General features: G+C 57.1%; 112 protein-coding genes and 3 tRNA genes (2 of these 115 cut by a window edge). 51 read left to right on the top strand and 64 right to left on the bottom strand.

All coding sequences use genetic code 11. The features are described 5' to 3' along the window. The 3 genes in view from ACR0DL_RS04185 to ACR0DL_RS04175 are tightly spaced (each overlapping or abutting the next) and all read right to left on the bottom strand, a layout consistent with a single transcriptional unit that may run on beyond the window. Positions 1–255, bottom strand: the 5' portion of a protein-coding gene (locus tag ACR0DL_RS04185; protein WP_480687720.1) for an MliC family protein. 99 nt of this gene lie to the left of the window's left edge; the window shows 255 of its 354 coding nt (coding positions 1–255); its start codon is at positions 253–255; its stop codon lies off the left edge, out of view. Beyond that, the gene (locus ACR0DL_RS04180) at positions 252–647 is read right to left on the bottom strand and encodes a cell division protein ZapA (RefSeq protein ID WP_170358299.1); all 396 of its coding nucleotides are present in this window, start codon (positions 645–647) and stop codon (positions 252–254) included. Before ACR0DL_RS04180 ends, ACR0DL_RS04185 begins: the two co-directional genes overlap by 4 nt. After that, positions 647–1,444 (bottom strand): hypothetical protein, encoded by a 798-nt coding sequence (locus ACR0DL_RS04175; protein WP_170348589.1) that lies wholly within the window; start codon positions 1,442–1,444, stop codon positions 647–649. Before ACR0DL_RS04175 ends, ACR0DL_RS04180 begins: the two co-directional genes overlap by 1 nt. A gap of 234 nt (positions 1,445–1,678) precedes the next feature. On the opposite strand from ACR0DL_RS04175, the gene tkt reads away from it, so the two are divergent. Beyond that, positions 1,679–3,703: a transketolase gene (tkt, locus tag ACR0DL_RS04170; protein WP_480687718.1), complete on the top strand. Its 2,025-nt coding sequence runs from the start codon at positions 1,679–1,681 to the stop codon at positions 3,701–3,703. 57 nt (positions 3,704–3,760) lie between these two features. Here tkt and ACR0DL_RS04165 read toward each other — a convergent pair whose 3' ends face one another. Then, positions 3,761–4,723, bottom strand: coding sequence for a DUF808 domain-containing protein (locus tag ACR0DL_RS04165; protein WP_480687716.1), 963 nt, complete (start codon positions 4,721–4,723; stop codon positions 3,761–3,763). A 181-nt stretch (positions 4,724–4,904) separates the two neighbouring features. Here ACR0DL_RS04165 and gap (ACR0DL_RS04160) point away from each other — a divergent pair, with 181 nt between their 5' ends. The 3 genes from gap (ACR0DL_RS04160) (at position 4,905) to gap (ACR0DL_RS04150) (ending at position 7,208) form a co-directional block, all read left to right on the top strand. Further along, positions 4,905–5,906, top strand: a complete 1,002-nt coding sequence (gene gap / locus ACR0DL_RS04160; RefSeq protein ID WP_170358292.1) for a type I glyceraldehyde-3-phosphate dehydrogenase — start codon at positions 4,905–4,907, stop codon at positions 5,904–5,906. 71 nt (positions 5,907–5,977) lie between these two features. Then, positions 5,978–6,121, top strand: coding sequence for a hypothetical protein (locus ACR0DL_RS04155; protein ID WP_170348585.1), 144 nt, complete (start codon positions 5,978–5,980; stop codon positions 6,119–6,121). A gap of 82 nt (positions 6,122–6,203) precedes the next feature. Next, entirely contained in the window at positions 6,204–7,208 is a 1,005-nt protein-coding gene (gene gap / locus ACR0DL_RS04150; RefSeq protein WP_170358290.1) for a type I glyceraldehyde-3-phosphate dehydrogenase, read from the top strand. Here the strand turns inward: gap (ACR0DL_RS04150) and coaD are convergent. From coaD to ACR0DL_RS04135, 3 genes are all read right to left on the bottom strand, one after another. After that, positions 7,200–7,691 carry a pantetheine-phosphate adenylyltransferase gene (coaD, locus tag ACR0DL_RS04145; RefSeq protein WP_170348583.1) on the bottom strand — a complete coding sequence of 164 codons (492 nt, stop codon included), beginning with the start codon at positions 7,689–7,691 and terminating at the stop codon, positions 7,200–7,202. The genes gap (ACR0DL_RS04150) and coaD overlap by 9 nt on opposite strands. An 85-nt stretch (positions 7,692–7,776) precedes the next feature. Next, positions 7,777–8,214, bottom strand: coding sequence for a CBS domain-containing protein (locus ACR0DL_RS04140; RefSeq protein WP_170358288.1), 438 nt, complete (start codon positions 8,212–8,214; stop codon positions 7,777–7,779). Positions 8,215–8,271: 57 nt separating this feature from the next. Next, entirely contained in the window at positions 8,272–9,174 is a 903-nt protein-coding gene (locus tag ACR0DL_RS04135) for a LysR family transcriptional regulator (RefSeq protein WP_170348581.1), read from the bottom strand. Between the two features lie 105 nt (positions 9,175–9,279). Between ACR0DL_RS04135 and ACR0DL_RS04130 the strand changes: the two genes are divergently transcribed. Both ACR0DL_RS04130 and ACR0DL_RS04125 read left to right on the top strand, forming a co-directional pair. Continuing rightward, on the top strand, positions 9,280–10,779 hold the full coding sequence (locus ACR0DL_RS04130) for a CoA-acylating methylmalonate-semialdehyde dehydrogenase (protein WP_226688500.1): 1,500 nt from the start codon (positions 9,280–9,282) through the stop codon (positions 10,777–10,779). Between the two features lie 211 nt (positions 10,780–10,990). Beyond that, positions 10,991–11,575 (top strand): L,D-transpeptidase, encoded by a 585-nt coding sequence (locus tag ACR0DL_RS04125; protein ID WP_170349399.1) that lies wholly within the window; start codon positions 10,991–10,993, stop codon positions 11,573–11,575. A 50-nt stretch (positions 11,576–11,625) separates the two neighbouring features. Here the strand turns inward: ACR0DL_RS04125 and ACR0DL_RS04120 are convergent, their stop codons facing one another. Both ACR0DL_RS04120 and ACR0DL_RS04115 read right to left on the bottom strand, forming a co-directional pair. Next, complete coding sequence (locus ACR0DL_RS04120) at positions 11,626–12,102, bottom strand: fasciclin domain-containing protein (RefSeq protein WP_170348579.1); 477 nt, start codon at positions 12,100–12,102, stop codon at positions 11,626–11,628. Between the two features lie 60 nt (positions 12,103–12,162). Further along, positions 12,163–13,014, bottom strand: coding sequence for a class I SAM-dependent methyltransferase (locus ACR0DL_RS04115; protein WP_480687714.1), 852 nt, complete (start codon positions 13,012–13,014; stop codon positions 12,163–12,165). A gap of 133 nt (positions 13,015–13,147) precedes the next feature. On the opposite strand from ACR0DL_RS04115, the gene ACR0DL_RS04110 reads away from it, so the two are divergent. From ACR0DL_RS04110 to ACR0DL_RS04090, 5 genes are all read left to right on the top strand, one after another. Further along, positions 13,148–14,263, top strand: a complete 1,116-nt coding sequence (locus ACR0DL_RS04110) for a carboxylate-amine ligase (RefSeq protein WP_170548664.1) — start codon at positions 13,148–13,150, stop codon at positions 14,261–14,263. Positions 14,264–14,354: 91 nt separating this feature from the next. Then, positions 14,355–15,497: an acyl-CoA dehydrogenase family protein gene (locus ACR0DL_RS04105; RefSeq protein ID WP_480687712.1), complete on the top strand. Its 1,143-nt coding sequence runs from the start codon at positions 14,355–14,357 to the stop codon at positions 15,495–15,497. 7 nt (positions 15,498–15,504) lie between these two features. Continuing rightward, the gene (locus ACR0DL_RS04100) at positions 15,505–16,545 is read left to right on the top strand and encodes an enoyl-CoA hydratase/isomerase family protein (RefSeq protein WP_480687710.1); all 1,041 of its coding nucleotides are present in this window, start codon (positions 15,505–15,507) and stop codon (positions 16,543–16,545) included. Positions 16,546–16,548: 3 nt separating this feature from the next. Next, positions 16,549–17,421, top strand: coding sequence for a 3-hydroxyisobutyrate dehydrogenase (gene mmsB / locus ACR0DL_RS04095; protein ID WP_480687708.1), 873 nt, complete (start codon positions 16,549–16,551; stop codon positions 17,419–17,421). Between the two features lie 97 nt (positions 17,422–17,518). Then, positions 17,519–17,848 (top strand): hypothetical protein, encoded by a 330-nt coding sequence (locus tag ACR0DL_RS04090; protein WP_170375148.1) that lies wholly within the window; start codon positions 17,519–17,521, stop codon positions 17,846–17,848. 11 nt (positions 17,849–17,859) lie between these two features. On the opposite strand, the gene uvrA is transcribed toward ACR0DL_RS04090, so the two are convergent. The 3 genes from uvrA to ACR0DL_RS04075 all read right to left on the bottom strand — a co-directional run bounded on the left by uvrA (position 17,860) and on the right by ACR0DL_RS04075 (position 21,099). Continuing rightward, positions 17,860–20,718 (bottom strand): excinuclease ABC subunit UvrA, encoded by a 2,859-nt coding sequence (gene uvrA, locus ACR0DL_RS04085; protein WP_480687706.1) that lies wholly within the window; start codon positions 20,716–20,718, stop codon positions 17,860–17,862. A gap of 175 nt (positions 20,719–20,893) precedes the next feature. Then, positions 20,894–20,970: transfer RNA gene (locus ACR0DL_RS04080), tRNA-Asp, on the bottom strand. Between the two features lie 52 nt (positions 20,971–21,022). Further along, a tRNA-Asp gene (locus tag ACR0DL_RS04075) sits at positions 21,023–21,099 on the bottom strand. Positions 21,100–21,654: 555 nt separating this feature from the next. Here ACR0DL_RS04075 and ACR0DL_RS04070 point away from each other — a divergent pair. The 3 genes from ACR0DL_RS04070 to ACR0DL_RS04060 all read left to right on the top strand — a co-directional run bounded on the left by ACR0DL_RS04070 (position 21,655) and on the right by ACR0DL_RS04060 (position 25,500). Next, positions 21,655–23,586 (top strand): M10 family metallopeptidase, encoded by a 1,932-nt coding sequence (locus ACR0DL_RS04070; protein ID WP_480687704.1) that lies wholly within the window; start codon positions 21,655–21,657, stop codon positions 23,584–23,586. Positions 23,587–23,710: 124 nt separating this feature from the next. Continuing rightward, positions 23,711–23,785, top strand: a tRNA-Val gene (locus ACR0DL_RS04065). 128 nt (positions 23,786–23,913) lie between these two features. Beyond that, complete coding sequence (locus ACR0DL_RS04060; protein ID WP_480687702.1) at positions 23,914–25,500, top strand: APC family permease; 1,587 nt, start codon at positions 23,914–23,916, stop codon at positions 25,498–25,500. Positions 25,501–25,532: 32 nt separating this feature from the next. Here the strand turns inward: ACR0DL_RS04060 and lon are convergent, their stop codons facing one another. The 4 genes from lon to ACR0DL_RS04040 all read right to left on the bottom strand — a co-directional run bounded on the left by lon (position 25,533) and on the right by ACR0DL_RS04040 (position 30,774). Continuing rightward, positions 25,533–27,941, bottom strand: a complete 2,409-nt coding sequence (gene lon, locus ACR0DL_RS04055) for an endopeptidase La (protein ID WP_480687700.1) — start codon at positions 27,939–27,941, stop codon at positions 25,533–25,535. Positions 27,942–28,163: 222 nt separating this feature from the next. Continuing rightward, positions 28,164–28,577, bottom strand: coding sequence for a DUF6636 domain-containing protein (locus ACR0DL_RS04050; RefSeq protein ID WP_480687698.1), 414 nt, complete (start codon positions 28,575–28,577; stop codon positions 28,164–28,166). 89 nt (positions 28,578–28,666) lie between these two features. Next, the gene (gene tgt / locus ACR0DL_RS04045) at positions 28,667–29,797 is read right to left on the bottom strand and encodes a tRNA guanosine(34) transglycosylase Tgt (RefSeq protein WP_480687696.1); all 1,131 of its coding nucleotides are present in this window, start codon (positions 29,795–29,797) and stop codon (positions 28,667–28,669) included. Positions 29,798–29,862: 65 nt separating this feature from the next. After that, entirely contained in the window at positions 29,863–30,774 is a 912-nt protein-coding gene (locus ACR0DL_RS04040; protein WP_480688470.1) for a nucleoside hydrolase, read from the bottom strand. Positions 30,775–30,948: 174 nt separating this feature from the next. Between ACR0DL_RS04040 and ACR0DL_RS04035 the strand changes: the two genes are divergently transcribed. From ACR0DL_RS04035 to ACR0DL_RS04025, 3 genes are all read left to right on the top strand, one after another. Next, on the top strand, positions 30,949–31,839 hold the full coding sequence (locus ACR0DL_RS04035) for an SPFH domain-containing protein (protein ID WP_170348566.1): 891 nt from the start codon (positions 30,949–30,951) through the stop codon (positions 31,837–31,839). After that, on the top strand, positions 31,839–32,117 hold the full coding sequence (locus tag ACR0DL_RS04030; RefSeq protein WP_170348565.1) for an NfeD family protein: 279 nt from the start codon (positions 31,839–31,841) through the stop codon (positions 32,115–32,117). Before ACR0DL_RS04035 ends, ACR0DL_RS04030 begins: the two co-directional genes overlap by 1 nt. A 96-nt stretch (positions 32,118–32,213) precedes the next feature. Then, a complete protein-coding gene (locus tag ACR0DL_RS04025) occupies positions 32,214–32,576 on the top strand; it encodes an SUF system Fe-S cluster assembly protein (protein ID WP_170348564.1) in 363 nt (120 codons plus the stop codon). Between the two features lie 221 nt (positions 32,577–32,797). On the opposite strand, the gene ACR0DL_RS04020 is transcribed toward ACR0DL_RS04025, so the two are convergent. Further along, positions 32,798–33,133 carry a hypothetical protein gene (locus ACR0DL_RS04020; protein ID WP_480687694.1) on the bottom strand — a complete coding sequence of 112 codons (336 nt, stop codon included), beginning with the start codon at positions 33,131–33,133 and terminating at the stop codon, positions 32,798–32,800. Between the two features lie 179 nt (positions 33,134–33,312). Between ACR0DL_RS04020 and ACR0DL_RS04015 the strand changes: the two genes are divergently transcribed. Together ACR0DL_RS04015 and tpiA are read left to right on the top strand one after the other, a co-directional pair. Further along, positions 33,313–33,678, top strand: coding sequence for a HesB/IscA family protein (locus tag ACR0DL_RS04015; protein WP_170358258.1), 366 nt, complete (start codon positions 33,313–33,315; stop codon positions 33,676–33,678). 140 nt (positions 33,679–33,818) lie between these two features. After that, complete coding sequence (tpiA, locus tag ACR0DL_RS04010; RefSeq protein WP_480687692.1) at positions 33,819–34,568, top strand: triose-phosphate isomerase; 750 nt, start codon at positions 33,819–33,821, stop codon at positions 34,566–34,568. A gap of 8 nt (positions 34,569–34,576) precedes the next feature. On the opposite strand, the gene ACR0DL_RS04005 is transcribed toward tpiA, so the two are convergent. The 6 genes from ACR0DL_RS04005 to ACR0DL_RS03980 all read right to left on the bottom strand — a co-directional run bounded on the left by ACR0DL_RS04005 (position 34,577) and on the right by ACR0DL_RS03980 (position 41,558). Beyond that, positions 34,577–34,888, bottom strand: a complete 312-nt coding sequence (locus tag ACR0DL_RS04005; RefSeq protein WP_480687690.1) for a DMT family transporter — start codon at positions 34,886–34,888, stop codon at positions 34,577–34,579. A gap of 162 nt (positions 34,889–35,050) precedes the next feature. Next, positions 35,051–36,427: a TRAP transporter large permease gene (locus ACR0DL_RS04000; protein ID WP_170348559.1), complete on the bottom strand. Its 1,377-nt coding sequence runs from the start codon at positions 36,425–36,427 to the stop codon at positions 35,051–35,053. Further along, positions 36,427–37,104: a TRAP transporter small permease gene (locus tag ACR0DL_RS03995; RefSeq protein ID WP_170348558.1), complete on the bottom strand. Its 678-nt coding sequence runs from the start codon at positions 37,102–37,104 to the stop codon at positions 36,427–36,429. Before ACR0DL_RS03995 ends, ACR0DL_RS04000 begins: the two co-directional genes overlap by 1 nt. 120 nt (positions 37,105–37,224) lie before the next feature. Further along, positions 37,225–38,226: a DctP family TRAP transporter solute-binding subunit gene (locus tag ACR0DL_RS03990; RefSeq protein ID WP_302476798.1), complete on the bottom strand. Its 1,002-nt coding sequence runs from the start codon at positions 38,224–38,226 to the stop codon at positions 37,225–37,227. Positions 38,227–38,598: 372 nt separating this feature from the next. Next, entirely contained in the window at positions 38,599–39,828 is a 1,230-nt protein-coding gene (locus ACR0DL_RS03985; RefSeq protein WP_170577534.1) for a sigma-54-dependent transcriptional regulator, read from the bottom strand. Then, positions 39,825–41,558, bottom strand: a complete 1,734-nt coding sequence (locus ACR0DL_RS03980) for a sensor histidine kinase (protein WP_480687688.1) — start codon at positions 41,556–41,558, stop codon at positions 39,825–39,827. The genes ACR0DL_RS03985 and ACR0DL_RS03980 overlap by 4 nt, the downstream gene beginning before the upstream one ends. Before the next feature lie 47 nt (positions 41,559–41,605). Here ACR0DL_RS03980 and ACR0DL_RS03975 point away from each other — a divergent pair, with 47 nt between their 5' ends. Continuing rightward, positions 41,606–42,778 (top strand): cytochrome P450, encoded by a 1,173-nt coding sequence (locus ACR0DL_RS03975; RefSeq protein ID WP_480688468.1) that lies wholly within the window; start codon positions 41,606–41,608, stop codon positions 42,776–42,778. A 6-nt stretch (positions 42,779–42,784) separates the two neighbouring features. On the opposite strand, the gene ACR0DL_RS03970 is transcribed toward ACR0DL_RS03975, so the two are convergent. Next, positions 42,785–43,264 carry an Lrp/AsnC family transcriptional regulator gene (locus ACR0DL_RS03970; RefSeq protein WP_170348555.1) on the bottom strand — a complete coding sequence of 160 codons (480 nt, stop codon included), beginning with the start codon at positions 43,262–43,264 and terminating at the stop codon, positions 42,785–42,787. A gap of 141 nt (positions 43,265–43,405) precedes the next feature. Between ACR0DL_RS03970 and cobA the strand changes: the two genes are divergently transcribed. From cobA to infC, 7 genes are all read left to right on the top strand, one after another. Then, positions 43,406–44,182 (top strand): uroporphyrinogen-III C-methyltransferase, encoded by a 777-nt coding sequence (gene cobA, locus ACR0DL_RS03965; protein ID WP_480687686.1) that lies wholly within the window; start codon positions 43,406–43,408, stop codon positions 44,180–44,182. Next, positions 44,182–44,496 carry a DUF2849 domain-containing protein gene (locus tag ACR0DL_RS03960; protein WP_170348553.1) on the top strand — a complete coding sequence of 105 codons (315 nt, stop codon included), beginning with the start codon at positions 44,182–44,184 and terminating at the stop codon, positions 44,494–44,496. Before cobA ends, ACR0DL_RS03960 begins: the two co-directional genes overlap by 1 nt. A gap of 66 nt (positions 44,497–44,562) precedes the next feature. Continuing rightward, positions 44,563–46,227, top strand: coding sequence for a nitrite/sulfite reductase (locus ACR0DL_RS03955; RefSeq protein WP_170348552.1), 1,665 nt, complete (start codon positions 44,563–44,565; stop codon positions 46,225–46,227). Then, positions 46,217–46,978, top strand: coding sequence for a phosphoadenylyl-sulfate reductase (locus tag ACR0DL_RS03950; RefSeq protein ID WP_170348551.1), 762 nt, complete (start codon positions 46,217–46,219; stop codon positions 46,976–46,978). Before ACR0DL_RS03955 ends, ACR0DL_RS03950 begins: the two co-directional genes overlap by 11 nt. After that, on the top strand, positions 46,975–47,382 hold the full coding sequence (locus ACR0DL_RS03945) for a DUF934 domain-containing protein (protein ID WP_170348550.1): 408 nt from the start codon (positions 46,975–46,977) through the stop codon (positions 47,380–47,382). Before ACR0DL_RS03950 ends, ACR0DL_RS03945 begins: the two co-directional genes overlap by 4 nt. A 106-nt stretch (positions 47,383–47,488) precedes the next feature. Continuing rightward, a complete protein-coding gene (locus ACR0DL_RS03940; RefSeq protein WP_170349391.1) occupies positions 47,489–48,322 on the top strand; it encodes a ferredoxin--NADP reductase in 834 nt (277 codons plus the stop codon). Positions 48,323–48,438: 116 nt separating this feature from the next. Further along, positions 48,439–49,029 (top strand): translation initiation factor IF-3, encoded by a 591-nt coding sequence (gene infC, locus ACR0DL_RS03935; RefSeq protein WP_437436676.1) that lies wholly within the window; start codon positions 48,439–48,441, stop codon positions 49,027–49,029. Between the two features lie 78 nt (positions 49,030–49,107). On the opposite strand, the gene ACR0DL_RS03930 is transcribed toward infC, so the two are convergent. Together ACR0DL_RS03930 and ACR0DL_RS03925 are read right to left on the bottom strand one after the other, a co-directional pair. Further along, on the bottom strand, positions 49,108–50,424 hold the full coding sequence (locus ACR0DL_RS03930) for an aspartate aminotransferase family protein (RefSeq protein WP_480687684.1): 1,317 nt from the start codon (positions 50,422–50,424) through the stop codon (positions 49,108–49,110). Beyond that, positions 50,421–51,200 carry a beta-keto acid cleavage family enzyme gene (locus tag ACR0DL_RS03925; RefSeq protein WP_480687682.1) on the bottom strand — a complete coding sequence of 260 codons (780 nt, stop codon included), beginning with the start codon at positions 51,198–51,200 and terminating at the stop codon, positions 50,421–50,423. Before ACR0DL_RS03925 ends, ACR0DL_RS03930 begins: the two co-directional genes overlap by 4 nt. A gap of 89 nt (positions 51,201–51,289) precedes the next feature. Here ACR0DL_RS03925 and ACR0DL_RS03920 point away from each other — a divergent pair, with 89 nt between their 5' ends. After that, positions 51,290–52,189 (top strand): MurR/RpiR family transcriptional regulator, encoded by a 900-nt coding sequence (locus ACR0DL_RS03920; protein ID WP_480687680.1) that lies wholly within the window; start codon positions 51,290–51,292, stop codon positions 52,187–52,189. A gap of 43 nt (positions 52,190–52,232) precedes the next feature. Here ACR0DL_RS03920 and ACR0DL_RS03915 read toward each other — a convergent pair whose 3' ends face one another. From ACR0DL_RS03915 to ACR0DL_RS03895, 5 genes are all read right to left on the bottom strand, one after another. Beyond that, a complete protein-coding gene (locus tag ACR0DL_RS03915) occupies positions 52,233–53,024 on the bottom strand; it encodes an FAD binding domain-containing protein (protein ID WP_480687678.1) in 792 nt (263 codons plus the stop codon). Between the two features lie 94 nt (positions 53,025–53,118). Beyond that, entirely contained in the window at positions 53,119–55,479 is a 2,361-nt protein-coding gene (locus ACR0DL_RS03910) for a xanthine dehydrogenase family protein molybdopterin-binding subunit (protein ID WP_480687676.1), read from the bottom strand. A 79-nt stretch (positions 55,480–55,558) separates the two neighbouring features. Then, entirely contained in the window at positions 55,559–56,044 is a 486-nt protein-coding gene (locus ACR0DL_RS03905) for a (2Fe-2S)-binding protein (protein ID WP_480687674.1), read from the bottom strand. Positions 56,045–56,181: 137 nt separating this feature from the next. Beyond that, entirely contained in the window at positions 56,182–57,180 is a 999-nt protein-coding gene (locus ACR0DL_RS03900) for a molybdopterin-binding protein (protein WP_480687672.1), read from the bottom strand. After that, entirely contained in the window at positions 57,177–58,145 is a 969-nt protein-coding gene (locus tag ACR0DL_RS03895; protein ID WP_170348542.1) for an XdhC family protein, read from the bottom strand. Before ACR0DL_RS03895 ends, ACR0DL_RS03900 begins: the two co-directional genes overlap by 4 nt. Positions 58,146–58,377: 232 nt before the next feature. Between ACR0DL_RS03895 and ACR0DL_RS03890 the strand changes: the two genes are divergently transcribed. After that, entirely contained in the window at positions 58,378–58,878 is a 501-nt protein-coding gene (locus ACR0DL_RS03890; RefSeq protein ID WP_170348541.1) for a hypothetical protein, read from the top strand. Between the two features lie 3 nt (positions 58,879–58,881). Here ACR0DL_RS03890 and ACR0DL_RS03885 read toward each other — a convergent pair whose 3' ends face one another. Together ACR0DL_RS03885 and ACR0DL_RS03880 are read right to left on the bottom strand one after the other, a co-directional pair. Then, on the bottom strand, positions 58,882–60,138 hold the full coding sequence (locus ACR0DL_RS03885; protein WP_170375106.1) for a vWA domain-containing protein: 1,257 nt from the start codon (positions 60,136–60,138) through the stop codon (positions 58,882–58,884). Next, on the bottom strand, positions 60,138–61,046 hold the full coding sequence (locus tag ACR0DL_RS03880) for an AAA family ATPase (protein ID WP_226688515.1): 909 nt from the start codon (positions 61,044–61,046) through the stop codon (positions 60,138–60,140). Before ACR0DL_RS03880 ends, ACR0DL_RS03885 begins: the two co-directional genes overlap by 1 nt. Before the next feature lie 134 nt (positions 61,047–61,180). Here ACR0DL_RS03880 and pyrC point away from each other — a divergent pair, with 134 nt between their 5' ends. Then, positions 61,181–62,218, top strand: coding sequence for a dihydroorotase (gene pyrC, locus ACR0DL_RS03875; protein WP_170358222.1), 1,038 nt, complete (start codon positions 61,181–61,183; stop codon positions 62,216–62,218). On the opposite strand, the gene ACR0DL_RS03870 is transcribed toward pyrC, so the two are convergent. Continuing rightward, on the bottom strand, positions 62,215–63,510 hold the full coding sequence (locus tag ACR0DL_RS03870; protein WP_480687669.1) for an MmgE/PrpD family protein: 1,296 nt from the start codon (positions 63,508–63,510) through the stop codon (positions 62,215–62,217). The genes pyrC and ACR0DL_RS03870 overlap by 4 nt on opposite strands. Positions 63,511–63,547: 37 nt before the next feature. After that, on the bottom strand, positions 63,548–63,994 hold the full coding sequence (locus tag ACR0DL_RS03865; protein WP_170348536.1) for a type II toxin-antitoxin system RatA family toxin: 447 nt from the start codon (positions 63,992–63,994) through the stop codon (positions 63,548–63,550). Positions 63,995–64,066: 72 nt separating this feature from the next. On the opposite strand from ACR0DL_RS03865, the gene hpt reads away from it, so the two are divergent. Next, complete coding sequence (hpt, locus tag ACR0DL_RS03860; RefSeq protein WP_170348535.1) at positions 64,067–64,609, top strand: hypoxanthine phosphoribosyltransferase; 543 nt, start codon at positions 64,067–64,069, stop codon at positions 64,607–64,609. On the opposite strand, the gene ACR0DL_RS03855 is transcribed toward hpt, so the two are convergent. Together ACR0DL_RS03855 and lipA are read right to left on the bottom strand one after the other, a co-directional pair. Continuing rightward, entirely contained in the window at positions 64,596–65,753 is a 1,158-nt protein-coding gene (locus tag ACR0DL_RS03855) for an amidohydrolase (RefSeq protein WP_480687667.1), read from the bottom strand. The two genes, hpt and ACR0DL_RS03855, sit on opposite strands and share 14 nt — an antisense overlap. Continuing rightward, complete coding sequence (gene lipA, locus ACR0DL_RS03850) at positions 65,750–66,700, bottom strand: lipoyl synthase (protein WP_170348533.1); 951 nt, start codon at positions 66,698–66,700, stop codon at positions 65,750–65,752. The genes ACR0DL_RS03855 and lipA overlap by 4 nt, the downstream gene beginning before the upstream one ends. 264 nt (positions 66,701–66,964) lie before the next feature. Here lipA and ACR0DL_RS03845 point away from each other — a divergent pair, with 264 nt between their 5' ends. After that, positions 66,965–67,513 (top strand): peroxiredoxin, encoded by a 549-nt coding sequence (locus ACR0DL_RS03845; protein ID WP_170409646.1) that lies wholly within the window; start codon positions 66,965–66,967, stop codon positions 67,511–67,513. Positions 67,514–67,563: 50 nt separating this feature from the next. Here ACR0DL_RS03845 and ACR0DL_RS03840 read toward each other — a convergent pair whose 3' ends face one another. Then, complete coding sequence (locus ACR0DL_RS03840) at positions 67,564–68,487, bottom strand: hydrogen peroxide-inducible genes activator (protein WP_170358212.1); 924 nt, start codon at positions 68,485–68,487, stop codon at positions 67,564–67,566. Between the two features lie 52 nt (positions 68,488–68,539). Next, a complete protein-coding gene (locus ACR0DL_RS03835) occupies positions 68,540–69,661 on the bottom strand; it encodes a DUF6456 domain-containing protein (RefSeq protein WP_480687665.1) in 1,122 nt (373 codons plus the stop codon). Between the two features lie 241 nt (positions 69,662–69,902). On the opposite strand from ACR0DL_RS03835, the gene ACR0DL_RS03830 reads away from it, so the two are divergent. Continuing rightward, complete coding sequence (locus ACR0DL_RS03830; protein WP_170375086.1) at positions 69,903–70,202, top strand: DUF6477 family protein; 300 nt, start codon at positions 69,903–69,905, stop codon at positions 70,200–70,202. On the opposite strand, the gene ACR0DL_RS03825 is transcribed toward ACR0DL_RS03830, so the two are convergent. Together ACR0DL_RS03825 and ACR0DL_RS03820 are read right to left on the bottom strand one after the other, a co-directional pair. Further along, complete coding sequence (locus ACR0DL_RS03825) at positions 70,203–71,747, bottom strand: trimethylamine methyltransferase family protein (protein WP_480687663.1); 1,545 nt, start codon at positions 71,745–71,747, stop codon at positions 70,203–70,205. Between the two features lie 282 nt (positions 71,748–72,029). Continuing rightward, positions 72,030–72,467, bottom strand: coding sequence for a GNAT family N-acetyltransferase (locus tag ACR0DL_RS03820; protein ID WP_480687661.1), 438 nt, complete (start codon positions 72,465–72,467; stop codon positions 72,030–72,032). Positions 72,468–72,548: 81 nt separating this feature from the next. Between ACR0DL_RS03820 and guaA the strand changes: the two genes are divergently transcribed. The 9 genes from guaA to ACR0DL_RS03775 all read left to right on the top strand — a co-directional run bounded on the left by guaA (position 72,549) and on the right by ACR0DL_RS03775 (position 81,821). After that, entirely contained in the window at positions 72,549–74,108 is a 1,560-nt protein-coding gene (gene guaA / locus ACR0DL_RS03815; RefSeq protein ID WP_480687659.1) for a glutamine-hydrolyzing GMP synthase, read from the top strand. A 95-nt stretch (positions 74,109–74,203) separates the two neighbouring features. Beyond that, positions 74,204–75,109, top strand: coding sequence for a DMT family transporter (locus tag ACR0DL_RS03810; protein WP_170358201.1), 906 nt, complete (start codon positions 74,204–74,206; stop codon positions 75,107–75,109). A 121-nt stretch (positions 75,110–75,230) separates the two neighbouring features. Then, positions 75,231–76,364 carry an OmpP1/FadL family transporter gene (locus tag ACR0DL_RS03805; RefSeq protein WP_170348524.1) on the top strand — a complete coding sequence of 378 codons (1,134 nt, stop codon included), beginning with the start codon at positions 75,231–75,233 and terminating at the stop codon, positions 76,362–76,364. Positions 76,365–77,000: 636 nt separating this feature from the next. Beyond that, complete coding sequence (locus tag ACR0DL_RS03800; protein WP_480687657.1) at positions 77,001–77,183, top strand: hypothetical protein; 183 nt, start codon at positions 77,001–77,003, stop codon at positions 77,181–77,183. Positions 77,184–77,406: 223 nt separating this feature from the next. Then, a complete protein-coding gene (locus ACR0DL_RS03795; protein WP_480646500.1) occupies positions 77,407–78,279 on the top strand; it encodes an ATPase in 873 nt (290 codons plus the stop codon). Between the two features lie 39 nt (positions 78,280–78,318). Beyond that, a complete protein-coding gene (metA, locus tag ACR0DL_RS03790) occupies positions 78,319–79,257 on the top strand; it encodes a homoserine O-acetyltransferase MetA (RefSeq protein ID WP_480687655.1) in 939 nt (312 codons plus the stop codon). Positions 79,258–79,264: 7 nt separating this feature from the next. Further along, complete coding sequence (locus ACR0DL_RS03785) at positions 79,265–80,212, top strand: alpha/beta fold hydrolase (RefSeq protein WP_170358194.1); 948 nt, start codon at positions 79,265–79,267, stop codon at positions 80,210–80,212. 49 nt (positions 80,213–80,261) lie between these two features. Then, the gene (gene ppk2, locus ACR0DL_RS03780) at positions 80,262–81,131 is read left to right on the top strand and encodes a polyphosphate kinase 2 (RefSeq protein ID WP_480687653.1); all 870 of its coding nucleotides are present in this window, start codon (positions 80,262–80,264) and stop codon (positions 81,129–81,131) included. 75 nt (positions 81,132–81,206) lie between these two features. After that, positions 81,207–81,821 carry a TetR/AcrR family transcriptional regulator gene (locus tag ACR0DL_RS03775; protein ID WP_170348518.1) on the top strand — a complete coding sequence of 205 codons (615 nt, stop codon included), beginning with the start codon at positions 81,207–81,209 and terminating at the stop codon, positions 81,819–81,821. Between the two features lie 3 nt (positions 81,822–81,824). On the opposite strand, the gene ACR0DL_RS03770 is transcribed toward ACR0DL_RS03775, so the two are convergent. The 11 genes from ACR0DL_RS03770 to ACR0DL_RS03720 form a co-directional block, all read right to left on the bottom strand. Next, positions 81,825–82,883, bottom strand: coding sequence for an adenylate/guanylate cyclase domain-containing protein (locus ACR0DL_RS03770; RefSeq protein ID WP_170348517.1), 1,059 nt, complete (start codon positions 82,881–82,883; stop codon positions 81,825–81,827). Beyond that, the gene (locus tag ACR0DL_RS03765; RefSeq protein WP_170348516.1) at positions 82,880–83,248 is read right to left on the bottom strand and encodes a group I truncated hemoglobin; all 369 of its coding nucleotides are present in this window, start codon (positions 83,246–83,248) and stop codon (positions 82,880–82,882) included. Before ACR0DL_RS03765 ends, ACR0DL_RS03770 begins: the two co-directional genes overlap by 4 nt. A 128-nt stretch (positions 83,249–83,376) precedes the next feature. Further along, a complete protein-coding gene (locus ACR0DL_RS03760; RefSeq protein ID WP_425080736.1) occupies positions 83,377–84,219 on the bottom strand; it encodes a glycosyltransferase family 25 protein in 843 nt (280 codons plus the stop codon). Between the two features lie 134 nt (positions 84,220–84,353). Next, positions 84,354–85,574: an aminopeptidase P family protein gene (locus ACR0DL_RS03755; RefSeq protein WP_480687651.1), complete on the bottom strand. Its 1,221-nt coding sequence runs from the start codon at positions 85,572–85,574 to the stop codon at positions 84,354–84,356. A 160-nt stretch (positions 85,575–85,734) separates the two neighbouring features. Next, entirely contained in the window at positions 85,735–86,946 is a 1,212-nt protein-coding gene (locus ACR0DL_RS03750; protein WP_170348513.1) for an ABC transporter permease, read from the bottom strand. A 5-nt stretch (positions 86,947–86,951) separates the two neighbouring features. After that, positions 86,952–88,226: an ABC transporter permease gene (locus ACR0DL_RS03745; protein ID WP_170358182.1), complete on the bottom strand. Its 1,275-nt coding sequence runs from the start codon at positions 88,224–88,226 to the stop codon at positions 86,952–86,954. A 70-nt stretch (positions 88,227–88,296) separates the two neighbouring features. After that, on the bottom strand, positions 88,297–89,394 hold the full coding sequence (locus tag ACR0DL_RS03740; protein WP_170348511.1) for an ABC transporter substrate-binding protein: 1,098 nt from the start codon (positions 89,392–89,394) through the stop codon (positions 88,297–88,299). 110 nt (positions 89,395–89,504) lie between these two features. Beyond that, positions 89,505–90,596 carry an ABC transporter ATP-binding protein gene (locus tag ACR0DL_RS03735; protein WP_170348510.1) on the bottom strand — a complete coding sequence of 364 codons (1,092 nt, stop codon included), beginning with the start codon at positions 90,594–90,596 and terminating at the stop codon, positions 89,505–89,507. Between the two features lie 146 nt (positions 90,597–90,742). Beyond that, positions 90,743–91,453 (bottom strand): maleate cis-trans isomerase family protein, encoded by a 711-nt coding sequence (locus tag ACR0DL_RS03730; RefSeq protein ID WP_170348509.1) that lies wholly within the window; start codon positions 91,451–91,453, stop codon positions 90,743–90,745. After that, the gene (locus ACR0DL_RS03725; RefSeq protein WP_480687649.1) at positions 91,450–92,595 is read right to left on the bottom strand and encodes a M24 family metallopeptidase; all 1,146 of its coding nucleotides are present in this window, start codon (positions 92,593–92,595) and stop codon (positions 91,450–91,452) included. Before ACR0DL_RS03725 ends, ACR0DL_RS03730 begins: the two co-directional genes overlap by 4 nt. After that, entirely contained in the window at positions 92,592–93,635 is a 1,044-nt protein-coding gene (locus ACR0DL_RS03720; RefSeq protein WP_170358175.1) for a pyridoxal-phosphate dependent enzyme, read from the bottom strand. Before ACR0DL_RS03720 ends, ACR0DL_RS03725 begins: the two co-directional genes overlap by 4 nt. Before the next feature lie 85 nt (positions 93,636–93,720). On the opposite strand from ACR0DL_RS03720, the gene ACR0DL_RS03715 reads away from it, so the two are divergent. Then, complete coding sequence (locus ACR0DL_RS03715; RefSeq protein WP_480687647.1) at positions 93,721–94,905, top strand: M24 family metallopeptidase; 1,185 nt, start codon at positions 93,721–93,723, stop codon at positions 94,903–94,905. Beyond that, positions 94,902–96,059, top strand: a complete 1,158-nt coding sequence (argE, locus tag ACR0DL_RS03710; protein ID WP_480687645.1) for an acetylornithine deacetylase — start codon at positions 94,902–94,904, stop codon at positions 96,057–96,059. The genes ACR0DL_RS03715 and argE overlap by 4 nt, the downstream gene beginning before the upstream one ends. Here the strand turns inward: argE and ACR0DL_RS03705 are convergent. From ACR0DL_RS03705 to ACR0DL_RS03680, 6 genes are read right to left on the bottom strand one after another with little or no spacing between them, the layout of a single operon-like run. After that, a complete protein-coding gene (locus tag ACR0DL_RS03705; RefSeq protein ID WP_480687643.1) occupies positions 96,056–96,922 on the bottom strand; it encodes an urea carboxylase-associated family protein in 867 nt (288 codons plus the stop codon). The two genes, argE and ACR0DL_RS03705, sit on opposite strands and share 4 nt — an antisense overlap. 29 nt (positions 96,923–96,951) lie before the next feature. Beyond that, a complete protein-coding gene (locus ACR0DL_RS03700; protein WP_425080741.1) occupies positions 96,952–98,430 on the bottom strand; it encodes an aldehyde dehydrogenase in 1,479 nt (492 codons plus the stop codon). Between the two features lie 8 nt (positions 98,431–98,438). Next, positions 98,439–99,473 (bottom strand): LLM class flavin-dependent oxidoreductase, encoded by a 1,035-nt coding sequence (locus ACR0DL_RS03695; RefSeq protein WP_480687641.1) that lies wholly within the window; start codon positions 99,471–99,473, stop codon positions 98,439–98,441. A 12-nt stretch (positions 99,474–99,485) separates the two neighbouring features. Further along, the gene (locus tag ACR0DL_RS03690) at positions 99,486–100,394 is read right to left on the bottom strand and encodes a flavin reductase family protein (protein ID WP_170375044.1); all 909 of its coding nucleotides are present in this window, start codon (positions 100,392–100,394) and stop codon (positions 99,486–99,488) included. Beyond that, positions 100,391–101,170: an alpha/beta fold hydrolase gene (locus ACR0DL_RS03685; RefSeq protein WP_480687639.1), complete on the bottom strand. Its 780-nt coding sequence runs from the start codon at positions 101,168–101,170 to the stop codon at positions 100,391–100,393. Before ACR0DL_RS03685 ends, ACR0DL_RS03690 begins: the two co-directional genes overlap by 4 nt. Next, positions 101,142–101,741, bottom strand: a complete 600-nt coding sequence (locus tag ACR0DL_RS03680; RefSeq protein ID WP_170532920.1) for an amino acid synthesis family protein — start codon at positions 101,739–101,741, stop codon at positions 101,142–101,144. The genes ACR0DL_RS03685 and ACR0DL_RS03680 overlap by 29 nt, the downstream gene beginning before the upstream one ends. Before the next feature lie 107 nt (positions 101,742–101,848). Between ACR0DL_RS03680 and ACR0DL_RS03675 the strand changes: the two genes are divergently transcribed. The 5 genes from ACR0DL_RS03675 (at position 101,849) to ACR0DL_RS03655 (ending at position 107,836) form a co-directional block, all read left to right on the top strand. Continuing rightward, complete coding sequence (locus ACR0DL_RS03675; RefSeq protein WP_170375037.1) at positions 101,849–102,706, top strand: LysR family transcriptional regulator; 858 nt, start codon at positions 101,849–101,851, stop codon at positions 102,704–102,706. 84 nt (positions 102,707–102,790) lie between these two features. Then, positions 102,791–104,041: a sarcosine oxidase subunit beta family protein gene (locus ACR0DL_RS03670; protein WP_480687637.1), complete on the top strand. Its 1,251-nt coding sequence runs from the start codon at positions 102,791–102,793 to the stop codon at positions 104,039–104,041. Positions 104,042–104,053: 12 nt separating this feature from the next. Then, positions 104,054–104,341 carry a sarcosine oxidase subunit delta gene (locus ACR0DL_RS03665; protein ID WP_170393802.1) on the top strand — a complete coding sequence of 96 codons (288 nt, stop codon included), beginning with the start codon at positions 104,054–104,056 and terminating at the stop codon, positions 104,339–104,341. Further along, entirely contained in the window at positions 104,338–107,283 is a 2,946-nt protein-coding gene (locus tag ACR0DL_RS03660) for a sarcosine oxidase subunit alpha family protein (RefSeq protein ID WP_480687635.1), read from the top strand. Before ACR0DL_RS03665 ends, ACR0DL_RS03660 begins: the two co-directional genes overlap by 4 nt. Beyond that, complete coding sequence (locus tag ACR0DL_RS03655) at positions 107,276–107,836, top strand: sarcosine oxidase subunit gamma (RefSeq protein ID WP_480687633.1); 561 nt, start codon at positions 107,276–107,278, stop codon at positions 107,834–107,836. Before ACR0DL_RS03660 ends, ACR0DL_RS03655 begins: the two co-directional genes overlap by 8 nt. 8 nt (positions 107,837–107,844) lie before the next feature. On the opposite strand, the gene ACR0DL_RS03650 is transcribed toward ACR0DL_RS03655, so the two are convergent. Next, entirely contained in the window at positions 107,845–108,849 is a 1,005-nt protein-coding gene (locus ACR0DL_RS03650; protein WP_480687631.1) for a GlxA family transcriptional regulator, read from the bottom strand. A gap of 44 nt (positions 108,850–108,893) precedes the next feature. Continuing rightward, a complete protein-coding gene (locus ACR0DL_RS03645) occupies positions 108,894–109,142 on the bottom strand; it encodes a hypothetical protein (RefSeq protein ID WP_170375025.1) in 249 nt (82 codons plus the stop codon). Positions 109,143–109,308: 166 nt separating this feature from the next. Here ACR0DL_RS03645 and ACR0DL_RS03640 point away from each other — a divergent pair, with 166 nt between their 5' ends. Continuing rightward, complete coding sequence (locus tag ACR0DL_RS03640) at positions 109,309–110,178, top strand: LysR family transcriptional regulator (RefSeq protein WP_480687629.1); 870 nt, start codon at positions 109,309–109,311, stop codon at positions 110,176–110,178. Position 110,179: 1 nt separating this feature from the next. Here ACR0DL_RS03640 and ACR0DL_RS03635 read toward each other — a convergent pair whose 3' ends face one another. Then, the gene (locus tag ACR0DL_RS03635; RefSeq protein WP_170348493.1) at positions 110,180–110,791 is read right to left on the bottom strand and encodes a YrbL family protein; all 612 of its coding nucleotides are present in this window, start codon (positions 110,789–110,791) and stop codon (positions 110,180–110,182) included. A 66-nt stretch (positions 110,792–110,857) separates the two neighbouring features. After that, positions 110,858–111,796: a transcriptional regulator GcvA gene (gcvA, locus tag ACR0DL_RS03630; protein ID WP_480687627.1), complete on the bottom strand. Its 939-nt coding sequence runs from the start codon at positions 111,794–111,796 to the stop codon at positions 110,858–110,860. 113 nt (positions 111,797–111,909) lie between these two features. On the opposite strand from gcvA, the gene ACR0DL_RS03625 reads away from it, so the two are divergent. After that, on the top strand, positions 111,910–112,617 hold the full coding sequence (locus tag ACR0DL_RS03625) for an SDR family oxidoreductase (RefSeq protein ID WP_480687625.1): 708 nt from the start codon (positions 111,910–111,912) through the stop codon (positions 112,615–112,617). A gap of 40 nt (positions 112,618–112,657) precedes the next feature. Here ACR0DL_RS03625 and ACR0DL_RS03620 read toward each other — a convergent pair whose 3' ends face one another. Together ACR0DL_RS03620 and ACR0DL_RS03615 are read right to left on the bottom strand one after the other, a co-directional pair. Beyond that, positions 112,658–113,134 (bottom strand): hypothetical protein, encoded by a 477-nt coding sequence (locus ACR0DL_RS03620; RefSeq protein ID WP_480687623.1) that lies wholly within the window; start codon positions 113,132–113,134, stop codon positions 112,658–112,660. Next, positions 113,131–114,097: the 3' portion of a glycosyltransferase gene (locus ACR0DL_RS03615; RefSeq protein WP_480687621.1), read on the bottom strand. 1,097 nt of this gene lie beyond the right edge of the window; only the last 967 of its 2,064 coding nucleotides appear in the window; the start codon falls outside the window, past its right edge — the gene reads right to left on this strand; the stop codon is at positions 113,131–113,133. The genes ACR0DL_RS03620 and ACR0DL_RS03615 overlap by 4 nt, the downstream gene beginning before the upstream one ends.

Raw genomic sequence — 114,097 nt, 5'->3', positions numbered from 1 at the left:
GATGTACGTCCCTGTCCCTCCGTTGGATTCATAGCGTATGCCGGAACCGCTTTGGACCTGACGCAGAGTGACCAATTGGTTATCCACCATCATTGCTGCTGCACTCGACCCGTCCGGCGCGTTGAAATAGGCCACTTCCAATGGCACGCCGTTCTGGCATGTGAATGTCACTGGCAGAATGTCGATCTCAGCCCAAGCCAAGCCACCGGGCAAAGCAAATGCCACGGCGCAGGCGACCGTCTTTACAGAGTTCATCCCGCTGACTTCTCCTCGATCACGGATGCCAAGGCTTCGGCCCGCGCGGCTATTTCCGCCAGCGTGTCCGTCACTGACGGAGGTACCACGGCCACCTCGATACGCTCAGGCTCGGGCTGTGGCATGTTTCTGAGGGTTCGAAGCTCGGTCTCAACCTCGGCCAGCTTTGCCTCAAGCGCCTTGATCTTGTCATCGGTTCCGGCGGCCTTGTCGGCCAGCATCAGCCCGGCCATCAGCAGCATCCGTGATTCTGGCATGCGCCCGATCTGATCGGACAAAACTTGCGCCTCGTCATCCAGCAATTTGGCAGCCGAATGCAGGAACGCCTCTTCCCCCTCCTGGCACGAGACATCAAAGCCGCGGCCACCGATTTGAATAGTCAATTCGGGCATTATTCAACCTCTCCTTCTGCCAGTTTCGCCTTCGACAGCAACGGCTCTAACCGCGCCAGAACTGCGTGCGCTTCGGCAGCGTCGGTTGCTTGTGCGGCGCGCGTCGCCTCAAGTTCGGCCACTGTTGCGCGGTTAAGCAGATCAGCATCCGGCACGCCGTCTTCGGCGGCGGCGCGCAGTTCATCCACCGATTGCCGCAACTGTTCATTCGCCTTGCGCATGCGTTGCAGATCGTCATCCAGACGGGACATCGCCGCCCCGTGACTGGATCGCTCAGCGCGCAACATATCCAACTCGGCGCTCAACTCGGCGACGCGTTCGCTGTCCGCCAGTTCAGACCGCAGGCGCGCGTTTTCGGCTTCGACACCCTGTGTCGCAGCCGCGGCAGCCTTGAGCTGTGCATTTTCGGCCTTTAGCGCCTCAACCTCATCCTGATTTTCCAGCGCGGCCTTGGCCGCGGCCAACTCGGCGCGGGCGGCCTCAACCGAGGCCAGTTTTGCCTGCGCCTCTGCCAATTGCTCGCGCAATGCCCCGTTTTCCGGGCTTTCAACGGGCGTGGTCCGCAGCCGTTCCATGTCCGAACGCATGGCGTCGACTTCTAGTTCGTGGCGCTCTTTCAGCGATTTCAGACGTTCTTCCAACTGCGCATTGGCGACACGTTCATCATCCAATGCCGTCCGCAGAGCGTCATCTGCACCACCGCTGACCGGAGACGTATCCCGCAGCGTATCGACGCCGGTCCCTATCCGATCCATTGCAGCAACAATACGGCGATGTAATTCTTCGATCTGGCTCATGCCCCTGCCACCTCTTAACCAAGGTTCCTTGTATCGCGGATAGTCCGAATCAATATCATCCACGTCTTGCCCTAGTCTAACCTAACGAGGCGGAAAATACCCACTGTTTGCTTTCAACAACTTGGGCAGCTTTCTTGAACCACTACCTCATCAGAAATCCCGGTTCTACTTGCACTTTGGAGGCTGGATGGTATTGAGCGCCACATCTGCCTGTAATCCAAAGGAACAACGCCCGTGGACCTGACTGCGCTGCGCAATGCAAACCCCGAACACTGGGACAAAGCTGCGGCCATCCGCACCCTGACCCTTGACGCCGTCGCCGCCGCCAATTCCGGCCATTCCGGTATGCCGATGGGCATGGCCGACGTTGCGACCGTGCTGTTCGAAAAGCACCTGAAATTCGACGCCTCGGCCCCGAATTGGCCTGACCGCGACCGGTTTATCCTGTCGGCGGGTCACGGTTCGATGCTGATCTATTCGCTGCTGTATTTGACCGGCCACGGCGACGTGACCCTTGAGGAAATCAAGAACTTCCGCCAGTTGGGTGCAAAGACAGCTGGTCACCCGGAGAACTTCCTGGTTGATGGCATCGAAACCACGACCGGCCCGCTGGGCCAAGGCATCTCGAACGCTGTGGGCTTTGCCATGGCCGAAGAAATCCAGCGCGCGCATTATGGCAAGAAGGTTGTGGATCACTATACCTATGTGATCGCCGGCGACGGCTGCCTGATGGAAGGCGTCAGCCAAGAGGCAATAACCTTGGCCGGTCGTCATGAACTGAGCAAGCTGATCGTCTTCTGGGACAACAACAACATCACAATCGACGGCACCGTCGATATGGCTGATCGCACCGATCAGGTGCGCCGTTTCGCAGCCTCGGGCTGGCACGTAATCGAGATTGACGGGCATGATCCGCAAGCCATCGACACAGCCATCGTACAGGCGAAAAAGTCGAATAAACCGACCATGATTGCCTGCGAAAGCCACATCGCATTGGGTCACGCGGCGCAGGATACCTCGAAAGGTCACGGAGCGCTGACCGATCAGGACCAACTGAAGGCAGCGAAAGAAGGCTATGGCTGGCCTCATGACGCGTTCCATGTACCCGCCGAAGTGAAATCCGCTTGGGAGGCCATCGGTTCTCGCGGGCTTGCTGAGCGCACGGCTTGGGAAGAACGTTTCGCGCAACTGTCCGAACGCAAGCAAGCCGAATTTAACCGCGCCTATGCGTTTGAAGCGCCCAAAAAACTGGCCGGTGCGATCCGCGCCTTCAAAAAGCAGATCTCGGAAGATCAGCCGAAACTGGCCACCCGCGCTTCGTCCGAAAAGGTTCTGAATGTCGTGAACCCGATCATGACCGAAACCGTGGGCGGTTCGGCTGACCTGACCGGCTCGAACAATACCAAATCGGCTGACATGGGTGTCTTCCTGCCGGAAAATCGTAAGGGTCGTTACATCCATTACGGAATCCGCGAACACGGCATGGCCGCGGCAATGAATGGTATGGCGCTGCACGGCGGCATTCGCCCCTATGGCGGCACGTTTATGGCCTTCACCGACTATGCCCGTCCGTCCATGCGTCTGGCGGCGCTTATGAAGGTTCCTTCGGTTTTCGTGATGACTCACGACTCGATCGGTCTGGGCGAAGACGGTCCGACCCACCAGCCGGTCGAGCATCTGGCAATTTCGCGCGCGACCCCGAACACCTATGTGTTCCGCCCCGCAGATTCTGTGGAAACCGCCGAAGCGTGGGAACTGGCGCTGACGTTCAAGGACAGCCCCTCCGTTCTGTCGCTGACCCGTCAGGGCGTTCCGACCGTACGCACGGAACACAAAGCCAAGAACCTGACCGCGCAAGGTGCATATGTGCTGGCTGATGCCGAAGGCAAACGTCAGGCCATCCTGATCGCAACGGGTTCCGAGGTTTCTTTGGCTATGGAAGCCAAAGCGATGCTTGAGGCTGAAGGCATCGGTACTCGCGTCGTGTCCATGCCCTGTATGGAGTTGTTCGCACAGCAGGACGAAGCCTATCGCAAGCGCGTTCTGCCCGGTGGTCCGGTCCGCGTCGGTATCGAAGCCGCCGTTCGCGCCGGTGGCTGGGATCGCTGGCTATTGGGTGAGCGTGGCCGCGAAGCCAAGGCCGGCTTCATCGGTATGTCCAGCTTCGGCGCGTCCGCTCCGGCGAATGAGCTGTACAAGCATTTTGGCATCACTGCCGAGGCGACCGTTGCTATGGTCAAGGAATTGCTGGGACTGTAATCCAGCACACGAAGAATAAGGCAAAGGGCGGCATCAACCGCCCTTTTTAATTTCATTTCAATGTGTTGCGGTCTTCTTTGATAGCAATGGCCCGATCACCTTGGTGGCTACAGGGATCAGAACAAAGCCCCACGCCAGACCAAACACACCATCCATTGCTGCTTTGGAAATCCATTCGACAGCCCCTACCCAGCCGTCTGACACGGAATGCCCAATCGCATATGCCCAGTCGTGGATGTGATGGCCCAGCCAGCCGAAGCCCAGAACTTCCATCCCGTGAATGACGATCGACCCGCCGACCCACAGCATCGCCGTGGTTCCAACAATTGACAGGGTCTTCATCACACCGGGCATTGCCTTGACCAACCCGCGCCCCAGTCCGCGCCCGACAGGTGTCGGGGCATTGTTTGCCAGAAACAATCCGACATCATCCATCTTCACGATCAACGCGACCGAGCCATAGACGGCCACCGTCACCCCGATGCCCACAACCGCCAGTGTCGCAGCTTGCATCCATAGATTCGGCGCCTCAATCGCGGCCAGTGCGATGGTCATGATTTCGGCGGACAGGATGAAATCCGTTTTGATCGCACCTTTGACTTTCTGCTCCTCTAGATGACCAGGGTCGCGCACGTTCATGTCTTCATCAATGGCATGGCTGCCATGTGGAAACAGAACATGAAATATCTTTTCAGCACCCTCGAAGCATAGGTAAGACCCACCGATCATAAGCAGCGGCGTAATAAGCCAGGGCGCAAAATTGGCCAGCAAAAGGGCCACAGGCAGCAACAGCACGATCTTGTTGAATACCGATCCACGCGCAATCCGCCAGATGATTGGCAACTCGCGCGCAGGCGCAAAACCCTGAACGTATTTCGGAGTGACGGCTGCATCGTCAATAATCACCCCTGCCGTCTTGGCCCCGGCCTTTCCCGCCGCCGCCACCACGTCGTCCACCGACGCCGCTGCAACCTTGGCGATCCCCGCCACGTCATCCAAAAGAGCCAAAAGACCGCTCATCGCGCTACCTTTCCTGTCACCTGCCGCCTCAGGAACCTACCCAATCTTACAGCCAGTGCAAGCGTTAGCGCAATCGTGCGAAGTTTGCGCTAACACATTAAAAATATGCCGCTTTTGCTCTTTTGAGATTCACCAATCGCGGCTATATGGCCTGCAAGGCAAGCGCATTTGGAGACGTCACATGACCATCAAGGTCGGCATCAATGGTTTTGGCCGCATCGGCCGCTGTACCCTGTCGCATATCGCAGCGTCAGGCCGGAACGATATCGAAGTTATCAAGGTCAACGCGACCGGGCCGCTGGAAACTTCGGCTCATCTGCTGAAATACGACAGCGTTCATGGACGGTTTCCGCGCGACATCGCCATCAATGGCAACACCATGGATCTGGGCCGCGGCCCGATGGAGATGTTCTCGACCTACGACATGAACGAGCTGGATTGGGAAGGCTGCGACGTCGTTCTGGAATGCACCGGCAAATTCAATGACGGCACCAAGGCGAAAACGCACCTCGAGCGTGGCGCCGGCAAGGTTCTGTTGTCCGCACCGGGCAAGAACGTCGACAAAACCATCGTGTTTGGTGTGAACCACAACACGCTGACCGCCAACGACAACATGGTCTCGAATGGGTCTTGCACCACGAACTGCCTTGCTCCGCTTGCCAAGGTTCTGGACGAAGGTGTCGGCATCGAAAACGGCATTATGACCACGATCCACGCCTATACTGGCGACCAGCCGACCCTGGATCGCCGTCACAGCGATCTGTATCGCGCCCGTGCCGCTGCCATGTCGATGATCCCGACATCGACCGGAGCGGCGAAAGCACTGGGTGAGGTTCTGCCGAACCTGAAAGGCCGTCTGGACGGTTCCGCCATCCGCGTACCTACCCCAAACGTGTCGGCGGTGGACCTGACTTTCCGCTCATCGCGCGAAGTGTCTGTCGAAGAGGTCAATGAAATCGTTCGCGAAGCCGCGCTTGGCCCGATGCAGCGCGTTCTGGGTTATGAACCCGCGCCGCTGGTTTCGACCGATTTCAACCACACCGAAGAAAGCTCGATCTTTGCGCCGGAACAAACCCGCGTTGTAGACGGCCGCCTTGTCCGGGTTCTGGCCTGGTACGACAACGAATGGGGCTTCTCGGTTCGCATGGCCGATGTCGCTGTTGCCATGGGTCGGCTTAACTAAGATCGATTTGAAATCTTGAACATTTTTGCCCGCTCAGGTTATCTGGGCGGGCATTTTCGTTCGGGGCCACTATGACCAACCAAATCGCTATCTGGCTTGGCCTCTTGATCCTTGGCGGGTTGATTCTGGACTACGCTATCTTTGGACCCGAACATTTGGTTTTCCTCGGGAAAAAGCTTTACGCCTTTCTGGATTGGCTGGCTTTCTGGCGCTGACAGAGGTTTTGCTTGACTTTTCCGCTCATCTGGCTTTGTTAGCGCTAACTTTACTAAAGTCGAAATTCGGACGGAGCGGAACATGACACTCAAGCTGGCAATCAACGGATTTGGTCGGATCGGACGCGGAGTTCTGCGTGCAGTGATGGAATCGGGACGTACAGATGTAGAAATTGTTGCCATCAACGATTTGGCCAAACCCGAGATGAACGCGCATCTGTTCGAGTTCGACAGCGTACATGGCCGTTATTCCAACAAGGTGACATTGACCAACGAAGGCCTGGACGTTGGCGCAGGCCCCATTCGTCTGTCCAGCGAGCGCGACCCCGAAGCGCTGGATTGGTCGGATATCGACGTAGTTCTGGAATGCACAGGCGTTTTCCGCACCCGCGAAGCGGCTGAACGTCACCTGAAAAACGGTGCCAAGAAAGTCCTGATCTCTGCGCCTGCGCGGGGCGAAGGTGCCGTTAAAACAATCGTCTATGGTGTGAATGAGCATGAGCTGACAGCCGGGGATACCGTTGTTTCGAATGCTTCATGTACCACCAACTGCTTGTCGCCAGTTGCCGCTGCGCTGGATGCCGGGCTTGGCATCGTCCATGGCAACATGACCACGGTCCATGCGTATACCGCCAGCCAGCCAGTTCACGATGCCGCGGGTAAAGACCCCTATCTGTCGCGCGCTGCGGCTTTGTCGATGATCCCGACCACCACGGGTGCCGCAGCGGCTGTCGGTCTTGTGCTGCCGCAATTGGCAGGCAAGCTGACCGGTCAGGCCATCCGCGTTCCGACGCCTAACGTGTCTGTTGTCGATCTGGTGGCCGAAGTATCGCGCCCCACCACCGAAGACGAGGTCAATGCGCTGTTCGTCGAAGCCGCCGCCAAAATATCGGGCGTTCTGGCCGCCGAAAGCCGCCCACTGGTGTCGATGGATTTCAACCACGATTCCCATAGCTCGACCGTGTCATTGGCCGAGACCAAAGTCACCGACGGCACATTGGTGCGCGTTCTGGCCTGGTATGACAATGAGTGGGGCTTTTCGAACCGGATGCTGGACACAGCCGCCGCGATGGGCGCGTTAGCCTAACCTTTCGCGCAATGCAGTATGAACGCGGGGCGTTACGAATTTCGACACGTCCCCGTTCAGGCGCGCGATTTCCTTAACCAGTTTCGATGCGATGGCCTGATGCCGTGCTTCGGCCATTAGAAAGACGGTTTCGATTGAATCGTCCAAAGCACGGTTCATTCCGACCATCTGGAATTCATACTCGAAATCCGCCACGGCCCGCAGCCCGCGAACAATGATTTGTGCACCCACATCGCGGGCGCAATCGATCAGAAGGTTTTCGAACGGATGAGCAACAATTTCGGTTCCGGTTTGTTCAGACAACAGCGCACATTCCGCCTCGATCATGGCCACGCGCTCTTCCAGAGAAAATAACGGTCCCTTATCGCGGTTGATCGCTACTCCGATCACCAACTTGTCGACCAAAGCCGAGGCGCGCCGGATAATGTCAATATGGCCCAGAGTAATCGGGTCAAAGGTTCCGGGGTATAGACCAACCCGCATCACGCTCTCCTGCGTTCTGGAAATTGTGCGTCAGCAAACATAACTTTGCTGTCGGTGCAAGAGGTTGCTATCGCAACCAGCCCCGTCAGTGACCCATAATCATACCTTGAAGGGCGTCTTTTTCCATCGCCAGTTCGGCCAATTGCGCCTTCACCACGTCGCCCAGGGTCACAATGCCTATCAGCTTACCTTCTTCGACCACGGGCATGTGGCGAAAGCGGCCTTCGGTCATGCGGGCCATGATGTCTTGTACGGTGGCCTGTCGTGTGGTGGTGATCAGATCCTTTGTCATGTAAGAGCTGACTGGCTGCGTCAAACATCCGCTGCCACTGGCAGCCAATTCACGAACGATATCGCGTTCAGACAGAATGCCGGCTGCCGTCTGACCACCATCTTCGGAAACGATGACGGTACCAATGCGCTTTTCCGCAAGGATTTTCGCAGCCTCCGACACAGTCATCGAAGGCTCGACCGTCACGACGCTGTCTGTCGCCTTGGATTTTAGAATGCCCTGAACGAGCATGAAAGCACCTCCGGAATAATGAATTTATCCAAAGCGTTGCGCGATTGTGTCGACCTGTCAAGCGTTGGCATCGGCTTCAAGCCGCGCAACTTCGTCACGGATGCCTTGTGTTAAAGCCTCGGCAAAGCGGTTTAACCGTTCGTTGCGCTGATCGCCCTGATGCCGGACAAGATAGAAGCTTCGCGTCAAACCCACTTGATCCGTCAAGATTTTCCGCAGGTTTGGATGGAACGGCAAAGTAAAGTCATGGGCAACACAAACACCGGTACCCAACGAAACCTGTCGCAATTGAACCGAGACCGAATTCGATGCAAGTGCGACACGGTCAACGCCAATATCGTTGAGATAGTCCAGCTCTCGGTCAAAGATCATATCCGGGATGTAACCAATCAGGCGGTGCCCCTTAAGATCGTTGACTGAACCAATAGGCGCATGGCGATCCAGATAATCCTGCGTGGCCACCATATGCAGCTTATAATCGCTGATCTTCTTGACCAGCAACCGTCCTGCTGTGGGCGCGCTGACAGTTACGGCCATGTCGGCCTCGCGCCGGGATAGGTTGATGATCCTTGGCAGCGCCAGGATCTGGATGTCCAGATCAGGGTTGGCATCACTGATTTTCGCACAAACCTGTGGCAACAGGTAATTGGCGCTGCCATCGGGCGCACCAATCCGTATCTGCCCACTGAGAGATTTGGTCGACCCAGTGACCACACCAGCCGCCGCGCGCATCGCCTCTTCGGCCTGCAAACCGTGGTCCAACAGGCGTTCACCTGCGGCGGTCAGGATGTATCCCTGTTGCGACTTCGTAAACAACAGCGCATCCAATGTTGTCTCAAGCCGCGCAATGCGCCGCCCTACAGTTGCAGGATCAATCTTGAGGATACGGCCCGCCGATGACAGGCTTTCCTCGCGCGCGACGGCCAGGAAAACCCGCATATCATCCCAGTTCGGATTCATATTTTCCCTTTTGCATTTTTGCAAAGCAATTTTGAAACATTGCCTCTGTTCACCAAATTTTTGCAAGTCTATTTTGCCGGCAGGTCTACCCGGAAGGAATTTGTCATGCAGAACCTGACCCACTATATCAACGGCGAGAATGTAGAAGGTACATCTGGCCGTTTCGCCGACGTGTTCAACCCCGCCACCGGCGAGGTTCAGGCCCATTGCCCGATGGCCAGTGTTGCCGAAACCGAAGCTGCGATTGCCGATGCCGCTGCTGCTCAGCCTAAATGGGGAGCAACGAACCCCCAGAAACGTGCTCGCGTGATGATGGCAATGGTTGGCTTGATGAACCGCGACATGGACAAACTTGCCGAAGCGCTGAGCCGCGAGCACGGCAAAACCATCCCCGATGCCAAGGGTGACCTTCAGCGCGGTCTGGAAGTTATCGAATACTGCATCGGCGCACCGCAGATGCTGAAGGGTGAGTTTACCGACAGCGCAGGTCCCGGCATTGACATGTATTCGATGCGCCAGCCTCTGGGTGTTGTCGCCTCGATCATGCCGTTCAACTTCCCGGCCATGATGCCTCTGTGGCATGTCGGCCCGGCTTTGGCCTGCGGCAACGCGGTGGTACTGAAACCGTCCGAGCGCGATCCTTCCGTGCCGCTGATGCTGGCAGAACTGTTCGTCGAAGCTGGCCTTCCCAAGGGCGTATTCCAGGTCGTGAACGGCGATAAGGAAGCGGTCGACACTCTGCTTGACAGCGAAATTATTCAAGGCGTCAGCTTTGTCGGTTCAACACCAATCGCGCAATATATCTATTCCCGCGCAACCGCCAATGGGAAGCGTGCACAATGCTTTGGCGGTGCGAAGAACCATATGATCATCATGCCGGATGCCGATCTGGATCAAGCCGCCGACGCGCTGGTCGGAGCTGGTTTCGGAGCAGCTGGCGAACGCTGCATGGCAATTTCGGTTGCTGTACCCGTAGGCGAAGAGACCGCCGACGCGTTGATCGAGAAACTGATCCCGCGTGTCGAGAAACTGAAGGTTGGCCCCTACACCGCCGGGGACGATGTTGATATGGGACCGGTTGTAACCGGTGCTGCCAAAGAGCGTATTCTTGGCCTTATTAACTCGGGTGTTGAACAAGGTGCAAAGCTGGTCGTCGACAACCGCGATTTCAGCTTGCAGGGATATGAAGACGGCTTCTTTGTTGGCCCGCACCTCTTCGACCATGTCACACCCGACATGGACATATACACCCAAGAAATCTTTGGCCCAGTTCTGTCTACCGTTCGCGCAGGTTCGTATGAAGAAGCGCTGAAGTTGGCGATGGACCATGAATATGGCAATGGTACCGCGATCTACACCCGCGATGGCGATACCGCGCGTGACTTTGCGAGCCGTGTCAACATCGGCATGGTCGGCGTCAACGTTCCGATCCCGGTTCCGCTGGCCTATCACACCTTTGGTGGTTGGAAAAAGTCCATGTTTGGTGACCTGAACCAGCACGGCCCAGACAGCTTCAAGTTCTACACCCGCACCAAAACCGTGACCTCGCGCTGGCCGTCGGGTATCAAAGAAGGTGGTGAGTTCAACTTCAAAGCGATGGACTGATCTGCATCCGCAAAACTGCCTACCACCAATGCCGGCCCCCAACGGGCCGGTATTTTTTGGCGAAGTATTGCCACAGTGGATAAGAAAATCCGGGCTTCACGATAAATTCACAGCTCTGGCACTGGAAAAGCAACTACAGCGACAATAGTTTGATGCCAATTTCTAAGTTCGAGCAGTACGAATACCGGAGGCCGCTTTGTCAAACCCGTACATGACCCGCCGTTCTGCCCTGTTGGGCGCAGCTTCTCTTTTGGCGACGCCCGCCTTGGTGCGCGCTCAAAGCTCTGATGCCTTCCCGGTGGATGAAGAGGCCATCAGCACGCAATTGCCAGTACGCCGCAATGTGTCGTCGTTCTCGCAACAGAACTGGCAGGATCACTTCGATGAGCTGGGCGTTGGCTGCCTGCTGGCCGATATCACCAGCCGAGCAGTGCATTACTGGGGACCGGACGGAACGTATAAGCTGTACCCCAGCTCAGTTCCGATGAGCGAAGAGCTTACCAAGCGCGGCTATACCGAGGTCAAGCGCAAGACTGAAAATCCAAGCTGGACTCCAACCGCGTCTATGCGTGAACGTGATCCGTCCCTGCCCGTACGCATGGAAGGTGGCGATCCCGGCAACCCGTTGGGGACTCGCGCCATGTATCTGGGCTGGCCCGCTTATCTGGTGCATGGCACCCATGACACGCGCAAGATTGGCCGCCAAAGCTCGTCAGGGTGTATCGGCCTTTACAACCAGCACGTTGAGGAACTGTACCCTCTGGTCCAGGTTGGAACTCAGGTCAGACTGGTTTGACAAAAAAGCCCCGGCCACCAGGACCGGGGCTTTCTACTTAGCGGGGGTCGTTATTCCGGCAGGATCACCGCATCAATTACATGAATCACGCCATTGCTGGCTTCAATGTCGGCCTGCACAACTTTGGCATCATTGACCTTGACGCCTTTTTTGGCGTTCACGCTCAGCTGGTCGCCCTGTACCGTGCGAACCTTGGCGCGTTTGCCGGCAATATCACCTGACATCACCTTGGCCGGGACCACGTGATAGGTCAAAATCTCGACCAGTTGATCCTTATTTTCCGGCAACAGCAGCGTTTCAACCGTGCCTTCAGGCAACGCGGCAAAAGCTTCGTCTGTGGGTGCAAAAACGGTGAACGGTCCATCACCTTTTAACGTGTCAACCAGACCTGCGGCCTGCACAGCGGCGACCAGAGTGTTGAACGATCCGGCCGAAACGGCGGTGTCCACGATGTCGGCAGCTTGTGCCTTGACGGGCAGTGCAAGTGCAAGTGCGGCGGCGGCGCCCATGAATGTGCGGCGAAACATGGCTGTTATCTCCTCTCCAGCTTGTTATGGAAAGGGGTACGGAGGTTCAGCCAGCCCGGATCACTTTTCTTTGACTTGAATCCAGATACTCTGCGCGCGCCCGTCTTTGAGAAACGGCAATGCTTCAACCGCATCAGGACGATCCTGTTGCAGGAAGTACCCCGGCCAAAGCAATGAATACGCGCCAGATTGCAACAAAGCATGCAGGATGTACTGCTCTCCCCAGCCGGGGCAATCATAGAAGAACCGCTTGGGGTACTCGAAGGGCAGAAAAACATCATGTACGTGAATCACCACACCCGGCTTTAGCGCGGGAATGATGCGGCAGAACAGATGTGCCACGTCGTTGCTCATCCGTACGACGTGGCTGGAATCGATGAACAGAACGTCACCTGCTTCAAGCTGATCGAACAGCGCCGGATCGACCTCTTCCAGCCGCTTCTGTTCAAAGTGATCGACGACATGCGCGATATCCGCCCGTGGATACGGATCAATCGCAGTGATCTGCGTATCCAAACCGCCGTCGATGATGGCCTGCCGGGTGACGCGGGTTGAATTGCCGCAGCCGACCTCAATCACGCGTTTGGGCGCGAACCGCCGGATCATCAGGTACAACGCGTCAGCATCCGGGCTGTCGTAATATCCATTGCCCAGGCGATAGCCGGTTTGATTGCGCGCAGGGTCTTTCAACGCCACCAATGCGGCAGCGTACTGACCATATTCTGCAACCAGCTCGGTGATATCAAATCCCTCCATCCCCGGCGACAAGGCATAGGCCGGGCGGGTCAACCCGCCTGCCCTTTCAAACGCCTCAAGCCGCGCACGCTCGTCCAGTTCCGTGACCTTATCGACGAGCTTCACCCCCAACTCATCAAGGGCTGCGTTGATCTGCGGAAATTTTCTGGGTTTCACGGACGGCTCCAATTTGCGGTTCGCGTGTTCCATACCCGTGCGGGCCGGGCTTGTGCAAGATGAGCCACCCCAAACGCTTGGCAAAACAGAAATTTCCGTATTCACTGGTCGGATTAGTAGTACGAGGGTCGCCATGCAGCAGGAATTCACGCTGGGCATAGAAGAAGAGTATCTGCTGGTCGATCGCGACAGCCTGCAACTTGCGCAAGCACCCACCGCCCTGATGGAGGCTTGCCAAGCGGATTTCGAAGGACAGGTCAGCCCCGAATTCCTGCAATGCCAGATCGAAGTCGGCACCCGGCCACATTCAACAGTCAAGTCAGCCCGAGAAGACTTGAAACGCCTGCGTTCATGCGTTGCGGGCCGGGCTGCAGAATACAACCTCGCGCCAATTGCCGTGTCCTGCCACCCTTTTGCCGACTGGAAGAAACAGCACCACACCCGCAAGGATCGCTATGACGCGCTGCAACATGCCCTTGGTGGCGTGGCCCGGCGCATGTTGATCTGCGGGATGCACGTTCATGTAGGTGTCGAAGACCCTGCCATGCGCGCTGACCTGATGCCTCAGCTGTCCTACTTCCTGCCGCATCTGTTGGCCTTGTCGACGTCGTCGCCCTATTGGAACGGAGAGGACACTGGCCTGTCATCTTACCGCCTGACCGTTTTTGACAACCTGCCGCGCACGGGTTTGCCGCCGGTTTTGGCCAGCTGGTCGGATTATGAACGCACTACCGGTATTCTGGTCGAACTTGGCGTGATCGAGGACACGACAAAAATCTGGTGGGATCTGCGCCCGTCACACCGCTTTCCCACGCTGGAAACACGGATCATGGATGTGCAGCCACGTATGGAACACACACTGTCGCTGGCAGCCTTAGTCCAGGCCCTGACCCGAATGCTGTGCCGCCTGAAGGACCGGAACTTACGTTGGCGGCACTATGACCAGTTCCTAATCAGTGAAAACCGTTGGCGCGCGCAGCGCTATGGCGTGGGCGAAGGTCTGATTGACTTTGGCGACCGTTCAATAAAACCCATGCCCGAGTTGATGGGCGAACTGATGGGAATGCTGGCTGAAGACGCCGAGGCACTGGGCACCATGACCGAGCTGGCGCGTCTGCAGCAAATCGCACAGACCGGCACGTCGGCCACCCGACAGCGCCGCGTCCATGCCGAAGCTGCAGCACGCGGCGATGATCCCGGCAAAGCCGTCGTGCAGCACCTGATCGAAGAATTTCATCACGATCTTTAATGCCCCTGCCGATTGCTGGCCGTGCAAAATTTCTGTAAGAATTCGGAAATAAACAGTCGTTCAATTCATTCGGCAGCGTGGGAGGCAAGCCTTGGATTTCGCACTGACAGAAGAGCAAACCGCAATCTTCGACATGGCGTATGATTTCGGGCAGGACAAGATCGCCCCGAACGCACGCCAGTGGGAGGCTGACGGAACCATACCCAAAGACCTTTGGCCGCAAATTGGCGAGTTGGGGTTCGGCGGACTTTATGTCTCGGAGGACAGCGGCGGGTCCGGCCTTACCCGTCTGGACGCGACATTGGTGTTCGAAGCGCTGTCAATGGCTTGCCCTTCCGTCGCGGCCTTTCTGTCGATCCACAACATGTGCGCCAAAATGTTGGACAGTTTCGGAGGCGACGATCTGAAATCCCGCATCATGCCGGATGTGCTAAGCCTCAATACCATCCTCAGCTATTGCCTGACGGAACCCGGATCAGGCTCGGACGCGGCTGCACTGAAAACCCGCGCGGATCGCACGAATGAGGGGTATACGCTGAACGGCACCAAGGCCTTTATCTCGGGTGGTGGTTATTCTGATGCCTATGTCTGCATGGTGCGCACCGGCCAGGATGGGCCAAAGGGCATTTCAACTGTTTATGTCGAGGACGGCACGCCGGGCCTCAGCTTTGGCGCGCTGGAACAAAAGATGGGTTGGAAAAGCCAACCGACAGCGCAGGTGCAATTCGATGACTGCCACATCCCGGCCGGAAATCTGGTGGGCACCGAAGGGGATGGGTTTAAATATGCGATGAAAGGTCTGGATGGCGGGCGGCTCAATATCGCCTCTTGTTCCCTGGGGGCTGCCCAGTCCGGGCTCAACATGACCTTGCAATACATGTCTGAACGCAAGGCATTCGGCCAATCGATCGACCAGTTTCAGGCGCTACAATTCCGGCTGGCGGATATGGAGATCGAACTGCAAGCCGCACGTACCTTCCTGCGGCAGGCCGCCTGGAAGTTGGATCAGGGCACGCCCGATGCCACCAAGTTTTGCGCCATGGCCAAGAAATTTGTGACCGAGACTGGATCGAAAGTTGTCGACCAATGCCTGCAATTGCACGGTGGCTATGGTTATCTGGCCGATTATGGCATCGAAAAACTGGTGCGTGATCTGCGCGTTCACCAGATTCTGGAAGGCACCAATGAAATCATGCGGGTCATCGTCGCTCGTCAAATGCTTGCCGAACACTGAGGAACTCATGCCAGACATCGACATCCGCATCACTGGTCGCGCCGGGCGCATCACCCTGACCCGACCAAAGGCCCTGAACGCGATGACCTATGATATGTGCATGGCCATCGACACGGCCCTGCGCAACTGGCGCGAAGATGATGCCGTGGATCTGGTCGTCATGGACGCCGAAGGCGACAAGGCCTTTTGTGCGGGCGGCGATATCGCCGACCTTTACGCGTCAGGCAGCAAGGGGGATTTCGATTTTGGACGTACCTTCTGGCGCGATGAATACCGGCTGAATGCGCTGATCTTCGAATACCCCAAACCGGTCATCAGCTTTCTTCAGGGTTTCACCATGGGCGGTGGCGTGGGCATTGGATGCCATGGCAGCCACCGGATCGTTGGGGAAAGCTCGAAGATTGCTCTGCCGGAATGTTCGATTGGGCTTTTGCCGGATGTGGGCAGCACATTGATGCTGGCGCTGGCCCCCGGTCGTCTAGGCGAATACCTAGGCACAACCGGTCATCGCATGGGCCCCGGAGACGCCGTCTTTGCCGGTTTTGCCGACCACTTCATCCCGATATCGGATTGGTCAGCCTTAATCGAGATGCTCGAGGCTTCGGGTGATGCCGAACTGATTGCAAAACATTCCACGCCGCCGCCCGAAAGCACGTTGGAACAACAGCACTCCGTTATCGAAGCCCTATTCGCCGGGGAAAGCCTGGGCGATGTCCTAAACGCATTGACCCATTCCAACGACGCAATGGCTGCGGACGCGCTGACGCTGATGGGCCGCAATTCGCCGCTGTCGATGGCTTGTACGGTCGAAGCGCTGCATCGCTTACGGGGGCCCAGCCTGACGCTGCGCAAGGCGTTGGAACTGGAATACCGCTATACGTTCCGCGCGATGGAGCATGGCGACTTTCTGGAAGGAATTCGCGCTCAGATCATCGACAAGGACCGTAATCCACAATGGCGGTTTGCCGACCAATCCGTACCAGCGGTGGCGGTGTCGAAAATGCTGCAGCCACTGGGCAAAGACATGCTGACATTTGAGGAGGTTTGAGAGATGAAAATCGGGTTTATCGGTTTGGGCAACATGGGCAATCCAATGGCCGCCAATCTGGCAAAAGCCGGGCATGAGGTGACTGGTTTTGACATGGCCGAGGTCAGTGTCGCTGGTGTCGCCATGACCGGTTCGGGTGCCGAAGCTGCCGCAAACGCCGATATCGTCATCACCATGCTGCCAAACGGAAAAATCTTGCGCGCTGTCGGGGATGAGATCATCCCTGCAATGCAATCCGGGTCTGTGTGGATCGATTGTTCAACCGTCGATGTCGAGAGCGCCCGCGCTGTCGCGGATCAGGCAAAACAGGCTGGAATTCTGGCGGTAGATGCCCCTGTTTCGGGTGGGATCGGCGGCGCAGCGGCTGGCACTTTGACTTTCATGGCAGGTGGCAGCGATGCCGCATTTGCGAAAGCCGCGCCGCTGTTCGATATCATGGGTCAAAAAGCCGTTCATTGCGGTGAATCCGGCGCCGGTCAGGCTGCCAAGATCTGCAATAACATGATCCTAGGTGTCACCATGATTGCCACGTGCGAAGCTTTTGCGCTGGCAGATAAACTGGGCCTGGACAGGCAAAAGATGTTTGATGTGGTCAGCACATCCTCGGGCTATAGCTGGACCATGAACGCCTATTGTCCCGCACCCGGCGTGGGGCCGGAAAGCCCGGCAGACAACAATTACCAACCCGGTTTCGCCGCTGAATTGATGCTGAAAGACCTGCGTCTAAGCCAACAGGCCGCCGAAAGCTCGGATGCCGATACGCCGATGGGTCAGGCCGCAACCGCGCTTTATGAACAGTTCGTTGAGTCTGAGGGGGGATTGGGCATGGACTTCTCTGCCATGCTGCCGCGGTTCGAAAAGCGCGGTCGTAGTTAGGCGCGCTGCGTGGGCGGCTTCTTGCCCACGGGGTTGACCATACAGGAACCAACGGCCATTTGTCTTTAACTACGGCATGTTTGCAAAGGGAAGTTAGATGTCGCGAGTCTTAACTATTTCCACGTCAATCCTCGCGCTCGCGCTCAGCGCTGGGCTTGCCGACGCCGGGAACGGCAAAGGGAAAGCCGGGCATTGCCCTCCTGGACTGGCCAAGAAAGCCGTTCCGTGTGTGCCACCGGGTCAGGTTAAGAACCTCTATCGCACGGGTGACTACATCAACCGCGACTATCGCTGGATCAACGACCCGTATCGCTATGGGCTGAACCGTGGCAGCTACATCCGCGCAGGTGACTATGTCTATCGCGTCGATCCTGATACACGAAAAGTGCTGAACCTGATCGGTGCGGTGGCTGACATCCTCAACTGAGGATCAGCCCCCTATTCCGCAGCAACACGCGCGCCCTCAAGCATCTGCTTCAGATACCGCCCCGTATGGCTGCGTTCCACTGCAGCCACATCCTCGGGCGTGCCGGTCGCGACGATCTCACCACCACCATCGCCACCTTCGGGGCCGATATCAATGATGTGGTCGGCGGTTTTCACAACGTCCAGGTTGTGTTCGATCACCACAACCGTATTACCTTGATCGACCAGTTCATGCAGCACTTCCAACAGCTTACGGACGTCTTCGAAATGAAGTCCGGTGGTTGGCTCGTCCAGGATATACAAAGTCCGCCCGGTTGAACGCTTGGACAACTCCTTTGACAGCTTCACCCGCTGCGCCTCACCACCAGACAGCGTAGTCGCCTGCTGACCGACCTTGATATAGCCAAGCCCGACCCGTGCCAGCGCATCCATCTTGTCGCGGATCGAGGGCACGGCCTTAAAGAACTCCTGCGCATCTTCCACTGTCATATCAAGAACATCGGCGATGGACTTACCCTTGAACTTGATCTCGAGCGTTTCGCGGTTGTAGCGCGCGCCCTTGCAGGTTTCGCAGGTGACGTAAACATCGGGCAGAAAGTGCATCTCGATCTTAATGACGCCGTCACCTTGACAGGCCTCGCACCGGCCGCCCTTGACGTTAAAGCTGAACCGACCCGGCTTGTAACCACGCGCCTTGGCTTCGGGTAAACCGGCGAACCAATCACGGATCGGAGTGAAGGCCCCAGTGTAAGTTGCTGGATTCGAACGCGGAGTCCGCCCGATAGGCCGCTGGTCGATGTCGATGACTTTATCCAGATGTTCCAGTCCCTTGATCGTCTCACAGGGTGCCGGAGTTTGGCGCGCACCGTTCAGACGCATCGAAGCGGTTTTGAACAACGTCTCAATCGTCAATGTCGATTTGCCACCGCCCGACACTCCGGTCACGCAGACAAACTTACCCAGCGGGAAATCGGCGGTGACGTTCTTCAGGTTGTTGCCCGTTGCCTTAACCACCGAGACCTTTTTCTTATTCCCCTTGCGCCGTTCTGTTGGAACGGCAATTTCCCGTGTGCCTGCCAAATACTGACCGGTCATAGAGGCTGCATCTGAAGCGATCTGTTCAGGTGTTCCCTTACTGACCACCTGTCCGCCATGAACACCGGCTCCAGGTCCTATATCAAACACATAGTCGGCCTCACGGATTGCCTCTTCGTCATGTTCGACGACGATCACCGTGTTGCCCTGATCGCGCAGGTTCTTGAGCGTGCCCAGAAGGCGGTCGTTGTCCCGCTGGTGCAGCCCGATTGAGGGCTCGTCCAGCACGTACAGAACGCCGGTCAGGCCGGAACCGATCTGGCTGGCCAGACGAATCCGCTGGCTTTCGCCCCCGGACAGTGTTCCACTTGAACGGGACAACGTAAGGTATTCCAAACCCACGTTATTCAGGAAACCCAACCGCTCGCGAATCTCTTTCAGAATCGCCCGCGCGATTTCGTTCTTCTGAACGCTCATGTGGTTCGGAGCATCCTCGACCCACGCCAGAGCCTCTTTGATCGACATCTGAACAACCTGTCCCACATGCAGACCTGCGATCTTGACGGCCAAAGCCTCGGGGCGCAGGCGATACCCTTCGCAGGACCCACAGGGGCGGTTGTTCTGGTAGCGTTCGAACTCTTCCCGAATCCAGGCGCTGTCGGTCTCGCGATAACGGCGCTCCATATTGGGAATCACGCCCTCGAAACTGCGAGTGACCTGATACACCCGACCGCCTTCGTCATAACGGAACTGGATCTCCTCATCGCCAGACCCGCGCAAAAACACCTGTTGGACCTTTGGCGGCAGGTCTTTCCAAGGCGTATTCTTGTCGAATTCGTAATGCCGCGCGATGGCTTCGATGGTTTGCAGGAAATAGGGCGACTTTCCTTTGCGCCACGGGGCCAAGGCACCATCATAGAGTTTCAGCGTCTGGTCCGGCACTACAAGCCTTTCGTCAAAGAACAGCTCGACCCCCAGGCCATCGCAGTCCGGGCAGGCCCCGAACGGCGCGTTGAATGAAAACAGGCGGGGCTCGATCTCGGGGATGGTGAAGCCGCTGACCGGGCACGCAAAATTTTCACTGAAGGTAATCCGCTCAGGATCACCTTCGCGCGGCGCGGTTTCCAGAACCGCGATCCCGTCTGCCAGATCCAGAGCGGTCCGCAGGCTGTCGGCCAGACGCGTTTCCATCCCCTCGCGCACAACCAGTCGGTCGACCACGACATCGATATCGTGGCGGAACTTCTTGTCCAGCGTGGGCGGCTCATCGAGCTCATAGAACTCGCCATCAACTTTCACACGCTGAAAACCCTGTTTGCGCAGTTCGAGGAATTCCTTTTTGTACTCCCCCTTCCGGTCCCGCACAATGGGGGCCAGCAGATAGCCGCGCGTGCCCTCCTCCATCGTCATGATGCGGTCGACCATGTCCTGCACCTGCTGTGCCTCGATGGGCTGCCCAGTAGCCGGACTATAGGGTGTCCCCGCGCGCGCAAATAACAGACGCATATAGTCGTAAATCTCGGTCACCGTCCCAACGGTCGAACGCGGATTTTTCGACGTGGTCTTCTGTTCGATCGAAATTGCCGGGGAAAGGCCGCTGATATGATCCACATCGGGCTTTTCCATCATATCAAGGAACTGGCGCGCATAAGCCGACAGGCTTTCGACATAGCGACGCTGACCTTCGGCATAAATCGTATCAAAGGCCAAAGACGACTTGCCAGAACCCGACAACCCGGTGATCACCACCAGCTGATCGCGCGGAATATCCACGTCAATGCCCTTGAGGTTATGCTCGCGCGCGCCGCGCACCTCGATATTTTTCAGCTCAGCCATTTTGGCCCCCAACACACAAGTGTCCTAGAAATAGGCGAGCGGCTCCGAGTCTCCAATAGAAAAGTTAGAACAAAGTGTGAACAATCGGATTATTGCCGACATCTCCTGACAGTATGACCCCGATCCGATGCGTGCCCCGGAAGGGGTTGATTGAATATTCGGTATTTCAGGAAAATGGCGCGGTTGACGGGGCTCGAACCCGCGACCCCCGGCGTGACAGGCCGGTACTCTAACCAACTGAGCTACAACCGCGCATTTAGGGTCTATGTGCGATCCATTAACCCGGATCAAAGGCTGGCAGCGATGGCGCGGTTGACGGGGCTCGAACCCGCGACCCCCGGCGTGACAGGCCGGTACTCTAACCAACTGAGCTACAACCGCCCGCTGCCCGTTCGATGCTGAACGTTGGGGTGTATTATGGCCACGCCCCGGCATCGTCAAGCGGGGTTTTGAAGTTTTTTTAAAGAAGGCAGAAATTGTTTCCGGGCTTCGCGACGCACCTTCTTCGGAACCAGACCTTTCCGAAGCTACCGCAAGACCCCAAACACACTTTAACTAAAATGATTCTTAAATTTGTAAATGCCGAAATATCCAAGGATTTTTCTTTCAAACGATTCCAAAGAAACACACTCATAAGTTGTATGCTTTCTGAAAAACCCGAACATAATCCTCGATATATCTGTATCTAGCAAAACGACCTTTTGGGCGGCTTGAAACCCCCGCCATTATTCAGCCACATTGCGTGTGCAAGAGGCGACACTGCCCCCACAAAATCAAAAATACGTGTCGGCAAACTTGCGCAGGCAAGTCTCGAAGTGAAGTATCCCAGCGGATAACAAAATCTCGGCTTACGAGATCGGAAGGAAGCTTAACGCAATCAAAAGTCATGATTTGTGATGACCTATCGGTTGCGTTGTTAATGATGGAAATAGCGGAATGTCAGTTGCAAATCAGAATTACCCGGGCGCCAGCCCAACCGGTCATGAATATGTTGACGGATTGATTTGGGGGACCTCTTGGAACCTCGGCACAAATAACGGAGGACCGGCTGGCACGATTACCTATTCATTCGGCGACTCGTCGGTTCAGGGCTTCGTAGATTTTCTCCCCCATGAAAAACAGGCGTTCCGCCAAGCCCTGGCCGTGATCGAACAATACATCCCGATTGATTTTGTCGAGGTCAATTTCCTATCGCCTCAGGGGACGCCCTATTACGAAAACATCTCGTGGGGTCTAGTTACAACCCAATCCCTTGATGGCGGCCTCGGCGCACACCAAGTGCCCGGAAGCGATCCCATTCTGCAAGGGTTTGGTATCAACACCCTGTTTGGCTGGTTCGCATACGATACTCCTCTGTTCAGCCAATCCGCGCTGGCAAAGGGCGGCGAAGGATTTGCAACCATTGTGCATGAGATCATGCATGGCCTCGGCCTTGCACATCCGCATGACAATGGTGGACAATCAACCGTCTTCGACGGTGTGACACAGGCGTTCGATGACTATGGAACCGATGGTCAGAACCAAGCCGTCTACACGATCATGTCCTATAACTCTGGCTACCCGCAGGTTGTACCGCTGCCTTCGTTCAACTACGGCGGCGTGGCCTCGCCCATGGCACTGGACATCGCCGCGCTTCAAGCGATTTATGGAACCAAGTCAAACAATACGGGCAACAACGTCTATTCTTTGAAAGGGTCCAATGCTCCCGGCACCTATTGGGAGGCGATCTGGGATACGGGTGGAACTGATACAATTTCAGCCAGTGGCCTTTGGAAGAGCGTGAGGATCAGCCTGAAGGCTGCTGATCTGGAAGGTCACGATGCTGGGGGAACGCCGTCGCACGCGGCCGGGGTCAGCGGTGGCTTCACGATCGCCAATGGTGTTGTCATTGAAAACGCTGCTGGTGGCCACGCCGGAGACTTCCTTTATGGCAACGACGTTGCAAATCTCATGGTCGGTAATGGTGGCAATGACCTGATTGCAGGCGGAAATGGCAACGACACCATTAAAGGCGGCCAAGGAAACGATTTCTTGATCGGTGGTCAAGGCAACGACACCCTGACCGGCGGCAACGGTTTGGACAACTTCATCATCAAAGACAGCGATGGCAACGACACCATCACAGGTGGCCTTGGGATTGATACCCTCTCGTTCAACGGCTCATCTGCTGCGACCGTGGATCTGTCGGTTACGACCGCTCAGGATACCGGATACGGCATGGATACGATCACCTTGGTCGAAAACGCCGTAGGAACTGCGCAGGACGATCAGCTTACTGGCGATGATCTGGCAAACACCTTTATCGGTAACGATGGAAACGACACGCTTGACGGCCAGAAAGGCGCGGATCTGCTTCAGGGTGGCGTTGGCAAAGATACGATTTCCGGTGGCAATGGTTGGGATACACTGCGTGGTGGCAACGGCTCTGATATCATTGACGGTGGTCTAGGCAATGATGCGATCTTCGGTGGCAAAGGGATCGACACGATCATCGGCGGCGCCGGCGTGGATACGATGACCGGCGGTATCGGAACGGATACGTTTGTTTTCAATGACATCACTGACAGTGGTACCAAAGGATCTCTGGCCGACAAGATCACGGATTTCACACAAGGCGAAGACAAAATCGATCTGAGCGGTATCGACGCCAGCACAGTTCTTGTTGGCGATGACGCTTTCGTCTTCAACGGCACGACCCCATTCGGATCGTCCGACGAAGGTGAGATCTATTTCGTCAAGCAGGACAACGCTGGCACGGCATTCGACCAGACCCTGGTTTACGTTGACACAGACAATGACAGTGATCCTGAGATGGTCATCAAGCTATCTGGTCTGCATGACCTGACAGCGAACGACTTCATCCTGTAAGGCTGTATGCGAAATCAACAGGCAGCACGTTTAGCTGCCTGTTTTTTTGTGTCCGCAGCATAGAAAATTTACCCTTCGGGCACCCTTGCAAGCCTGCGGGACACTCTGTATTAGGCGCGCTTATGGGTGATTAGCTCAGTGGTAGAGCGCTTCGTTCACATCGAAGATGTCAGGAGTTCAAATCTCTTATCACCCACCATTCCTCTCATTGGTAGGCACCATCCAAATTTCCGTTTCTTGACCGATGCTTGCCAGATTTCTCCTGGGCTGCGTATCCTGCTTTGGACGGCCGCAAAATTTTGCGGCGCTTTGGGATGGAGTAGGAACGTGGCCAGATTGAAGCGGGACATCGGCCTCGTTGGGCTAACCTTCATCTCGGTTGGTGGAATCATTGGCTCCGGGTGGTTATTCGGTCCGCTGCTGGCGGTGCAACATGCAGGGCCTGCTGCCATCTTTTCATGGATCATTGGCGCCGCGGCCATGTTCATTCTGGCAATCACCTTCGCCGAAATATCGGCCATGCTGCCGATCCCAGGGGGCATCGCGCGGGTGCCGCAGTTTTCACACGGCAATATCGTCTCGATGACGATGGGTTGGACCGCGTGGATCGGCTATAACACCACCGCCCCGATCGAGGTCGAGGCGATGCTGAAGTACCTGGCCCCCTACGCCCCTTGGCTCCACACAGCAGACACAGGTGACCTGACTGGCGCGGGAATCACCGTGGCGCTGTTCTTCATGCTGCTGTTCGTCGCGGTTAACGCGTTAGGCGTCAAGTTCTTCACTCAGGTGAACGCGACACTGACATGGGCCAAGATCGCAATTCCAATCGTATTGGCCGCCTTGTTGATCGGCAATCGGTTCGACACTCAGAACTTCACTCAACCAGATGGATTCGCACCCTATGGGCTGCAAGGCATCATGGCTGCTGTCTCGACCGGAGGCGTTATCTTCTCCTTCATCGGCTTTCGTCATGTGGTTGATATGGCCGGCGAGGTTCGAAACCCCAAATTCGCCATCCCTGCCGCACTGATTCTGTCCATCGTGCTTTGCGCGTTGATCTATGTGGGCTTGCAAATCGCCTTCATCGGTGCGCTCGACTCGAAAATGCTGAGCAACGGTTGGGCCAGCTTGAGTTTCGGAGGTCAGGGCCCGTTGGACGGCGTCATCATATCGGTCGGGTTTGTCTGGTTCCTGAGCGTACTGAACATCGGATCGGTCATCGGTCCGTTCGGCAATGGTCTTGTCTCAACCGGATCAAATGCGCGGATCGCTATGGCTTTGGCAAAAAACGGATTTTTACCGTCGCGCCTGATGATGTTGTCGTCGTTCGGAGTGCCCCTTTGGGCACTGGCACTGAACTTTCTGATCGGCACCTTGTTTCTTTTGACGGTTCCCTTCACCACCGTCATCGCCTTGAATGGCGCCGCCATCGTGCTGTCTTTTGCGGTCGGTCCTATCGCCGTCGTGTGCCTGCGCCATCTGATGCCGGATCGCCCAAGATCCATCCGCATCCCCGCCGTGAAACTGGTTGCGGTCTCGGCCTTCGCCATCGCAACCCTTGTTGTTTATTGGAGCGGTTGGGACACGGTCTGGCGTCTGGGTATCGCCCTTGCCTTCGGGATGGCCCTGCTGCTGGTGCGGTTTCGCAACCGGTTGGATGAGATGGACGTGACCGAAGCGCTATGGCTGCTCCCTTATCTGGTGGGTGTCGGCCTGATCTCATATCTCGGACAGTTCGGGGATGGCGCGCTGAAGCAAATCCCGTTTGGGTGGGATATTGCGCTGTGCGTGTTGTTTTCTGCTGTGATCTTTGGGTTGGCAGTACGTTCTGCCCTGCCCCAGGAAAAGTTCCAGGAATACATCGACGAAGAAGAGATTCTGGACCCGAAAAAACCCATCATCGGGTTGTAAAAAAGGCGGGGTCTCCCCCGCCTTTGATCTGCTCAATGCGCTGTTGCCGATGGGCTGGCCCCTTCGGCCGCCTTGGCTGCTGCTGCGGCGGCCTCTTCTGCGGCTTCATCCCATTCGACAGGCTCAGGCTCGCGGATCAGCGCGTGTTTCAGAACTTCCGAGACATGTGTAACCGGGATGATTTCCAACCCTTCTTTCACGTTGTCCGGAATTTCCGCCAGATCCTTTTCGTTTTCTTCCGGGATCAGAACGGTCTTGATACCACCGCGCAGAGCCGCCAGCAGCTTTTCTTTCAAACCACCAATCGGCATCGCGTTACCACGCAGTGAAACCTCACCCGTCATCGCGATATCCTTGCGCACCGGAATACCGGTCAGCACAGACACGATCGAGGTCACCATCGCCAAACCGGCCGAAGGCCCATCTTTCGGTGTCGCGCCGTCCGGCACGTGGACGTGGATATCCAGCGAGTCAAACTTTGGCGGCTTCACCCCGATCTGAGGCGAGATTGACCGCACATAAGACGAGGCCGCATCGATGGATTCCTTCATCACATCGCCCAGCTTACCGGTGGTCTTCATCCGACCCTTACCCGGCAGTTTCAGCGCCTCGATATGCAGCAGGTCGCCACCTACGGATGTCCACGCCAGACCGGTGACCACACCGACCTGATCATCCTGTTCGGCCAGACCATAACGGAATTTCGGCACGCCCAGGAATTCATCCAGATTGTCAGGCGTAACAATGACTTCTTCCGCCTCATTCTTGATGATCTTGGTCAGCGATTTCCGCGCTACCTTGGCGATCTCACGCTCAAGGTTCCGCACGCCCGCTTCGCGAGTGTAAGTGCGGATCATCTTTTGCAGCGCCTCATCCGTCAGCTCAAACTCCTTGGCTTTCAGACCATGGTTTTTCACTTGTTTGCTGATCAGGTGCTGCTTGGCGATCTCGCTCTTTTCTTCTTCGGTGTAACCGGCCAGCGGGATGATCTCCATCCGGTCCAGCAGAGGCCCTGGCATGTTGTAGCTGTTCGACGTGGTCAAGAACATCACATTGGACAGGTCATATTCGACCTCAAGGTAATGGTCCATGAACGTGCTGTTTTGCTCAGGATCCAACACCTCAAGCATGGCCGAGGCCGGATCGCCACGGAAGTCCTGACCCATCTTGTCGATCTCGTCGAGCAGGATGAGCGGGTTCGTAGTTTTTGCCTTTTTCAGCGCCTGGATGATCTTGCCGGGCATCGAGCCGATATAGGTTCGACGGTGGCCGCGAATCTCGGATTCGTCGCGCACGCCACCCAACGAGATGCGAATGAACTCGCGCCCCGTTGCCCGTGCAACCGATTTACCCAAGCTGGTCTTACCAACACCCGGAGGACCGACAAGGCACAGGATCGGGCCCTTCAGCTTTTTCGAACGCTGTTGAACTGCCAGATATTCGACGATCCGTTCCTTGACCTTTTCCAGGCCATAGTGATCGGCATCCAGAATGTCCTGCGCCCGGCCCAAATCCTTTTTGACACGGGATTTGGTGCCCCACGGCAGTGACAGAATCCAGTCCAGATAGTTACGAACAACGGTGGCCTCAGCCGACATTGGGCTCATGTTGCGCAGCTTTTTCAGCTCGCCTTCGGCCTTTTCACGCGCCTCTTGCGACAGCTTGGTCTCGTTGATCTTGGCTTCTAGCTCAGCGACTTCATTACTGCCGTCCTCGCCGTCGCCAAGCTCCTTCTGAATGGCCTTCATCTGCTCATTCAGATAATACTCGCGCTGCGTCTTCTCCATCTGGGACTTGACGCGCGTCTTGATCTTTTTCTCGACCTGCAGAACCGACATTTCGCCCTGCATCAGACCATAGACCTTCTCAAGCCGCTCGCTAACGCTGAGGGTTTCCAGCAGTTCCTGCTTTTGCTCGACCTCGATACCCAGATGACCTGACACAAGGTCGGCCAGCTTGGCGGGTTCGGCGGTTTCACCAACGGCGGTCAAGGCTTCTTCGGGGATGTTTTTGCGCACTTTTGCGTAGCGCTCGAACTCATCCGCAACGGTACGCAGAAGCGCCTCGGTCGTGGTGACATCGCCCGGAATTTCGGTCAAATATTCGGCACGAGCCTCGAAAAACTCTTCATTTTCAAGGAACTCGGTGATCTGCACGCGTGCTTGACCTTCGACCAGCACCTTTACGGTACCATCGGGCAGCTTCAGCAACTGCAAAACATTGGCCAGAACACCCGAGCGGTAAATTCCGTCTTCTGCCGGGTCATCATCACCCGGATCAATCTGGCTAGACAGCAAAATCTGTTTGTCGTCCTGCATCACCTCTTCCAGTGCGCGGACGGATTTTTCCCGACCCACGAACAGCGGTACGATCATGTGCGGGAACACCACAATATCGCGCAGCGGAAGTACGGGGTATGAGGAATTAAGGGGCTCTTGCATGCTCAATCCTTATCGTTGGCAAGATGGCTCCGGTCCCTGTTCAGGCAACGCTCGGCCATCTCCTGTCTTGGACGATAAAGGTGGGGCCTCATCGCCCTTTTTCAACCTTACCGCCATGTATCGCGATTCAGAATGGCCCGAGGTTTAGCGGACTGCAAGGCGTCCAACGAACATATCCACGGAATTTAACAAAACATGCCAACAAGGCTTAGAATGCGTGCGTTAGAACACCCTTTGAACTGCACGAGACAGAAAAAACCCGTGCCCGTCCTCATTTTTGCACTCCAAACCCTTCTTCGAGGAATGGCAAACAAATCCACCGAATTTACCAGTCACACCATATTCGGCCCGATCAAATCCGTCGCGATGACGGTTGAGAGGACGGCACAGCATTTCGACCGGCCCGGTATTTGCCATGAAGAAATCATGCCCCCAATCGGATTGGCAATTAGACGGGCGCGGCATGGCTGGATCACCCCGGCGCTCAATGATGGTGCAGTAGATATCTGCGGTGTTCAACTCTTGTCCAACCGAGCATTGGATGTTTTCCGACGGAGTTTCAAAAGTCCAGACGTCGGCATAAGCCGACGTCACAATCGCAGATAGAACAAGTAAGAATCCAAATAGGCGAGGCATCGAAACCCCCGATGAAAAACGGAAAATACCTTGGTTAACAAGTCGGTAGATTACCAAAAAATCAGCAATTTGTCATCAAGGGTTCAGCGCTACAGCGGTTCGATATCGCCTTGCGCCCGCTGTGCGTGAAACTCTGCCTGCCATGCCTCGAATGTTCCGGCTGCAATGGCATCTCGCATGCCCTGCATGATTTCCTGAAAGTAATGCAAGTTGTGCCAGGTCAACAGCATGCCCGAGATCATCTCGTTAGACCGGAACACGTGATGAAGGTAGGCCCGCGAATAGTTCGAACAGGCCGGGCAAGAGCATGCCTCATCCAGCGGTCGCGGATCATCGGCGTGACGGGCGTTCTTGATGTTCACAACGCCATAGCGAGTGAACACCTGGCCAGTGCGCCCCGAACGTGAAGGCAAGACGCAGTCCATCATGTCGATGCCACGCGCAACTGCGCCGACGATGTCGTCCGGCTTGCCGACCCCCATCAAATAACGCGGTTTATCGGTGGGCAAGAAGTCAGGCGCATAGTCGAGGCAATCGAACATCGCTTCCTGCCCCTCACCCACAGCCAGACCACCGACTGCGTAACCTTCGAAACCGATGGCTTTCAGGGCCTCAGCGCTTTCTTCGCGCAAGTCCTGTTCCAAACCGCCTTGCATAATGCCGAACAACGCGTGACCAGGGCGATCCCCGAAGGCATCGCGTGAGCGTTCGGCCCAACGCATCGACAGGCGCATCGACTCGGCGATGCGGTCGCGGTCGGCAGGCAAGGCGGGGCATTCGTCGAAACACATGACAATGTCAGACCCCAGCAAGCGCTGAATCTCCATCGACCGTTCCGGCGTCAGCTCGTGTTTGGATCCATCGACATGGGATTTGAACGTCACGCCCTTTTCGGTCAGCTTGCGCAGACCGGCCAGTGACATGACCTGAAACCCACCCGAGTCCGTCAGAATGGGCCGGTCCCAGTTCATGAATTTGTGCAACCCACCCAACCGGTCAATACGTTCCGCCGTGGGACGCAGCATCAGGTGATAGGTGTTGCCCAGCAGAATATCCGCCCCGGTCGCCCGCACACTTTCCGGCATCATCGCCTTGACCGTCGCTGCGGTGCCCACGGGCATAAAGGCCGGCGTGCGCACTTCGCCCCGCGGCGTGTTAATCACACCGGTTCTGGCCTTGCCATCGGTGGCTTTCAGGTCAAATGAAAAACGCTCTGTCATGGAGGGTGCCTCGGGGTCTCTGAACCGGGCAGCATTTGCCCGATCTGTCGGTCCAATGCAACCCGTCAGGGAAGCGAGGCGACGCGGTCTGTGAACAGATGCACCACCCCTGCCCCATCTACATCCCGACACACACGAACCGGAGGTCGCGAACGATCGGGACGAGTCGCGCCAACTTCAGCCCCCTCGGTCACCACGCGCAACCCTGTTTCGATCATATCGAACATCGGTTCATGGGTGCAGGCAATCACAGCCGTCGAGTCGTGTAACCCACATCCCTCTAGCCCGCCAACCTCTTTGTAGAACTTCAAATAGAACCGAGAGATATCGCGCAGGAACCCACCCATATTCGGTGATCGGCCCGCCAACGCCTCGAAATCCGCGGTTTCATAAAGGGTTTTCAACGTTACATCCAAACCCACCAATACGGTCTGTGGTGGTGCAGCGAAAACCACATCTGCAGCCTGGGCGTCGTGATAGATGTTGGCTTCGGCGAACTGAGTGACGTTTCCGGGGCAGTAGACCGCGCCCCCCATGATCACCAACCGTTTGATATTTTTCGCAAACTGCGGATCCAAACGCATAGCAGCGGCGACATTCGTCAGTGGACCAACTGCGCAAACGACTAACTCGTCCTTATGTTTACGCGCCATATCCACCAAAAACTCAGCCGCTGTCAGCGTATGATTGGCCCCAATCTCTGGAATCTCGGTCACATCGCCAAAACCTTCAGGCCCATGCACATGATCCGAGGGGTCATGACTACTTTGTCCCACTGCAAAGGCCGCACCTTCGGCCACTGGTACTTCCAACCCCAGTTTATCCAGCAAAAACCGCGCATTGCGGCTGGATTGGTGAATGTGTGTATTACCGAAAACCGTCGTCAGACCGATCAGGTCAATCTCGGGCGCGGCAGCGGCATAAGCGATGGCCATGGCATCGTCGATGCCGGGGTCTGTATCAATGATCAATTTCATAGCGCCCGATACCGCAAACAAGACGGGATGCAAAGCGGTCACATTCCTGAATTTCCACCCCGCATCCGCAGCTTCAAAGATTTGCATCTGCGACTGTTCACCCCATACCAGAGTTGAAATCGGGCGACTCAATCCCCACATGTATACCATAGTACACAATAAAAGAGGACAGATATGATCGAAGACCAGATTATTGGCTTGCTGACGTCCAATATCATTTACGTGCTGGCGGCGGTGCTGATCGTCGTTGTCATTTTCAAGGGCATTAAAATCGTCCCTCAATCGGAAAAATACGTGGTCGAACGGTTTGGCCGCCTGCATTCGGTGCTTGGCCCCGGCATCAATTTTATCGTTCCTTTTCTAGATGTTGCACGTCACAAGATATCTATTTTGGAACGCCAGTTGCCCAACGCGACCCAAGATGCGATTACCAAAGACAATGTTCTTGTGCAGATCGACACCTCGGTGTTTTATCGCATTCTCGAACCGGAAAAGACGGTGTATCGTATCCGTGACGTAGACGGTGCGATTGCGACAACTGTGGCCGGTATCGTACGGGCGGAAATCGGTAAAATGGACTTGGATGAGGTCCAATCGAACCGCGCACAACTGATCGAACGCATTCAGGAAAGCGTCGAAACCGCCGTGGACGACTGGGGTATCGAAGTGACCCGGGCCGAGATTCTGGACGTGAATTTGGATCAGGCCACCCGCGACGCGATGCTGCAGCAGCTGAACGCGGAACGCGCCCGCCGTGCGCAGGTAACCGAGGCCGAAGGTCAAAAGCGCTCGGTCGAGCTGCAGGCAGATGCCGAACTGTATGCCGCCGAGCAAACCGCCAAGGCGCGCCGCATTCAGGCCGAGGCTGAAGCTTATGCAACCGGCGTGGTCGCCAAGGCCATTCAGGACAACGGCATTGAAGCCGCGCAATATCAGGTTGCCCTGAAGCAGGTCGAGGCTCTGAACGCCCTGGGCAACGGCACCGGTTCGCAAACGATCGTTGTGCCCGCCAATGCGCTGGAGGCCTTTGGCGACGCCTTCAAGATGCTGAAAGGAGGAAAATAATGGCCGATCCCTTCTGGCTGACCTGGTGGCTATGGCTGGCCGGAGCGCTGGCCTTGGGTATCCTTGAGATCGTACTGCCCGGTTTTATCTTTCTGGGCTTTGCGATCGGGGCCGCTGTTACAGGGGTGTTGCTGGTTATCCCCGGTCTCACACCGTCTCTGCCAATCCTTCTGTTGATCTTTGCGGCACTGTCGCTGATCGCCTGGTTGGTGTTGCGCCGCGTGTATTCCCTGCCCCATGGTCAGGTGAAAACCTTCCGGCACGACATTAACGATTAAAAGTTTCTGGCGCCCCTCAGGGGGCGTCATTGCGCCTCTGGACGCTGCCGTTGGCTTTCCCTATATAATTGCTCAGGTAACAGACCCGAGGCACAAATGACTCATCCGAGTGAACACCTAGAAGGCACCCCGCTGATTGCACCTTCGAGCGTTGAACACCCCCTATATGACAACGTGGTAGAAGCCTGCCGCTCGGTCTTTGACCCTGAAATTCCAGTGAATATCTACGACCTTGGTCTGATCTACACGATTGACATCACTCAAGAAAACGCGGTGAAAATCATCATGACGCTAACCGCACCCGGCTGCCCGGTTGCCGGTGAAATGCCTGGTTGGATCGTCGAAGCGGTAGAGCCCGTCGCGGGCATCAAAGAGGTTGACGTCGAGCTAACATGGGAACCCCCCTGGGGCATGGAAATGATGTCCGACGAAGCGCGACTTGAGCTTGGCTTTATGTAAGCCGGGCAAATATCCCCCTGACATAAAAGCTTTATATTTCTGTCATCACCGCGTTGAAAAACCGTTACCAAAACCTGGTGATAGTTTCCACGTGTCCATGCTTGCATCCCACCAAGCGCTGGCCGGGCCTGTGCTTGCCCCCCCGTTAAAGACCCGGCTTAACGACCAGAACACTAGACCGCTCTTGCCCGAGAGCGGTCTTTTTCATGGCAAAGCACAACTTATTGCACGCCACATTTGGATTTAATTTCCGCCGCTCGTTCATCCAAGGCTTCTACATAATCGCCTGACAACATGGACAATCTCTTGTTTTCGGTTCCTGTTATTAGACCCAAAAGCGCCCCAGCGGGCAGAATTGATACCACACTTTCCACTTGCTGATCCTGCGCATGCTTTTTTTCGGCCGCAATTGCGCGCAGGTCACCTTCGGCAGTTGCACAATTAACGGGGTGTCTTTCCAGCTTTGCCTCAGCTAAAGCCACGCTTGCAAGTAACGGAGACATGGCAACAACCGACGCCAATGCAATGCTTTTGCAGGTAAAATTAATCTTGGTCATTTTGCTTCACCCTATATCTAACTGCCTGAAATTACCCGTGCTCAGCTAAGGTCAGCATGTTTCAAAACGCAAGAACAATCATCAACGCTCCGAATTGTTAGGTAAGAATGGCTGCTATGCCTTGAGCCATTGTCCTGTCGGTACTAAATTGAAGGCTACGCGCGACAACGGAGATCACAATGTTCGGCATTCCCGGCAAACAGGCTGTGACCATGACGCCTAAGGCGGCAGAGCAGATTGCCCGCCTGATGGATACTGGCGGCCATGCGGGCCTGCGCATCGGCATCAAAAAAGGTGGCTGCGCTGGCATGGAATACACGATGGACTATGTCGATCAGCCAGAAACGAACGACGAAGTCGTAGAACAGGATGGCGCGCGGATCATGATTGCACCGATGGCGCAGATGTTCTTGTTCGGAACCGAGATCGACTATGAGGTCTCGCTGCTGGAATCCGGGTTCAAGTTCCGCAATCCAAATGTCGTTGACGCTTGTGGGTGTGGCGAATCGATTAAGTTCGACGAAAAACTGTCTTCTCAATCTTAAGTCCCCCGAAGTTGACGACCCCCTACCTTCGACTGCGGTGGACGCTGCCGTTTTGATGGCTGCGCTGGAACCGCAATTGTCAGCCCGAGCTGGCGATGCTATCCGGTTCCAGAATTTACGAATTTCAAGGAGATCGGGATATGCGGCGCAAGCTGGCGGCTGGGAATTGGAAGATGAACGGAACCACAGCAGCGCTGAGCGAGTTGGACGCTCTGGCCCGCGCCTTTCCTTCGCCGACGATCGACATTCTGATCTGCCCGCCTGCAACGTTGCTGCACCGTGCCGCCGAAACTGTTCGCGAGACCGGTGTCGCCACTGGAGGACAGGACTGTCACGCTGCGCCCTCGGGCGCGCACACGGGTGATATCAGCGCGGATATGCTGGTCGATGCCGGAGCCAATGCCGTCATTCTGGGCCATTCCGAACGTCGCGAAGATCACGGTGAACAGAACGAAACCGTCCGCGCCAAGGCCCGCGCAGCCATGGATGCCGGGTTGAAGGCGATCATTTGCGTCGGCGAAAGTCTGGAACAGCGTGAGGCCGCCAATACGCTGGATATCATCGGCGGCCAATTGTCGGGTTCGATCCCGGATCAGTCGACCGGTGAGAACCTGATCGTCGCTTATGAGCCGATCTGGGCCATCGGCACTGGAAAGGTGCCTACGCTGGACGAAATCGGAGAGGTTCACGACTTTATCCGCAACCGTCTAGAGCGGCGCTTCGGTGGAGGAGTCGGGCGGTCCGTGCGCCTGCTGTATGGGGGGTCGGTCAAGCCCGACAATGCCGCCGATATCTTTGCCGTGTCGAATGTGGACGGCGCGCTTGTCGGTGGCGCCAGCCTGAAGGCGCAGGACTTCTCGGGCATTATTGATGCGCTGCAAAAGGCCTGAGCGGCAGCTCAGGCCAGTTTCATTATCACCAGACCTGTCACGATCAGAACCGCCGCGATGATACGCGCGGCATTTACTGTTTCGCCCAACAGCATGATTCCGACAAGAAACGCCCCTACTGCGCCGATGCCGGTCCAAATAATATAGGCCGTGCCCAAGGGCAGTGTACGCATCGCAATGGCCAACAAACCGAACGAGCCAACCATGGACACCCCCATGATGGCGGTCGGCCAAAGCCGCGTGAAGCCCGCGGATTGCTTCATGGCGACGGCCCACACGATTTCAAGCAGGCCAGCGAACAAAAGATATATCCAGGACACAAGGACACCTCGAAACTCTTCGGGTCGTCCCGAATGATCACCCGTTGTGGGGAGGTCGTCCTCTGCCACCGATGTGGGAAGGTTGGCCACAACTTCAAGTGGCTGGCAAAGAAAAAGGCCGGGCAGATTGCGCTGCCCGGCCTGAACGAAGGGTTCTCTTCGCTAGTTCGTTATGATTTCCGGCCCCATGAAGGTATTGGGCAGGAAGGTCGATATCCACGGGATATACGTCACCATGATCAGGAAGACGAACAGGACGGCCAGGAACGGCAGCGCCGCCTTCACCACACCCATCATCGGCATGCCCGCCACGCCGGATGTCACGAACAGGTTCAAACCGACTGGGGGCGTGATCATCCCGATCTCCATGTTCACCACCATGATGATGCCCAGATGGATCGGGTCGATGCCCAGCTCAATCGCAATCGGAAAGACCAGTGGTGCAACGATGACCAGTAGACCCGAAGGCTCCATGAACTGACCGCCAATCAGTAGGATCACGTTAACCACGATCAGGAACGTCACCGGCCCCAGACCAGCCGAGAGCATGGCGCTGGCGATGTGCTGTGGCACCTGTTCGTCTGTCAGCACATGCTTCAGGATCAGCGCGTTGGCAATGACGAACAGCAGCGTGACGGTCAGCTTACCGGCCTCGAACAAGGTGTGTTTGGTGTCAGGGTGGAAGAAGGCCGTGATCAGTGCATAGGGTTTCTTGATCAGCGACAGGTTCGCCTGACCCTCTTCCGTGCTAAGTGGCCCCATATCCTTGTAGACAAAGCTAGCAATCAGGAACGCGTAGACGGCCGCCACAGCCGCAGCTTCGGTTGGGGTAAAGATACCGCCATAGATCCCGCCAAGGATGATGACGATCAGGAACAGCCCCCAACCGGCTTCGCGTGCCGAGGTAAAGACCTCGCCCCACCCTTTCCATTCACCTTTCGGCAGGTTCTTGACCTTAGCCATGACATAGATGGTGATCATCAGCATCAGACCGGCCATCAGGCCCGGAATAACACCGGCAAGGAACATACGCCCAACCGAGACTTCAACGGCCGCGGCATACACAACCATCACGATTGACGGTGGGATCAGAATGCCCAGCGTACCCGCGTTACAGATCACACCGGCGGCAAATTCCTTGGAATAACCCACTTGGCGCATCCCTGCGATCACAATCGAGCCGATGGCCACAACAGTCGCCGGAGACGATCCGGACAGCGCCGCGAACAACATACAGGCAAACACGCCCGCGATTGCAAGACCGCCCGGCAAATGGCCCACACAGGCAATCGAAAACCGGATGATCCGCCGCGCTACACCGCCCGTCGTCATGAATGATGACGCGAGGATAAAGAACGGGATCGCCAGCAGTGTGAAATGCCCCTCAAACGCTTCGAACAACGTGCCAGCCACCGAAGCCAGCGAACTGTCGGAATACATAAGAAGGAACAGGGTCGAGCTTAGGCCCAGAGCCACCGCTATCGGAACCCCGATCAGCAGCAGGCCGATGACCATCGAGAAAAGGAATACAACGTCCATCAGTCATGCTCTCCTTGCTGAGCGCGCACTTCTTCGATCTCGTCCTCAACCTCATGGCTGGCGACAATGCGATCGGCCTCGCCCCGCCAAATCTGAATGGCGGCCTGCGTAAAGCGGATCACCAGCAGCAGCATCGACAACGGTAGGATGAAATACGGGACGACTTTAGGCAGTTTCTCGTAGGCCTCGTCGTAGTTGATCATCGCTTCCAGGAATCGCAGCGGCGCGACCATGGGGATATCGTCGACCTCGTAGAAACTCTGACTACGGGCGTCGAAATTGAAACCTGTCGGGAACCAACGGCCCGACGTGGGCGGCAGATCAGCGAATACAGCCCAATAGTCATACGCGCCTTTGAGCATCAGCAGCGAAAACACCAGACAGCACCCCACTGCAACTAACGCCAGAACGCGACGTGGCGCCGGGGCCAGCATATTCAGGATGGCATCCACACCAAGATGCGCGTGCTTTTTCACCGCATATGACGCCCCCAGCAGCACCAGCCAGCCAAAGGTGAACACCGTCAGCTCAAGCGCCCACAGAATGTTGGAATTGAACACGAACCGCGCGATCACATTGGCAAAGGTCACGGCCGTCATCAGGCCCAGCAACAACGCGATCAGGGTTTCTTCGATATGGTCGACCAGCCCGCCTTGGCCGGATTTCGCACCAGACATCTCTTTAGTCCCCGCAAATTTTTTGTGATGAGAGTAATAGCGGGCGGGCCTGTTATGTCGGCCCGCCCGGCCTGCGCGTCAGCAACTCCCCAGCCCCCTGACGCGCGGCCTCAACCAGGATCAGAACCCGGCGTTGATTGCCTGAGCAGCGTCGATCTTGTCCTGACCCACGTCGTCGGCGAACTTGTCCCAAACCGGTTTCATTGCATCGACCCAGGCCTGACGCTGTTCGGGGTTCAGATCACGAATGATTCCACCCGCGTCGGTGATCGAGGCTTTGGCCGCTTCGTTCACAGAAAAGGCTTCTTTGTTCCGGGTCTCGGTAACCTCTGCCAGAATGGTCAGAAACTGTTCACGCACTTCTGGATCAAGGCTGTCCAGCCAATCCACCGAGGTTACGACCAGATAGTCGATAATGCCGTGGTTGGTCTCGGTGATGCCGTCCTGCACCTCAAAGAACTTCTTGCCATAGATGTTCGACCAGGTGTTTTCCTGCCCGTCCACAACGCCCTGTTGCAGCGCGCCGTACACTTCCGAGAAAGCCATTTTCTGCGGGCTGCCGCCGATGGCCTCCATCTGTGCAACCAGCACGTCCGAGGACTGCACGCGGAACTTCAGGCCATCCGCATCCGACGGATCAACCAGCGGTTTGTTGGCCGACATCTGCTTCATGCCATTGTGCCAGAACGCCAGACCTTGCAGGCCACGGCGCTGCATGCTGTCTTTCATTGCCTGACCTTCCGCCGAGGCCTGGAATGCATCCACAGCGTCGATGTTCTTGAACATGAACGGCAGGTCAAACAGGCGAAACTGCTTAGTGAACTTCTCGAATTTCGACAGCGACGGTGCAGCCAATTGCACGTCGCCCTGCAGCATCGCCTCAAGCACTTTGTCGTCGTTATAAAGTGTTGAGTTCGGATAGACCTCAACGCACATCACGCCGTTCATCTCATCATTCACGCGCTGTTCCAGCAGCGATGCCGCGATGCCTTTGGGGTGCTTATCAGTGTTCGTCACATGCGCAAACTTCACAACGATTTCACCATCGTCGCAAGCCGCCATGCCAGTCGTGGCAATTGCGGACAGTGCAATCGCCGTTGCAGCGGTTGTCAGAAATTTCATCAGCCTTTTCCTCCCGGACTTCCTAGATACTCCAATTGGCGCTTGATCAGCGCCGGATGCCGGGAAGTGAACTGAATCAGCAGGTACGGCTCAACGATTTGTTACAATGCGCCACATTCGAATTTTTTCCCTTTTAAATTAGTCTGTTAAATGGTGAACTTTCAATTAACCTATTACGCAACATGACCCGCTGTGTGAAAATCCGCACACGCTTGACGATCGTTGTGCGGATTCTCGCACTTCTCTCGAATCACTTCGAAAGAATCAGGTCTCTCTTGGCTTGATCCAACCGCAGCCCGCACCAGCGGGCTGCACTGCCCAACGCCTTTAACCGCATGATAATGCGGTCAAAGGGGGCGGGAGAACCTGCGACTACCTGCGGTAATCCTCTGGGCGAATCTGATATCTGGCCAGTTTGTCATAGAAGGTTTTGCGCGGCAGCTTCAGCGCCTTTGCCGCCTCTGATGCCTTGCCGTTGTGCCGCCCCAGCGCTGCAATCAGCAATGACCTCTCAACCCGCGCCATCTGTTCGCTCAGCCCCAAGTCGACGGCTTGTGAAACCTCTTCGGGCATCCCCAGAACAAACCGCATCGCCGCAGACATCAAGGATCGCGCGTTCCCTGGCCATTCTCTGACCATGAGCGTGGCGAGATGATCCGATGTTATCTCGGGTTCCGCAATGCCCGACTGTTCGGCGGCCTGAGCCACATAGTGGCGAAAGATCACCGGTATATCCTCAGGCCGTTCCGCCAAAGACGGAATGCGCACGCGCATCACATCCAAGCGATAGAACAGGTCCGCATGAAACCGCCCCTCAGCAGACAGTGCGGCCAAATCCGCCGTTGTGCCCGCCAAAATACGCGCGCCCACGCCCTGCTCGACCAACTCCAGCGCGGCATACTGAGTGGCCTCTGGCATAGCTGAAATCTCATCCAAAAACAGTGATCCCCCCGCGGCATCTTCGCAGACCTGGACCAGCGCCTCAGGCGTCAGACCCGATGACGGCTGTTTCACGAACGAGCCATGAACCTGCGGCGACATCAGATGAACGACCTCGGCCACTTTCGAAATCCCGCTGCCTGCGGGCCCGGTAACCAAAACTTCGGCCCCGGTGGGGGCGACGGTCCGAACACGCTCTCTCAACGCTTCGGCCTGTGCGGATAGACCGAACAGCAATCGCGCGGCCGGATCTCCGCGCATCAGTTCGTTCTTCAAGGCACGCCGTTCCAGAACCTGAGCGCGAGCAGCAAAAGCCTTATTCAACACCTCAAGCAGGTCCGCAGCCGCACAGGGTTTTTCCAGAAAATCGAAAGCGCCCTGTCCCATGGCCCGCACAGCCATGGGAATATCCCCTTCGCCTGTCAACAGAACAACCGGCAGTTCCGGGTCGACCTCATTCGCGTAGTTCAAAAGGTGAAACCCGTCCCGCCCCGGCATGCGGATATCCGACACGATCACACCTGGAAAATCATCACGAATGTGGTCCTTGGCCGCCACAAACGACCCCGCCGTGACCGGATGGTATTCTGCTAATTCCAGCGTCTGCGCCAATGCCTCGCGAACGGCGGCGTCATCATCGACCAATAGAACCTTGCGCGTCATGCCACTTTATCTTCCCGGTAGTATTCAAGCTCGACCGTAAACATCGCACCTGTTCCGGCGTTGGACCCCCGAATGTTACCGCCAAAACTCTGTACCAGACCATACGAGATCGAAAGGCCAAGACCCATCCCTTCGGACGAACCAACAGCCTTTGTCGTGTAGAACGGCTCGAACAGTTTTTCCGTGTTTTCAATGCCCGGCCCGATATCTCGCACTGTAACAGTCAGCTTCTTTCCGTTGTTGATTGCAATTCGAATAAGCCGATCATCCTGCTGGCTCATCGCGTCTGCGGCGTTGTTGATAAGGTTTACAAAGACCTGAACCAGCCGCACTTCCCCGCCCCACGCATATACCGGCGTTTCTGAAGGATGCCATTCCATCGTCACGCTCTCGGCACGCAGGCGCGCTTCGGTCAGCTCCACAGCCGTGTCAATCACCTGAACCAGATCGACCTTGCCCATTGGCTCACGTTCATTGCGGGCAAAAGCGCGCAGGTTTTTGATGATCCGCGCCATCCGGGCGGCCATATCAGAAATGCGTGTCAGGTTTTCGCCAGCCTTTTCTGCGCGGCCTCGCGACAGGAACGCAGCCCCATTGTCAGCAAATTGCCGGATTGCCATCAGAGGCTGATTCAATTCATGGCTGATGCCCGCCGACATCTGACCCAGGGCGCTCAGTTTGCCGGCCTGAATAAGCTCTTCCTGCGCGTGTTTCAACGCGGCCTCAGCCTCTTGCCGCTCGTGAACCTCGCGGCGCAAAGCAGTGTTGACCGCCGTCAGAGCATGGGTGCGCTCGGCGACGCGAATCTCAAGTTCCGAATTGGCCTCGGCCAGGGTACGCCTGCGCTCGGTCGCCAGAAACAGCAGGGCGCCAAAGGCCAGGCAGATCGCCGCAACGGTAGCCGCCTGCAATCCGGCCAGTCGCCGTGCGGGCGCCACATCCATGACCACTTCGCCCGTCATACCGATCACCGGCAAATCCCGACTGAGATGTAAGGCGCGCTGCGGCAGGTATGGCCCCCACCCTAGCTGCCATAACTCGAACGAACCAAGGCGGGTTTCGGAAAACACAACCCTTTCACCGCTCGGAGGGATCAATCCCAATTGCCCCTCTGTGCGTTGCCAAAACAACAATTCAGATCGGTTGGAAATGAACACCAAGCCGGTGCGATCAACAAAGTATACGGCTTCGGTGCTACCGCGCCAGGTCTGCTCGATACCCTCGACATCGGCGATGACGATCAAAGCGCCTAAGACCTTACCATTCGGTGCAAAGTCCGGCGCAGCGTAGGTGAAAATCCGGCTTCCCATCTTGGGCAGGACGCCGTGGGAACTGCCCAATGCGCCTTGCATCGCACGTTCGAACGCAGGTTGACCCGAAACATTGCCGCCTACAACGTCATGCGCTGCCGCCAATACGCGCCCCGAAGCATCAGCATACAAAACATCGACAGCCGCAGTTTTGTCGGCAACCTCCAGCAACAAGGCACGGGCAACAGCCAAATCCACAGGATTGTTCAGGTTGCGCAATTCAGGGTGCCCTGACATTAGAACGGCCAGCTCCTGATACACCTGCAACTGAGTACTGAGCCGATCTGCAGCCAATTCCAGATCCGCTTCTGCCTTTTCACTCAGCTGCGACAGCGCCTGCCGATACCCATAAGACCACACCCCGGCGGACAACAGCCCGACGGCACACAGAAAACCCAAGATCAACCAAACCCTTTGCATGACTTAGGGTCTTGCATTCGACGGACCACATGGCAAGTCTGCCGAGCATGAAGACGGTGTTCCAATCCCCGGTCGAACCGGATTTTTTTCAAAACCCCTATCCGTTCTATGACGCCGTCCGTGCGCATGGGGACCTTGTATATTGGGAGGATTACCAGAAGGTCGCAGCAGTTTCGCACCGGGCTGTACAGGCCTTCCTGAAAGATCGCCGCTTTGGTCGGGAGGTTCCCACCGAACTGCAACGCCCTGGGCCCGACCACTTGGCACCCTGGTTGATGACCGAGGCGCATTCCCTGCTTGAGGCTGAACCACCCCGCCACACGCGGCTGCGCGCACTGGTCATGCGCGCCTTTACGTCGCGTGCGATTGTCGCGTTGGAACCTTCCATCCAAGACCTCAGCCACAGCTTGATCGACCAATTCCCCGGCACGCCTTTCAACCTTTTGGACGCGTTTTGCACGCAGGTTCCCGTGATCACCATCTGCCGTCTTCTGGGTGTACCCGAAGAAATGTCGCCGGATCTGTTACGATGGTCGCATGCCATGGTGGCAATGTATCAGGCCAGCCGGACACGCCAGACCGAGGACAAAGCCGCAGACGCCGCGCGTGATTTTACACTTTTCCTCACTGACTATATCGAACAGCGCCGGACCGATCCCCAGGACGATCTGATCACCCGCTTGATCGCGGCCGAGGAAGAGGGTGAAAAGCTTTCGCACGATGAACTGGTCGCCAGCTGCATATTGCTGCTGAATGCGGGGCATGAGGCGACGGTTCATTCATTGGGCAACGGTGTGAAAACGGTTCTGCAACTAGGATTTGACCCCCGAACTTGTGATCCGGACAGGTTGGTCGAGGAAATCCTGCGTTACGATCCGCCCCTGCATATGTTCACGCGCTATGCGTATGAAGATGTTGAGGTTTTCGGCCACGACTTCAAACGTGGAGAAGAGGTTGCCCTGCTACTGGGTGCCGCAAACCGTGACCCTTTGATCTGGAGCGATCCGGGGCGCTTTGACCCCTCGCGCCCGATTGTCACCAATACCAGTTTCGGTGGCGGTTTGCATTTCTGCGTCGGTGCCCCGCTGGCCCGGTTAGAGATGCGAATTGCGTTACAAGCGTTGTTCGACCGATGCCCAGAGCTGCGCTTGGTCGACGAACCGGGTTATTCGAATACCTATCATTTCCACGGGCTGACCCGGTTGATGGTTCAGCTCTAAGCGGCTTTAGCTTTCGATCAGCGCATTCAGCGGCAGCATTGTGGTGGATTTGATCTCTTCCATCGACAGCAAGGCGGTCACGTTATGCACGCGCACCTCGGAAATTAGGGTCTGATAGAAGACGTCATAGGCCCGCGCGTTTTTGACCCGCACCTTCAGGATATAGTCAATGTCACCGGCCAGTCGGTGTGCCTCTTGCACTTCGGGCCGGTCACGCAGGGCCTTGAGGAACTTGCGCTGCCATTCTGCCTCATGTTCAGAGGTTCGGATCAGAACGAAGAATGTGGCCTCAAACCCCAGCGCTTCGGCGTCCAGCAAAACGGTCTGCTGACCGATGACTCCGGCCCCTTTCAGCTTGCGGATTCGATTCCAGACGGGGGTCTTGGAGCTGCCGACACGGGCGGCTATTTCATCCAGCGATTGGCTGGCATCGCGCTGTAGCTCGGCCAAAATTTTCCGATCCGTGTCATCTATCCGCACCGACATTCCAATTTTCCCTTTGTTTCGAAACCAGCGTCCCAATTGGCGATGCCAGAAGAACATTTGTCCTTATTTGGTCGCCCATATGGCGCAATACCGGGAATATTTCCTATATTGCAGATCAAGTCAAACCAAGCGGAACAGAACATGCAGTTTACGCATTCATATGATGGCACAGGGCACGTCGACTTTGTCGGCGCAGGTCCGGGCGATCCGGAATTGCTGACGCTCAAGGCGCTGAAAGCCTTCGCGCGCGCTGACGTCGTACTGCATGACCGCCTGATCAGCGCCGAGGTTCTGGAACTGGCTGGCAAGACCGCCGTTCTGGTCGATGTTGGCAAGGCCGGGTTTGGTCCGTCATGGAAGCAGGAAGACATTGATGCCTTGCTGGTGGATTACGCTCTGAAAGGTCAGCGCGTGGTACGGTTGAAGTCTGGCGATCCGACCGTTTTCGGGCGCCTGGATGAAGAGATCGAAGCGGTTGAGGCCGCAGGCATCACCTGGCAAATCGTGCCTGGCATCACTGCTGCGTCGGCAGCCGTCGCCGGGATTGGTCAAAGCCTGACCCGCCGTGGCCGCAACTCGTCCGTGCGCATCCTGACCGGCCATGACATGAAAGGATTTGCCGATCACGACTGGACCGCGCTGGCAAGTGCTGGTTCCGTTGCGGCGATCTATATGGGTAAGAAATCCGCCCGCTTCATTCAGGGCCGCCTGATCATGCACGGTGCCGACCGGGACACACCGGTGACGCTGGTCGAAAATGCCTCGCGCCCCGATCAACGCATTCTGGCCACCAATCTGGACCAACTGCCCAATGACCTGGCCGCCGCTGAAATGGACGGCCCCGCCCTGACCTTTTATGGCCTCGCCCCGCGCCAAGCGGCCCAGGCCCTGACCGAATTCAAGAAGGAGCACGCCTGATGGCCCGCGCTTTTACCCCCAAAGTAGTGACCGCCAACGATCTGTTGGAAGGTGACGTCATTTACCTGACCGAGGACGACCGCTGGTCGCGTGATCTGCGCGAAGCGGAACTGATCACTGACGAAGCACATGCGCAGGTTCGCTTGCTGGATGCCCAACGCCAGGCCAACAAGATTGTCGGTGCCTATCTGGCGGATGCCGTCGCTGGCGCAACCGGCCCCGAACCCACCCATTTCCGCGAGGATTTCCGCCGTACCGGCCCGTCAAACTATGCCCACGGCAAGCAGGAAACAGCAACGCAGCCCCGGGCCTGACCTCTGGCCTAATCTCTCCCCTTCAAGGCCCCTTGGTATCGGGGCTGCAACTAAGGACAGCTAGACATGTATCGCTACTCCGAATTTGACCACGATTTTCTGGCAGAGCGTAACGCACAGTTCCGCGCCCAGGTCGAGCGCCGCATTGACGGTTCGCTGACCGAAGATGAATTCAAGCCCTTGCGCCTGATGAACGGCCTGTATCTGCAGTTGCACGCCTATATGCTGCGCGTCGCGATCCCTTACGGCACGCTGTCCAGTGCGCAAATGCGCCAGCTGGCTCTGCTGGCCGAGAAATGGGACAAGGGCTATGGCCATTTCACCACCCGCCAGAACATTCAGTACAACTGGCCGAAACTGAACGACGTTCCGGATATGCTGGACGCGCTGGCCGAGGTTGGCATGCATGCCATCCAGACCTCGGGCAACACCATCCGCAACGTGACAGCCGACCATTTTGCCGGCGCCGCGGCTGATGAGGTCGCCGATCCACGCCCCTATGCCGAACTTCTGCGCCAGTGGTCCACCGACCACCCGGAATTCCAGTTCATGCCGCGTAAGTTCAAGATTGCCATCACCGGCTCGGAAGAGGACCGCGCCGTGATCAAGGCGCATGACATTGGCCTGCAACTGATCGAGCGTGACGGCGTTCTGGGTGCTCGCGTTATCGTGGGTGGTGGTCTGGGCCGCACGCCGATGATTGGCAAGGAACTATCCGAATTCGTCGCCTTTGACGACCTGTTGGCGTATCTCGAAGCCACCGTTTCTGTGTGGAACCAGATCGGTCGCCGCGACAACAAGTACAAGGCGCGCATCAAAATCACCGTGCATGAGCATGGTATCGACGCCATCCGCGCCAAGGTGAACGAACGCTTCCTGAAGGTTCGCCCGCAGTTCAAAGGCGCGGATATGAACCTGCTGGAAGAAATCAAAGGCCACTTTGCGCCTCCGGCCTTCCGTGAAGGTTCGGTTGCCTCGTTCGAGAGTGCCTACACCAATGATCCGGTTTTTCGGTCGTGGGTCGACACCAACATCGCGCCACACAAGAACGCAGACCATGCGATCGTCACGATCTCGATCAAAAAGCACGGCCAGACGCCGGGCGATGCAACTGCCGAGCAAATGCGCGTAATGGCCGATCTGGCCGAAGAGTTCGCCTATGACGAACTGCGCATCAGCCATGAGCAAAACGTGATCCTGCCGCACGTCCACAAGTCGGACCTGCCCGCGATCCACGCGAAGCTGAAAGAGTACGAGCTGGCGACCGCCAACATCGGCCTGATCAGCGACATCATCGCCTGCCCTGGCATGGACTACTGCGCCCTGGCGACAGCGCGCTCAATCCCTGTTGCCCAGGAAATCGCGACACGCTTTGATGACCTCAAGCTTGAGCATGATATCGGCCACCTGAAGATCAAGATCTCGGGCTGCATCAACGCCTGTGGTCACCACCACGTTGGTCATATCGGTATTCTGGGTCTAGACCGTGCAGGCGTCGAAAACTACCAGATCACTCTGGGTGGTGACGGCACCGAGAACGCGGCCATCGGCGATCGCACGGGTCCCGGCTTTGCCTATGACGAAATCGTGCCTGCCGTGGAACGCATCGTTGACACGTATCTTGAGCAACGCGAAAGCGCAGAGGAAGAATTCCTGCAAACCTATCGCCGGGTAGGCATGGCACCATTCAAGGCTGCCCTCTACCCCGAGGCGCAGGCCAATGCCGCTTGACCTAATCCAGACGGAACTGGGTAAAGATCGTGCTGAACTGACCGAACAGGTCGAAGCACTGAACGCCCAGTTCCGCCATCACAGCGCTCATGATGTGATGCACGGCGCGATTGAAGAGATCGACGAGCTTGCTCTGGTCTCAAGCTTTGGGGCTGAATCGGTTGTGCTGCTGCATATGGCGGCTGTGGTGAACAAGGCCACACCGGTTTTGTTTGTGGATACGCAAATGCTGTTTACCGAAACGCTGGAATACCAGCAGGAGGTGAGCGAGCGTTTGGGCCTGTCGAATGTCCGCATCATTCGGGCCGAGGACGAAGACCTTGAGCGTGACGACCCATACGGTGCTTTGCGGCTGAACGACATGGATGCGTGCTGCAACCTGCGCAAGACCTTCCCACTGCAAAAGGCACTGGCGGGATTCGACGGCTGGATTACCGGGCGCAAACGGTTCCAGTCCGGCTCGCGGTCCGCCCTGGATTTCTTTGAGGTCGAGGACGGAACCGGTCGGATCAAGGTCAACCCGCTGGCCCATTGGGCGCCCGAAGATGTGCGCGCCTATATGGAAGAGAACAACCTGCCCCGGCATCCGCTGGTGGCCAAAGGATACCCTTCGATCGGTTGTGCGCCCTGCACTTCGCCGGTCAAAGAGGGCGAAGATCCCCGCGCCGGACGTTGGCGCGATCAGAACAAGGAAGAATGCGGCATCCATTTTGTCGATGGTAAGATGGTGCGCGCAGGAGAGAAAACATGAACGTAATCGTAACGGATACGGGGTTCGCCCCAGATGACTGGACCGATGGCTTTGTCACACTGGAAGATGCGGCCAATGATGTGGTCGCACTTGACGTGGCCTCGGATACGGACCCGGATGAGTTGTTTGACCGCCTAGGCAACGCCAAAATGGTGCGTGTGGATTTTCCATCCTCGGCCGATGGTCGCGGCTTCACCATTGCACGTGTCCTGCGCCTGAAAGGTTACACCGGTCGCCTTCGTGCCAAGGGTCATGTGCTGGCCGACCAATACGCGATGGCCCGCCGCAGTGGCTTTGACGAGGTCGAGATTGATCACGCGCTTGCCAATCGTCAGACGGAAGATCAGTGGCTGGCCCGCGCTAACTGGAAAGATCACCACTATCAGGACCGCCTGCGCGGCTGAGATCGCAATCGCCAGCTTGTGACTAAAGGGGGCAAACTGTCCCCTTTTCCTGCCTTGAAACAACGTTTAAACGGAGATGCCGGTCACGCTGACCGACAGTGAAACCATGACAGAGATGAAGCCCGTGACCGAAGCAACCGCCGTGAAGGCCCCCGTTCTGCCGGACGCCCAGACCGTAACCGACGTCAAACACTGGACCGACAGCCTGTTCTCGTTCAAGGTGTCGCGCCCTGCCTCGCTGCGTTTTCGCTCGGGTGAGTTCGTGATGATCGGCCTGTTGGGCGACAACGGCAAGCCGCTGTTGCGCGCATATTCCATCGCCTCGCCATCTTGGGACGAAGAGTTGGAGTTCTACTCGATCAAGGTGCAGGACGGCCCGCTGACTTCGAAACTGCAGCACATCAAACCGGGTGACCAGATCATCCTGCGGCCCAAACCCGTTGGCACGCTAGTCCATGACGCCCTGCTGCCTGGCAAACGCCTGTGGTTCTTCGCCACTGGCACCGGCTTTGCGCCCTTCGCCTCGTTGCTGCGCGAGCCGCAGACCTATGAGGATTATGACGAGGTCATCATTACACACACCTGCCGCGAAGTGGCGGAACTGGAATACGGCCGTCAACTGATTGACAGCATCCGTCAGGACGAGATGCTGGCCGAATTGATGGGTGAAGGCTTTGCCGACAAGATTCGCTATTACCCCACCACGACCCGCGAAGAGAGCCCCAAGATGGGCCGCATCACCAACCTGCTGAAGGACGGGACCGTGTTTTCCGATCTGGGCATCGAAGGCGGCATCAACCCTGACACCGACCGTGCCATGGTCTGCGGTTCGCTGGCCTTCAACCTGGACATCAAGGCGATCCTGGAAGAGTTCGGCCTGCGCGAAGGCGCCAATTCCGAACCCAAGGAATTCGTGATCGAAAAGGCCTTTGTGGGCTGATCTTCTGTCGCGGGCCGCTGGAATTACCGTGGCTCGCGCATAAACCCGCTGCAAACCTGTGAATTTCAGCCATTTCCGCGCGGATGGCGCTTGAAACGGGCCGCGCAGCAGTCTAAATTTCGGGCTCGAAATTCTGCAATCATCAAAGGAATGAACCAATAGCTCGCAGACCTCACAACGCGCCGCCGCAGCGAGACACCGGCCCGCGCGTCAATGATAAGATCCGTGCCCCCGAAATTCGCCTGATTGGCGCCGAAGGTGAAAACGTCGGGGTGGTTCATCCCGCCAAAGCAATGCAAATGGCCGCCGATGTCGGACTTGATTTGGTTGAAATCTCGCCCAATGCGAACCCGCCTGTCTGCAAGATCATGGATTTCGGCAAGTTCAAGTACGAACAGCAGAAACGCGAAAGCGAAGCACGCAAAAAGCAAAAAATCATCGAGGTGAAAGAGGTCAAATTCCGACCCAACACCGACACGCATGATTATGATGTGAAAATGCGCAACGTGTTCAAGTTTCTTGAAAACGGCGACAAGGTCAAAGTCACCCTGCGTTTCCGTGGTCGTGAGATGGCGCACCAGAACCTGGGCCGTGAGTTGTTGGAACGCGTGGCCGAAGACGTCAAGGATCTGGGCAAGATCGAAAACATGCCCAAAATGGAGGGCCGTCAGATGATCATGATGATCGGGCCTCTGCCGCAGAAATAAAGTTCTGACAGAATGAATGATCAAAGCCCCCTTTTCATAAGGGGGCTTTTTTCATTTCAAGCGCGCTGTCCCATACCGCTAGATCACGGACGCAATAGCCTTGCTCAGCTTGCTGACCATCTCATCAATCTGCGCGTCTTCGATGATGAAGGGCGGTGCTAACAGGATGTGATCCCCCAGCTGCCCATTGCGTGTGCCAGACATGGGATAGCAGATCAGGCCTTCGGCCAGCGCGGCATTTTTGATCTTGCCAGCCACCCCAAGCGCGGGGTCAAGCGGCGCCTTGACGTCTCGATCCGCCACCAGTTCAATGCCCCGGAACAATCCCCGACCCCGGATATCTCCGACATTCGGATGCTGGCCCAAAGCAGCCTCAAGTTTGGATTGGACCCTTTGACCCATGACCGCCACCCGAGCAGGTAGATCGCGTTGTGTCATTTCGCGGACAACTGCCAGGGCTGCCGCTGTCGCGACCGGATGGCCGATATAGGTGTGGCCGTGCTGAAAAAAACCAGACCCATTGCGGATCGCATCAAAAATCTGTGCGGTACACATCATCGCGCCGATGGGTTGGTATCCAGCGCCCAGCCCTTTGGCGATGCATAGAATATCCGGGGCAACCCCATCGTGATCACAGGCAAACAGATGCCCGGTCCGACCCATGCCGCACATCACCTCATCCAGGATCAACAACACACCATACTGGTCGCAGATTTCGCGGATGCGTTTGAAATACCCCTCAACCGCTGGCACCGCGCCCAAGGTTGCGCCAACAACCGGCTCGGCCATGAACGCCATCACGGTATCAGGACCCAGCCGCAGGATCTCGGCTTCAAGCTCATTGGCCACGCGCTGACCGTAGTCAAAGCTGCTCTCGCCGTCGGGTTTCTCCGCGTATTCATAACAGGGCGCGATATGAGTCATCTCGATCAGCATCGGTGCGAACTGCGCCCGCCGCCACGCGTTGCCTCCGGCTGACAAAGCCCCCAAAGTGTTCCCGTGATAGCTCTGCCGCCTGGCAATTACATGTCGCCGCTCAGGCTGGCCAATTTCCAAATAGTACTGCCGCGCCAGCTTGATCGCAGCCTCGGTCGCCTCGGATCCACCCGACACGAAATACACCCGGTCCAAGTCACCCGGAGCATGCTCGACCAGCAAATCCGCCAACGCTTCGGCCGGTTCCGAGGTCATGAACCCGGTATGCGCAAAGGCGATCTGCTCGACCTGTTCCTGCACTGCCCCGATGACGGATGGGTTGGAATGCCCCAGACACGACACCGCAGCATCACCACAATCCAGGTAGCGGCGGCCCTGCGCATCAATCAGGTAACACCCGTCCCCACCAGCCGCGATCGGCAGCTCTGATTTTGTATGGCGTGGAAATACGTGACTCATTTGACTGCCCTTTCCAGCTTGTCAACAAGCGCCGACACCGACGCGGCATTGTCTTTCCAAAGAGTTCCGCTCTCATCGGTCAGGCTGTTTTCAAACCCGACGCGAACGTCCCCGCCCTCCCCAGCAGCGTATGCCAGACAGGCATGTTCATGCGCGCCAAAGGCACACACCATCCATGGCGACAACCCTTTGGGAAATCTGTCCAGGTCCTGCGGGGTAGATTGCTGACCGGCCGTATAGCGCCCCAGAACAAAAATACACTCCGCCTGATTTTCACGCACAATTCCGACCTTTTGCCATTGCGCCAGCAAGTCGGCATCGTCAGCATCGTACAGAATATGCTGCACCCGCGTCCCCTGCGCGGCACACAGACCGTAAACCCGATCGGCCAATTCAGGCGAGCGCGCAATCTCCCGTATGGAAATCGACGCCCAATCCGGGCACACCTGCTCCAGACACGCAAACTGGGCGACCACATCGAACACGCCCGCGGCCTCGGTCGTGATTTGCAGATCCAGCCCGGGTACACTCTGACGCAGCGCGGCCATCGTTTCCCGGTATTGACCAGCGTCCAGAGAATGCTGCCCCTCCGCATCCCTGATATGCAGATGCAATCCGTTCGCGCCCACCGCAAAACAGGCGCGTGCGGTCTGGATAATCTGATCAGTGGATACCGGCAATTCCGGGTGATCCGACACCCCACGCCGCGCGCCATTTGGGGCGACAAGAACATAGGGCCGTCCAACAGTTTGGATTTTTGATTGCGAGTCCGACATGCACTTTCCTCGGCTAATACTTGCCCTATCTAATCTGCCAAAAATTGTTTTTTACTTGCTAATTGCATAACATTTGTTTTTTTACAGCTATGAACAGCACACCAACCCAGATCATCGACCGTCTGCGTCAAGAGATTGAACAGATGCCAGCTGCCCTGCAAGCTGCTGCCAAATACATCATCGACTACCCCGGAGATTTCGGCATTGATCCGATCCGTACCACAGCCACCCGGATCGGCGTCAGCTCGAATGTTCTGGTTCGTTTGGCGCAACGCATGGGTTTCGATGGTTTCGAGGCCTTCCGCACCCCATTCCGAAATGCTCTGGTTACCGACAGGGAAAGCGATCTGGGACAAGATTGGTTGAGCGCCCTGCAATCCGAGGATACCTTTGGCTCCTACCAAGCCAAACTGGTACAGAACGAACAGAACGTCGTCACACGGTCGCTGCGCCTCATGAAACCCGATAAAGTGCGCGAGGCCATCCAGTACATGACCAGGTCTCACCGGTGTTTCGTGACGGCCACGCGCGCCAGCTATGCGCTGGCCTACTATTTTTCCTATACAGGGCGCATGGCGCATCCGGGCATTCAGCTGGTGCCGCGCCATGTGGGATCCGCAACTGACGACCTATTGGATGCGGACCAACAGGATTGCCTGATCGCCATCACTGTTCATCCCTACTCGGCAGATACAATCCAATCGATGCGAATTGCGAAGCAACAGGGGCTGCGCCTGATCCTGATCTCGGACAGTGACGTGATCGCACCTGGGATCGAGCCTGATGTTACCTTCACCGTCAGCACCCGCGCCCTGCATCCGTTTTCCTGTTTCGCCGGCGCAATGGCCGTACTGGAATGCCTGCTGGGTCAACTTTTCGACGCAGGAGGTGAAGCTGCCCGTCAACGGTTAGACGCCTATCAAAAAGCGCGCGAAGACACCGGTGCGTATTGGCAGCCTTCAAAACCTCCAAGACTACGCCGTACCTAAAAAGCCCCGACTTGCGGCCGAGGCTTCAAGGGTTTTCTACCATTCACATACAGGCTTCGACGGCCCGTTTTGTCATGACAACAACAAGATGCGCGCGGTATTCTTTGCTACCATGCAGATCACCGATCATGTTTGCCGGATTGATACGTAGATCCATCAGAGCATCGGCCCTGAACTCTTTGTTCAATGCTTCCTCCGCTTCGGACCAACGGAAGACACCGTCTTCACTGGCGCCGGTCACAGCAACGCGCACCCCATCCGCAAAACGTGCAAGGTAGACACCCACCAGTGCAAACCGCGACGCAGGCTGCAGGAACTTCTGGTAGCTCGCCGCCTGTGGCACCGGGAACCGGACTGTGGTGATGATCTCACCTTCATCCAGTGCGGTCGAGAACATCCCTTCAAAGAAATCATCCGCCGCAATCTGGCGCGTATTGGTGATAATTGTCGCGCCCGACCCCAAAACGCCCGCCGGATAGCAAGCTGCAGGATCGTTATTGGCAACCGAACCGCCAATGGTGCCGCGATTGCGCACCGCGGGGTCACCAATCTGACCAGCCAACGCCGCCAGTGCAGGATAGCTGCCCGCCGCCTCTGCCGCGACGGTTGCATGTGTTGTCGCTCCCCCAATCGACACCGAGCCGTCGTCGTCAACACATACACCCTTCATCTCGGCTATCCCGCTCAGCGAGACCAGAGCGGAAGGTGCCGCCAGCCGTTGTTTCAGCGTCGGAATCAGTGTTTGCCCGCCTCCTAGGGCTTGGGCATCCTCAACCGCCAGAGCAGCAACCGCATCCGCAATGGTCGAGGGTTTCTCAAACTCGAAATTGTACATTTCGTCTTCCTTTCCGAAAGGCGCGGAACCGCCCTTCATCTGGCTGTAATTATTTCGGAGAGCGCGAGGGGCAGCCCCTCGCACCCCAAACCACTCAGCTGTTCATCGCCGCCCAAACGCGCGATGGGCTCATTGGCATGTCGATGTGATCCACCGCCTTTCCACCCGAGTTCAGCGCATCCAGCACCGCGTTCACCACTGCGGGTGGTGAACCGATCGCGCCAGCCTCACCACAGCCTTTGACACCCAGCGGGTTGTGCGTGCAGGGCGTTTGGCTGGAGTGGTCGACCGCATAGAACGGAACATCATCGGCACGCGGCATGGCGTAATCCATGTAGGAGGCGCTCAGCAGCTGGCCGTTCTCGTCATATGCGCAGTTCTCTAACAGCGCTTGACCAATGCCCTGACCGATACCACCGTGCACCTGGCCATCCACAATCATCGGGTTGACGATGTTGCCGAAATCGTCCGCGGCAGTGAACTTTTCGATGCTGACCTGTCCAGTTTCCGGGTCGACCTCAACTTCACAGGCATAGGCCCCTGCGGGGAAGGTAAAGTTGGCCGGATCATAGAACGCGGTTTCCTCCAATCCCGGTTCGACCTCCAGCGGGTAATTGTGCGGAACATAAGCCGTGAGGGTCACATCTCCCCAAGCAACCGATTTATCGGTTCCCGCGACACTAAACTGACCGTCCTTGAGTTCGATATCGGCCTCGGACGCCTCAAGCAGGTGCGCCGCGATCCGCTTGGCTTTCTCGATCACCTTCTCGGTTGCTTTGACCATGGCCGAGCCGCAAACCGCCAACGAACGAGAACCATAAGTGCCCATGCCGAATGGAATCTTGGAGGTATCGCCATGCACGATCTCAACCATCGACTCGTCAATGCCGATCATGTCAGCCACAACCTGCGGAAAGGCGGTTTCATGCCCTTGCCCATGGCTGTGTGCACCAACCATGACACTGATCGAACCGGTCGCGTTCACCCGAACGGTCGCCGCATCATAAAGACCCGCACGAGCGCCAAGCATGCCAACGATGTTCGAAGGCGCGATACCGCAAGCCTCAATATAGCAGTTGATGCCCAAACCTCGCAGCTTGCCCTTTGCCTCGCTTTCCGCACGACGCGCGGCATACCCTGCAAGATCGGCCGCAGTCTCAAGCTTGTCCATCGTCCCGTTGTAGTCCCCGGTGTCATAGGTCAGCGCCACCGGCGTGTCATAGGGGAACTGGGTGACAAAGTTCTGACGGCGCAGGGCAATCGGATCGACGCCCAACTCGCGCGCAGCCTTGTCCACGACACGCTCCAGTTGGAATGTCGCCTCGGGCCGCCCTGCTCCTCGGTACGCATCCACCGGCACTGTATTGGTGAACATCGCCTTCACGTTCACCTGAATGACCGGCGTCTTGTAATTGCCCGCCATCAGCGTGCCGTGCAGCCATGTTGGAACCGAGCTGGAGAACGTCGACAGATAAGCGCCCAGATTGGCAAAGGTGTTGGTGCGCAGACCGACAAAGTTATTATCTGCATCAAGCGCCAGCTCGATGGTGCTGACGTGATCGCGGCCATGGGCGTCCGACATAAAAGCCTCGGACCGGCTGGACGACCATTTGACCGCACGGTTGCAGGCCTTGGCGGCGAAGGTGCAGAACGCCTCTTCGGCATAGTGGAAAATTTTGGTACCAAAGCCGCCGCCGACATCCGGGGCCACAACGCGCACCTTATGTTCGGGCAAGCCCAGAACAAATGCACACATCAGCAATCGGATCACATGCGGGTTTTGTGACGTTGTGTACAGCGTGTATTCATCCGTGCTGCGCTTGTATTCGGCTACGGCCACGCGCGGCTCCATCGGGTTCGCCACCAGACGGTTGTTCACAAGATCCAACGTGGTCACATGCGCCGCATTGGCGAAAACCTCGTTTACCTTGGCATCATCTGCCTCACCCAACTGCCAGTCATAGCAGATGTTGTTCTTCAGATCGTCATGAACCAGCGTCGCGCCATCCTGCGCGGCGGCTTTCATATCCATGACGGCAGGCAATTCCTCGATGTCGACGTCAATCGCCTCGGCGGCATCACGTGCCTGTTCAAGACTGTCAGCGACAACCGCCGCAATCGGGTCGCCCACATGGCGTACCTTGCCTTGCGCCAGAATGGGGTGCGGCGGCTCTTGCATAGGCGCGCCATGCTTGTCGGTGACTTCCCAGCCGCAGGGCATCCCCCCCACACCTTCGAAATCTTTACCGGTGAATACCTTGACCACGCCGGGCATACCCTCGGCGGCCGAGGTGTCGACGCTTTTGATCCGTCCATGCGCGATGTCGGAACGCAGAAAATGTACATAGGCCTGGCCGGCCACGTTAATATCGTCGGTATAATTGCCGTCTCCGGTCAGAAAGCGCACGTCTTCGCGGCGCTTGGAACTGGCTCCGATGCCACTGTCTTTGGGCATTGCTTGTTCTCCTCCCAATAACGGATGCTTATGCACCCTTTGTCATCCCACGGGCGTCTCGCTTACGCCCGCAGCGGCATCATTCGGCAGCGATGCTGCTGACGTCCTGACCTGACGCGGCCATGATCGCCTTGACGATGTTGTGGTATCCGGTGCAGCGGCACAAGTTGCCTTCCAGATACTTGCGGATTTCAGCTTCGGTCGGGCGCGGATTGTCTTTCAGCAACGCCGCCGTACTCATCACCATGCCTGGCGTACAGAAACCGCATTGCAACCCGTGATGATCCTGAAAGGCCTGTTGGATAGTGTTGAGCGAACCATCGTCGTTGGCCTGCCCTTCAATCGTGCCGACATCTGCGCCGTCAGCTTCCAGCGCCAGCATGTTGCAGGATTTGACCGCCTCGCCATTCACATGGACCACACACGCGCCGCATTGTGCAGTGTCGCATCCTACATGCGTTCCGGTCAGTGACAGATGATCGCGCAGAAAACTGGACAGCAATGTCCGGTCCTCGACATCACCGCTCACGGATTTTCCGTTCACGGTCATTGAGACCTGTGTCATTCGCTCCTCCCAAAATGAAACTCCCTGGCCCGAGTTAAACACGGGAATTTTTGTTTGAGAACAAAAATATTTAGCGATTTGCCCAGGAGGTCATTTGGTTAGCCTTCATAAGTATTACGTTGTCTCAGAAAGGCAAATTATCGCCGCGATGCCCGCGGTTGCGGCCGCGTCGGAATCTCTTTAAGCAACCCACCCACGCCCATTGCGGCAATGTCTGTTCCGGTCGTGTTGATTCCGCAGGCGACACGGGACAGCACCCAATCGGCCCCGTTCAACGCTGGTGACCGCGCGCATCCCGGCAACCCGATCACCGGTCGCGATCCTAGCGAGCCAAGAAATAGCAGATTGCCCGGATCGACCGGCATGCCGAACCGATCCACTTGCCCACCTGCAGCCCGCACCGCCTGAGGGGCGACATCAGCCACATCCGAGGTGGCCGACCCGGTTAGGATCATCGCTACCTGGCCTTGTATCTCAGAGACAGCTTGCGCAATCGCATCCGTCTGGTGCGGGACGATGCGGACATCGGTCATCTCCATCCCCAGTGCCTCGACCCGGCCCCGGATTGCGGCAATGCCTTTTTCATTCGAAGGCCCGCCGGGAATGTCGGTCACCACCAGCCCGGCTTTTTTGTAAACTGGTGTGGCAAGGCGGATGGCACCCTTTGCCACTTGTGAGGCTTCAAGAACATCCGCTTTTGGAACGGCATAGGATATGACTTTGATCGTCGCGACCATACCTCCTGCGCCCATCTGCTGATGTTGCGGCACGGTGGCAACTGTGATCATTGGGTTGACCTGATTGAACGCCTCAAGCGCTTCGACTTTTAGAACCACAACACCCGGCCCGTCCGCCAACAGGTTCACGCGCCCGGTGAATGGCTGGGTCACCCTTAGCGCAGCAGCTTTCGGATCGGGCGCCAGGGCATCGGCCAGCATCCCAGCGGCCTTGTCCTCATGACAATCTCCGGGTTCCAGCCGGGCGACCGTGACGGCCTCATACCCAGCGGCGGCCAGTTGTTCCTGATGCTCGGGCGTCAGAACGATCCCTTTGCGCAGCTTGGCGTCCTGGACCTGCACGGAATGCGCAAGGATGGCTCCGGCAGCTTGATCAACGGGAACGGGGCCGAACTTCACGCTTTGCCTCGCAGCACAGCTGTCATTTGCGCCAAAATGGCCACGGCGATTTCCGAAGGCCCCGCAGCCCCGATATCCAACCCGATGGGGCCATGAATACGGGCGATCTGTGCGTCGGTAAAGCCAGCCTCTTTCATCCGTGCCACCCGCTTGGCATGAGTTCGGGTCGATCCCAGGGCGCCGATATAGAACACACCCGCCTGCAAAGCTGATTCCAAGGCTGGATCGTCCAGCTTTGGGTCATGGGTCAACAGCACCACCGCCGTGCGCGCGTCCAAGCCCAGTTTGGCCACCGCCTCATCCGGCCAATCGGTCAAAATCTTCTCACCCGGAAATCGTGCGTCCGAGGCAAAGGCGTCGCGAGGATCGATGATAGCCGGGTCATACCCGGCGATCCGCGCCATCGGCACCAACGCCTGCGCAATATGGACCGCGCCAACAATGATAAGCCGCAGCGGGGGATTATGGACCGCGACGAATGTTTGGCCATCTTCCTCAAACCCCGAACGGTCCATACGCAACCGGTCTGCATAAGCGTTGCGGCGCAGGGCTCGATGACCGGTTTCGATGTTCACTTCGTATGCCACGGGGTCACGCCCGGCACGCGCCTTAACCAGCTCACGCAGCATAGGTTCGGGCAGCACGCTGCCCACCGGCTCGACCAGAACCCGGATAGTACCACCACAGGCCAGACCCACGGCAAAGGCGTCCTCGTCGCTGACGCCGAATTCCAACAGGCGCGCTTCGCCTTCGTCGATCGCCTCCAGCGCCTCGACCACAACTGCGCCTTCGACACAACCGCCCGAGACCGAACCTTCGATCCGTCCATCCGCACCTATGACCAGCTGCGCACCAACACGGCGCGGGGCACTGCCCCAGGTCTCCACCACTGTGGCCAGGGCTGTGGGCTGCCCTTCACTGAACCAGCGCAAGGCCGTTTCCGGGCTGTTGTCGAATCTGTCCATTAACACTCTCCGCCAGCGTTCTGACCCAACATAGGCAGGTTTCGCCATATGAAAAGGAAACCCGGCCATCAACTCTGTGCGTGAGTTCAAAGTTCGGAACCTTCGGCGCAATTTAGCCCGGATACCCGCCATAACCGCAAGGGATTGATTGTCACGGAGCCTGATTCTAGCTTACACGCGACTAGTGCATTCTAGTATGCGCATATTTTATTTTCGCAAGGGAGACAGAGACTTGAAACGCATTTTTACACTCGGAACAGCAATTGCCCTGTTGGCGTCAACCGCAGTCAGCGCGGACACATTCCTGCGTTATGGCGAAGTTGAAGGGTGGAAGGTCTTCATCGACCAAGAAAAGAAATCCTGCCTAATCGAGGCCGTAGATAGCGCTGAAAACGTGGTGCAGATGGGGCTTACCGAAGATCGTGGCGTAGGCTATGTGGGCGTATTCACCAAAGCCAAGACCGACATCAAGCGTGGCGAAAAAGAAGCCGTGGCGATTCTGCTGGGCGACAACGTTTATGTCGGCGAAGCCACCGGCATGAAGGGTAACATTACCAAGGGCTATTCTGGCGGCTATGTTCTGTCAGATGATCCCCAATTCGCTGAGGATATCGCAAAACAAAAGGTCATGGTCGTGTTCCCGGAAAAGGAATTCGCCTTCACCGTTGATTTGACCGGCACCTACAAGGCCATGGAAATGGCGCGTAAGTGCAACGAAGAACAGCTGGGCTAAGGGTCAGCCGGAAAGCGCGGTCATCAGCCGCGCTTTCTCACCCATATCATCAGGCTTTGAGATTGCGGCGGCTAGGTCTTCCAGTGACGCAATTGAATGACCGGCGCGGAAACTGTCCACATGCGGCAGCATGGCCACCACGCCCTGCGCCTTGGGCATGAACCCATCCCAACGCAACAGCGGATTAAGCCAGATCAGGCGGCGAGACGACAGATGTAGCCGTTCCACCTCTCGACCCAACGCGTCGGGGTCGCCGCGATCCAGCCCGTCTGAGATCAGCAAAACCACCGCCCCCTGCCCCATAACCCTGCGCGACCAATCGCGGTTGAACGCGTGCAGGCATTCTCCGATCCGGGTTCCGCCCTCCCAGTCTTGCGCTTCGGCACCAGCCGCAGCAAGTGCTGCATCCACATCGCGTTGTTGCAAATGACGGGTGATGTTGGTCAGGCGTGTGCCAAAGGTAAAGGCATGCACCTTGGCCCATCCCGCCCCCTTGGTGTTCGAAACAGAGTGCAGGAAGTGCAAGATAAGCCGGCTGTATTGGCTCATCGATCCCGAAATATCACACAGCACCACAAGGTTGGGCCAACGCGGCTTAGGCTTTAGGCGTGCGATATCGCGCAGTTCTCCGCCTTGACGCATGGCCGCTCGTAAGGTCCGCGCACGGTCAATCCGGTGCCCCAGATGGCTGGCTTGCCCACGGCGGGATTCGATCGGCTTTACGGGCAAAGCCAATCGCGCCAGCATGCGTTTGGCCTGCGCGATCTCGGCAGTACTCATCTGTTCGAAATCCAGGCTGCGCAACAATTCCTCGGTCGACGCGGTTTTTGAGGCGTCGATCTCCAGCTCTGTTTCGCCCTCGTCCTCATCAACGTCTGGCGGGTCACGTTCGACTCCGTCCAACAACGCCTCAGCCGCACGCTTTTCGGCGGCGTCGGCCTTGCGTTCCTCTTGCACGCCACGGATCGCGGGCAACATCAACGACATCATATGTTCAAGATACCGCGGGTCGCGCCAATACAGGCGAAAGACCTGCGCAAACACCGTGCGATGTTCGGGGCGGTTCACGAAACAAGCGTGCAAGGTCCAGTAGAAATCCTGTTTCTCTGTAAATCCTGCTGCCTGAACGGCACGTATGGCATCAACCACCCGACCTGTCCCGATGGGCAAACCGGCCTTGCGCAAGGCTCGCGCAAAATGAGTGATGTTTTGCGCCAGCTTTGGATTGTCGGGGATATCAAGCGGTAGTTGTTCGGCCATCAGGCCAATTCCAGATCAGCTTTCGCCTGATCCAAAATCCGCTTAGCCTCGGACCCCTGCAGCTTTTGAATGTCGTCTTGGTATTTCAGGATCGCGCCCAACGTGTCGCCGATCACTTCGGGGCTTAGGTTGATCACGTCCAGCGCCAGCAAGCATTTGGCCCAGTCTACCGTCTCGGCCACGCCGGGTTTCTTGAACAGATCCTCGGTGCGCAGACGTTGGACAAAAGCAACGACCTCACGGCTGAGCGCCTCGGTCGCTTCAGGGGCTCTGGTGTGAAGGATTTCGATCTCACGGTCGAAATCGGGATAGTCGACCCAGTGATATAAGCAACGCCGTTTCAGCGCGTCATGCACTTCGCGCGTGCGGTTTGAGGTCACGATCACGATCGGTGGCTGGGGCGCTTTAACAGTACCCAGTTCGGGAATGGTGACCTGAAAATCGCTGAGCGCTTCAAGCAAAAAGGCCTCAAAGGGTTCGTCGGTTCGGTCCAACTCGTCAATCAGCAGGACCGGCGCACCATTTTCATCCGGGCGCATGGCCTGCAGCAATGGGCGCTCGACAAGGTACTCATCCGAGAACAACTCAGACTGCAAGGTCCCGCGGTCTGCCCCGCCCGCCGCCTCGGCCGTGCGGATCGCCACCATCTGTGCCGGGAAATTCCATTCATATACGGCCGAGGACGCATCCAACCCCTCGTAACACTGCAACCGGATCAGGCGTCGGTTCAGCCCAGCGGCCATTGCCTTTGCGATTTCGGTTTTTCCGACCCCGGCCTCACCTTCCAGAAACAACGGCCGGCCCAATTTTAGCGACAGAAACACAACCGTAGCCAAGGCCCGCCCGCAGACATAGCCCTGCGCGCCCAGCATTTTCTGAACGGCGTCGATGGAATCCGGCTGTGTCATGTCAATCTTCTCCTTCGCCTCAACTGGTCATGGCTGTGTTCAAGCGTCAAGGCCATAGTCTTTCCAGACATACGGTGATCTGAGTCGTTGACAAGGTCTTTTCCGGCGGCGGGCTCTGTGCTAGCCGGTGCGCCATGACCGATAGCATCACGATCCGCCGCCCCGACGACTGGCATCTGCACTTGCGCGACGGCGCTATGCTGCAGGCCGTCTTGCCCGAAACCGCGCGACATTTTGCCCGTGCCATCATCATGCCGAACTTGGTGCCGCCGGTAGTGCGCGGCGATCAGGCCGCCGCTTATCGCGACCGTATCCTGGCTGCCCTGCCCGATGGCATGAGCTTTGAGCCGCTGATGACGCTGTATCTGACCGAAGACACCGATGCCGACGACGTCGCCGCCGCGCATGCCAGCGGGTTGGTCAAAGCGGTCAAACTGTATCCGGCGGGCGCCACGACCAACTCAGCCTCGGGCGTGCAGGATTTCGACAATGTCCGCTCGGTGTTGGAAAAGATGGCCGAGATCGGACTGCCCTTGTGCGTCCATGGCGAGGTCACCGACCCCGAGGTCGACATCTTCGACCGTGAGGCCGTGTTCATCGACCGTATTCTGGATCCGATCCGCAAGGCGACACCCGGACTGCGCGTGGTGATGGAACACATCACGACCAAAGACGGTGTGGATTATGTGAAATCGAACGACGCTGATCTGGGCGCGACCATCACGGCGCACCACCTGATCATCAACCGCAACCACATTCTGGTCGGTGGGATCAAACCGCACTACTACTGCTTGCCTGTCGCCAAGCGAGAGGAACACCGACTGGCGCTGCTGGCCGCTGCAACCTCGGGCGATGCGCGGTATTTTCTGGGCACCGACAGCGCGCCGCATACGGATGCCAACAAGGAAATGGCCTGCGGTTGTGCCGGCTGTTTCACCGCGACAAACACAATGTCGCTGGTGGCCGAGATGTTCGAATCACAAGGTGCGCTGGACAAGCTGGAAGGCTTCGTCTCGCTCAACGGGCCTGCGTTCTACTGCCTACCGGTGAACGAAGACACCATTACCCTGACCAAGGGCGCCCCCGTGGAATACCCGAACAAAATCGAGACCGAGGACGGCCCCGTGACGGTGTTTGAGCCGGGCTTCGCTTTGCACTGGCGCGTGGTTTAACCCGCCAGCATCCGTGCCAAATCGCGGGCGCGACCGCCGGTGCGCAGCATCGACCAGATCGCGTCCGCCTCTTCGCCACCGATCAGCTTGCCTGCCTTGCCGCGCACGCGGTCTTCGCGATCAGACAGGGTCATCGGTGCCATCAGATCATGCGTCGCTTCAAGCCGCGCCCCGTCGCGGCGCAGCAGGGTCAGATGCGCCTGCGTTTCCGTCAGGGTCTCATCCGCCTCAACCGCGATCCTGTCGCGTAAAGATATCAGTCGCGGGTCAGCACAGACCTTTTCCGAATAGCTGCCCGGCAAGGCCGTATCATGGCCAAGCGCCTGCATGGCGATCACGGTGCGATATGAAAACTTCGCCCCCAGCCCGGTCGTCGGAGACATCTGGTTACAAACGCTCATCCAGCGCGGGTGGGTCTTGATCTTGATCTCGGCCACTTCGGGTTCGGCGATGTCCAGATCACGCGCGGCCTCAAGCGCGGCGTGTAGGCCGTGGCAACAGGCGTGGAACTTATGGCTGACTGTTTCGAACAGCCATTCATCGCCCAACCCATCTAAAGCGGTTTGCGCATCCGCCTGGCCGCTATGGGTCGCACCAAACCCATACTGACCTTCCAAAGCGTTCATGTTCGGCGTGAAGCCTTTAGCGATCAGCAACGCTGCCTCGACCCCGGCCGAGGCCGCAAGCCCAGCATTATAGGGTTTGCCCATTGTTCCGAATTGCGTCTTGAGGCCAGCCGCGCGGGTGGCCGTCAACCCAAGCGTTTTTTGCATCTGATCCGCGTCGAAGCCAAGGATACGCCCTGCCGCAACGGCCGCACCGAACGCGCCTGCCGTAGCGGTTTGGTGAAACCCCGCCTGATAGTGATCCCGTCCAAGCCACAGCCCTACACGGATCGAAACCTCCATCCCCACCAGCGCGGCCTCAAGGAAATCGACCAGGATGCGGTCATCCCATTCGCTCAGCGCCAGCGCGGCGGGCAGAATCGCAACCGAAGGATGACCGATATGGGCAAAGTGCGTGTCATCGTAATCCAATGCATGCGACACAGTGCCATTGACCAATGCCGCCCCACGCAACGGCGCCGCCCCTCCGCCAAAAAGATGCGCCTGCGCGGCGCCCTCTTCACCCAAAACAAGGTCTCGAACTGTCTTTGAGACCGGCTCATCAACCCCGACCCGTCCAACGGCTATCCAGTCCAGTACAGACAGAGATGTTACGACTCGCGTTTGCAAAGTCGTCTCAACGGGCCCGGCAGCAAACCCTGCAAGTGATGTGGAAAAATCGCTCATGGGCGCAGTCTAGCGTGCCCCGTATGCGGGTAAAGACCTAGCCGTACAAATCCGCAGCACGGGTTTCGAACGCCTGCACGATCCGGTGCATGGCCTCGTTGAACACAACACCGATGATACCTTGCAGGATGGCGTTCTTGAATTCAAAATCCACATGGAAGGACACGTTGCAGCCCCCCTGAGGCGCGTCTGCGAACTGCCAATCGGATTTCATGTATTTGAACGGGCCGTCCAGATATTCCGTGTCGATCTTCATCTGATCAGGAAACAGCGTCACCCGGCTGCCAAACCTTTCACGGAAAACTTTGAACGAGATGATCAGGTCCGCCTCCATCACCTGCGCCTCGCCCGCGGCATAGGTCCGGCGAATACGGGCCGCGGCACACCAGGGTAGAAATTCGGGATACTTCGCCACGTCCGCGATCAGGTCGTACATCTGCTGCGCCGTATACGGCAGGTGGCGGGTTTCCGAATGAGTAGGCATGGCGTCCAGTATTAACAGGTGACAATGGCGCGTGATTTCGTATGTTGCGCGCCAAAGATCAAGGGGGCAGCGATGAGCGACCGTGCATATGTGATAGATGAGATGATCTCGGCGAAGGCCATCGCCGCCCGGATCGAGGAGTTGTGTCGCGAAATCAGCACTGAATACAAAGACACCGACAAGCTGGTCGTGGTCGGCCTGTTGCGCGGCAGTTTCGTCTTTATTGCCGACCTAGTGCGCGAGCTGGACCTGCCGATCGAGGTGGATTTCCTTGAAGCGTCATCCTATGGCGATTCAATGGAAAGCAGCCGGGAAGTGCGCATTCTCAAAGACTTGCGCGGCGCTATCGAAGGGCGCGACGTTCTGGTCGTCGAGGATATCGTCGATACCGGTCACACACTGAACCACGTCACCCATTTGCTGCAAAGCCGTAAACCCGCGCGACTGAGATCTATCGCTCTGCTAGACAAACCCAGCCGGCGCGAGGTCGATTTCCGATCCGACTGGATCGGGTTCGAGATTCCGGATGAATTTGTTGTGGGTTATGGAATCGACTACGCGCAGCGCAATCGTAACCTGCCGTTCATCGGCAAGGTTCGCTTTACCGAGGATTGATCGGGCCCAGTACCTGTTGAATGGCGGCTACGAAAATCCCGGTACCGACCGGGATCAGCGCATCCGGGAAATCGTAGTCTGGGTTGTGCAGTTGTGGGTGGCCCACTCCTGAGCCCAGCCAGAACATAGCAGCTTTGGCGTCTTTGCCGAACTGCCCAAAATCTTCCGAGAACTTCTGCGGGTAAGCCGTCACTTCACAAGGTACATCCGTTTCAGAGCAAGATCGGCTTAGGATATCGACGGCGTCAGACGCGTTCACGCAGGCTTCGAAGACGTCTTCATAGGTGATTTCGTATCTGAGCCCTTGATCCAATGCCGCTTGCGCAACCAGCGCCTCGGCCTCTTCGATCAGGCTTTGCATCCGCGCATCAGCGACGGTGCGCAATGTCACCCACAGCTCGGCCCGGCCTGGCGCCACGCCAAAGGTCGGTTCACCAAGATTGACATGCGTCACGGTCGTCAGCGCAAAATCGGCGTCCAGCGAACCGCCACTTCCCAGCCTCGCCATTTGCGGCATCAACGCTGCCAGTGCACCCGCGGGTGAGATCCCATCCTGCGGCGCCGCCGCGTGCGAGGTCTTACCCTTCAAAACAACCTTCATCCCGCGCGACGCACAGTTTGCCGGACCCTCACACAGCTGTACGTCCCCCAACGTCAGCCCTGGCAGATTGTGCAGGGAAAACAGGTAATCCGGCGCGATCTCGGAAAACTTGGGGTCGGCCCGGTAGGCGATAGCCCCTCGCCCGGTTTCCTCGGCAGGTTGGAAGATTAATACTACCCGTCCCTGCAGAGGACGGTTTTGATTTAAGTGATCTGCGACACCCAGAACCATCACCATATGCCCGTCATGCCCACACAGATGTCCTTTGCCTGGAATGCGCGAGGCATAGGCTGCGCCGGACAGCTCTTGAATGGGCAAACCATCAAGCTCGCATCGAATGGCAACTGTCGGCCCGGCCTGCCCGCTGTCGAACACACCCGCCACGCCGTGCCCACCGATTCCCGTCAAAACCTGATCTGCGCCACGGGCACGCAATTCGTTCGCGATCCGAGCGGCCGTCAACTCTTCCTGGCCCGAAAGTTCCGGGGATTGGTGCAGTTCGTGACGCAGCCGGGTAAGCTGCGCGTGTGTGTCAGGTGTCACCCTTGCTCCAACTTCTTCTGGCGTGCATCGCGCAGGCGGGCAAAATCGTCGCCCGCGTGGTAGGACGACCGGGTCAGAGGCGTTGCCGACACCATCAGGAAGCCTTTGCCAAAGGCCGCTTTCTCATAAGATGCGAACTCTTCAGGCGTGACAAAGCGGTCGACGCCATGGTGTTTCGGCGTGGGCTGCAGGTATTGGCCGATGGTCAGAAAATCGATGTCAGCGGCGCGCATGTCATCCATGACTTGCCGGACCTGCTGTTCGTCTTCCCCCAGACCGACCATGATGCCCGATTTAGTGAAAATCGAAGGGTCCATTTCTTTGACCCGCTGCAACAGGCGCAGCGAATGGAAATAGCGCGCACCGGGGCGCACTTCGGGATACAGCCCCGGGACGGTTTCAAGGTTGTGGTTGAACACGTCCGGCTTGGCTTCGACTACAACTTCCAGAACCGAGGGGTCACACTTCAGAAAATCTGGCGTAAGAATCTCGATCGTTGTCTTAGGCGAACGGTGCCGTACGGCGCGAATGGTCTGCGCGAAATGCTCCGCCCCACCGTCGGCCAGGTCATCGCGGTCTACGGACGTTATGACCACATGGTTCAGCCCCAGTTTCTGCACGGCGTGTGCCACGCGTCCGGGCTCAAACGCGTCCAGATCATCTGGGCGGCCGGTGGCAATGTTGCAGAATGTACAGCCGCGGGTACAGATCTCGCCCATGATCATCATGGTGGCGTGGCCCTGGCTCCAGCATTCGCCCACATTCGGACACCCGGCCTCTTCGCATACCGTAACCAGATTGTTCTCGCGCATGATTTTGTGAGTTTCGGCATAGCCCTTACCACCGGGTGCCTTTACGCGAATCCACTTCGGCTTTTTCGGTTGCGCATTGTCCTGACGATGCGCCTTTTCGGGATGACGTTGTTCGGGGATCTTCAGATCACGCACGGTTTGCTTTCCTGACTTTGGGTCATTTTGCTTCGACATAATATAAACTGCAGCGGTTAGCTACGCCACCCATGCATAGCTGCCATAACAGCGCACTATGCAATTGCAGAAGAGCACCCAGCAAGTCCCGACAAAGTTTCATTGAAAACAGCACGCTTTGAGGACTTCACAAGAATTCGCGTTCGCAGCAACAATCACGTTGAAGCCAATTTAGAACTGTTTTAAATCTTCAGCAGTTCACAGATGAATCACAGGAAATTGAGCATGAAATCCGGTACTAAACTGCCTGACGTAACCTTTCACACCCGCGTCCGTGACGAGGCTGTCGAAGGCCCCAACCCGTTCCGTTGGGAAGACAAGACCACTGCAGATTACTTTGCCGGTAAACGGGTGATCCTGTTCTCGTTGCCCGGTGCATTCACCCCCACCTGTTCGACCTACCAACTGCCCGGGTTTGAAAACGGCTATGCCGAATTCAAGGAAAAAGGCATCGACGACATCTATTGCATGTCAGTGAATGACAGCTTTGTCATGAACAAATGGGCACAGGACCAAGGTCTGGAAAACGTCAAGGTCATTCCAGACGGATCTGGAGAGTTCACTCGCAAGATGGGCATGCTGGTCGACAAGGACAATCTGGGTTTCGGCATGCGCTCGTGGCGCTATGCCACCATCATCAATGACGGTGTGGTTGAGGCATGGTTCGAAGAGCCCGGCCTGATGGATAACTGCCCCGAAGATCCCTATGGCGTGTCGTCCCCGGACAACCTTAAAAAGCACCTGAACGAAGCCAAAGAGCCCGCACTGGCCTAAGCTTCGCGCTAAATCAAAGCAAAGGCCCGCCCATGGCGGGTCTTTTCATTTCAGGCGCGTGTTGCGGTGACGATGTCCTCTCCGACTTGGCGGATGACCTGAGCCAGACCGTCGAACCAATCCTCTCCCACAGTCGATGCACGCCGGACCAGACCAACCGTCCGCGCCGGTTGCGGCGTGCCAAAGCGCAGCAGTTTCAATCCGGGAACGGCGTCAGATTCCGCGCGCGCGGCCAGTTCGGGCATGAGAGTCAGACCAAACCCCTCAGCCACCAATCGTGACAACGTCGCAAGCGATGACGCACCCATATTGATCAGGCCGCTGCTTCGATCCCGACCGCAGACCTCAAGCGCCTGATCGGTCAGACAGTGACCGTCATCAAGCAACATCAGTTGCGCGGTCTGCAGGTCCAGCGGCCGTAATGCTTCGGGGTTGGGGACCATGCCCTTCAAGCGCGCTGAGCTGCCAGCCAACAGGAAGCGATCCTGAAACAGAGGCAGTTCGAACAACTCACTCCCACCGGCGGGCAAAGCCATGACGCCGGCGTCGATTTCCCCGGCGCGCAGCATAGTCAGCAAACGCTCAGTTCTGGCTTCGCGCACCTGCACGCGCAACGACACATCGGACGATCGCAACCCAGCCAGCACACCCGGCAGTAAATACGGCGCGATCGTTGGGATAATCCCGATCGCCAACGACCTGTGCCCCCCAGAGCGATCCTTGGCAAACTGATCTAACCTGTCCGCCGCTCCAAGAACCTGACGCGCATGATCCAGCACGTCGCGCCCTAGCGGGGTCAGCAGAATATCACGCGCCTGACGTTCGAAAAGCGGACCGCCCAAACTGTCCTCTAACGCCTTGATCTGCACGGACAAGGCGGGCTGAGACACGTGGCACACCTGGGCGGCCCGACCGAAATTGCGCTGTTCTGCGACTGCACTGAAGTATTTCAGCTGTCTAAGGGTAAAATTCATAACCTTTGATTATCACCCATCCACCAAAGTGCAACCAAAACATATCGCACCGTTAACCGATCATGCGATTGCGCTCGGACTGCCCCTCATAATGTCGCTTGAGCCGCTGCAACGCGATCCGCAACACGATCTTGCCCGAGCGCGCCGACCAGCCCATCCGCTTTTCCGCAAGCTCTAGCCCTTCGAGGTAGCAACAGCAGCGCAAAGCAACATCGCTGAGGCCCGGACCCAGATCCGACAAAGCATGTTCAACCCGATCCCGTGCGTCCGACGCCCCGTGCCCAGCATGGGCTTCACTGTTGAAACCACCGCGCCCCCCTGCAGTCAGAAAATGGTCCCAATTCTGTGCGACCTGAGGGCCAATCTGCGCCAGTTCGAAATCCTCACGCAGGCGTTCGCCCGCCGCCACAAGTGTTTCATCAAGAAAAGGCTTTCCATCCCGATCTCGCCGACGTGCCAATGCGATCAGGGGACTTTCCGCTGCACTATAACGAATCCGCCGAGGCCGGTCGGGTTTTGCAGTCGCACTTTGATTAGGTGACATTTGCGCTTGGAACGGAGCTTGTGCATCTGCCATTCCAAATTCACTACGCTCACGCGCTTTGTTCTCGGCCTCGGCAATAAGGCGGCTCAGCGCCGTGCGGCCCGACGAAGAAATCCGATACCGCGAAATCCGTCCGGGATTGTCGCAGGAAATCCAGTCTTTCAGAGCCAGCGCCTGCGCAATCTTGCAATCCACAACCGCTGTTCGTGTGGCGCCGCTGTCTCCGGTGTCGCGGACCACCACGGCCTTGTCCATTTCCTCAGCCACAGCAAGCACTGACCCCGTTTCACACAAACGGCGCAAAATTCGCAGTGCCTCGCGGTTGAATTCTTCGTCCTTGGCGGCGGCGGTTTCTTTTTCGGTCACAGCCAAGGCCCCGGATTGGATCGGGCCCGTGCCTTCGGCTGAATCCGAGAAATGCGTTTCCGCCAGAGATTGCAGCGCGGCATCCACCAAGGGATCGTCCCGTCGCATTTCGATGCGCCTGATTTGTCTGAGTATGGTCGAAGCATGGCACCCTGCGGATCGCGCAATATCGCGGATCGACTGTCCGGTCTCTGTGTGGGCAAGGTATCGTTGTGCCCCCTCAGGTACCCAGGCCGGGATGGTGAATGCCATGTTCTTTTCCATAGTTACTTGCCCTCGTCGACACAACAATCTGTTTTCAATCGCCCCCGATGAATTTGTTAACCAATTCTAACTAGAGTTGCTTTCGTTACTCGTTCGTTAACCCGCAGCGACAAGGACCAGATTTGATTCAAAAACATAAACACTCATGAAGTTAGAGTTCGGCGCGAACCCAATCAAGGCAACACCCGCTTAGGTTGTGTCACACATTCAGGGACGTTCACTCACACAAGGGAACCCCGGAATGCAGGACCTGATGACCATGATTACCACGCTCCGCCGCCCTCGCCTGTTGGCACGGGCCGCGAAACACGGGGCGCAGGACTATGACCGGGATCGGCACCTGCAGCGCATCCTTGGCTATGGATCACTGCCCGGCACGGGCGCGGCTCTGATGCGGCTGATGGAAATGGAGCGAGAGGTTAACGCGCAGCGCGTCGAAGAGGACGCAGCCTATTCGCTGGTCCGTCATTTGGACCTGCTGATCGCGTTGTTGGGCGAGGCGCAGCTGTTTCAGGCCAGCCGCGCCGCGCAATATCAGTGATCAGGTAAAGGCATCCGGCATGGATGCTTTTTTCTTGTCAACGTACTCGTTCAGAGCAGCATTGATTGCCGGGTCGAGTTGCGGTTGCTGGTAGTTGGCCAGCAGATGCTCTACTCGGGCAGAGGCCAGTTGACGCGTGTCACGCCCGCCTTCATCTTCCCAGGTTTCGAACGGTTTGTAGTCCAGCATTTCCGACTTCCAGAACGCGTCCTTGAAGTTCGCCTGCGTATGCGCACAACCCAGATAGTGGCCGCCCGGACCAACCTCGCGGATCGCATCCATCGCCTGCGCGTTCTCGTCGTAAGCCACGCCTTTGGCCAAGCCGTGCAGCACGCCCAGTTGATCCGCATCCATGACGAACTTCTCGAAATCCGCAACCAGACCGCCTTCAAGCCAACCGCAGGAGTGCAGCATGAAGTTCACGCCTGACATCAGGCCCATGTTCAGCGAGTTTGCTGTTTCGTAAGCAGCCTGCGCGTCGGGCAGTTTCGAGCCACAGAACGACCCGGCCGAGCGGAACGGCAGGTTCAGGCGACGCGCCAGCTGACCCGCACCATAGGTGACCATCGACGCCTCAGGCGTACCAAAGGTCGGTGCGCCCGAGTTCATATCAATCGACGACACGAACGCCCCAAAGATCGCCGGGGCACCCGGACGGATGATCTGGCTATACGCGACACCGGCCAGAACTTCGGCCAGAACCTGCGTCAACGTCCCTGCCACCGAAACCGGTGCCATCGCGCCACCCACGATAAAGGGAGAGATAATGCAGGCCTGATTGTTAGCCGCGTAAACTTCAAGCGAACCCATCATCACGTCGTCGAAGGTCATCGGCGAGTTGATGTTGGTCAGCGAGGTCATCACTGTGTTTTCCTGCACGAACTCTTTGCCGAACAGGATCTCGCACATCTCTACCGAATCCTGCGCCCGGCTGGGATCGGTGACCGAGCCCATGAACGGTTTATCGGACAGCGTCATGTGCGCCATCAGCATGTCCAGGTGGCGTTTGTTAACCGGCACGTCGGTCGGTTCGCACACAGTCCCGCCCGAGTGGTGCAACCACTTGGACATATAGGCCAGTTTCACGAACTTGTTGAAATCGTCCATGGTCGCATAGCGACGGCCACCTTGCGCGTCGCGCACAAATGGAGGGCCGTAGACCGGTGCCAGCACCAGATTGCGGCCCCCGATGACAACCGATTTCTCGGGGTTGCGCGCGTGTTGTTTGAACTCGCTAGGGGCAGTTTTGATCAGCTCGCGCGCCAGACCGCGCGGGATGCGAACACGTTCACCATCTACATCAGCCCCGGCATCTTTCCAGCGCTGCAGCGCGCCCGGATTGTCGACGAAGTTAACGCCGACCTCAGCCAGAATGGTTTCCGCATTGGTTTCAATGATCTCCAACGCTTCTGCGTTGAGGACCTCGAAATTCGGAATATTCCGTTCGATATATTTTGCAGTTTCGATTCGAACTGCGGTGCGCTCGGCCCTGCGGGCGGCACCACCACCGCCTCTGGCTCTGCGTCGGGTGTTTGCCTCTGCCATGAGATAATCCCGTTAGTCATGTTCACGTTGCAAATCGTGTTACCGGAACCGCAGATCACACCAGACGTGGATTACGGCGCTATAGGGGTAAAAGCGACATGATCGCCTATTCGATGTAGTTTGAACCCCTAATTCCTGACGCTCATGATAGAAGCATGGAACCGAAATCGCAAAATCCGACTAACCGCTAGTTGGGCAAAAACTCTTTGCCGCGACAGAATTTGGGTACGTTGCATTTCGCAAGATAGTTGTGAGAAATCTAAATTGACGGGCTGACAAACCTCAAAGGTTTTTACGCATCGCAACCGAATTCCCGGCCACTTCAGTTTCGATCCAGCCGAGATGCGCGTAAATCGCCTTCGTATCTTGCATCAGACGATGGGTACGCAGTTCCATAAAGGTGCAGCCAACCTCGCGCGCTTCGGCCTCGGCGCGGGACAGCAGTTTTCCAGCGACTCCTTGCCCTTGGGCCGACGGTGACACGGCCAAATTGATAACCTTCATCACAGCACCCTGTTGCGCAAACACAACCACACCAGCCAACCCATCATCGCTGCGGGCCAGGACCACGCGACGTTCCGCAATATCTTGCGCCAAACCACTCGTCACATCAGGCAGATCATCAATAGAACTGCGCGCTTTGGCATAAGCAGCCCTGATGCAGTCTGTGACCGCCTCGACGTCATCCTGCGTTGCATCCGTGAAACGAATGACGGCCATTGATCCCATCTCCTTCCGCATCTGACTGAAATCGCCTTCATAACGCTTGCACATAACCGCCGCGCGACCTAAGAGCCAGTCATGAGCCAGACATCCCATGACCGCCTTCTGATCATCGACTTCGGCAGCCAGGTGACGCAGCTGATCGCACGCCGCCTGCGCGAGTTGAATGTCTATTGTGAAATCCACCCCTATCAAAACGTCACGATGGACTTTGTACGCGAAATGGCGCCCAAGGCCGTGATCTTCTCGGGCGGACCGGACAGCGTGACGCGCGAAGGGTCCCCCCGCGCCCCGCAAGAGATTTTTGACTATGGCGTGCCGATCCTTGGCATCTGCTATGGACAGCAAGTCATGATGCATCAGCTTGGCGGCAAGGTCGAAAGCGGCCACGGCACTGCCGAGTTCGGTCGCGCCTTTGTCACTCCGAAAAGCCAACTGGATATTCTGAACGGCTGGTTCGCGGATGGCGACGAACAAGTCTGGATGAGCCACGGCGACCACGTCAGCGAAATTGCCCCCGGGTTCGAGGTCTTCGGCACCTCACCCAACGCGCCCTATGCGATCACGGCTGATACCAACCGGCACTTCTATGCCGTTCAGTTCCACCCCGAGGTGCACCACACGCCCAGAGGCGCGAAACTGTACGAAAACTTCGTAAAACTGGCTGGCTTCAACGGCGATTGGACCATGGGTGCCTATCGCGAACAGATGATCGAAAAGATTCGCGAGCAAGTCGGCGACAAAAAGGTCATCTGCGGCCTGTCCGGCGGCGTCGACAGCTCGGTCGCGGCGATCCTGATCCATGAAGCGATTGGTGATCAACTGACTTGCGTGTTTGTCGATCACGGCCTGTTGCGCAAGAACGAGGCCGAAGAAGTCGTCGGTATGTTCCGCGACAACTACAACATTCAGCTGATACACGCAGATGAAAGCGACCTGTTTTTGGGAGAGCTGGACGGCCAATCCGACCCGGAAACCAAACGCAAGATCATCGGAAAGCTGTTCATCGACGTGTTCCAGAAACACGCTGATACGATCGAAGGGGCCGAATTCCTGGCCCAGGGCACGCTCTATCCCGACGTGATCGAATCGGTTTCGTTCTCGGGCGGCCCCTCGGTCACGATCAAATCGCACCACAATGTCGGAGGCCTGCCTGAAAAGATGGGTCTGAAACTGGTCGAACCTCTGCGAGAGCTGTTCAAAGACGAGGTTCGCGCACTGGGCCGCGAACTTGGCCTGCCGCAGAGCTTCATCGGGCGCCACCCCTTCCCCGGGCCGGGTCTGGCGATTCGCTGCCCAGGCGAGATCACCCGTGAAAAACTGGAAATCCTGCGCGAAGCCGACGCCATCTATATCGACCAGATTCGCAAACACGGTCTGTATGATGATATCTGGCAGGCTTTTGTTGCCATCCTTCCGGTACGCACCGTCGGTGTGATGGGTGACGGGCGCACATATGATTATGCATGTGCGCTGCGGGCTGTAACCTCGGTCGATGGCATGACCGCCGACTACTATCCGTTCAGCCACGAATTCCTCGGTGAGACCGCCACGCGGATCATCAACGAGGTCAAGGGCATCAACCGATGCACTTATGACATCACCTCGAAACCTCCGGGAACGATTGAGTGGGAATGACAAAAAGCCGGGCTTTGACCCGGCTTTTTTGTTTAAGTCCTGCAAGAAACCCATAGGTTTTAAATTAGAATTCCGCGATTCCCGCAGGCAGGTAAATGGACAGCAGCAGACCGCAGATCGGCAAAGCCGCGCTTTGGATGACGGGGGCAATTGCCTCTTTCTCATCGATGGCGGTTGCCGGCCGCGAATTGAGCGTGGCCCACGATACATTCGAAATCATGTTTTACCGCAGCCTCGTCGGCATCTTCGTTGTAGCGGTGATTCTGACCCTGTCGCGCAAATGGGATCAGGTCTCGACATACAGACTGGGGCTGCACGGTGTCCGTAACCTGACGCATTTTATTGGTCAGAATTTGTGGTTCTACGCGGTAACCGTCATTCCTCTGGCACAGGTTTTTGCGCTTGAGTTCACGCAACCCATCTGGGTGATCCTGCTGTCTCCGCTGCTGCTGAAGGAACGGCTAACACCTGTACGCGCGCTGTCTGCCTTGATTGGTTTTGCCGGTGTCCTGCTTATTACCCGCCCCGGTGCCGTGCCTCTGAGCGCTGGTATTATGGCTGCTGCTTTGTCTGCGGTATTCTTCGCATTTACAACGATTTCCACCAAAACCCTGACCCGTTTTGCCAGCATTGGATGCATCATGTTCTGGCTGACCGTCATGCAGGCTGTCCTGGGATTGATGGCCGCAGGGATTGATGGGCAGATCGCTCTGCCAACCGCGAACACGATCCCCTTCCTGGTATTAATTGGGTTGGCAGGACTACTAGCGCATTATTGCATCACCAACGCTCTGGCTATTGCGCCTGCGACCGTGGTTGTACCGTTCGATTTTGTCCGCCTGCCCACAATCGCCGTGATCGGAATGATTCTGTACCACGAACCGCTGGATCACTGGACGCTGCTAGGGGCCGTCGTGATCTTTTCGGGCATCTTTTTGAACGTGCACGCCGAAAATCGTAACAGTTTGGCAACAGTTTCCCGACACACTCACCCTGAATAACGCACCGTCACTAGTTGACGGTAATATAACCCTCAAGAAAGTATCGAGCACCACAAGACAGATCGGCCTTCACCACTCGATAGTCCGGTCTGAATAACAGGACACCTTTTGGGAGGACAGAATGAAAAAAGCGCTTCTACAGGCGTGCGCGGTGTGCGTTGGGACAACAGGAGCTTACGCCGGCGGTCTGGATCGTAGCGGACAGGGTGTCAATATCCTGTTCGAAGAGGGATCAGTTGTACAATTCCGTCTCGGCTATACTGATCCAAGCGTAAGCGGCACTCAAAATGGCGTAGATTCAGGCAACGTTGCCGAGTCATTCTTCACACCGCATTTAGCCTATAAACATGCTTTTACAGACAGGCTGGATTTCGCACTGGTCTATGATGAGCCGTTCGGCGCGGATATCGAGTATCCGTCAAACTACCCGTTGTCGATCAACCCGACAACGCCGTTTGGTGGGCGCACGGATGTTCTGCGCGCCAAAGCAGATGTGGACGCAATTACTGCGCTTGTTCGGTATAAATTCGACGGTGGCTTCAGCGCTATCGGAGGTCTGCGCGCGCAACGTTTGAAAGCCAACGTGGCAGTGCCCGCCGCTGCGGGGTACGAAGTCGACACAGATTCTGACATCGCATTTGGGTATGTCGTCGGCGTCGCGTGGGAAAAGCCAGAAATTGCCGCACGTGTGGCTCTGACTTACAACTCAAAAATCACACACGATTTTTCCCAGACAGAGTCATTTAACTTCGTACCGCCTGTATTCCCGCCTAGTGCTGTATTGGTCACAGCGGAAACCGAGTCTGAGATTGAATCACCTCAATCCATCAATCTGGATTTCCAAACCGGTGTAGCCCCCAAAACATTGCTGTTTGGTTCAATTCGATGGGTGGACTGGCCGCAAACTGTTTTTGCGCCGCCCAACTATGTCAACATTGTCGGGGATAACCTCGTCGACTACGAAGATGATACGTTCACGTATACGCTGGGGCTCGGCTATCAGTTCTCGGAAGAATTTTCGGGTGCGGTAACTGCTGGGTATGAAACATCCACTGGTTCCGAAGTCACAAATTTGGGCCCGACAGATGGGTTCTGGAGCCTTGGGCTCGGTGGAACCTACTCTCTCGAACGCGCTCAGATTTCCGGTGGTGTCCGGTATACAGACATTGGAGACGCCACTACCACCACCGGGGGAGAATTCAGCGGCAACAGCGCTTGGAGCGTCGGCTTCCAGATCACTTACTCGCTGGGCTGATCCGCAACAGAGTGAAACGTTGAACCCCGCCCTTCCGGCGGGGTTTTTCATTGTGCGTTACCAAGATTTCAATTACCTCGGCCCTTGCAGGCGCACAGGAAATTCACCGTGCTGCAACCATGGGTTATGGACAATCTTCCACTTCCAACGGCGGTGGCGATTTCGGCACCTTCACCGGAGATTTCACTGTCGCTTTGAGCTTCGACAACCGTCTGCATTGGGGTTTGACGCCAAGTATTACAACGCCGATCCCGACAATGTTTCCGGGGATCTTTCCTTCTGAGATCTGGGCGCGACGCTGACTTATCAATTTGATAACTGCGGCGTTCTGGGTGGCTACCTCGACTATGCCGGGCTCGAAGCCTGGATCGGCGACTCGGATACATCCTCAAGCCTGCCAAACGGCACGGATTGGGCCGATTTTTGTGCGCGCTTCCGCTATCAAGTGTCGGACAATGCGGTATTCGGTGGTCACTATGTTCGCAGCGAAGTGCCGGGTGATGGTGTAAACCTTGATCTGTATTGCGTCGGCTTGGGTGGTTACTATCGATTCAACAACGGTTGGGAACTTACGCCAGTCTCGTGCATCAGTCGTTTAGCGACCTCGATTTGGATTCCACAACGCAGGGTATCGGCGTGGACTATAATCTGCTTGAGACCAGCGAAGCTCTCGGACAAGTGTCTCTGGAACAGGCCAGAACGGATATCGAAATCGGCCGTGCAAGCGGCGATATCGATACCCTTCGCTTTGGTCTGACATTCCCCCTTAGCGGCCCCACCTCCTCCACTCTGTTCAACAGCGCAGCCCGCGCGTCTTGATGGCATTTTGGATCATAGGGCTGCTGAACATCGCCATTCCGTTTTCCGGGATGATTTGAGAGCAGTTGTATATCGATACCAGCCAGATCTCGTGCCAGAGGGGGCCGGTTAGTTTATTGGGGTGCGACCATTGTCAGGCGGCTGATCCCAAACCGTTCGGGTACACACGATTGACGCCACCCGCTGCCCGTTTTAGCAAGGTCGGAAAAAAGGACGGCGGACAATGATCTACAGCTCGGCAAAAGATTGGCGCAACGCGGCGCGAAAAAAGGTGCTGTTCTTTGGCATGTCGGGCCTGGGCAAAACCTATGTGTCGAACGTGCTGCGCGACTCGGGCGATTGGTTCCACTATTCGATCGATTACCGCATCGGTACCCGGTACATGGGTGAATACATCGCCGACAATGCCAAAGCCGAGGCGATGAAAGTCCCCTTTCTGCGCGAACTGCTGTTGTCGGATTCGATCTTTATCGGCTCGAATATCTCGTTCGAGAACCTGACGCCTGTCGCCGCCTATTTGGGTAAGCCCGGAAATCCGGCGCTAGGTGGTTTGGAACTGCCCGAATACAAACGCAGGCAGGAACAATTCCGGCAGGCGGAGATTCACGCGCTTCTGGATACCGAGTATTTCATCGACCGGGCACAACGTCTGTACGAATACCCGCATTTTATCTGCGACACCGGCGGGTCGATCTGCGAATGGGTAGACCCGGAAAATTCTACAGATCACGTGTTGTCCGAACTGTCTCGCCAAACCTTGATGATTTGGATTCAAGGGGATGAAGATCACACGGCAGAGCTGATCAGCCGCTTTGATAAAGCGCCCAAACCGATGTCTTATCAGCCCGAATTTCTGGTCCGTGTTTGGGAAGACTATCTGACCCAGTATAACTGCCGATCCGAGGATGTAGACCCCGACGCGTTCATCCGCTGGACTTACGCGCAGGCGCTGGCGCATCGGCAACCCCGCTATCAGGCGATGGCGGACAATTGGGGTGTAACAGTCACCGCTGATGACATGCACAAGGTCCGTGATGCCTCTGATTTCGATGAGTTGATCGAACGCACCCTTGAGACCCGCGCAAACCGGGCTTAATTACCGCCTCTACACTGTAACTCCAAAGGCTTGTACCTGATGCCGATCAAGATCCCCTCTGACCTGCCCGCATTTGAAGTTCTCACCCAAGAGGGCGTATCGGTCATGGCCGAGGATCAGGCAATGCGTCAAGACATTCGCCCCCTGCGGATCGGGTTACTGAATCTGATGCCCAAGAAGATTCAGACTGAAAATCAGTTTGCCCGCCTGATCGGGGCGACTCCGTTGCAGATCGATTTGTCGCTGATCCGGATGACGGAACACCGCACCAAGAACACCGCGGCCGAGCATATGGCCGAATTCTATCGCCCTTTTCAGGAGGTGAAGGACGAGAAATTTGACGGGCTGATCATCACCGGTGCCCCGATTGAGCATTTGGAATTCGACAACGTCACCTATTGGGACGAAATGCGCGAAGTGTTCGAATGGACGCAGACCAATGTGCATTCTACCTTTGGTGTGTGCTGGGGTGGAATGGCGATGATCAATCACTTCCATGGCGTCAAGAAACATATGTTGGACGCTAAGGCGTTTGGTTGTTTCCGGCATGCGAACCTTAATCCGGCCTCGCCGTTCCTGCGCGGATTCTCGGATGATTGCGTGATTCCGGTCAGCCGCTGGACGGAAATGAAACAAATTGAGATTGACGCCGCTAACGGTTTGGTAACTCTGCTGGGCAGCGACGATGTCGGTCCCTGTCTGGTCGAAGATCGGAACCATCGTGCCATCTATATCTTCAACCATTTCGAATATGACAGCGATACGTTGAAACAAGAATACGACCGCGATGTTGCCAACGGCACGCCGATCAACGTGCCCATGAATTACTATCCGGACGACGATCCAAGCCAGACACCACAGAACAGATGGCGCAGCCATGCGCATTTGCTCTATGGCAACTGGATCAGCGAGATTTATGGGACAACGCCCTATGATATCAATCGGATCGGTGTCGATCAGACCGATCTGAGGGCCTGATCCGGTGATGCGCGTCGGCCTCATAGCTTTGACTTTGCTGGTCTTGCTGTGGGCCCTCGCACTCTGGCGCGCTGGTCGGAATGAAGCCCGTGCCGAAGCCGCCTTTCCCCCCGAAGGTCAAATCGTCGAAGTCAATGGCATCCCAGTGCATGCGGTGGTGATGGGTGAAGGCCCGGATGTTGTGCTGATCCATGGGTCCAGCGGCAACACGCGCGACATGACCTTTGCCCTGGCTCCTATCCTGGCGGAAAACTACCGTGTGATTGTGTTTGACCGACCGGGTCTGGGGTATAGCGCCAGCTTCAATCCGGACGGTGAGACCATTGAGGAGCAAGCGGAAATCCTGCAAAAGGCTGCCGCGCAACTAGGTGCGGAAAAGCCCATCGTCGCAGGGCAAAGCTATGGCGGATCCGTCTCACTTGCTTGGGCTGTTACGCGGCCGGGCAATATCTCGGGGCTGGTCCTGATCGCAGCTGCCGCCATCCCGTGGGAGACACCTCTGGACGGGTTCAACACACTGGCGGCAACGCCCACCGGCAATGTCACCGCCCTGCCCCTGATCACTGCCTTTGTGCCCGAATGGTACGTTGAAAAAGCTTTGGACAAGGTGTTCGAACCGCAAACCACACCCGAAGGATATGCCGACCATTTCGGCCCCGGGCTGACCATGCGTCGGGCTTCGATGCATGCAAATGCCAAGCAGCGCGCCAATTTGCTGGAAGAAGTCCGCGCCCTACAACCGCGATACGGCGAGATCGACGTGCCGACCGAGATCGTCCATGGCACAGCCGATGATACCGTTGGGCTGGGCTGGCATTCTCATCGACTGATCAAACAAATCCCCGGCGCGGAACTGATTGAACTGCCTGGAATCGGGCACATGCCACAGGTCGTTGCTGCACCCGAAGTTGCTGCTGCCATCGACCGTGCAGCGCAACGTGCGGGTTTGCGTTAGGCCCGCCGCTAATCCATAGTAGGATATGGATTTTATGGCGAGGTAACACATGGCCCGTTCCGAAAAAGGCTCCATCGAAAAGTACTTTAAGAATGACGCCCCGAAAGAGGTGCGTTCGGCCATCGAAAAGTCCGAAAAAGGCGACATCCTGAACCCCACCTACCCTTACGACGAACGAATGAAGCGTAAGGAATACGAAAAACAGATGGAAAAGCTGCAGATTGAGTTGGTCAAGATGCAGTCCTGGCTCAAGGAAACTGACCATCGCATTTTGCTTATTTTCGAAGGTCGGGATGCGGCAGGTAAAGGGGGCACGATCAAGCGGTTCCGCGAGAACCTGAACCCACGCGGCGCACGCAATGTTGCGCTAAGCAAACCCTCGGACACTGAGCGCAGTCAGTGGTATTTTCAACGATATATCGCACATCTGCCTGCCGCTGGTGAGATCGTGTTCTTTGACCGCAGCTGGTATAACCGCGGTGTTGTTGAAAACGTCTTTGGCTTTTGCACAGCAGAAGAACGTGAACGGTTTTTCCGACAGGTCCTGCCGTTGGAAACCGGTTTGGTGAATGACGGGATCAAACTATTTAAATTCTGGCTAAATGTCGGACAAGCAGAACAGCTCAACCGTTTTTTGGCGCGTGAAACTGACCCACTGAAGCAGTGGAAACTCAGCCCGATTGATATCGCGGGTCTGAACAAATGGGATGAATACAGCCAGTCGATCGAAGAAACCCTGACGCGCAGCCACACGGAACACTGCCCCTGGACCATCGTGCGATCCGACGACAAGAAACGCGCGCGGCTGGCGGCCATTCGTACGGTTCTGCACGCGCTGGACTATGACGAAAAGGACGAAGACGCCATAGGCGCGAATGACCCCGATATCTGTGGCGGGCCAGAGATTTGGGATGCGTGACAGGTGGTGGACGAATGTCTTTTCGCGAATTATGTCATGAATTCTATAACTTGAAAAAGGGCACCTGAAGCAGGAATGACAAAACGCGGGTATCACCACGGGAACCTGAAACAGGCTTTGATCGAGGCTGCCCTGTCTCTGATCGAAGAAAAAGGTCCGACCGGCTTTACCCTGTCCGAAGCGGCGAAAACCGCCGGCGTCACCCCCGCTGCGGTTTACCGGCATTTCCACGGGCGCGAAGACCTGATCGCCGAAGCCGCCCGGCAAGGGTTCGAGATGTTCTCGGATCTGATGCAATACGCCTATGACAAGGGCCAGCCCTCGGCGCTCGCCGCGTTCGAGGCGACAGGCCGTGCCTATCTGGCATTTGCCCGCAAACATCCTGGCCACTACATCGCGATGTTCGAAAGCGGGATTTCGATCAATCGAACGCCTGAACTATCCTTGGCCGCAAACCGTGCCAAAGCAGTACTGGAGAAAGCGGCGGCTGATCTGTCGCAACACATTCCACCGGAAAAGCGCCCGCCCGCATCCATGTTCAGCGCCCATATCTGGGCCATGAGCCACGGCGTTGTTGAACTTTACGCCCGCAACACTGGCGCCAGTTCCCCATTTTCACCCGAAGACTTGCTGGAATCCGGCATCGGCATCTATTTGCGGGGTTTGGGGTTGGTGCCGCAGGACGACTGACAATCAGAACCTGCTCAGCGGCTGTGGTGCGCTGAGGCCAGAGGTGACGTTAATCAACTCCATTTCCCCCATGCCTTTGATATCCACGCGCCCGATATCCGCGACCTGAAATTCGTCAATCAAGGCAAATTTCATCTCTTCTGGGGCGACGATATGCATTGGGTTTGCAAAGACTTGCAGGCGCGAAGCAATGTTCACAGCCGGACCGAACACGTCATAGACGTATTTCTGTATCCCAACGACAGAGCCCACCGCAGCCCCCATTCCAAGGCCAATCCGGGCCTGCCATTTATGCGGATGGCTTTCATTGCGCCGCTCCAGATACCGTAGGAAGCGAACGGCGCAATGTGCCACGGCCGTGGCATGATCCGGTGTCGCGTCAGGCATACCAGACACCGCCAGATAAGCGTCACCGATGGTCTTGATCCGCTCGCATCCGAATTGTTCGACGATACGGTCGAACGCAGTGAAGATGTCGTTCAACTCGCTTAACGTGACGGTTGGATCGGTCTTGGCGGCGAAATCGGTAAAGCCCACGAAATCCAGCATCACCACCGACACCTGATCATATAGCTGCGGCGTGACGACACCGAAGGTCTTGAACTCTTCGTACACCGCCCGCGGCATAAGGTTCAGCAGCAACCGCTCGACACGCTCTTTCTCACGCTCCAATTCGCGCGTGTTGCGTTCGACCATTGTCGAGTAGCTATCGATCATGCTTTCCAGCTCGCGTATGCGGGTAATGTTCTGGCATTCCACAACCAAAACCTGTTCAGACAAGCCATTCGCAAGCGATACAGCCGTTGCAAAAATCAGCGTTCTGCGTTTTGGCTTGATCTGCAATTCGACTGTATAGCGAAGCCCCGATTGCTTGACGTCCTCCAATTCACGCTGATCCAAAGATGGGAGCAAATCCAGCAGGGTCTGTCCTTCGGTCGGAACCCCAAACCATTCGGCAAACGGCCCATTGTGAAACACAAAACTCAGGTCTGAGGCACGCACAACAGCCACGCCAACTCCGATCGCCCGCAGCAACTGTTCGTTTATCGCTGAAATACTCATGCGGCGTCACGGGTTACAATAATTGCGCGTTTGGATTCAATGGCGTTCAAGGCGATCTTGATGTGACCGTCTTCCATACCGTGCATAGAAAGGGCCTCGGCAAATAGTTCGGCCATCTCATCAAAATCCGCATGAGAGATATTCAGGTGTCGATGAACAGCCTCAATCCTGTCATCGCTAAAAGAAGCAGGACCACCAACCAGAGAAGACACGAACTTGGTCTGGTGATCGATCAGGCGCGGCATGTCGATGTCTTCGAAATGACCACCGATCTGATCGGAGTCCAATGCCATTTCATAGAACGTCATAACGATCCGACTGATCGTTTTGAATCCGCCGTATCTTTCATAGATTGTCTGACTCACACCGCACACCCAAGCTTCAACCACAAAAACACTGAAAGCTTATATCAAACTGACAGTTTTGTTAACGCTTATGCGAGGGTTACCAGATCAATGGTCACAAACGCCCTTTGGGCGGCCTATGTAACAAGTTAGACGTTCAGGTCTTCGGCGCAGGGAATAAAGCCCGCAAACCCACCCTGTGCCAACAACCTGTCCTGCCCGCCAGCGCGCCAATACAGTTTGCGCCGCGCGGCTTGCAGCTCGCGGCGTATACGGAACCCCAATGGCCCCTTGTCCAACCCGCTGTTGGTTTTCTGATCCTGCGACCGCTCGCTAACCTTGACGGGTTCGGCGGTCTGCTCCTGCTGCTTGGACCACATCATCTGTACCCCCACCGCCGGAAAACACTGACACATGCGCCAGTCGGGACGTGGGAGCGAGATAAAGTCGTCCAGATGGTCCGAATACTCCTCAGACCAGGACAGCAGTTTGCGACAAGCCGCTTGCGTCAGAATGTAGGCAGCAGAACTGGGGGCCATTTCCAACATTGGGCGAACTGGAACGTCTGCAATCGTCTCAAGCGGCCCGAACCGCATGGAACGTGGTGAATAATCCAGCTTGATCAGATCAAAACCCGCATCATCCGCCAGCAAAGCCGCGATGACGGCCCCGGCCTGAGCCGACATTTCAACGTCATCCTCAAAAATCGCTACCTTGCTCAGGTTCTGATCCACAGCAACCCGCCAAACGGCGCGGTGGCTTTCAAAACAGGCGATTTCGCTTTGCGTCAGCCCCCATCGGGTGCCGGTGCCGGGAACGTAGCAATTGTCATCCAGTGCGCCGGGTTGCTGACCGTCCACTGCGCTGAACCGCTGTGCGCCACGCAATCCTGTGTCGGCGAACTGACCTTCCATGAACTTGGCCCGCTCGGGCACCCGATCCAGGTTAATAAAATAGGCAGCGGCTCCCGATGGCAGTTCGTAATGTCCCACGGCGCATCCTTTCAAACACTGTCGTCAGATACACACCGCTGAGCCGGACAATCAACCCCAACAGGGCATGACCACGCTGACCCTTGCCGTCAACGTGAGGCAGGAAAGGCAGATCGCCCTTCCTGCTGATCCGATCAGGTGCTGATCGTGTTGTGTTCGGGGCCATAGGGGAAGCCGGTGATGTTTTCGGCACCGGAATCCTCGACCACAAGGATGTCATGCTCGCGATACCCGCCTGCGCCTTTCTGGTTTTCGGGGATCCACAGCATCGGTTCAATGGATACGACCATACCGGGCTCCAGCACAGTGTCGATGTCTTCGCGCAGCTCAAGCCCAGCCTCGCGACCGTAATAGTGGCTGAGAATGCCGAAGGAATGACCATAGCCGAACGAGCGGTATTGCAGCAAACCTTCGTCAGCGAAGAACCGGTTGATCTCTTCACAGATTCCAGAGCAGGTCGCGCCGGGTTTGATCAGGCTCAGGCCCAACTCATGCGCAGCGACATTCGCCTTCCAGATGCGCAGGCTTTCGGCGTCGGGTTCACCCAGAAACAAGGTGCGTTCCAGCGCAGTGTAATAGCCCGAGATCATCGGGAACGTGTTAAGCGACAGGATATCGCCCTTTTGCAGCGCCCGTTTTGTGACCGGGTTATGCGCCCCATCGGTATTCAGACCGGACTGGAACCAAACCCACGTGTCGCGATATTCTGCATCCGGATAGGCACGCGCAATCTCAGCCTCCATCGCGTCGCGGCCGGCCATGGCGATCTCAATCTCGGTCGCGCCTTCGCGGATCGCGGCATGGATGGCCGCGCCACCGACATCAGCCGTACGCGCGCCACCTTTGATCAGTTCGATCTCTTCAGCCGATTTTACCATGCGCGCGGCCATCGTATCCGGCGCGATGTCCAATAACTCCGGCCCGCCCAACATGTCCAACGCCGTATCGCGCATCGCCAGTGTCATGTGATCGCCCTCGATACCAATCCGTCCCGCAGACCCAATCAGGCTGGCCACCGCACGCCAATAGTTGTTCCGTTGCCAATCGGTATAGATCACATTCTCTTCGACCGAGCGCCGCCAAGGCTGGCCAGCGTCGATATTCGCCGAAACCGTGGTGCAGCTTTCTTGGGTGACAACGCAGCCATACGGGCGTCCAAACGCGCAATACAAAAAGCCCGAGTAGTAGGCGATGTTGTGCATCGACGTCAGCAGCACCGCCGGGATATCACGTGCCGCCATCGTCGCACGCAGGTTGGCTAGGCGTCGGTCATATTCTGACTTGCTAAACGGCAACGGCGCCTTGTCACCATTGTGGCTGGTGAAGAACTCGGGGCGATTGATCAGGTCTTTCATCTTCTCTCTCCTCAATGCCGGACAGGCAAAGCCCGGCCACAAGTCCCGGCGTTCAGGACAAGCGGCCTCGGGAACCGAGAGCCATGCACCCCGCGTTGCGTCACGACGCCATCGTGACCGAGGTGCATAGTGAAATCGCTAATTCAGCTTTCGAGTCGCGTCAAGCCGGGCTGAGACCCCGCAAGCGTTCAGACCGACGCCGCAGCAGTTCGACCGTGGTCAGCAGCGCAATCGAGATCACAACAAGAATGGTCGCAACCGCCAGAATGGTCGGGCTGATCTGCTCGCGCAGGCCAGTGAACATCTGCCAGGGCAACGTTTTCTGACTGGCCGAACCGACGAACAGAACCACAACAACCTCATCAAACGACGTGATAAAGGCGAACAAGCCACCCGAGATTACACCCGGCAAGATCAGCGGCATCTGGATTTTGAAGAAGGTCCGTACTGGCCCTGCCCCCATATTCGCCGCGGCCCGCGTCAGGGATCGGTCAAACCCGACCAACGTCGCCGTCACCGTAATGATAACGAACGGAATACCCAGAACCGCATGAGCCAGAACAACTTTGATGTATCCGACAAAGTTCTTGTCCATGCCCAATGTTCCCTCCATGAAACGACCGATGTCGCTGTAGAAAAAGAACATACCCGTGGCCGAAATGATCAGCGGCACAATCATGGGCGAGATCAGGATACCCATGATCGCCCGACGACCGGGCACGTGCGACTGGCTGAGACCAATGGCAGCCAGCGTCCCCAGTGAAACCGATATGACGGTCGCGATTGGCGCGATAATCAGCGAGTTTTTGAAACTGCGCTGCCATTCATTGTTGGTGAAGAAATCACGGTAATGCTTGAGCGAGTAGCCTTCGGGGTCCAAACGCAGCATCTCAGGCGTGAAGGTAAAGAAGTCCTGCGCGTTGAACGATAGCGGCAAAACCACAAGGATGGGCGTGATCAGGAACACGAAGATTGCGCCGCAGATAACCCGAAACAGGTAATGTCCAAACACCTGCTGGCCTGTCAAATAGGGCAGCAGCCTTTGCCGATAGCGCCCCTCGTACAGCCAGAAGATGAAGAAGGCAAAGAACCAACCGGCCAGCAAGCCGACGATCAACCCCGTAAATCCGGCGAACAGAAAACCGATCACCCCCATCCCAAGAATGGTGATCCAGCGTGCGACACGTTCATTGTCCAGAACCGTGATATAGACCCAGGCCAGCGCCGCCATCAGCGCGGCGCCTATCAGGATGCCCAGCAGGGCACTGCCCTGCCCGGCCCCGACGAACATGCCGAGGAAACCTCCGGCGGCGGCGACTGTGGGCAGAACCATCGACAACGGCTTGCGGGATATTGGTGTAAGTGCTGCCATGATATTTATCCCAATTTCACGTTATCGATGCCCACAATCTTGTCGTAGCACCAGTACAGAAGCATGACGACCGCCAGCAGGATCGTCCCCAACGCCGCAGCCAGCCCCCAGTTCAGCGAGGACGAGATGTGATACGCAATCCGGTTCGAGATGAAGACACCCTTGGTGCCACCCACGATCTCGGGCGTGATGTAGTAGCCAATGGCCAGAATGAACACGAGGATCGAACCGGCCCCAATTCCCGGAATGGATTGTGGGAAGTAAATCCGCCAGAAGGTAGTCCAGTTGGTGGCCCCCATCGACTTGGCCGCACGGGTATAAGACGGCGGGATCGTCTGCATCACCGAATACATCGGCAGAATCATGAACGGCAGCAGGATATGCGTCATCGCGACGATCGTGCCGATCTGGTTGTTGATGATCACAAGTCGCGCATCATCTGCGACCAACCCAAGCCAAACCAGAGTTTCGTTAATGACACCTTGTTGTTGCAGCATCACTTTCCAAGCCGAAGTTCGCACCAGAAGCGATGTCCAGAATGGCAACAGCACCAGGATCATTAGCATGTTCGAAACACGCATCGGCAAATTCGCCAACAGGTAGGAAACCGGATAGGCCAGCAGGATACAAGACCCAGTAATGATCAGGGACATGAACAGCGTACGGCCAAACAGCTTTACAAGTATCTGCTTGTCTTCCGGCTGCGCAGCAACTCCGTCGGGCGTCAGCCTTAAATCGACGGCGGCAAGAAAATAACCGGGGGTCACGTTTCGGGAATGGGTCTTGATCACACGCCAGTTTTCGACGTCCCCCCATCCTTTGTCCGCGTCAATAAGCTTTTCTTTGAACGGCGCATCCGCTTCAGGGTCCCATTTCCGGATTTTTCGACCGGATTTACGGAACAGGGACGAGATGCCCGGTTCTTCATAGTTCAACCGTGATCCCAACCGGGTGTGTTTCTTTTCAGCAACCGCAATGATCATGTCATTGACAAAGGCGTCATAGACGGCCTCGTCCGGCAGTTCGCCGCTTTTTTCATCCCAATTTTCCAACGCCACGACCGTCAGAGGCAGCGTTTTTTCCACGATACCGTTTTCCACCGAACGGAACAGCATCGACGCAATCGGAATTATGAACGAGAACAGAACGAACAGAAGAAGGGGCGCAATCAATAACAGAGCGCGCAGCTTTTGCCGTCTTAGTGAACGTGCCAGAGATTGCTTGAGCGGCGTTCCGTCCGCGGCCAGCATCGGTCCTGCGTTTTGGCTTGCGTCAGTCATCAGTGCCCCTTGGTTTTATGGGTCAAGGGGCAGCGTGCCGCCCCCTGACTGGTTTTTTGAACTTGAAAGGTTACTGCGACAGCCAAGCCTGGAAACGTGCGTCCAGATCATCGCGGTAGTCAGCCCACCATTCGTAGTTGTTCACAAAGGTGTTCTTCGCGTTACGCGGATCAGTCGGCATGTGCGGTGCCATGTCGATACCCAGATCGGCATGCTTATCGACCAGAGGCGCCGAGGACTTACGTGCCGGACCATACGAGATGTATTTTGCCTGATCCGCCAGACGCTGTGTATCGGACGAGAACCGGATGTAATCCAAGGCCCGTGCCTCACGCTCAGGGCTCAGACCAGCTGGGATCGCCCAGCCGTCCAGATCAAACATCTGCCAGTCCCAAGCCATGCCAACAGGCTGATTCTGCTCGACAATCATCGAGAACAGACGGCCATTATAGGTGGACCCCATAAAGATCTCGCCATCAGCCAAAAGCTGGACCGGCTCGGCGGCGGCCGACCACCAGATCGTCTGATCCTTGATCGTGTCCAGCTTGGCCAACGCACGTTCAACACCCTCTTCAGTTTCAAGCGTGTCGTATACGTCTTCGTAAGCTACGCCATCACAAAGCAGGGCCCATTCCATATTGGCGATTGGGCGTTTGTTGAGTGCGCGTTTGCCTGGATACTTCTCAAGGTCGAATACATCGCACGCTCCGGTCGGAGGCTCTACACCTTCTGGCACCATATCGGTGCGATAGCCGAAGGTTGTCGAGTATACGATCGTCGGAATATAGCAAGGTGAGACAAGTTGATCACCAAAGTCCTCAGACGCAGGTGTCCCATCGGGCGCAGGCGCCAGATGCACGTCCGGGTCGATTTCAATGATCAGACCTTCGTCGCAGGCACGAATATTGTCAGCGGCTTCAAGATCGACAACGTCCCACGTGACGTTGCCCGCTTCGTTCATAGCGCGCAGCTTAGCAACACCTTCGGGCGAGCTGTCATCATTCAGAATGGTGACACCAGTCTTTTCCGAATAGGGTTCGTGATACGCTTTCAACTGCGATTTGGAATACGCGCCGCCCCACGAGACGATTGTCATCTCTTCGGCCATAGCGCCACCAGCAATTGCGGCAACCGCACTCGCCAATAGAGTGGTTTTGGTAACTTTCATTGTTAACTCCCTGTTATTCCCGTTAATTTTAGCTTTTCAGATCAGGTCACGGGGTGCCTGATCATCTGATATCCCGCGCGTCCGGGCAGAGCGCGCGGGTATTTCCTTGCTCAGGCGTCAAGCGCCCGGCAATCATGGGCCAGCCAGCCGATTTCAACCTCTTGGCCCGGCTGCAGTTTTACCGCATCCGGCGCGTTTCGGGTTTTGATGATGAAATCGTCGTTCCCCGCAACAGACAGGCGGAAGCGGAACACGTCACCCATATAGATGAATTCTTTGACCGTTGCCTTCAGCGTATGCGCATCGGCGTGCAGACGATCTTTGTTGAACTCGACCCGTTCGGGGCGGATGGAAACCTTGGTCCGATCTCCCGGGTTGTGGACGTTTACCGGTTTGGCGTCAATCTCAGACCCATCGTCCAAAGCCACCACGCATGAATCGCCGTCGATGGATTTAACAACGCCTTCCAACGTATTGTTTTCGCCAATAAACTGCGCAACGAAGCTATTTTCGGGTTCTTCGTACAGAAGATCCGGTGGGGCCAATTGCTGAATGCGCCCATCGTCGAACACTGCGACACGGTCCGACATCGTCAACGCTTCGGTCTGGTCGTGTGTCACATAGACCGTGGTGATCCCAAGCTCATGCGCCAGACGGGTGATTTCAAACTGCATATGTTCGCGCAGCTGTTTGTCCAGCGCGCCCAGCGGTTCGTCCATCAGCACCAGTTCGGGTTCGAAGACCAGCGCCCGCGCCAAGGCGATACGCTGTTGCTGACCACCCGAAAGCTGCGCCGGACGGCGGCTGCCAAATGCCCCCATCTGAACCATATCCAGCGCGCGCTTGACCTTTTCCTCGCGCTGATCCTTGCCCATTTTCCGCACTTCCAACGGAAAGGACAGGTTTTCGGCCACGGTCATGTGCGGAAACAGGGCATAGTTCTGGAACACCATCCCGATGCCACGTTTATGCGGGGGAATATTGTTGATCGGTTTCCCGTCCAACATGATCTCACCATGCGTGGCGGTTTCAAACCCTGCCAACATCATCAGGCAAGTTGTCTTACCAGACCCTGACGGGCCCAACATTGTCAGAAACTCACCTTTTGGCAACGAGAGGTTTAGATCTTTTACAACGAGTATTTCACCATCATAAGACTTCTGGACACGTTGAAACTCGACGAACGCAGCGTCATTGGACATATACCGACTTGGCTCCCTGTGCGGTCTGTTGGTTGCCCGGTTTATCCGGATCTCAAAGACCATTGGGGACATTTAAGGACATGCAGGGCGCGCCGTGCAACCAAAAATATATTTGAAGCACTACAATTTTGGATACGGTCACCCCTTCAATGATGCGAATTCAGTTCCCGCATGTGCCACGCAAGGCTTTGATTGCTGGACAAAACCGGCTTTCCTAGCCGCTCCTGAATCTCACGGATCGCATCAAAAGTTCTTAGATTTGTGCAGCTTAGAAAAATAGCTTCAACCGAAGAATCAGCACCAAGCTTGAGCGCTGCATCAACCACAGAGCGCCGCGAAATGCGCACAACTTTCGATTCTTCAGCCTCTCCGAACGAGCCGAAAACATCCATTGAAACCCCGTTTTCGGCGAATGCCCGACGTAATGGTTCGTTCACATCTTGTATATATGGCGACAGCAGCGCGAATTTTGAGACTCCCAAATGCGCCGCGCAGGCCGATGCAGCACGCAAGGGATTGGTGACCACAGCGGCATTGCAGGTCTCTTGTACCATACGCTCGACCTGCTCGGACCCGATGACCGAACTGGCGGATGTGCATCCATATCCAACCACCTTGTAGGGGCGAATTTTCGGCAGCAAATCCGCCGCTGCGGGCAAAGCCTTTTCCATTTGCGCCAAGGTATCGGTCGTAACTTCAGTTCCGCTTGGAATACGCGAGACATAGATCGGATAGGTTCGATCGGCGAAATAGGCATTGAACTCGGGCTCAATGGTCTCATCCGTTTGCAAAACGATCAGGCCCATTGGTGAGGCAGCTGGATCATCCGCATCCAACGTATAGGGAAGATAGCTCATATCTGGGGCAACTCCGGACCGACTCTTGGGCTGATAAAGCGCGGTGCGCCTTGCGTGATGACGATATTTTCTTCGTGGACCAGTATTTTATCGCCCACGGCGATGCCTGGCTCTAAAGTCAGGACCATCCCGGGTTCCAATACCGTGTGATCCGATGGGATCAGAGAAGGCCATTCCGTCAACGACATGCCAAGGCCATGTCCCAACCTCCCTGCACCGGTGTCTTCGCTGTTTCGGGACAAGATCGAGTTCATTGCTTGGAACAGATCAGCTGCAGTTGCGCCTGGGCGTGCCGCTTCAAACCCCGCATCTGATGCTTCGATCAACGTGGCATAAGCGTCGCGCACTTGCGTCGACGTCTGCCCGACCGACCAATTGCGGTCGTAATCGCAAAAATACCCGTCCCACACCAAGCCTGTGTCCAACATTAAAACATCCCCCGACACCAATGCGGTTGGACGGGCTGGAGAGATCACGTCGGCATACCCGCCCTGCTCGGCCCCGCCAGCCAGATACGGCACCCAATCCGCGCCTTCCTCAAGGCACAGCATCTGAAAACGGCGGAACACCTCGTCCAAAGCAACATCTTCTCCGGCGATCTCGGGCACGCGTTGAAAGGCCCTGCCCCCGATTGCGCAGGCGGTTTCGATCTTGGCGATCTCTGCCTCGGATTTCACCATTCGCAACGCACGGAGAATACCTCCGTCGCTGACCAGACGACGGGAACCCAACCTTTCCTGCAACCTGTTAAGATCGGTCAAAGGCATGCGAACATGGGTTTCGTGACCGTCCGGCAGACCGATTACCGCATCTGCAGGGCAGATTTCGAACAAAGCGTCGGCCAGCAGGCTAACACCATCGTCGGTCAAGTCCGGCGCGCTCCAGGTGCGAATGTCTTCGATCCAGGTTGTCGCCATCAATGCCGCGCCGATCGATGGGATGACGGCGATCGGTTTGCCAGTTGCAGGCACGATCAGGTACCATGGGCGCGTCGGGCTTTCCCAAAACCGGGTCAAATACCCTGTAAAATAGCGAACCTCGGGTTCTGTGGTCAGCAACAGCGCCGACAGCCCCTCTTGCGCCATCCGATGTTGCGCACGCTCGGTCCGCGACTGGAATTCGGACGCTTCAAAGCCCCTCATTCGGCAATCTCTGAGATAATGCACAGAACACGAGCATTTGGTTCGATGCCTAGACCCGCCCGCGCATCTGCATTCATCACGGCGGCAACCCCCGCCCCGCCCGAAGCCGTTGTAGCGATGCCAGCATCGGCCATTGCGGGAAGATGTTCAGTCACCTGCTCATCGGTTAGGGTCAGGAAACTGTCGGCATCCCTGGCCAATCCGTTCAAGGCAATCAGAGACGGTTCCTTGCAATCGAGACGCCCCATGACGCTGTCCGGACCATCGGCGAACACGCAGGCGCCAGCCTCAATACTGGCTTGCAAGGCCGGAGCTGCATCGGGTTCGACAACGATGATCTGAGGTTCTTGCCCCCAAGCCGTCCTCATATAGGCTGCGGCCGCTCCGGCCAAACCACCAACACCGGCCTGCAACATGATATGGGTCGGCACTTGCGGGCATTGGCGCACAGCTTCGGCGGCCATCTGCAGGTACCCCTCCATCAGAGTATGCGGCAGTTCGTAATACCCCTCCCACGAACTGTCCGACAGCAATATCCATCCGTTATCCTGCGCTGCTTTACTTGCGGCCTCCATGCTGGCGGCATAGTCCACGCCCTCGCGCACAACATCAGCACCCTGCGCGCGCAGGCGTTCGGCAAAGCTTTCGGGTACGGTGTCTGCAATATAGACGACAGAATTGGCCCCGAAACGGCTCGCACCGGACGCGACGCTTAGGCCGTGATTGCCTGCGCTGGCGGTGACATAGGTCCGACCCGCCAGTGTCGAGGCGTCCGGGTTTTCCGCGATATCCGCCGCATGGCGCGCGATGACATAGGCCGCACCCAAGGCTTTGAACGACCCCAGATCCATCCGACCACGTTCATCCTTTGCCCACAGGTGTGCGACATCGGCCAATCCCTTCACTTCGGTCAGAGGCGTTTCTTTGTCCGACAGGCAGCGCGCGATCAATTCTGACGCGCGCGCGACATTGGTCGAAGGGTACGGCGCGGCCTCGATCAGTTTCTGGCCGCCGCGATGAGGGTTGGATGTGATTTTCAATTGAGCGTCTTTCCTGAGTTGCCCATTGACGTGATCGGATTCGTCAAGTTCTGTCAACAAAACTCGGTCACCACAGGAGCGTCCCATGGCCCATGCCAATCCGGCATTCAGCCCATCTGAGTATGATCGTCGGCTGGCAAAGACGCGGGCTGCCATGGCAGCAGCTGGTCTGGATGCGCTGTTCATTGAAGACCCGTCTAATATGACATGGCTGACGGGATATGAGGGTTGGTCATTCTACGTGCATCAGGGCGTATTGGTTCTGCATGACCGTGACCCGATTTGGTGGGGCCGCAATCAGGACGCCAACGGCGCGCGGCGCACGGTCTGGATGAAAGACGATCGGATTCGCGGATACGCGGATCACTATGTGCAATCGACCGTCCGCCACCCGATGCAGGACCTTGCGGCTTTGATCCGGGACAGTGGACTGTCAGCGGGTCGGATCGGTGTCGAATTGGACAACTACTATTACTCGGCCAAGGCGCATCTGACCTTGATGGCCGAACTGCCGCAGGCCGAACTGGCCGACGCGAATGGGCTGGTGAATTGGCAACGTGCGGTGAAATCGGATGAAGAAATTGCCCTGATGCGCAAGGCCGCGCGGATCTCGGAACATGTTATTGACGGTGTGCTTGATCGGATCGAACCCGGCCTACGTAAGAACGAACTGGTCGCGCAGATTTACCACGATGCGATCCTGGGTGTGGGCGAGGATTGGGGGGACTATGCCGCCATCGTGCCGCTGTTGCCTTCCGGCTCGGATGCTGCCGCCCCGCATCTGACATGGGATGGTGCGCCGTTCAAATCCGGCGAATGCACATTCTTTGAACTCTCTGGCTGTTACCGCCGCTACCACACGCCTTTCTGCCGCTCAGTTTTTCTGGGTCAACTACCCGATTATCTGCTGCGAGCCGAAGCGGCGTTGGTCGAAGGGCTAGAGGCCGGGCTGGACGCTGCCCGCGCGGGCAATCAGGCGCGGGATATTGCGTTGGCTCTGGCTGCCCCTTTGGAACGCGCCGGAATCGAACGCGGTGCGCGGTGCGGCTATCCGATTGGCCTCAGCTATCCGCCGGATTGGGGCGAGCGCACAATCTCATTGCGCCCCGAGGATGAGACCGTTCTGGAACCCGGCATGACCTTCCACTTCATGCCGGGCCTCTGGATGGACGACTGGGGGCTTGAGATCACCGAGTCGATCCTGATCACCGAAACCGGAGCCGCGGAGTGCTTTTGCAACCGGCCCCGAAAACTGTTCGTAAAGCCATGACCCTGCTAAGAACCAAGGAAATCCTTGCGGACCTGATCGCCTTTGAAACGGTGTCCGCTGACAGCAACCTTGAGATCATCCGCTATTTAACCGAACGCCTTGAAGCTTTGGGCGCGCGCTGTATCGAAACGCGGGATGCAACGGGCAAAAAGGCCAATGTCTTTGCCACGCTCGGGCCGGAAATGGCGGGTGGCATTTTGCTGTCAGGCCATACGGATGTGGTTCCGGTGGCCGATCAGGACTGGACAACGAACCCGTTTGAGATGACCGAAAGGGACGGCAAACTCTACGGTCGTGGCACCTGTGACATGAAAGGGTTTATCGCCGCCGCGTTGGCCTTTGCCGAGACCTTGGACGTAAGCAAACTGACCCAACCGCTGCATTTCGCCTTTACCTATGACGAAGAAACCGGCTGTCTGGGCGCGCAGAACCTTGTCAGTGACCTATCCGAGCGCGGCATAGTGCCAGACATTGCCATCATCGGCGAACCGACCGAGATGCGCGTGATCGAAGGGCACAAGGGCTGCTTCGAATACACCACCAGTTTCGTTGGGCTTGAAGGGCATAGTTCGGCCCCTGATGACGGCGTCAATGCGGCTGAATACGCGGCGCGCTATATCGGCAAACTACTGGAGCTGCGTCATATCTTGAAATCGCGCGCGCCAAAGGGCAGCCCGTTTGAACCGCCCTGGACCACGGTCAATGTCGGACGCATCTCGGGCGGTGTTGCCCATAATGTTATCGCCAGAAAAGCCGAGGTCGCGTGGGAAATGCGCCCGGTGCAATCCAGCGACGCCGAACTGGTCAGAAGCACCCTATCAGATTACGTCAAGCACAGCTTGTTGCCCGAAATGCAGGCCGTCCACCCCGACGCGAGCATCACGCAAGAAGCCGTGGCCGAGGTCGAAGGGCTTGAACCCATGGACGAAAACGCCGCGCGCGAATTGGTGGCCGAACTGACCGGCGCCAATGGCACTGGCGTCGTCGCTTTCGCCACCGAGGCCGGTCTGTTTCAGCAACTGGGCGTACATGCCATTGTCTGCGGGCCGGGCTCGATCACCCAAGCGCACAAAGCGGACGAGTATGTCGAGATCGAGCAGCTTGATCTGTGCAGCCGAATGCTGAACCGCCTGGGCCGCCGCCTGATCGCTTAACCAGCTCCGTGTGTGCGGTTATAGGCCGAGCGCGCGGGTTGCACATGCGCGGCGCGCGCATCCTCGCCCGGATCATAGACCTCCATCACCAGCGGATAGCAGGCGGCAGCGTCCGAGGAATGCTCCGACGAACAATCCCCTCCGGGACAGGCCGAAAGACCGACGATCAAATCGATCTCGGCGTAGAACTCAAGATAGTCGCCGGGGCGCACCGGGCTTGCCTTCATGAAATACTGCCCGGTGTCTCGGGTGAACCCGGTACACATGAACACGTTCAGGACGTCATGCACCAGCATCTCGGCCTCGTGCAGCGGCAGGTTGCAATGGCTGGCCAGCGCACGGGTCAGGTTGGAATGGCAGCAATAATGGTAATCGTCGCCGGACAACAACCGCCCCGTATAGGGATCGCAGCGCGTGCCGATTACGTCATGGACCGAACCGCCGAACGCGTCGAACCCGTACCAATCCAGCGTATCATCGACGACAGTCGCCATAGGGCGCATGTTGGGAAAGCTCGACCACATGCGATCCCCGGTCGACAGATGGGTGCCGTGCAGAGCGCGGGTTTTGCCGGAATAGAACCGCTCGGACAGGTCGTGCTTGTTCCACATGTTCAGGTCGCCGACCTGCGGACCATCAACAGACATGACCCGAACAAACGCCCCAGCGGGCACGTCGATACAGGCCGCATCACGTGGGGCTGCGATAGCCTCGGCCGTTTTGCTGGCCCCTTGCCGCAGTTTGGCCAACGCGGTCAGGTCCGGTTGCGTCAACGTCTCGGGCGGGTAGCAAATGACCGGTTGGATGGCCTTGCGGTCATCTGCATCCGTTGGTGCCGCGAAGTTCGGGTTTACCAGTTTCATCAACGCTCTCCCCATGCTTTTGCACAGGCTTAGCGCATAATGAACGGGTTCGCCATCGGCTCTTGCGCGGTGTTGATCCAGGTTGTTTTGGTTCTGGTGTAATCCAATATTGCCTCAACCCCGGCCTCGCGCCCATAGCCCGATTGGTTGAACCCGCCAAAGGGCGCAATCGGTGAGATCGCACGATACGTATTCACCCAGCAAATACCTGCTCTGATCCGTTTCGACACCCGATGCGCCCGCGCGAGATTCTGCGTGAACACGCCTGACCCCAGCCCATAAGGCGTGGTGTTCGCCAGCGCGATCGCTTCATCCTCGGTATCAAACGGCAGCAGAGACATCACTGGCCCGAACATTTCGACCTTTAGCGTTTCTGTATCAGCCGAGGCGCACTGAACCAGTGTTGGCTTCATGTAGTTCCCCGGTCGATCCGCGATCTCGCCCCCAAAGCGGACCGTCGCGCCCTGCCCGCGCGCTTTGGCCAGCGTTTCCTCGATCCGTCGCACCTGTGTTGCGGTGCAGAGCGGCCCTACATGCGTTTCCGCCTGCAGCGGGTCGCCCAGCCGGATGCCGCTGGCCTTTTGCTCAATCCGTTCGATCAGCGGTTCCAGAATGGATCGATGCACCAAACCTCGTGTTCCTGCTACGCAACTCTGCCCCGAGGCGCCAAAGTTCCCGGCGATCAGACCATTGGCCGCGCCATCCAGATCGGCATCTTCAAACACCAAAATAGGGGATTTGCCCCCCAGTTCCAACGAGGTGACAGCAAAGTTCTCGGCCGAGTTGCGCACCACATGCCGCGCAGTCTCTGGCCCACCCGTAAAGGCAATACGGTCAATATCCGGGTGGCGGGTCAGCGGAATGGCGCAGTTTTCAGCGTCACCTGTGATGACCGAGACGACGCCGGGTGGAAACCCGGCCTGTTCAATCAACCGCGCAAACTCCAGCATTGGCGCAGGCGCAATTTCTGAAGCCTTCAGAATAACCGAGCACCCTGCCGCCAATGCCGGACCCAATTTGGTCGCCGTCAGGAACATCTGCGCGTTCCATGGCACGATGGCAGCAACAACTCCGATAGGTTCGCGGGTCGTAAAGACGTGCATGTCGGGCTTGTCAATAGGCAGAACCGTTCCTTCGACCTTATCCGCCAGACCTGCGAAATAGCGGTAGTAGTCCGCTACATAACCCGTTTGTGCCGAAGTTTCCGCCAGCAGCTTGCCGCTATCGGTCGTCTCCAGTTCACCCAACTTAGTCGCATGTTCGGCCACCAGATCGGCCAGCCGGTATAACAGCTTGCCTCGCGCAGTCTGCGTCATATCCCGCCACGCCGGATCGTCCAAAACGCGTTTGGCAGCCGCAACTGCGCGATCGACATCCGCGGCCGAGGCACAAGCGAACGTGGCCCATCCCTGCCCCGTCGCTGGGTTTTCTGATGTCATGACCTGTGCGTTTGACCCTTCGGACCATTTGCCATCAATGAACAGTTGAAAATGCGGAAGATTTCCCATGGTGGTCCTCACTGAAAAGCTGGCATAACGTCGTCTATGAACCGCGCCAGAGAGGCGCGTTTACGTTCGTTGGTCATGCCGCTGTCGACCCAGAACGAAAACTCATCATATCCCAGATCCTCGTACCGTTTGATCCGGTCAATCACCTGCTGCGTGGTTCCTACGGTCAGATCACGGCCCAGCTTTTCGGTGGTATACATCGGGTTGGCGTCCATTTCGGCCTGCGTGATCGGTTCGATCAAGCCCTGCTGGATTGGTCGTTTATTCAGGAACCACGCACCGAAATAGTTATAGTAGCGCCGCAAATCCTGAATGCCCTGCGCCACGTCGTCATCATCCTTTCCAACATAGGTGTGATGCAGCAACATGATCTTTGGACGCGGCCCCGCATAGGTGTCGCAGGCATCGTTGAAGCGGCCCATCAGCGTTTCGATCTCCTCCATGCCCTGCCACAGCGGCGTGACCTGGATGTTAAATCCGTTATGGACGCCGAACTCGTGGCTGTTCGGGTCTCGAGCGGCGATCCATATAGGCGGGCCACCATCCTGCAACGGTTTCGGGGCCGAAGTCGTGGCCGGGAAGGTATAGAACTCACCATCATGCGCGCAGTCCCCTCGCCAAATTTGCGGCAATAGTGGCGTAGACTCTCGCATCCTTTGGCCGGCTTCCCAAGCGTCCATCCCGGGCATCAGACGTTCGTATTCAAAGGAATAGGCTCCGCGTGCAATTCCCAATTCGATCCGACCCTTGGTGATCTGATCTGCCGCTGCGGCCTCACCGGCCAGCTTGATCGGATGCCAAAATGGCGCGACCACCGTACCCGTGCCAAGGCGCACATTCTTCGTATGATGCGCCAGATCGACCAGAGACAGGAACGGATTCGGCGCAATGGTGAATTCCATGCCATGATGCTCGCCCGTCCAAACCGCACGCATCCCGCCCTCATCGGCCATTTTCACCAGACTAACGAACTCGTCATACAGAACGTCATGCGGCTGATCCGGCGTCTGGCGTTCCATATGGGCAAACAGCGAAAACTCCATCAATCGGCTCCTTTAGCGAAAACTGTGAATGTCGCCGCGTTCGGCGTCGCCCAGATACAAGGCGAAATCCCCGGTCTGAACCTCGCGTGCAAAGCGGGTCATCATGTGGTGAATGCCTTGAGTGGCGAAGGTCAGGTTGGGCAGGTTCGCAACCGGTACCCACTGGGCATTCGTAGATGCGCAGGGCTGATCTGCTGACGCCAGGAAAAACGTATATTGCAGCTTGGTCTCGGCGTCATTGAACGACGAATAGACCTGTTCGATCCGCGCATGGATACCGCGTTCCGACAACCCCTGCGCCAGCCTGTTCCGTTGACCACCAGTCTCAGCACCCGAGACTTGAACCGGGCGAAACGCAGCGCCATGGCGTTCCAAAAGCACTTGGTCGCCAGCAGTAATAATCGCACCGCAAACCGTTGGGACTTTGGCGTCCATTTCGGCCTCAAGACCCAGGCTGAAATACGATCCGCCCACATAGCCTAATCCGTCGCCTGCAACGTGTGAGAATTCAAGCACACGGCCCATCAGGATGGTATGATCGCCTGCCGGAATGGCCTGATGGGTTTCGCAACAGAATTGCGCCACCGCTCCGTCGATCAGCGGCAAGTCATGCTCGCCGTTATGATGGGGAACTTTCGCGAACCGGTCGCCTTTATGCCCTGCAAAAGTGTTCGAAACCTCTTGCTGACCTTCAGCCAGAATGTTGACGGCGAAATGACGGCAATCGGTGAACACTTCATAGCTGGACAGGAACTTGCCTGGGCACACCAGCAGCAGCGGCGGGTCTAGAGACACCGAGGAAAACGAGTTTGCCGTGAATCCAACCGGCACGCCATTTTCATCGCGGGTGGTCACCACTGTCACACCGGTCATGAAGCTGCCAAAGGCATCGCGCAGGGCGCGTGGGTCCAACGTGGTCATGTCAGGCACTCCTGAACAAAGGGCAACAGCGTGGCGTTGACCTGCGCCGCATGGGTCATCGGCATCATGTGTGCTGCACCGGGGATGATCTCTGCCCGCCCCTTTGGTGCAAGGCTGGCCATCTGTAGCGACATAACGGGGGTCGAGTTCGGCTCATCCGCGCCGGTCACAAATATGGCCGGACATGTAACCGCAGCCAACTGCGCTTCGGTCGGGCCGTCGCTTTCGGCAAAGACCGTATAGGCCGCCTTATAGGCGCGTGGATCGACCTCTTGCAGCCATCGCGCGCAGGCATCGCGTTCCGCTGATGCACTCTCTGCAAACCACCGGCGCAGAGTGACCGAGGCGTCGTTCGGCTGCTGCGCATCAAGCGCATGAGCCCGCGACAAGACCGCTTGTCGAGCCGCGTCTGACCTTTTGTAAATGGCGTTCAGGGCCGCAACCCCTTTGATATTTCGATTGTCCGAGGCCGCTATTTGCGTGGCAATCAGCGCACCCATCGAATGCCCGATCAGCACCGCAGGCTCGTTGAACAACGCGGCAATCGGCGCGGCGTAGCTATTCAGTCCACTTGGCACGGCAAAAGCCGTTTCCCCGTGACCCAGCATGTCCGGGCAAACCACGCGATACCCAGCAGAAACCAAAGGCTCGATCTGCCCACCCCACGCTTCGGCCCGCAGACCAACACCGTGCAACAGCACGACCAGAGGCCCCTCGCCCACGTCAATCGCAGCCAGATCATCGAACTTAGACCGAGGCCGGGTTGTCCACGTCATGACCCAAATCCTTCAAGTCCTGATAACGATCCCCAATCCGATGGTGCGGACGCCCCGTCGTCGCGCCGCCCAGCACAATCACAACCTCATCAGCGCGCGGTGCGTCGGGAATGGCGAATTGCAGCGTCAGATAATGCGACCGGCGACCGGCATCGTTCTTGTCCATCAGCGGCACCATGATCGGTGCGTTGGCTGGCCCTCGGGTATTGGTGAAAGACAGGTAGGATTTCGCCCCAACCGCCTGCCGGAAATGATTACCGAAATGCAGCGTGTGGATCAGGCCCGAGGCATGCTCGACCTCTCCGTCCAGCCCGACAACAGCGGCCTTACCATAGGCTTCGATTGCATCGCCGCTGCCAGCCAACGCAATCATTCGTCCGGTCAGTTCCTCACCTAAAACAGGGGCAAAGCTCAGAATCTCAGGCCTCAGGTCCTCGACATAACGTCCGGCCCACGGGTTGGTGACCACAGCCGCCACCGCGAACATCCGCCATGGTCGGTCTGCCTCGCGAAACCCTTCAACCAGAACCTCTTCGTCGTAGGTCACGATTTTTCGAATATTTGGCTGCACAAACGCCCCCTTTGATTGATTGGCAAACTATCCTCGGCCAGGGGCTGCTTTGACAAACGAAAGAACTTTGGTCTTAGGTATTAGTGACTCTAATATGTAGGTTACAAATGCCCAAAACCCTGCCCCCGCTCACGTGGTTCAGATCGTTCGAAGCCGCCGCACGACGGCTCAGTTCCACCGCCGCCGCTGACGAGATCGGCCTGACGCAATCCGCCGTCAGCCAACAGATCAGATCGCTGGAAACGCGGTTGGGTGTGGTGTTGTTTCACCGCCACGCGCGCGGCCTGTCGTTGACCGACGAGGGCCGAAAGCTGCTGCCGAAGGTCGAAGCCGCGCTGGAGATGCTGCACTCGGCGGCGTCACCGTATCTGGCCGAGGAACGCGCGCGTCACCTTACCGTTGCGGCGTCGGTCAGCGTGCTGGAATGGGTGATATCCCCTGCGTTGCCGCAATTCCGGTCGCGAAACCCGGACACATCCGTGCGTTTTGTCAGCACGATCTGGCCGGATGAATACTCGGCCTCTCGCGCGGACATCGAAATACGGTTCGGATCTGCAAAACAGGTGGGTCGGGACGCAACCGAACTGTTGCCCAATGACCTGATCGCGGTGAAATCTCCCCAGTTGGACGGCGACTTGCCGGACCTGCCGTTGATCGAGGCGGTCGGCACATCCGGCAATTGGTCGTCTTGGTCCGAGGCAACTGGGTACACAATCCCAATCCCCACCTTCTACGTGGATTCTTACGGTCTCGCTCTACAACTCGCCACCACCGGAAACGGGGTGGCTTTGGTCAACGCCTTGGTCGCGGAACACGCATTGCGCACCGGTCGGGTCAAACGTGCCACCGAAGCCTCGGCCCCCGCAACCGAAGGGTATTTTCTGGCGGTCCAACGCCGCTCACCCGAGGTAGACGCATTTCTGGAATGGTTTTCCGGCGCACTGCCTGAGGTAAGTCGCATTTAACGTCTGATTCAAACAAGTGGATGTCGCATCTGAGGATATCCAAAGGCCTTATTTTAGTGAATTCTGGCGAAAAAGGTCCGATTCATGCGATATTCCGGCTTCCGAGTCATCAAAGAGGCGCTCACCGGCCACAAAGGGTGGAAACCGGTCTGGCGTGAGCCCGAACCCAAGGCGCATTACGACATCATCGTCATCGGCGGTGGTGGTCATGGGCTAGCAACAGCGCACTACCTGTCCAAGGTCTATGGTCAGCGCAATGTGGCGGTGGTCGAAAAAGGTTGGATCGGCGGCGGCAATGTGGGGCGGAACACGACGATTGTGCGCTCGAACTATATGCTGGACGGGAATGAACCGTTCTACGAGTTCTCAATGAAGCTGTGGGAAGGGCTTGAACAAGACCTGAACTACAACGCCATGATGAGCCAGCGCGGGATCATCAATCTGTTCCACACCGACGGTCAGCGAGACGCCTATACAAGGCGCGGCAACGCGATGATCCTAAATGGCGCGGATGCCGAGTTGCTAGATGCGGATCAGGTCCGCAAAGAGCATCCCTATCTAAATTTTGACGATGCCCGCTTTCCGATCAAGGGCGGCTTAGTTCAGCGCCGCGCGGGTACTGCCCGTCATGACGCGGTGGCCTGGGGGTTTGCGCGATCGGCTGACCTGCACGGCGTCGACATCATCCAGAATTGCGAGGTCACAGGCCTGCGGATTGAGAATGGCAAATGCCTCGGCGTTGAAACGACTAAGGGCTTCATCGGCGCGAACAAAGTGGGCTGCGCGGTTGCGGGCAGTTCCGGCCGCGTGATGGGAATGGCCGGAATGCGATTGCCCATCGAGAGCCACGTTTTGCAGGCGTTTGTTTCCGAGGGTCTGAAACCGGTTCTGCCCAGTGTCATCACCTTTGGCGCGGGCCATTTCTATGTCAGCCAATCCGATAAGGGAGGGCTGGTCTTTGGCGGTGATATCGACGGCTATAACACCTACGCCCAACGCGGCAACTTGCCCGTGGTCGAGGATGTTTGTGAAGGCGGCGTGGCCCTGATGCCCATGATCGGCCGCGCCCGTCTGTTGCGGATGTGGGGCGGTGTGATGGACATGTCGATGGATGGCTCGCCCATCATCGACCGTACGCCGGTCGAGGGGCTCTATTTCAACGGCGGTTGGTGTTACGGCGGGTTCAAGGCAACCCCGGCCTCGGGTCATTGCTTTGCGCATCTGTTGGCGAAGGACGAGCCGCACGCGGTAGCCACCGCCTACCGCCTCGACCGGTTCCAGACGGGCCGGATGATCGACGAAAAAGGCGTGGGCAACCAGCCCAATCTGCACTGAGGGGACTGTACAATGATTATCAACCATCCCCTTTTGGGTCCGCGCGATGCCTCGGAGTTCACATATCTGGGTGATGCCTCACTGATCGATCGCCCGGACTGGCAGTCTGAAAACGCAGCTGAGGCGTTCTATGAATACGGCTATGTCCGCGACAACCCGGCCGGTGAGCATCAGGAACTGTGGTATCACGAGGCCGGAGACCGATCCTGGTTGGTCGTAACGCGCAACACGCTGACGCATGAGATTTCAAAGGTGGAACTGGCCCGTGACGTGGCCCGCGCACGGGGGCGATCCAAATGACGCAGACAAACCGGCTGAATGGCGGCCAGATCGACCGCAACACCTCATTATCCTTCAAATTTGACGGACGCAGCTATACGGCGCATCCCGGCGATACTCTGGCCTCGGCCTTGCTGGCCAATGACGTGCGGCTGATCGGACGGTCGTTCAAATACCACCGCCCTCGCGGGCTGCTGACCGCCGGGTCCGAAGAACCCAACGGCATGGTCGAACTGCGAACCGGTGCCCGCAAGGAACCCAACACCCGCGCCACAACGATCGAGATGTTCGACGGGCTTGAGGCGAAGTCGCAGAACCGCTGGCCCAGCCTGAAATTCGACGCGCTGGCCGTGAACGATATGTTCTCGAACTTCCTGTCGGCAGGGTTTTACTACAAGACCTTCATGTGGCCTGCCGCGTTCTGGGAAAAGCTCTACGAACCGATGATCCGCCGCGCCGCCGGTTTGGGATCGCTGTCGCAAGAGTCTGACCCGGATGAATATGACAAAGGGTTCCGTCACTGCGATCTGCTGATCATTGGCGCTGGACCCTCTGGCCTGATGGCTGCCCTGACCGCAGGACGTGCCGGGGCAGACGTTATTCTGGCGGATGAGGATTTCACCCTTGGCGGACGTCTAAACAGCGAGACCTATGCGCTGGGTGACCACAGCGCCCCGGACTGGGCGGCTCAAGCGGTTGCAGAGCTATCGTCTTTGCCCAACGTCAGGCTTATGCCGCGCACCACAGTCATCGGCGCGTTTGACCATGGCGTCTATGGCGCAGTGGAACGGACTGGGGATCATTTAGCCACCCTACCAGTGGGCAAACCCCGTCAGATCCTATGGCGTATTTACACTAAAAAAGCACTGCTTTGTGCCGGAGCCACGGAGCGTCCCATCGCGTTCGAAAACAACGACCGGCCCGGCGTCATGATGGCCAGCGCATTGCGAACCTATGCCAACCGGTTCGCTGCCACCGCGTCGCAACGTGTGGCGATCTTTACCAACAATGATGACGGCCATCGCACTGCAGCCGATCTGCATGCTAAGGGCGTCACAATCACTGCCGTCGTGGATGTGCGCGAGGACGCACCTACCTGCTATGATTATGAGGTCCTGAAAGGCGCACAAGTCATTGATACCAAAGGCCGCCACGGGCTGACCTTTGTCGAGGTCGCCTTGGTTGACGGCTCAACCCGTACTCTGGAAAGCGGGGCACTGGGCGTGTCCGGCGGCTGGAACCCGAACGTGCATATGACATGTCACCAGCGCGGACGCCCGATCTGGGATGACGCTTTGGCCGCCTTTGTGCCCGGAGAAAACCTGCCCGTCGGCCTGTCGGTTGCTGGTGCTGCAAACGGGGTGATGTCGACACATGGCGCCCTGCAATCCGGTGCGGAAGGCGCGGCCAACGCGCTGGAACTGACAGGTGCCCTGCCCGACTTGCCCGAAGCTGAGGATGTTCCTGTCTCGCAAACGCCATTCTGGTACGTGCAAGGATGCAAGCGCGCCTGGGTGGATCAGCAGAACGACGTGACAGTCAAGGACGTCAAGCTCAGCTATCAGGAAGGGTTCCGCTCGGTCGAGCATCTGAAACGCTATACAACACTGGGCATGGCGACGGATCAGGGCAAGACCTCGAACATCACCGGCCTTGCGATCATGGCCGAGGTGGCCGGCAAGTCGATCCCCGAGGTCGGAACCACCATCTTCCGCCCGCCTTACACGCCCGTGCCGATTGGCACTTTCGCGGGCCGGATGAAGGGGCAGGAATTTCACCCGACCCGCCTGACGCCCTCGCATTATTGGGCCAAGGAACGCGGCGCCGTGTTTGTCGAGGTTGGCAACTGGCTGCGTGCGCAGTGGTTCCCCCTGCCCGGTGAAACCCACTGGCGGCAGTCCGTGGATCGTGAGGTACGCCAAACCCGCGCCTCGGTCGGGGTGTGCGATTGTACGACACTGGGCAAGATCGACGTGCAGGGCACCGATGCGGCCGAGTTTCTGAACCGCATCTACGCCAATGGCTTCGCAAAGCTGGCCGTAGGAAAAACCCGGTACGGACTGATGTTGCGCGAAGACGGAATGGTCATGGATGACGGCACCGCCGCGCGGATGGCCGAGGATCACTTCGTCGTCACCACAACCACGGCGAACGCTGTAAGTGTCTACCGCCACATGGAATTTGCGCGCCAGTGCCTGTATCCGGACATGGATGTGCAGTTGATTTCAACCACAGAAGCCTGGGCACAGTACGCCGTGGCCGGCCCCAATTCGCGCAAACTGCTGCAAAAGATCGTGGACCCAGAGTTCGATCTTTCAAACGACGCCTTCCCATTTATGGCCTGTGGCAACGTCACCGTCTGCGGTGGGTTACGGGCGCGGTTGTTCCGAATCTCGTTCTCAGGCGAGCTGGCCTACGAAATCGCGGTGCCCTCACGTTATGGCGACGCGCTGATGCGGCGGCTGATGGCCGAGGGTGAGGAATTTGACGTGGCGCCATACGGCACCGAAGCGCTGGGCGTTATGCGGGTCGAAAAAGGCCATGCCGCAGGAAGTGAACTCAACGGCACCACCACGGCACTGAACCTCGGCTTGGGCAAAATGGTGTCAAAGAAGAAAGACAGCATCGGCTCGGTCCTGTCCGAACGCAAGGCTCTGGTCGAGCCGAATGTCCTGCGACTTGTCGGGATCAAACCTCTGCAACCCGAAGATAAGGTCACAGCAGGCGGACATCTGATGAACAGCGAAGGCCCGGTCGATGCGGCGCACGATCAGGGGTATGTCACTTCGGCTGTCTACTCGCCGATCCTCAACAGCAATATCGGTCTGGGCCTTGTGAAAAACGGGGCTGAGCGGCTGGGCGAGAAAATGCGTCTGGTCTCGCCGCTGACTGACCTGACTGTCGAGGTGGAACTTGTCTCGGCCCATTTCGTCGACCCTGAAGGAGAGCGTCTGCGTGCATGATCTTGTTGCTATAACCGCCCTGGGCGGGACTGACCCACACGTGGACACCGTCGGAGGTGTCACATGTACCGAAGTGCCCGGCGTGGCGCTGGCCTCGGTCGCGGCCCGGATGGGGCAGGAAGACAAAGCCGCCACTTCTCTGGCCAAGTTGATCGATGCCCCCACCCTCGATATTGGTCGCCGGGCCGGTACAACGATCAGCGCGTTCTGGGCCGGCCCCGATCAATGGATGATTGAGGCCCCTTTTGACACCCACGAAGCGCTTGCCGAACAGGTCAAAACCGCCATGGGAGATGCCGCCTCGGTCACCGAGCAAACGGACGGCTGGACGCGGTTCGACCTGAACGGAGATCCTATTCCTGCGGTTCTGGAACTCCTGTGCCAGCTTGATCTGCGCAAGCTTGACCCAGGCAGCGCGGCGCGCTGTTCGATCCATCATATCGGTTGTTTTGTTCTGTGCCGAACACCCGAGAGCTTCAGTTTCTACGGTCCACGATCCTCGGCCGGTTCACTGCATCATGCCCTTTTGACGGCGATGCGCTCGGCACTTTGATCCATCGGTCAGACCGACGGGAGCGGCGCATTATCTTCAACGCGAAAACGGTTGATTCTGCGGCGATCTTCGCTGGGGCTTAGCCCGAAAGCCGCCCGATAATGCGTCACCAGAGGCGCGACCGAACTGTACCCGACGGCTGAGGCGATCTGGGGGATCGGGTCTTTGGTATAAACCACCATCTGCCGCGCAGCCTTCATACGCATGGCGCGGTAATAGTGGCTGGGGCTTTGACTGGTTGCCTGTTTGAAAGCCCGTTCGATCTGTCGGGGCGTCACCCCCATCCGCTGCGCCACCTCTGCCACGGAAATCGGCTCGCTCATATGCGCAGCGAACAACGCAACACTGCGGGAAACCAGAGGCGGCAGGTTATCGCCCGTGTCGGGCGCAGTTGCTCTGGGTACCTGCTGTTGCACACCGGCGCCGCGCATCATCGGGTGCTGGAACCAACAGGCGACTTCATGTGCGACGTCCCCACCCAGCCTATCCTGAATAAGATGCAATGCCAGATCAAACCCTGCCGCCGCGCCCGAAACGGTTGTTCGACTGGCATCTCTGACGATCACTTCACTGCGGGCATCCATGTCAGGGAATTCCGCTTCGAACGCGGCCTCATAACACCAATGAACCGACACCGGATGACCCTGCATGACACCCGACCGAACCAACGGAAAAACACCTGCGCTGATCCCGCCCAGAACCGTCCCGTGGCGGCCTAGATTGCGCAGGGCACCGTTGCCAAAACTCGGGTTGTCGAAGACCGAAGTCGGACTGCTGAGAAGGAAAATAATGTCAATGTCCTTGCAGGCTGCCAGAGATCGCTCGGCTTCGAATCCAACACCTGCGCTGGATTGGACCTTTTGGCCATTCTCGGAAATCAGGGACCAGAGGAACGCTTCTTGCCCCGCGATTTCATTGGCCGCCCGCAGCGGCTCGATCACCGAGGTCAGGCATGCCATGGGAAAGCCATCAAACAGCAAAAAGCCGATCTCGATTCTGTTTTCAGTCCGCATGGACCTGTCCTAGCAGGAAATCCACCGCTGCCCTAAGCGAAGTTTCAAGCCCAGCGGATCAACCCGATGATGGCTGATGTTGCGTAAAACCCCTGTAGCAACAGAAATGTCCAGCGACGGTCGATCACAGCCCAGGCTGCAAACAGACCCGACGACAATAGCAGAAGCGTAAAACCCATCAGCTCCGCCCCGATATTCGAGGCGATCAGCAAGGCATAGGCCATCGCCAACACGGACCCGGTGATTTCAAACACCGTAGTCAGACTGCGACGCGAGGTTTCGAGTTTTTCCATGCTTCACCCCTGTCCTGTCATGCGGTTTATCGGAGCGGGCTCAGTGATAAAAAATGTCATTTTGGGCCTTTGATGTTTTGTCTTTTCCTGTGACTAGACCAAGGTTATCATGTGACTCAAATGAATGATTGTCATTCGGTGATCGTATTTTGTCATATAGCGACACATGAACGAACGTCTGGAAATTGACGCCCTGCGCGCCTTGCTGGCCATTGCGGCACATGGTGGCGTGACCCGCGCAGCGGAACATCTGGCGCTGTCTCAATCTGCGGTCAGCCACAAAATTCGTCGGCTAGAGCAGGCGTTGGATTGTAACTTGCTGGCCCGCCGCGCCGGTGGCCCCTTGTTTACCGAGGCCGGTCAACGGCTGTGCGACTATGCACGCCGGATCACTGATTTGCATGACGAAGCGTTGTCATCTTTGGGCAAGAAACCTCTGACCGGAACCATCCGCCTGGGTATGACCGAGGACACCGCCACAAGCGACATCGCCCGAATAGTGGGTCGTTTCACGCGGTTGTACCCTGACATTCGTGTCCGCACCCGCACCAGTCAAAGCCTAAACGTGCAGACTTGGTTGAAAGCCGGAGAGCTGGATGTGGCGGTGATGCAGATCTTTCGTCAGGACATTCTGCCTGACGATTTGATCCTGTTTGAAGACACGCTGCACTGGGTCAAGTCGCCGGAATTTCACCCGGATTTATCCTCGCCTGTGCCTTTTCTATCCTTCGATAGCCAGTGTTTTTATAAACAATGGGGCATGGGACAAAAGCTGCACCAGTTCGATAACGTTCTGGAGTGCCCGAGTGCGGCGGGCATCCAATCGGCGGTGCGATCGGGTTTGGGTGTTGCATTGTTGAACGGTATGCACATCACTTCGGACATGGAAATCATCGACAAGCTTTTCCCTGTCCCGCCCCGTATCGCCTTTGTCGCGCGCACGCATCTAAAGCGCCGAAACCCGGCTGCAATAGCTCTCATTCAGGAAATCCGTAAAGAGGTTGAGACCACGATGCCTGTGACCGACGCAGGCTAAGTTAACTCGCCCCGAGGTTGAACGCTTTGGACATACGTTCCCGGCGACGTTCAATCGACTTGTGAAACGCCAACTTGCTGAACAAAACAAGCGGGAACATCACCCGTTCCCCTAGCCCGTCGATGATGACCAGCTTTCCGCCGCGTTCCTGCGCGCGGACGATGTTTTCAAACCCCATGTCACCGACAATGATCTGCCCTTTTTTGAGATCGTCCATCAGTTCCATGAACTCATCATGCAGCCGTTGGCGCGCCTCCCTGTCCGACGCAACCGCACGCTTTTCGGATTGCAGGGTCGGCGCAAGCCCACCATCTGAACCGGTCAGTTTTTCAACAACCAATGCCGGGCCTTGCGACGTCGGCGCATACCCCATGAACCGCGCGAGGCGTTCGATTTCCGGGCAGCCGCGATTCAACGCGGCCAGATATTCGTTCGCTTCTCGATTCCACTGCCGCAGATTACCATAGCGCCAGGCCGCATATCGCGGAATCGTATGATGTCGAATAGGTTCATCCACCCGAACTTTCAACAACGCGCCTTCAATTTCAGGGTGTTGGAAAATCTTGTAGTTGCGGCTTTCGCGCAGCGGGGTGTGGCCGCTTAGGTCAATCATGTCTGTCAGGTCCCAATCATGAGAAACGTGCGCCGCAGGGGCACTTAGTGCTAAAATCAGTGCCCTTCATAGGGCGTTCTGATTTCCGTGACAATTCACCTTTGTTTCAGCCTGAACTAGCGATGACGCTTCCTGAACCTGTTTGATCAACCAGTTCCGAACCGCCTCGGCGACCTTTGCCTGTCTGGGCGTGCGTTGGGTGACGACGTGGTACCCTTCTTGCACCGGGGTTGCAAAAGAAACGGGTTGGCACAAGCGCCCGGCCTCAAGGTCCCCAGCGACAAATTCCCGGTTGGCCAGCGCGATGCCCTGCCCGGCGATTGCTGCATCGATGGCCAGCGAAGTCTGGCTGAACGCCATGGTCTTTAGCCCGGATACAGGCACCTCTCCCAAAGCGGCCTCCAGAAACAGGGGCCACTGGCCATGGGTGTCTTCGAGCAGAACATGGTTGATCAGGTCTGCAGGCGATTGAATGGGGCTATGCCCTGACGTGAGATCAGGATGGCAGACAGCGATCAAATCTGCAGAAAACAAAGGCTCGGAGACCAATCCCGGACCAAACGGTGGCTTACCCTGCCGGATCGCGATATCGACCCCGTCCGTCTGGAAATTCGCCAACGTGTTCGACGCATCCAGACGTAGCCGGATATCGGGATGATCCTGTGCGAAATACCCCAATCTCGGCACCAGCCACCGTGTAGCAAAAGAAGGGGTTGAACTGATCGTGGCGACAACGTCTTGCGGTGACAAGTTTGCGGTTGCCTCGGCCATCAAGTCAAAAGCGCGACGGAGCGGTGCAAGATAAGCCCGACCCTCATCAGTCAGGGACAGCCCTCTGGCCTGCCTGTGGAACAGTTTGATTTGCAATACTTCCTCAAGCGCCCGCACCTGTTGGGCCACAGCGCCTTGCGTGACGCCCAACTCATCAGCGGCCCGGCTGAAGTTCAGATGGCGCCCGGACGCTTCAAAAGCCTTTAACGCGTTCAAGGGGGGTAAACTACGCATGGTTAGGGATTCAACGCGATAGATTTTCTACAAGGTTAAGGCAGAATTACTGATTGGTCAAACGCCACCGCTGACGCCATTTTTCATCCTAAGTAGACATAATGAGGTGCAACATGTCGGACAACAAAGTCGCAATCATCATGGGCGGCGGCAGCGGCATGGGCGCGGAAAGCGCCCGTCGTTTGGCAGCTGATGGGTTCAACGTCGCCATCCTGTCATCATCGGGTAAAGGCGAAGCATTGGCTTCTGAATTGGGTGGCATTGGCTTGACTGGCACCAACAAGTCCAGTGCAGACATGCAAAGGTTGGTGGACATGGCCATGGACCGCTGGGGTCGCGTGGATGTGTTGGTGAATTCAGCTGGTCACGGCCCCCGCGCCCCGGTCCTCGAGATCAGTGATGACGACTGGCACGAAGGGCTAGAGGTCTATTTCCTCAACGCGGTAAGGGCCGCGCGGATCATCACCCCGATCATGATCGACCAAAAGTCCGGAGCAATCATCAACATCTCGACCTTCGCGGCGTTCGAACCCGACCCGGTGTTTCCAACGTCTGGTGTGATGCGGGCGGGTCTGGCAGCCTACACCAAATTGTTCGCGGACAAACATGCGACTGACAATGTGCGCATGAACAACGTGCTGCCGGGCTTCATTGACAGCCTGCCGGAAAACCCGGACTGGAAGGCCCGCATCCCGATGGAACGATATGGCAAGGCCTATGACGAAATCGCAGCAACCGTAGCTTTTCTAGCGTCGGACGGTGGAGCATATATCACCGGCCAGAACATCCGAGTAGACGGTGGACTGACACGGTCGGTGTAACACCGGCGACCGCCCTGCCCCGGCTCATAACGCTGTACGGTCATTTGCTGTTATCCGCCGGGCTCTGGGACTGAGCCTTTTGCCCGGCCCAAAGCCCGATATCGTCGCCGTCGATAATGATCGCCAGATCCCAGAATTTTCGGATCTCTTCTTCAGCGAACTGCGCAGCCATCGGTTCATCGGGTACGCGCTCAACGCGGAAGCCGAACTGCTCAAATCCGCTGTAATCTATGCGGCTTAGAATGACCGGACACACCTCGCGTTCCAACGCGGCTGCGGTAAGAAATCTTGCCACATTGTATACTGATTTCATGGGGCTCACGATCCGAACACCGATATGAGTTGTCCCGCCCTCATCCCGCTCCCAAAGCGCAACGGAAGGGATCAGGCCCATTTCAGGAAATACAACATTCCCGTGCGGCTTGGGTTCTTGATCGCCAGAGATCAGATCATCCAATTGAACAGGTCGTTTAGGCGTTGTTCTGCTTAGGATATCGTACCATGAAATATCTGTCATTTTCTGCACTTGGCCTCTGCAATGATTTCGGCCGCTTTCGCCGCCCCCGGTTCTGGCAATTCAATTTTATTCAACGCGGTCCGATAGACCTCCAAATCACCTTGATCCAAGCAGTCTGAAACCGTTCGCTCGAGTTTCATGAACTCTTTTTCGGTGATGATCGCGCACAGGTCGCGGTCAGCCAACGCCTGGGCGCGTCGTTCCTGATTGTCCAGATACGGTGCTGATTGGGGGATCAGGATTGCCGGAATCTTGTTGTACAGGATCTCGAGAACAGAATTGTATCCCGCCGCCGAAATGACCAAATCCGCGGCCAGGCAAAGGGTTGTAGCCTCAAAGGTCTGAACAACGTGAGTATTTGACCAACCGAAGGTGGCCGGCTGAACCTTGCTGCCCGGCCAGGTTACGACAAGATGCAAACAGTCTGACCGGTCCTCAAGCATCCCGGAAATTGCCTGAAGTTGCGCCGACCGGTCCGACGCCACGCCGCCGCCTAACATGCTGACAACCAGATGATCAAACTCACGCCCGAACCGTTCAGCCAGCCGACCCCTAAGTCCTTGGCGTTCATCACCCGACTGGACCACACGGCGAAAGATCGGGCCAACGTTGCGAACGTGATCGCCGTAACTGTAGGTGTCGTTTAGCTCTTCAAAGGCTTCGGATGGCACTATGACCTTGTCGAATACGGCCTCACGCTGAAGCATTCTTGGCCTGGACCGCCCATCAGGCCACAACCCACGCCGTATCCAAACCGCCGACAAGTTGCGCTCAAGGATTGTTCGGTAGACGGAATCAAAGACATAGCCGCCGTCAAACACCAACCTGTCATTTTCCTGCAGCGCTGCGCCAAGTCGGCGGTAAGTCAGGATATCGTTGCCATTAAAGTTGGCTGATACTTCAGTCCGCTGAACCAGAGGGATGCTGTCCATGCCTTCGCGGCGCACAAGTGGAACGCAGCTG

This window comes from Ruegeria sp. BB5, from assembly GCF_056539405.1.
Note: the sequence above shows the minus strand (reverse complement) of the source record. Positions and strands in the feature narration are given on the sequence as shown.

Coding starts and splice junctions, on each gene's coding strand:
- ACR0DL_RS03665 (WP_170393802.1), top strand. CDS start 104,054: ATGATTATCAACCATCCCCTTTTGGGTCCGCGCGATGCCTCGGAGTTC.
- ACR0DL_RS03925 (WP_480687682.1), bottom strand. CDS start 51,200: ATGTCGGACTCGCAATCAAAAATCCAAACTGTTGGACGGCCCTATGTT.
- ACR0DL_RS03755 (WP_480687651.1), bottom strand. CDS start 85,574: ATGAAAGACCTGATCAATCGCCCCGAGTTCTTCACCAGCCACAATGGT.
- ppk2 (WP_480687653.1), top strand. CDS start 80,262: ATGGCCCGTTCCGAAAAAGGCTCCATCGAAAAGTACTTTAAGAATGAC.
- ACR0DL_RS04090 (WP_170375148.1), top strand. CDS start 17,519: ATGTCGCGAGTCTTAACTATTTCCACGTCAATCCTCGCGCTCGCGCTC.
- ACR0DL_RS03985 (WP_170577534.1), bottom strand. CDS start 39,828: ATGACGCGCAAGGTTCTATTGGTCGATGATGACGCCGCCGTTCGCGAG.
- ACR0DL_RS03725 (WP_480687649.1), bottom strand. CDS start 92,595: ATGAGGGGCTTTGAAGCGTCCGAATTCCAGTCGCGGACCGAGCGTGCG.
- ACR0DL_RS04030 (WP_170348565.1), top strand. CDS start 31,839: ATGGCCGATCCCTTCTGGCTGACCTGGTGGCTATGGCTGGCCGGAGCG.
- ACR0DL_RS03915 (WP_480687678.1), bottom strand. CDS start 53,024: ATGTACAATTTCGAGTTTGAGAAACCCTCGACCATTGCGGATGCGGTT.
- ACR0DL_RS03970 (WP_170348555.1), bottom strand. CDS start 43,264: ATGTCGGTGCGGATAGATGACACGGATCGGAAAATTTTGGCCGAGCTA.
- ACR0DL_RS03620 (WP_480687623.1), bottom strand. CDS start 113,134: ATGACAGATATTTCATGGTACGATATCCTAAGCAGAACAACGCCTAAA.
- ACR0DL_RS03950 (WP_170348551.1), top strand. CDS start 46,217: ATGCCGCTTGACCTAATCCAGACGGAACTGGGTAAAGATCGTGCTGAA.
- gap (WP_170358292.1), top strand. CDS start 4,905: ATGACCATCAAGGTCGGCATCAATGGTTTTGGCCGCATCGGCCGCTGT.
- argE (WP_480687645.1), top strand. CDS start 94,902: ATGACCCTGCTAAGAACCAAGGAAATCCTTGCGGACCTGATCGCCTTT.
- gcvA (WP_480687627.1), bottom strand. CDS start 111,796: ATGCGTAGTTTACCCCCCTTGAACGCGTTAAAGGCTTTTGAAGCGTCC.
- ACR0DL_RS04130 (WP_226688500.1), top strand. CDS start 9,280: ATGCAGAACCTGACCCACTATATCAACGGCGAGAATGTAGAAGGTACA.
- ACR0DL_RS04025 (WP_170348564.1), top strand. CDS start 32,214: ATGACTCATCCGAGTGAACACCTAGAAGGCACCCCGCTGATTGCACCT.
- metA (WP_480687655.1), top strand. CDS start 78,319: ATGCCGATCAAGATCCCCTCTGACCTGCCCGCATTTGAAGTTCTCACC.
- ACR0DL_RS03740 (WP_170348511.1), bottom strand. CDS start 89,394: ATGAAAGTTACCAAAACCACTCTATTGGCGAGTGCGGTTGCCGCAATT.
- ACR0DL_RS04040 (WP_480688470.1), bottom strand. CDS start 30,774: ATGAAATTGATCATTGATACAGACCCCGGCATCGACGATGCCATGGCC.
- ACR0DL_RS03845 (WP_170409646.1), top strand. CDS start 66,965: ATGAAATCCGGTACTAAACTGCCTGACGTAACCTTTCACACCCGCGTC.
- ACR0DL_RS03870 (WP_480687669.1), bottom strand. CDS start 63,510: ATGAGCGATTTTTCCACATCACTTGCAGGGTTTGCTGCCGGGCCCGTT.
- ACR0DL_RS03670 (WP_480687637.1), top strand. CDS start 102,791: ATGCGATATTCCGGCTTCCGAGTCATCAAAGAGGCGCTCACCGGCCAC.
- tgt (WP_480687696.1), bottom strand. CDS start 29,797: ATGACAGAGCGTTTTTCATTTGACCTGAAAGCCACCGATGGCAAGGCC.
- ACR0DL_RS03690 (WP_170375044.1), bottom strand. CDS start 100,394: ATGACCACGTTGGACCCACGCGCCCTGCGCGATGCCTTTGGCAGCTTC.
- hpt (WP_170348535.1), top strand. CDS start 64,067: ATGAGCGACCGTGCATATGTGATAGATGAGATGATCTCGGCGAAGGCC.
- ACR0DL_RS04000 (WP_170348559.1), bottom strand. CDS start 36,427: ATGGACGTTGTATTCCTTTTCTCGATGGTCATCGGCCTGCTGCTGATC.
- cobA (WP_480687686.1), top strand. CDS start 43,406: ATGCAGTTTACGCATTCATATGATGGCACAGGGCACGTCGACTTTGTC.
- ACR0DL_RS03730 (WP_170348509.1), bottom strand. CDS start 91,453: ATGAGCTATCTTCCCTATACGTTGGATGCGGATGATCCAGCTGCCTCA.
- gap (WP_170358290.1), top strand. CDS start 6,204: ATGACACTCAAGCTGGCAATCAACGGATTTGGTCGGATCGGACGCGGA.
- ACR0DL_RS04100 (WP_480687710.1), top strand. CDS start 15,505: ATGCCAGACATCGACATCCGCATCACTGGTCGCGCCGGGCGCATCACC.
- ACR0DL_RS04140 (WP_170358288.1), bottom strand. CDS start 8,214: ATGCTCGTTCAGGGCATTCTAAAATCCAAGGCGACAGACAGCGTCGTG.
- ACR0DL_RS03830 (WP_170375086.1), top strand. CDS start 69,903: ATGCAGGACCTGATGACCATGATTACCACGCTCCGCCGCCCTCGCCTG.
- ACR0DL_RS03960 (WP_170348553.1), top strand. CDS start 44,182: ATGGCCCGCGCTTTTACCCCCAAAGTAGTGACCGCCAACGATCTGTTG.
- ACR0DL_RS04020 (WP_480687694.1), bottom strand. CDS start 33,133: ATGACCAAGATTAATTTTACCTGCAAAAGCATTGCATTGGCGTCGGTT.
- ACR0DL_RS03980 (WP_480687688.1), bottom strand. CDS start 41,558: ATGCAAAGGGTTTGGTTGATCTTGGGTTTTCTGTGTGCCGTCGGGCTG.
- ACR0DL_RS03905 (WP_480687674.1), bottom strand. CDS start 56,044: ATGACACAGGTCTCAATGACCGTGAACGGAAAATCCGTGAGCGGTGAT.
- ACR0DL_RS04135 (WP_170348581.1), bottom strand. CDS start 9,174: ATGAATCCGAACTGGGATGATATGCGGGTTTTCCTGGCCGTCGCGCGC.
- ACR0DL_RS03835 (WP_480687665.1), bottom strand. CDS start 69,661: ATGGAAAAGAACATGGCATTCACCATCCCGGCCTGGGTACCTGAGGGG.
- ACR0DL_RS03880 (WP_226688515.1), bottom strand. CDS start 61,046: ATGACACAGCCGGATTCCATCGACGCCGTTCAGAAAATGCTGGGCGCG.
- ACR0DL_RS03865 (WP_170348536.1), bottom strand. CDS start 63,994: ATGCCTACTCATTCGGAAACCCGCCACCTGCCGTATACGGCGCAGCAG.
- ACR0DL_RS04175 (WP_170348589.1), bottom strand. CDS start 1,444: ATGAGCCAGATCGAAGAATTACATCGCCGTATTGTTGCTGCAATGGAT.
- ACR0DL_RS03810 (WP_170358201.1), top strand. CDS start 74,204: ATGGACAGCAGCAGACCGCAGATCGGCAAAGCCGCGCTTTGGATGACG.
- ACR0DL_RS03795 (WP_480646500.1), top strand. CDS start 77,407: ATGATCTACAGCTCGGCAAAAGATTGGCGCAACGCGGCGCGAAAAAAG.
- ACR0DL_RS03805 (WP_170348524.1), top strand. CDS start 75,231: ATGAAAAAAGCGCTTCTACAGGCGTGCGCGGTGTGCGTTGGGACAACA.
- tpiA (WP_480687692.1), top strand. CDS start 33,819: ATGCGGCGCAAGCTGGCGGCTGGGAATTGGAAGATGAACGGAACCACA.
- ACR0DL_RS03785 (WP_170358194.1), top strand. CDS start 79,265: ATGCGCGTCGGCCTCATAGCTTTGACTTTGCTGGTCTTGCTGTGGGCC.
- ACR0DL_RS03975 (WP_480688468.1), top strand. CDS start 41,606: ATGAAGACGGTGTTCCAATCCCCGGTCGAACCGGATTTTTTTCAAAAC.
- ACR0DL_RS03840 (WP_170358212.1), bottom strand. CDS start 68,487: ATGAATTTTACCCTTAGACAGCTGAAATACTTCAGTGCAGTCGCAGAA.
- mmsB (WP_480687708.1), top strand. CDS start 16,549: ATGAAAATCGGGTTTATCGGTTTGGGCAACATGGGCAATCCAATGGCC.
- ACR0DL_RS03715 (WP_480687647.1), top strand. CDS start 93,721: ATGGCCCATGCCAATCCGGCATTCAGCCCATCTGAGTATGATCGTCGG.
- ACR0DL_RS03705 (WP_480687643.1), bottom strand. CDS start 96,922: ATGAAACTGGTAAACCCGAACTTCGCGGCACCAACGGATGCAGATGAC.
- ACR0DL_RS03750 (WP_170348513.1), bottom strand. CDS start 86,946: ATGGCAGCACTTACACCAATATCCCGCAAGCCGTTGTCGATGGTTCTG.
- ACR0DL_RS03995 (WP_170348558.1), bottom strand. CDS start 37,104: ATGTCTGGTGCGAAATCCGGCCAAGGCGGGCTGGTCGACCATATCGAA.
- ACR0DL_RS03635 (WP_170348493.1), bottom strand. CDS start 110,791: ATGATTGACCTAAGCGGCCACACCCCGCTGCGCGAAAGCCGCAACTAC.
- ACR0DL_RS03625 (WP_480687625.1), top strand. CDS start 111,910: ATGTCGGACAACAAAGTCGCAATCATCATGGGCGGCGGCAGCGGCATG.
- ACR0DL_RS04110 (WP_170548664.1), top strand. CDS start 13,148: ATGCAGCAGGAATTCACGCTGGGCATAGAAGAAGAGTATCTGCTGGTC.
- ACR0DL_RS03775 (WP_170348518.1), top strand. CDS start 81,207: ATGACAAAACGCGGGTATCACCACGGGAACCTGAAACAGGCTTTGATC.
- ACR0DL_RS04125 (WP_170349399.1), top strand. CDS start 10,991: ATGACCCGCCGTTCTGCCCTGTTGGGCGCAGCTTCTCTTTTGGCGACG.
- ACR0DL_RS03640 (WP_480687629.1), top strand. CDS start 109,309: ATGAACGAACGTCTGGAAATTGACGCCCTGCGCGCCTTGCTGGCCATT.
- guaA (WP_480687659.1), top strand. CDS start 72,549: ATGAGCCAGACATCCCATGACCGCCTTCTGATCATCGACTTCGGCAGC.
- ACR0DL_RS03660 (WP_480687635.1), top strand. CDS start 104,338: ATGACGCAGACAAACCGGCTGAATGGCGGCCAGATCGACCGCAACACC.
- ACR0DL_RS04155 (WP_170348585.1), top strand. CDS start 5,978: ATGACCAACCAAATCGCTATCTGGCTTGGCCTCTTGATCCTTGGCGGG.
- ACR0DL_RS03940 (WP_170349391.1), top strand. CDS start 47,489: ATGACAGAGATGAAGCCCGTGACCGAAGCAACCGCCGTGAAGGCCCCC.
- ACR0DL_RS04050 (WP_480687698.1), bottom strand. CDS start 28,577: ATGCCTCGCCTATTTGGATTCTTACTTGTTCTATCTGCGATTGTGACG.
- ACR0DL_RS04035 (WP_170348566.1), top strand. CDS start 30,949: ATGATCGAAGACCAGATTATTGGCTTGCTGACGTCCAATATCATTTAC.
- ACR0DL_RS03745 (WP_170358182.1), bottom strand. CDS start 88,226: ATGACTGACGCAAGCCAAAACGCAGGACCGATGCTGGCCGCGGACGGA.
- ACR0DL_RS03930 (WP_480687684.1), bottom strand. CDS start 50,424: ATGAGTCACGTATTTCCACGCCATACAAAATCAGAGCTGCCGATCGCG.
- ACR0DL_RS04120 (WP_170348579.1), bottom strand. CDS start 12,102: ATGTTTCGCCGCACATTCATGGGCGCCGCCGCCGCACTTGCACTTGCA.
- ACR0DL_RS03820 (WP_480687661.1), bottom strand. CDS start 72,467: ATGGCCGTCATTCGTTTCACGGATGCAACGCAGGATGACGTCGAGGCG.
- ACR0DL_RS03695 (WP_480687641.1), bottom strand. CDS start 99,473: ATGGAGTTTTCGCTGTTTGCCCATATGGAACGCCAGACGCCGGATCAG.
- lon (WP_480687700.1), bottom strand. CDS start 27,941: ATGCAAGAGCCCCTTAATTCCTCATACCCCGTACTTCCGCTGCGCGAT.
- ACR0DL_RS03770 (WP_170348517.1), bottom strand. CDS start 82,883: ATGAGTATTTCAGCGATAAACGAACAGTTGCTGCGGGCGATCGGAGTT.
- uvrA (WP_480687706.1), bottom strand. CDS start 20,718: ATGGCTGAGCTGAAAAATATCGAGGTGCGCGGCGCGCGCGAGCATAAC.
- ACR0DL_RS03885 (WP_170375106.1), bottom strand. CDS start 60,138: ATGGCCGAACAACTACCGCTTGATATCCCCGACAATCCAAAGCTGGCG.
- pyrC (WP_170358222.1), top strand. CDS start 61,181: ATGACCGATAGCATCACGATCCGCCGCCCCGACGACTGGCATCTGCAC.
- ACR0DL_RS03700 (WP_425080741.1), bottom strand. CDS start 98,430: ATGGGAAATCTTCCGCATTTTCAACTGTTCATTGATGGCAAATGGTCC.
- ACR0DL_RS03735 (WP_170348510.1), bottom strand. CDS start 90,596: ATGTCCAATGACGCTGCGTTCGTCGAGTTTCAACGTGTCCAGAAGTCT.
- ACR0DL_RS03650 (WP_480687631.1), bottom strand. CDS start 108,849: ATGCGGACTGAAAACAGAATCGAGATCGGCTTTTTGCTGTTTGATGGC.
- ACR0DL_RS03920 (WP_480687680.1), top strand. CDS start 51,290: ATGAACAGCACACCAACCCAGATCATCGACCGTCTGCGTCAAGAGATT.
- ACR0DL_RS03645 (WP_170375025.1), bottom strand. CDS start 109,142: ATGGAAAAACTCGAAACCTCGCGTCGCAGTCTGACTACGGTGTTTGAA.
- ACR0DL_RS03990 (WP_302476798.1), bottom strand. CDS start 38,226: ATGAAATTTCTGACAACCGCTGCAACGGCGATTGCACTGTCCGCAATT.
- ACR0DL_RS04180 (WP_170358299.1), bottom strand. CDS start 647: ATGCCCGAATTGACTATTCAAATCGGTGGCCGCGGCTTTGATGTCTCG.
- ACR0DL_RS03675 (WP_170375037.1), top strand. CDS start 101,849: ATGCCCAAAACCCTGCCCCCGCTCACGTGGTTCAGATCGTTCGAAGCC.
- coaD (WP_170348583.1), bottom strand. CDS start 7,691: ATGCGGGTTGGTCTATACCCCGGAACCTTTGACCCGATTACTCTGGGC.
- ACR0DL_RS03825 (WP_480687663.1), bottom strand. CDS start 71,747: ATGGCAGAGGCAAACACCCGACGCAGAGCCAGAGGCGGTGGTGGTGCC.
- ACR0DL_RS03685 (WP_480687639.1), bottom strand. CDS start 101,170: ATGACGTGGACAACCCGGCCTCGGTCTAAGTTCGATGATCTGGCTGCG.
- ACR0DL_RS03910 (WP_480687676.1), bottom strand. CDS start 55,479: ATGCCCAAAGACAGTGGCATCGGAGCCAGTTCCAAGCGCCGCGAAGAC.
- ACR0DL_RS03895 (WP_170348542.1), bottom strand. CDS start 58,145: ATGGACAGATTCGACAACAGCCCGGAAACGGCCTTGCGCTGGTTCAGT.
- ACR0DL_RS04015 (WP_170358258.1), top strand. CDS start 33,313: ATGTTCGGCATTCCCGGCAAACAGGCTGTGACCATGACGCCTAAGGCG.
- ACR0DL_RS04165 (WP_480687716.1), bottom strand. CDS start 4,723: ATGAGCGGTCTTTTGGCTCTTTTGGATGACGTGGCGGGGATCGCCAAG.
- ACR0DL_RS04070 (WP_480687704.1), top strand. CDS start 21,655: ATGTCAGTTGCAAATCAGAATTACCCGGGCGCCAGCCCAACCGGTCAT.
- ACR0DL_RS03955 (WP_170348552.1), top strand. CDS start 44,563: ATGTATCGCTACTCCGAATTTGACCACGATTTTCTGGCAGAGCGTAAC.
- ACR0DL_RS03945 (WP_170348550.1), top strand. CDS start 46,975: ATGAACGTAATCGTAACGGATACGGGGTTCGCCCCAGATGACTGGACC.